Raw genomic sequence first — 114,039 nt, forward strand, 5'->3', positions numbered from 1 at the left:
CTGGTGTTCGCGGAACATGGCCAGGACGCGCTCGGTGAAGCGGGTGTGCTTGATCGGCCGGGAGTGGGGTTCGAGGATTCCCTCGTCCTGGGCGATCTGGCGGATTTCCAAGACCTGGGCGCGGGTGTAGAGGCGCCGGGAGCCGCGGGTGTCCTTGCCAGTGAAGCGGTACTGGGGGTGGGGCAGGATGCCTTCGCGCTCCCACTTGCGGATGGTGACGGCCTTGCGGCCCAGGACGTCGGCGAGTTGGCCGACGGTGAAGAAGTCGGTGTCGATGCCGCGGACCTTGTAGACGCGCGGCTTCTTGCCCTCCAGCGGGTCGTCGAGCTCGGCGGGCCGCTGCCAGGAGGCGGGGATGGGGGTTTCGCTTCCCGCGGGCGGTAGGTGTGCGGCGGGTCGTGCGGGTGTGGTGCGGGGTGCGCCCGGGCGGCTGGAGTCGGTGCGGTTGCCGGGTCGGGTGGGCTGGCGCGCTCCCGGGCGGGTGGTGCTCATCACGGGGGGCTCAGATTCCCTTCAGGGCGTAGGTGATGGTCGTGTCGATGAGGGAGTCGAGCTCGTCGGTGGTCAGGACGTCTTCTTGCTGGAGCGCGTAGAGCTCGTCTTGGTCCAAGACCTCGATGACCTCGTGGCGGAAGACGCGTTTTTCGACGTCAGGCCCTTTGGAGCGTGCCAATGTGCGGGCGCGCTCCTCGTTGACGGTCATGGAGACACGTTTCTCGCGGACGAAGCCGGAGTAGGTTCTGTCGCCCTCGTACGGCTGGTCGAGGGTGATCGTCATGTGCCCCTTGGCGTCTTCGTCGCCGTGGTGGGCGGCCAGGTCGAGCAGGTCGGCCCGGAGCGCCTTGACACGGTTGTCGATCTGAGCGGCCTGCTCGCGCAGGGTGGCCCACTGGCGGAAGAGCCGCTCGGCCCGCTGGGGGGCGTGGTCGGGGGTGGCGGGTTCGGCTGGGGCGGTTCGTGTCACCCTGCGCACGATGTCTCACCTCGATGAATATGTCGGGGTTGGATAGGGAAGACCCTAACCAGACATCTTGGCCGTCCACAACGTTACTACCCAATAATTGTCAAATAATCTTTGACAGCGCTACTTTAATTACTGCTTTCGCTCATGCTTGCGCGAGGGTAGGCCAGCCCGCTGACGAGGGCTTTCGGCTCCGGCTGCCAGCACCTCCCCCAGGTGTGAGGTGAGGGAGGTCACGTCGTTGTCGATCCGGCCCTGATGGTCGGCACCGCGCCCGTCCACGGCCGCCTCGCCCACGCGGCCCTTGAGCGCCAGGCGCTCGTACTCGCGCACTTCGATGCTGGCGGCGGTGATCAGCCGGAGCACGCACACCCTGCTATGCCGGGAGGAGGCGCGGACATGGCGCGCGGTGATCTGCCGGTACTGGCCCGCCGAGCGGGGCGGGTCGAGCAGGATCAGGTGGCTTGCCGCGGGCAGGTCGACGCCGTAGGCGCCCGCGTGGCTCATGGCGAAGATCCGCACGCTGGGGTCGGACTGGAACTTGGCGACGGCCGCCTGCTTCTCCCCCGGCGTCATCTCGCCGTAGTAGGTGACCAGTTCCACGTCGGGAAACATCTCCTGGACGATGTTTAGCATTCCTGTAAAGCGGGAAACGAGGATGGCTTTCGCTTCTGGATTCGTCAGCAGGTCGCGCATCTCCTGCCGCAGGGCGGCCATCTTGGCGCCCTCGTGCATGCCGTCGACCGCGCCGGAGGCGACCAGGTCGAAGCAGTATTTGCTGCCGGGCAGGACCTTGGGGGCTCCGGGCCGGGCCCGCAGGTGTTCGGCCTTGGCGTAGTTGGCCGCGCTGGCGCGCACGAGGTCGGGCTGGACCAGCAGCATCTGCGCGGCGGTGTGCACGGCCATGACCCGACCGGCGGGCGTGTTCTCCTCCCGGCCTGCGTAGTAGGCGCTGGGATCCCATTCCGCTGTGGGCCCGAGCTGCTCCAGCTCGGCCAGCAGGTCGGCTGAGATCTGCTGGTAGACGGCTGCGGTGGCGGGCTCCATCCCGATCATTCGGGTGCGTTCTTCCACGGCGGGCATGTACGGCGCGACGTCGGGGTCGGTGGTGCGCTTGCGGACCAGGGCCGGTGCGATCTTGGCGTGCAAGGTCTTCATGTTGCGGTAGCCCTTGACGTTGCCCCAGGTGTCGCGCCGGATGTAGGCGCGGTCGTAGGCGACGAAGTCGCCCAGGACGTCGGGGTCGACCCACTCCATGATCGAGAACAGCTCTTCGAGCCGGTTGTCGACCGGCGTGCCGGTCAGTGCGAGCCGGTAGGGCGCGGTGAGCCTCTTGATCGCCTTGGACCGCTTGGCCTTGAACGATTTGATCGCGGTCGCCTCATCCAGCACCACCAGGTCGAAACCCAGCCGGCGAAGGGTGCGCAGGTCGGCCACGACGGTGTCGTAGGAGGCGATGACGTAGTCGGGCCGCTGGTGTTCCATCCGCGCCCAGGCTGCCTGCCGTACGGCCGGGCTGCCGTCGATCACCGTGCAGTAACGCTCCTCCGGGACGACGATCGGTTCACCCGCCACGACCAGTTCGCTGTCGGCGACGTCGGTGAAGCGGGCGATGGAGGCGGCCCACTGGAGTTTGAGCCCGGACGGGACGACGATCAGCGCGGAGGTGATGTCGCCTCGGCCGAGCAGTTCCTCGGCCACTGCGATGGCCGTGACGGTCTTGCCGAGGCCCATCTCGAAGGCCAGCAGCAGCGAGCCGCGTTCAGTGAACCTCTCGACGGCCTGGTCTTGGTAGGAGTGCAGCGTGATGGTGAGCACAACCAACGGCAAGAGCCCGTCCCAACAGCGGCTATTCCGCTGGGACGGGCTCGTGGGCGGGAGTTGCTAGCCTGCGCGCAGCCAGCGCGAGAGCAGGCCGGGGGCGGCCAGGTCGACCATGGTGCGCAGTTCGGTGTCGGTCAGGTCGCCCGGGTCCAGGCCCGTGGTGTCCTCGCGGTCGACGAGGTTGGCGTAGTCGACGAAGAGTGTGGACAGCCCGCTCCCCCGGGCGGCCTGCCACAGCTTGCGCGAGTAGATCAGGCCCGCCTCGTCGTGGTCGGGGAAGTCGATCAGGGTGTCGGTGACCTGGCGGATCAGCCGGAGCTGCTCAGCCGACACCGACGCGCCGTAGGTGGCCACCGCGCCGGGCACTCCGGCGGCCAGCAGCCGTGGCGCATCCAGCGGGGATTCCACCCGGACGACGGGCTGGCCGGGCTTCACGGTGTTCAGCCCGAAGACGGCGGTGGACTTCTTGAGGTACTTGGGCCGGTTGCGGAAGAGTCGGCGGTTCTTCTCCTGCCAGCCCAGCAGGGTGCCGTGCTCGTCGCGCACGGGCGTGATCCACAGCTCTTCGCGCGGGCACCAGAGCACGCCGTAGGCGGCGCACGCCTGCGCGGTCAGTCCCCGGCTTCGTAGGGCCTGCGGGGGCGGGGTGGTGTAGATGGCCAGGGCCGCTTCGGTGATCAGCTCGCTGGTGTCGACGGGCGGGGGCGGCTTGGTGGCCAGGAGCCGCTCGGCTCGGGCGATGGTGCCCCGGGCGCGGATCCAGGCGACGGCGTCGGTGCGGTCGATGCGCAGGACGTAGGCGACCAGGTCGGCGAAGCGGCCCCGGAACCCGCACGAGAAGCAGTTCATGAAGCCGCTCTCGACGTTGACCGCGAAGCTCGGGTTGCGGTCTTCGCGGCCGGTGTATTCCAGGTGGGCCGGGCAGCGGCAGGTGGCCTCGCCGGAGTCGTCGATGCGGATGATCTCCAGGCCGAGCGCCTCCAGGGCGGAGATCACGTCGCCGGGGACGACGTCGGCGAAGGCGTCGAAGCCGGAGGCGATCTTAGGCCGCGACACCGTAGCCTCCTTCATCCCAGCCCGAGCCCGTGGGGTCGTCGATCTCCTCGAAGAGGGCGCGCTCCCAGTCCCAGGCGTAGTGGACGCGCATCGGGGAGGCGGTGCGGGCCAGCACGATGCTGATGACGTTGATGTTGTGCTCGTCGGTTCGTTCGACTGCCAGGACGGCGTCGCTGTCTTGGACGAAGCTGGAGCTGTAGCCGATGGAGTAGCTGGTCACCTTCTTGCCGTTCATCTTGCTCTCCAGCGCCTGGGTAGCGATGACGATGGGCAGGTTGAGCTGCTGGGCCATCCGTTTGAGGCCGCGGGTGATGTTGGTCAGCGCCTGCGGGGATCCGGCCGCCTCTCCCTGCTCGTCCTGCATCATGTAGACGCCGTCGACGAAGACGATGTGCGGCCGGATCTTCTCGATTTTGGCGCGCAGGCCAGTGAGGGTCATGACGGACTGGGAGTCGGCCGACAGGTGGAAGCTCGGCATGGACTCCATGGAGTGGACTGAGCGCTCCAGCTTCTTCCACTCGGCCGGGGACAGGGTGCCGTTGCGGAGCTTGGAGTGCGGGATCCCGGCGCGGAAGGCGTCCAGTCGCTGCTCTTGTTCGAGGTTGGACATCTCGAAGCCGATGAACAGCGGGCTGTATCCGGCGTCGTTGGCGGCCTTGGCCATGAGCAGGGTGGCGGTGGACTTTCCCGCCTTCGGAGGGCCGACGAAGGTGATGAGCTGGCCTCCCTCGAACCCGCCGAGTGCCTGGTCGATGGCGCCGAACCCGCTGGGGATGCCGCGTAGGCGTCCGTCCAGTTCGGCCAGTTCGCGGTAGCGCTGGATGCGCTGCTCGCCGTTGGTGGTCAGGTCGACGTCGTGCAGGGTCGGGCCCTCGCGCATGATCTGTGCCAGCACGGTGGCAATGGCGGCCGTGGCGCCGGTGACGTCGCGCCGGGTGTGCTTGAGCACGGCGTTGGTCAGGCCGGTTTCCAGTACGACCAGGTGCCGGTGCTCGCGCATCTTGTCCAGCAGGTAGGGCAGGTCTTCGTCGGCCTTGATCAGCTTGTAGGTGGGGTGGTCGGCCTTGACCGCTGCCAGGGAGGGGACGGTGCCGTAGGTCTGCTTGTGGCTGGTGATGGCGTCCCAGACCTGGGCGGATTCGGGGTCACGGAACCAGGCGCGGGTGATCCCGGCGTGAGCGAGGGGCCCGAGATCGCCCAGTTCGATCACGCGCGAGATCAGCGAGCGCTCGATGTCCATCAAAAGCGTCCCATCTGGAGCAGGTTGTCGGTGGTGATCAGGCGCCCGCGTGAGCCGTACAGCAGGGCGTGGTGGGGGTTGGTGGTGTAGACGGCCGCCACGTACGGCATGGACGCGAGCCGGCGGGCCAGCACGCGCGGCTGGTAGGCCCACACCCGGGAGGCGGGCACCTGCTCGGCGTCCAGCCGTTCCTCCAACGCGGCAGCGAAGTCCGGGCCCTGGGTGGTGATGACCTCCAGGGTCTGGTGCAGACGCCAGGACAGGTCCCACATGACCTTGACGACCAGGTCGTCGAGGTCCCACTCGAGGGCCAGGCCGTGCCATTGACCCAGGGTGCGCTTGACGGCGGCCAGCCCCTTTCGGGCAGGTGGGTGGCCGATCAGGTTCTCGAACTCGATCAGCAGCCGCGGGGTGGTCTGGTTGCTGATGTCACCGCCTTGCACGGGCGGCCTCCTTGCGCAGGTCGGCGCCGCCCAGCAGGACTTCGTCGAAGGTCTCGTGGGCGAAGGAGGCCATGGAGGGGTTGTAGGACTCGCCCCAGGCAGCCAGGCGCAGGTTGGTGGTGGCGATGGTGGGCAAGGCCCGGCGGAAGCGCATGCGCAGAAGGCGGTCGACCTCGTCGATAGCGGCGTTGCTGACGGTGCGGTGCTCCTTGCCGACGTCGTCGAAGACCAGCAGCGGTGTCGTCTCAGCCTTGTGGACCATGCGTTCGATGGCCCACCACAGGTCGATGGCCTCCTGCACGCCCCGGTCAGCCTGAGCCTTGATGGCGTGCTGCTTGGCCAGGGCCTTCATGTAATCGGCGACGGCGACGAACATGATCCCGGCGTTGTGGCGCACGGCCGCCTCGGTAGCCGTGATGCAGGCCAGCGTGGTCTTGCCCATCCCGGGGGGGCCGATGAGGGCCAGCCCGCGCCCCAGGAGGCTTCTGGAGGCGTTTTGAGCCTCACTGCTCACTCTTGCCTCAAATGTGTCGAGAAAGGCTTCTACGGACGATCTGGCGGCGTGTGCGTGGTTGTTGTAGGGGTTCCAGTCGGTGAGCCGCAGTCCGCGGTACAGGGCCGGGATTCCTGCGAGGTTGGCGCGGCGCGCGACGGCGTCGGCGGTGAGGGCGGGGGTCACAGGCTCGTCCACTCGTCGGGGTTGAACGGTTGGTCGTCGGTGAGGCCGGAGGACCAGTCCTCGGGCCGGAACTGCTGGGCTGCCTGGGCGTTTCGGGCGCGGGTGATGTGCTGCCACAGCAGGGCCCGCTTGGCGAGGAAGTCGGTCCACGGGACGGCGGAGTCCGAGCGGTAGCCGGGCACCGTGGCGTAGGCGGCGATCATGTCCCGGATCTGGTCGGGGGCCGCGCCTTGCCGCATCCACCGGTTGAAGGCACCGGCGAGCGCGGTTTGGTTGGCCTGGTCGATGTAGACCGGAAATCCGCCGTTGAGGTTGCCTGCCATCGCCCGGGCGAAGTGGGCGGCCAGGCCGAGGCCGGTGTCGGGTCCGGGCGCCCGGCGGGCGCGCTGCTGGCGCAGGGGTCGTGGCTCCCGGACCCCGGCGGCGACAGCCGGGTCGTGCTCGTCGTCCAGCTCCATCTGCTGGTGGCGCATCTTCGGCGTCGTGGCGGCCCGCCGAGCCGCAGGCGCGGCGTATGAATCTAGAGACGAAGTCTCTAGATGAATAGGGTTTTTAGTCTTGGGTCCAGATTCCGGACGAGTTGGTACCGGCTGGGGCTGCGATGTATCAACTGGTCCAGATTCCGGACGAGTTGATACATCGACTCCTCGGAAGGGCGGGGCGGGGCAGTTCTCCTCCCAGAAGTCGGGCGTGGTGATCCGCCGCACGACCGACAGGTAGCCGCGGGCCTCGCCCGGCCAGTGGTCCTCGGCTACCTCCTGGAGGATCCCCCGGTCGGCGAGGTTGGCCAGGGCGGCGTAGACGGTCGAGCGCGAGGCGCGGACCTCCCGGCACAGCGACTCGACGCCGAGCCAGGTCATGCGGTGGTCGGCCCCGGCGGAGTTGGCCAGCCGGAGCAGGACGAGGAGTTCGGTTCCCTTCACCGCCGCAGGTGCTTTCTGCCACACCTCAGCAACGATTTCGATGGCCAATTGAGTTACTTTCCTTGCCGAAATTCCTGAATTACGGAGCGCGTGGGGTAGCGTTTATGTTTACGGAAGTCCGGTTCCCTTCCCGGCTCCTTCCTCGCAGATGATTTGCCTGTCTGCGAGTGCGTGGTGGTTAAGGGCCCCCAGCCCCGTCCTCTGTGTGGCGGCTTATTGCTGGGGGCCCTTCGCGTTTTAGTCCTGGTCGAAGTCGCTGAGGAACGCCTCGTATTCGGCGCGGGTCATCTCGCGCTTGGTCTCGCCCTTGCGGGGGCGTCCGCGCCCGGCCAGGCGAATGGTCTGCTTGTCCTCGTCTATGAGGACGGTGACCTGATCTGCGGCGGTGTCGCGGGCCTTGCCTCGCGCCTTGGCGGGCGGCTGTGGATCCTGGCTCGGGGCCGCCTGGGTGTTGAGTTCCTCGTTCAGGCGCTGGAAGTGGTGGCGTACGGCACGGGTGAGCGGGGCGAGGTGGACCGGTTCCATGCGGCGGGCGGCGTTGGCGTGGTCCTGTTGGGTGAGGTGCTCGATCGTGAAGGCGAGGGTGGTGAGCAGGTCGGGGACGTCAGCGGGCCGGGGCGCGGGGGCGGGTGGGATGGCCTGCGCCTCATCTGCCGGGGCGGCCTCCTCCTCGGCTGGCGCCGCTCCCTGGTCGGGGCGGGGTGACGGGCTCGGTTCCTGGAGCGTCAGTTCCTGCTCGATCTGCTCCAGTTCGGCAGGCTCGCCGGACGGGGGCGCGGCGTCGTCGTCGACGTCGTCGGGGTGCTCCTCCTCCGAGTCCTCGACTGGAGGGTCATCGGTGTAGGCCAGGTCGTCCAGTCCGGCGGTGAGGTCCTTGACGGGGATTCCCGCAGCCACGGCCTGGTCGAACAGCGTGCCGGTGTCCTCGTCCGGGGCCTCGTCGGACTCGCCCCAGGCCAGCACGAGCACGGCCTCCTTGCCGTCCCGCTGGGCATCGGCCAGCGTCTGGATGAGGTCGTCGGCGACATGCATGGTCTCTTCGGAGCGGGCGCAGGAGGCCAGGACGAGCTTGCCTCGGCGGCCCGGCTTCGGGGCGGCCAGCGCGGTGTAGGACACCTCGGATGCCTCGGCCCACTCCGCGACGTCCACGACGGCCTTGCTGGTCAGCGCAAGATCGGCGGGCAGGTAGAGCGCGACCTCGCGCTCGGGGTCGTCTTCCAGCCAGTCGGTGAGCAGGTCCCAGGTGTTGTCGGTGCTGGATTCGCCTGCTCCTGCGACGGCGAAGACGAGGGGCTTGGTGGTGGTCACGCAGATCCTCACATATTTGAAAGCGGGAGATGAGTCTCAGCTTTACGTAAAGTGGGGGCTTGCGACAACTTACGTACCAACTCGCGGGGGAAGATTCTCAGCGCGGCAGGTCGGGCACCCGGGAGGCGCGGCCCCTCCCCCGAGACGCTCGTTTGCGCAGCTCAATCAGCATTTCTGCCAGCGACTGCGCGGAGGTTTCGGGGCGGCTGGACACCCGGGTGACGACGGCCGCCAGCGCCGCGGCGGCCAGGGCGTGCGTGAGCTGGGGCAGAGCGAACGGCAGCCCGTAGCAGGCGCCGATCACCAGCAGCGGCTGGAGGGCGGCGGGCACCGGCACGACGGCGCGGACGACCTGGTAGGCCATCCACGCCGCCAGACCGGTCAGGACGACGCTGATCACGCCGCCAGATCCACCTTGTCCCGGACGAGGACCGACTGCACGGCGTCGGTGGCGCCGGTCGGCTTCCAGATCGCCTCGTGCACGGACTGCGCGGCGATGAAGGCGCCGACGGCCACGAGCAGGGCCGTGCGCCAGTCGAAGACGTCACCGGCGCCGGCCGCCTGCTCCCAGGCGACGATGAAGCCGTCGAGGGCCGACAGGGCGGCCAGCAGCAGGCCCTTGACCGCGCCGGACCACGACGCCTTGGTTACCAGGCCGACCAGCAGGGATAGGAACGGCCCGATCACAAGGCCGAGCACGAGGGCGGTATCGAAACCAGCCATTTCTCTAACTCCTCCGGAGAGTTATGAATTCGCCGGAGAAATTCCGGCACTCTACGACGGTATTGATAAATGGGCGGCCCTTTGTAATGCGCGAGTTAGTCCAGATGCGGGATGACGCCGAATTCAGGTTTGCCAACACGGATACCCATCGGCGTCTGCTCCTCCAGCGCGCTGACGAGTCGCGCGGTTCGCTGGTCGATGTCGCGGTAGTGGAAAGCCCCCAGGTTGGTGTCGGTGCCGTTGTAGCGCAGGTAGTAGTCGCGGCTGCCGAGCTTCATGTGGAAGTACGGGGTGGCGCGGCTGCCCTCCTCCACCTGGATGCCGGCGATGGTGAGAGTCAGCGGCAGGGGGACCGCGCCGTCGTAGGGGAAGTTGATGTGCCAGAACTGGCCCAGGTCGGAGGCGGTGAAGGGGGCCTGGATCCGTGTCCAGCCCATCTCCGGCGTCAGGGAGAGGTGTTCGGAGGTGCCCTGCTCGACCCAGCCCTGGCCGCGGGTGACGGCCAGGCGGAGGATCACGGGCTTGTCGGTCTTGATGTGCAGGGAGACGACACACGGAGATCCGGGCGGAGGCGCGATCATGCCACCGCCCATGAAGCCGGTGTAGCCGGGCTGGTAGACGACCTTGGCCACGGGCTTGGGGTCGTCGGTGTACGGCGAGGTTCCCTCGCGGGTGACCGTGATGTTCTGGGATCCGAAGAACGGCCACACATCGCCGATGGCGTAGTTGATGCGGTCAGCGACGACGAGGGGGCGCAGGGTCTGGGCCGTGCTGTAGCTGCGGGGCCCTGGGGCTGTCTGGGCGGCGGCTTCGGCCTGCACGCAGGTGAGCTGGTGGTAGTTGTTGGCGGGCACGGCGTTGAAGCGGAAGCCGACTGCGGCGTAGGCGGCGCGACGCCAGGCGACCGAGCCGTTGACGCTGATCTGGTCGGCCGGGCTGACGAACTCGGCGTACACGCGGTTCCACGCCGCGTTGAACGCGCCGGATGCCGTCCCGGCGTTCGTGGCGCCGACACCCAGTTTGAGCGGGTCCTCCTCGGTAACGCCGAAGATCGCGAAATCGCTGAAGGCGGCCTGCGGCGTGCCGTCGGACAGGTCGAGCGATCCGGTCGCGGCAGCGTAGCCGTCGCCGGTGAGCTGCCAGCCGACGCCCATGGCCAAGGTGCCGTTGCCGAGGGCGCGGCCGTTCATCTCGATCGGCTGGGGGAAGCTCAGCGCGAGCGATCCGGTGCCGGTGCCGGTACCACTGCCGAAGGTGGGCCACGCCTTGACGATGGCCAGGCGGGGGGCGTTGGCGCCGCTGCCGGGCCCAGAAGTGCCTGAGGCGGAGATCTTCTTGATGGAGTAGAGGTAGGCGCTGCCGAGGGATCCGCCAGTGCCGATCGCGCGGAAGGCGCCGATGCCCCACATGCGGACGGTACCGTTGCCGCGACCCAAGCCTCTTCCGCCCAGGACGCCGTGGGTGTCGGCGGTCAGTTGTCCCTGGTTCTTGCTGCTGCCCTGCGCGACCATGAAGGTCAGGCGCATCATGTCCGGCAGGCTGCCGTTGCCCGAGGCCGTGCCCGATCCAGCTAGGGCGACCATGGCCAGGGTGGGTGAGTTGCCGGGGGTGCCTGACCAGACGTAGCCGGGCGTGCTGCCGTCGACGTACGTGGTTTCGGTGGTGCCGCGCTCCAACTGGATGGCATCGACGTAGAACGTGGCGGTGCCGCCGTAGACGGCCGGGCTGGTCTGGACCGAGCGCGACTGGGATGCCTGATTCCACTTGTAGTAGTAGTAATACTGCTGGCCGCTCCCGTTGATGCCGCCGGTGCCCGATCCCTTGCGATAGCCCGAGGTGGTGCCGTTGTTGGACCAGGAGCTGTCGCTGGTGTAGCTGGAGTAGGTGGAGGAGTCCACTCCGGTTCCGCTGGGCGAGCTGGTGCTGTAGGGGAACTCGCTGGTGGTGTACTGGCCGAAGGAGTATTCGGTCCAGAAGGTGCGCGACTCGTTGCTGTAGCTGGCCGAGCGGTAGTAGGAGGAGTTCGTGGTGAAGGCGACCACGAGCCGGTCCGCGGCCGGGCGCGGGGTGAAGTTGCGGATCGCCACCCGGCCGTTGGTGGTGTAGGCGAAGGTCTGCTGCTTGAGCTGCTGGCGGGCGGTGGCGGCCTCGCCGGGCAGTAGGTCGTAGACCGTGATGGTGACGCCCGCGTTGTAGCTGGCGCCGTTGGACTCGGTCAGCCCCTTGAGGGTGGCCGACAAGGTGAACGGCCCCGCGCCGGGCTCGATGGCGACGAGGGTGGAGACCCCGCCACCGGCCTTGGCCTCGCCGTAGCCGGTGTAGGTGAGTTTGAGGGCATAGGAGCCGTGGACGGCGTTGCTGCCGCCGCGCGATAGCGACCCGCTACCTTCGGTCTGCCAGCCGGTCGAGCCCAGTTCCAGGGAGGGGTTGGGGATGTAGTTGGCGTAATTGGGCACGTCAGGGCTCCACGGTCAGGCCGAAGATCGTCGAGGTGTTGTTGAAGGCGCTGGTCGCGGCGAGGACGGCGGTTCCGTTGATCTTCGCGCTGTAGTTGTCGCCCGAGACCGTTACCGACAGCCGGTCGCCGTCGGTGACGGGCCGGGTGTAGGTGCCCAGGACGGTGACCACGCCTGCTTGGACTCGCTCGAGTTGGGTCCGGGTGGCACGCAGGTAGTTGTTCTGGTCCAGGTAGCGCAGCACCAGGGCCTGCCGGGCGGATGCCTTGGTGGGCGCGGTGGCGAAGGTGGCGGCGATCGTGGCGTCCTTGCTGCCGTAGTCGATGGTCGACAGGCAGCGCACGTCGGCGCGGGGGCGTGCGACGCCGTTGGCGTAGCTGTCGCGGATGAAGCCGTTGGATCGGGCGGTCCAGGTCTTGTTGCCGTATTCGGTGACCCGGCCGCCGAGGCTGTAGTTGCCCGCGCCCAGAGCGCTGAGCTTCAGTGATCGGCTCCCGGCGTAGGCGCGCTCGGTGGTGATGTCGGCGAAGGCGTTCTCCAGATACCAGGCGGCAAAGCCGTTCTCGAAGGTCGAGTCGGCCGTCAAAGGTGTGCTCGGGGCGGCTGCGGTGGCCAGGTAGAACTCATCGACGTAGGTGGTGGGCGGGGCCGGGTGCGCGCCGACGTTCATGTAGAGGGTGAGCACCGCCTTGGCGGCTGTGGCCGGCGCGGTGAGCGGCGCGGTGTAGCTGCGCCAGGTGGAGGCGGTCACGGTGACCGAGCTCATGGTGGAGTTGAGGAAGGTGCCGGAAGCGTTGTACCACTCCACGCCGACGTCGAAGGGGAAGGGCGCGGTCTGGAAGAAGCGGCCCTGGACGGCGTAGGAGGCCCCGGCAGTGACCGCCACCTGGTTGCTGGCCAGGTAGATGGCGTTGGTTCCGCTGGTGGCGGTGAAGGTGTCCAACACGCGCGTGTCGGGGCTGTTCTTGGCTTCGACTCGGGCGATCTGCTTGCCCTGCTCGTCGAACCAGGTGATGTACGGGAAGCACGGCGCTGCCGCCTGGGAGGCCAGGTGGGGTGTGTGGATGTAGCCGGAGACGGTCAGCTTCAGGCGGGAGTCGGTGCTGTTGAGTGACCAGTCGCTGGGCGACTCCTGGGGCTGCTTGCCGGTGGAGCGCCGCAGCGCGCGATACACCTGGCCGCGGTGGGTGATCAGGTCGTCGGCGCGGTAGGCGCGGGCTGCCTCCCAGCGCGGGACGCGGGGCAGCGCGATGCCGTGGGTGATGGGCAGGAGCGGGTCGTAGGTGGCGGCCGGGTTGGGCGGCAGGGAGTGCAGGGCGATGTCGGCCGCGCTGGCGCTGGTGTTGGTGACCGTGAGGGTGTTGGCGTCGCGGTCCTCGGTGACCGGGTGGGGGACGCCGATGACGAGCTTGGGCAGGGCCTTGCTGGTGGCGTCCTGGCTCTGGCCGGTAAAGCTGACGGCTGACCAGCCGTGCATCGTCGCCCGTGCGGCTTCCCAGGCGGGGTTGGTGGCGTCGTTGGGCAGGATCGCGGTGTGCACGGCCCACCAGGTGTTGTTGCTGCCGTTGCCGGGCGGGGCTTGGTCGATGCCGTAGGCGGCCACCAGGCATCGGTAGAGGTGGAAGTCGGTGGAGACCAGGTCGCCGACCTTGTAGCGGATGGAGGCGTCCCAGGCCGGGTAGCGCGGAGTGATCTGCTCAGCCTGGTCGTAGCTGGGCATCAGGTTGCCGCTCTTGCGCAGCTCGACGTCCCAGCCGGACACGGCTTGGGCCAGGGACCGCATCGTGGCGGGGTGGCCGCGTTCGGAGGCGAGGTAGGCGGCGTCGATGGTCAGGGCCCGCATCTGGGCGGGTGCCAGCCCCTCGGGGACGTAGGCGCCGATGGAGGCGGCGATGGCTGCGGCGGTGGTGATGTGCGTGGTGCGCAGTTCGCTGGACTCCAGGGCTGCTTCCATCGAGGTCCGGACCCGGTCCAGGCCGTAGCCGAGGATCTTGATGAAGTGCAGGAGCGTCTGGTTGGAGTCGGCGTCCACGGTCAGGTGGTTGCCACGCAGCAGCCGGTAGTGGTGCGGGATGCGCTCCCACATCCACTGGACCGAGCCGTAGTCGGCGATGTGCAGGGTGGAGGTGAGGGCCGAGCGGACCCACACGTTGTTGATCTTGAGGAAGATGGCGTAGTAGCAGAACCGGCCGTTGGGGGCGTCCTTGTCCAGGTGGGAGGCGGGCGCGGCGGGGCTGTCGATGAGTACCGTGCCGCCGGTCTCGGTGGTGGGGTAGCCGTCGAGGCTGGCCACCAGGCGGAACCCGGCGTAGGCGCCGGAGGGCTGGTCCCACGTCAGGAAGACCCCTTCGTACCCGACTGAGTAGGAGGTGAAGCTGCGCTCGGGGAAGTAGGGGACTTCGGGGTTGGGGCCGTAGAAGGTTCGCGCGTATTGATCAACGCGATAGACAGCCATGCGGGGGTCTTCCTGGTCGGGGTGCTACTTCTTTTTCTTCTTGCCGCCGGGTTTCGGCGTGGGGCCGGTGTGCTTGGGCGGGGTGGGCCGGTTGCCGTGGGTGGGGCAGTTCGGGAAGCGCTCGGGGTACATCCAGCACAGGTCGTTCTCGTAGACCGGGCCGGTCGGGTACGGGTTGTAGTAGTGGTCGCCAGGCACGGTTGGGTTGGGCGGCGCGGTTGACGGGGGCGGTGGTGGTGGGGGCGGCGGGGGTGGCGGGGTGTAGATCGTGCTGGGGTGGTCGTCCAGGAAGCCGTCGTCGTCGCCCTCGGTGACGCGTACCAGGTGCAGGCGCAGGTAGGCGGTGGCCGGGTAGGTGCCCTTCAGGTCGGTGCCGTCGATTCGGGCCGAGGCGCTGATCTGGGTGCCCTTGGACAGCACTTCGGTCCAGTGGATGACGTTGACCAGGGCGTCGCCGTTGTCGGCACTCTCGCGCACCATGTGCTGGAGGGTGTGGTCGCGGCCGTTGATCTCCAGTCGGGCGCGGCGCCGGGCGCGGACGGTCGTGGTTTCCGTGGTGGGCTGGTGGACGACCATCAGCGACATCATCCACAGGCCGGTCTCGTTCAGTACGGCCCCGTCGTGCCAGCCGATGCCGAAGGTGTCGTCGTCGCCCTTGATGGGCAGGCGCTGCCATCCGCCGTCGCCGATGGTGCCCGGGTCGTCTTCGATGGGCAGGCCCGGTTCGACCTCGGGCACGCCGGGTTCGAGAAGGATGCGCCCGGCGAAGGTGCCGGAGCGGCCCAGGTAGGTGTTGCCGTGGTAGTAGGTGTCCATCACGATCGTCCACCACTGGCTGCCGTTGGCGTAGCTGTCGAAGGTGGCCTCGGAGACGGTGGTGTGGCCGCCGGGCGGGTTGGCCCAGTCGGGCGAGTTGGGGGTGCGGATCTTGATGCGCTGGTTGTCGGGCCCGTAGACTGGGGCTTTGACCCAGCCGCCCGTGGGGTGCAGCGGGACGAGGAGCTTGTCGCCGGTCTGGGCGTCGTAGTAGGAGGCGTGCACCTGGCGGGCGTTGTCGCCGCGCACCAGCACGCCGCGGCCGGCGAGTGTCTCGTGGATCCACCGGTCGTTGTCCATCGGCTTGCGGATCGGGTCCTTGGGCTTGACGAGGTTGCCACCGCGGAGCTGGAAGTTCTTGGTCGAGCCCTGGAAATAGGGCAGGTGCTCGCCGCGGGCGTAGGCGGTGGCGCGGGCGGCGACGGTGCCGTAGTTGTCGGGCCGGGCGCCGGGGTTGAGGTTGGCGATGTGGGGGTTGACGCCGATGACGGTCTGGGTGGCGCGCAGCTCGTCTTGGATGTCGTTGACGTGCGACTCGAAGATGGTCTGCGACAGGTCGCGCTTGGTGGTGAAGGAGCGGAACGCCTCGGGGTAGCGGGCCACGGCTCACCACCCGCCCGAGTAGGAAGGGCGTCCCGGTCCGTAGGAGGAGCCGTCTCCGCCCACGACCCCGCCGCCGTAATATTGGCCGCCGTCCCATCCGTAGGCGGACCAGACGGTGGTGAGCTGGCCGTTGACGCACCGGTAGGAGCCCACCTGGCCGCCGTCGGAGATGGTGAAGGTGAAGGCGTAGTCCCGGTCGTTGCAGGTGTTGGGCTGGCGCGGGTAGGTCGGCTGATGGTCGTTCGGCCCGCAGTAGCCGCCCAGCGGCGTTTCGGGGATCGGCTCGGGGTCGGGCGGCAGCGGGAAGCCTTCCATGTCGAAGCCGTCTTCGGCCACGCGGACCAGGTGGAGCCGGACGTAGACGTTGGCCACGGCGGTGTAGCCGGTGCCGAGTCCTTCGCTGCGGATGTCGACGTTCAGGGTGGTTCCGGCGCGGAAGGTGTCGGTCCAGGTCAGGGTGTTGATGGGGGCCTTGATGCTGTAGGCGTCGTCGTCGAGGTAGTCGCGCAGGCCGACGTCGGAGCCGTTGACCATGACGCGGGTGGCCTGGGCGGCGCTGGAGACGACCTCGGCGTGCCCGAGGGACCAGTCGACCTTGACGGTGAGGGTCCACAAGCCGTCCTGGTTGATGACCAGCCCGTCGCCGGAGGCGAGTTTGAAGGGGTCGTCGAAGGCGCGCAGGGTGGTGCGGGCCCACTTGTTGGCCGGGACCTGCATGTCGTAGATGCCCGCACGAGCGTAGGGCAGGTGGCCGCCGCGGGCTTGGAAGGTCATGCGCCGCTCGATGGTGGCGTGGTCGCGCGGCGCGACGTACGGCGGCTTGGTGCTGGGCCGGTGCGGCACGGTCTTGATGGGCGGGATCGAGGTCCACCGGTCGGCCTGGCGGACGGCTTCGTTGATCTCGGTGCGCGTGCAGTTGGGCTTGTCGCGCAGGTAGCGGCCCAGGAGGGTCAGGGCGGTGGTGTCGCTGTTGCCGATCCAGGAGGCGATGCGGTGGGGGTCGACGGCCAACAGATCGTCTTGCCCGTACGGCAGGGGGGTGAGGAGGAGGTCGCTCATGCCCTACCGCCCCAGGGCAGGGACGGGTAGCGGGCGCCCCAGTCGGGCCAGATGTCGAGCAGGCAATCGCGGATTTTGGCCGGGTCGTAGTTGTGGCGGACGGGCGCGCGGTCGGTGAGGACGTCGATGATGCGCGGGATGTCGGTCTCGGGGGCGCGGCCGATCCATTCGACGATGGGCAGCAGTTCGTAGGGGGTGCTGCCGGGGTCGCTGGCGGCGATCTGGGGCGTGGTGCCCAGGGTGCGCTGGACGGCCAGCAGCTCGTCTTGGAGGGTGTTGACGTGTTCGGCGAACACGATCGTGGTGTAGTCGAACTTGGTCGACCAGGCGCGGAAGGCGGAGGGGTAGCTCGCGGCCAATTCAGGTGCTCCTTGCCGCGTCAGGCTGCCGGGCGCAGCAGCGCGCCGTCGTTGACCACGCGGTCGACGCAGCGCACCAGGTAGGCGCGCAGCACGATGTTGGCCAGCAGGTCGTGGGGCGGGGCGTCCAGGTTGGTGCGGACCTGGACCGAGACGCGGGTTCCTCGGGGCAGGACTTCCTGCCAGGTGACTTGGTTGTGCAGGGCGAAGCTGTTGCGGGCATCCTCGGCGGTGAAGTCCGACAGGCCGACGTCCTTGTCATCCAGCAGGATGCGCAGGCGCCGCTTGGCTCGTTTTTGCAGGCTGTAGCCGGTGGCCCGCCATTCGGCGCGGGCGGCCAGCACCCACAGCCCGTGGGTGCTGAGCTTGATCGCCGGTCCGCTGTCGGCCAGCTCGAAGGGGTCGGAGCGGTGCTCGAAGGCGACGGTGTTCCAGGTGTTGGGGGTGGTCTTCATCGACTTGGCCATGCCGCGGTAGAAGGGCAGGTCTTCGCCTCGTGCGTGGGCGGTCAGGCGGCGGGCCAGCGTGCCGTAGTCGCGGCTGAGCCCGCCGGGGTTGTTGCGGGCCTGGTGCGGGTTGAGCCCGAGGATGCGCTGGGTGGCGTCTTCCTCGTCCTGGAGCTCGTTGACGTGGCTGGCCCACACGATGTTGCGCCAGCCCAGTTTGGTGGTCCAGGTGCGGATCCCGCCCGGGTAGGTAGCTGCCATGCCGTTCCTAGACGGGGGTGATGACGCCACCGGAGGTGACGATTTTGACGGTGCCCAGGACAGGCATCTCGAACGGGGCCATGACGGCGTCGTCGGCCCCGGACTGGGCGGTGTCGGCGCGGGCCATGACCGGGATGTTGACGTTGAGCACGCCGGGCAAGGTGGCGACCGCGGAGTAGACCTGGGACAAGGTGACCCGGACGCCGAAGGTGACGGCGTCGTCCTTGAACAGGCCCGCGAGCGCGGCCTGGACGGCTGCCTTGACGTGGATGTCGCGCCAGCCGGGGGCGACCCACACCTTGACGGGCAGGGCGTCGGTGCCGAAGTTGACCGGCACGAAGGTGGGGCCTTGGACGGAGACGACGGTTCCGGCCAGGGCGCGGGCGTTCAGGTGCGCGGTGGCGGTGTCCAGGAGCTGGGCGTTGGGGGTGGTGCGATCGGGGCCGGTGACGAACACGGACACCGACTGGGGCCGGGCGGCGACCGCGTTGGCGGCCGAAACGCCGGGCACCTCGAGCGCGGCGCGGGAGAAGTCGTCCTTGGTGACGCACCGGTATTGGGCGGCGAACGCCTGGGGGGCGTTGCGGCGGATCTCGTCGTTGCCTTCGGGGTCGGCTCCGCCGGTGGTGGCGGTGCTGATCGGCTTGCCGGAGGCGTCGGTGGCGATCTGGACACCGATCAGGCCGGAGGTGGCCAGGTGGAGGATCTTGCTGGCGGGCAGGTTCCCGGCCTTGCCGACCCCGACCCGGTAGGAGGCGTAGATGGTCGCGCCGAGCTCGGGGATGGCGCCGTTGGCGCCGTTGCCGAACATGACGATGGTGGCGCCGTCGGCCCGCAAGCGCGTGGTGAAGACGCGCTCGGTGGGCGCGGCCTGGATCAGCCGAGACTTGCGGATCCATTCGATGTTGGCGTGCGGGGCCTCCACCCAGATCCGGACCGAGCCTTCGATGACGCCGGGGGTGGCGATGACCAGGGATTGGCCGGAGCTGCCGGTGCCGGATCCGGCCTCGAAGGGGGCCATGGTGACGCCCTGGGTGATGGCGGCCACGGCCGTGCCGCCGGCTGCGGGCACCAGGAGATCGGCGTCGGTCTCGAAGGTGACCGGCTGATCGACCACGGCCACGTAGTCCGACAGCAGTTGGGTGCCCTTGGGCACGGTCACGGCGGGCCCGCCCGGATCGGTGGCGAAGGTGATGCTGCCGGTGGCCGGGATGGTGCCGTGGGTGATGTAGCCGACCTGCTCGGCCAGGGCCAGGACGGCGGCCCGGGTGGTGGCGGTGGCCAGCACCGACTCCCCCACCGCGCGGTCGATGTAGTAGTTGTTCAGTTCGGCCGCGTACGCCTTCAGCCGCACGAGCATCATGCCGGGGTCGCCTTCGCCGCGCGAGGTCCACTCGGGCATGACCTGTTCGGCCTGGCGCAGGAGCTCGGCGACGATGGCGTCGAAGTCGCGGGCGGTGTAGTCGAGGGAGACGTTCTGCTCAGCCACGCAGGTGCTCCTTGACGGTGCCGTCGCGGCCGATGGTCGCGGTGTGGACGTGGCGGGCGGCGGCCGGGTCGGAGTCGGAGGCGTCGGTGCGGCGGTAGGCGACGTCGAGCATGCCCTTGCCGGGCTCCTCGTGGTCGGTGACGATGACGCGGGTGATGACGGCGCCCGGCTCGTAGGCGGCGGCCTGGCGCTTGATGTCGGTGGTCAGCAGGGCGGTGACCACCTTGATGTCGGTCTCGAACAGCATGCGGGCGACTCCGACACCGAGGGTGGGCTGCATGACCCGCTCTCCGGGGTTGGTGCCGATGATGCCGATGATCCTCTGGCGGATCTGCCGGTCGACGTCGCGGTTGGAGGCGATGGCGCCGTTCTCGACCCGGAAGGGCAGGTCTATCGCGGAAGGCAGCGTGAGCGCCATTAAAGCCACCTCCCAATCATTTATGTCCGTCTAATCCGAATCTTTTTCAAGTGTATTCAGATCGGTCTTCTCATTTGCATTCACGAGTTTGTCCTCCAATTCATTCACGCGGTGGGCGAGCTGGCGGACCGCCTCCCACAGCACGCCGACCAGCGCCGATTGCGAGACTGCCGTGTCGCCGACCCGCGCGATGGCGGGCAGTTCTTCACGCATGGGGCCGAGCTGGTCGGCGCGGCCTGGGCCGTCTGCCCGGTAGCGGTAGAGGCGTGCGGGCGCGTTATTCACCGCCTGGACCGGGTCGAAATCCAGGGGCGCGATCTGGGTCTTAAGTTCGCGTGCCGAGCTCTTGATGAAGTCCTTGGCGTAGACGATGACGTAGCCGCCGCCGGACTTCATGGCGTGCACGTCGGAGTTCAGGGTGATCCCGGCCGCGGCGGGCCCGTCGACGGACAGGGCCGAGCCGCTGGTGCGGATGCGGCCGTGGCCCGGGTCGTAGGGGACGGTGTAGAGCGGGTTGCGCAGGTCTCCGGCGTCGAAGTGGATCCACACCTTGTCGCCCGGCTTGAGGGCCTTGTCCACGATGGTGGCGGGTGGCGCCCAGGTGGAGATCTTGTCGCCGAGCAGGTCGGGGACCTTGGCGGTGATGCGGCCCTTCTTGAGCGGGTCGGCGGTGGACACCACGATGCCCCAGGCGCTCACGGCGTTTTCCCTCACAGCACCACCTGCGCCATGGCGGCCGAGCGCCACTTGTTGCCCCCGCCCACGCAGCGGTCATCCACCCGGGGCATGCGCCGGTCGCGGGGGGCGAAGGCTGCCGGGGTGTTGCGAGCGACCTCGATGGTGGCCGAGAAGTCTTTGCGGCCCAGCCCGTTGTGCTCCAGCATCGACAGGTGCTGCTCGGCTGCGGTGATCAGCCACGGGCCGTGCAGGCGCCGTGCGATGGCCTTGCCGGAGAGCTGGAGTTGGTTGCCGGGCAGCAGCGCGGGATTGCCCATCAGGTCGACCTCGGCCAGCAGCCACTGCTCGTTCTTGACGGCGACGGAGCGGGCGGAGATCAGCAGGTCCTCCATGGATTCGATCATGGTGTGGCGGTGTTCGAGGTCGGGGCCGGGCAGGGAGGCCGGCGACTTGGTGTGGATCTCGCGGCCGGTGCGGTGGTCGACGCCGTGTACGCCGCGCAGGGCTTGCTGCCCGGCCTTGGGGATGAGCGAGCCGTCCAGGGCCTTGAAGGAGGCGATGCGGTCGGGCTGGCCGTGGGCCTTGTCCATGGCGGCCGGAAAGGGACGCAGCGCGCGGGCCATGGCCAGGCTGGAGGGGTCGATGAAGTAGAGGACGCCGTTTTCGACGTGCAGCCTGCGCCCGGCTTCGGCGGCCCGCTCGCGCAGCCAGTTCATGTCGGAGACGCCCTGCTGGAGCAGGTAGTCGTGGACCTTGGTGGTGCGGTGGACGACCGCCGACAGCCCGTTGTCCTGGGCGATCTTGAGGGCGATGCCGGAGTCGGTGGTCCGGCGCCATTCCTTGTAGCGCTGCTGGCCCAGGACCCAGCCGGTGCCGACGAAGCAGTGGCGGACGGTCACGATGGCCTGGTCGGGTCCGGGGTTGGGTTCGTCCTCGACGTCGTTGTGGTGGACGTAGCCGAACCAGGCGTTGAGCTCGGTCGGCTTGAACCCCCAGGTGACCTCGACCCGTGAGCCGTGCACCGGGAGCTGGATCTTGGACGGGTGGGGCACGGGGTAGGCCAGGCGGGCGAAGAGGAGGGTGTTGTCGCCGATGCGCTGGGTGAGCTTGAGGTCGAGCGGAGCGGGCTTGACGACCCGGTCGTTGATCTTGACTTCGTAGAAGAGCCGGTTAGACATTCGGGATCCTGATCACGAAGCCGGGCGACAGGTCGTGCCAGGCCAGGATCTCGGGGTTGGCGTCGGCGACCATCCACCACAGGCTGGCGTCGTTGTAGTAGCGGTAGGCGATGAGGTCGATCCGGTCGCCGTCCTTGATCTGGTGCAGGGTGAAGTTGAACGACCAGCTCTTGTTCGGGCGCAGGCTCTGGCTGCGCACCAGCGTGCCTCGCCAGGAGCGGGTCTCGGTCGGCTGGTCGGCGTAGCGGGAGGTCACATGGTCACCTTTCCGCCGCCGTCGAACAGGCCGCCGGGGTTGTTGCTGCCCCATTGGCCCGGGGCCAGGACGGTGGAGTCGGGGTCGGACGGGACGAGGTTGGGGTTGGGGCCGGAGCTGCGGCTGCTCTCGGGGCTGCCGGCGCTCATCGGGTCGACCAGCGGCATGAGCATCATTGAGATCGACATGGCGGTGCGGAAGGGGATCATCTTGTCGGAGAAGAGGGTGTAGCCGACCGACAGGCTGGTGATGGCTCCGGTGTAGACCATGCCGCCGTTGTGGCCGAAGTAGACGTCGGCGCGGCGGATCTTCATGATGCCGATCTCGCCGGGGGTGGCGATGTCGGCTTTGCTGGTCTCGACGGCTCCGGCGACCGCCAGGGCGGCCCGCACGTCGTTCCAGGTTCCTTCCTCATCGCCCTTCCACACCTCGTAGGTGCGGTCGAACAGCAGGGAGAAGGCGAGGGTCTGGCCGAGCTTTCCCTTGATCTGGTAGCCGTCGTCGTTGCCGGGGTCTTGGAACAGGACCTTGTCCCAGGAGGAGTTGACCGGGTTGATGGAGTAGGTGGTGGAAAACCCGGTCGGGTTGTAGAGGAAGTTGAGGGTGTTGGTGACCGCGGGGCCCTCGGCTGAGCCGAGGCTGGCCCAGTCGGAGGAGCGGATGAAGCCCTTTTCCGGGCCGTAGCGGCTGGCGCGGGATCCGTCGCCGCTGCCGTAGATGCGGGGGTCGAACGGCCGGTTGGATGTCATCACAGTCCCTTTGCGATCTTGCGGTACTGGCGGGTCTGCTCCAGTTCGGCGAGCATGCCGCGCACAGCCTCGCGGCCTGCCTGCTCGCCGCCCTGGCTGCCGGTGATGGTGAGCTGGATCGAGCCGGGGTCGAAGGTGATGTGGACCTCTCCGCCCTCGCCTCCGAGGCCCGCGGGTGCGTCGCCCGCCAGGCTGGCCCCGGCCTTGAGGTTCTCCTCGACCAGGGCGTCGCGGATGGTGCGGGCTTGCCCCGCCGGGATGATCATTTCGCCCTTGTGGACCGTCGCGACCTGGTCGTGGGGCAGCTCCCAGGCGCCCTTGGCGTACCAGTTGACCGCCACCGAGTGGGCCCAGGCACCTTCGGGGTCGCCGTAGCGGCCCTTGATGTACTTCAGGCCCCACTTGATCTGGGTGTCGGGGTTGTCACGCCAGTCGGCGCCCTCGGCGGCCATCTTGTCGCCGGGCAGCGACTGGGGGATGCCGTAGGCTCCCGATCCCTTGTTCTCGGCCCTGTGGTTCCAGCTCGATTCCTTCTGCCACAGGGCGAGCAGGGCGTTCCAGTCACGGCCATCGGCCCAGCCGTAGCCGGCGGCCAGGGGCTGGGCCTTGGCGATGTTCTGGCGGGCCAGGTCGCTGCCAGGGGTGACGGCGGGGATGGCGACCTTGTTCGGGTCGATGCCCTTGCTCTTGGTCGTGCGGTCGGTCTTGGTCTCGTTGTCGGGGTCGTCACTGCTGCCCGCGCCGGTCGGGTCGACGTCTTCGCTCGGTGTCCAGCCCTTGACCTCGGGGTCGACCTGGTCGCTTGCGTCGCTGCTGCCGGTGAACCCGCCGCTTGCGCCCATGGCGGCGAACATGCGCAGCATGTCGATCTCCTGGTCGAACAGGCCGAACGCGGGGCTGGCGGCGATGGTCGGCTGCGAGCCGGTGCCGTCCTGGGTGGTGTCGGTGTCACCGTCCTCGCTCCAGGACGGTTCGCCGGTCCCGTCGACCTCGCCGATGATGCGCCGGGCCTGCTCGAAGTTGTCCTTGTTGAGCGGGACGATGGAGACCTTCTTGCCCGAGGTCGGGGCGTGGATCATCTGGCCTTCGCCCAGGTAGAGCCCGACGTGGCCGGAGCCGCCGGTGTCGCGCACGACGATGTCGCCGGGCTGGATCTCATCCCACGGGACGTGCTTGCCTGCCTGCTCCTGGACCCCGGTGGTGCGGCCGGGGTCGATTCCGGCGCCCTGCCAGAAGCTGGCCTGGATGAAGCTGGAGCAGTCGAAGGCGCGGTTGAAGCTCTTGCCGAACCGGTTGGTGCCGGGGCCGGGACCGGACTTGCTGCCGGCGCCGTAGGCGTAGTCGACGTTGAGCCAGGACTTGGCGCGGGCGATGACGCTGTCGATGAGGGAGGCGTTGGTGGTACCGTCCAGCGGCTCCGTGCCGGTGGCGTCCTTGTTCTTCCCGGTGTCCTTGCCCTTGCCGGTGGTGGCCCTGGGGGCGGGGGTGATGCCGTCGGGGCTGGGCGTCGGCCCCGCCTGCCGGTCGGCCATGCCTTGGGTGTAGGGGTCGGGCCCGCCGGGGAAGGCCGCGGAGGTTCCGGCCCACCAGGAGGTGAGCTCCTTGACGACCGGCAGTTCCAGGATGTCGTTGAGGACCTCGCCGAACTCCTCCAGCAGGTCAGTGGTGTTGGACAGGGCGGCGGTGAACGATTCGTTCTGCTCGCCTTCGCGCGCCATGTCATCGGACTCGGCGGACTTGGCCTGGAGCAGGGTGTCTTGTTCGCGGTCGAGGTTGAACTTGTCCTTCAGCCAGGCGCGGGCGGCTTCGGCGTCCTCGCCGTCGCCCTGCACGTTCGCCCTGCGCAGCTTGTCGTCCAGTTCGTCGGTGCCAATGCCCTGCTCACGGGCCCGGGCGACGAGCTTCATGTACTCCAGGTTCTGCTCGGCGGCCTGCTCGCTGCCGGAGTAATAGACGAGCTGGTCCCAGCCGATCCCGCCGAGGGTGAAGCGGCGCGACAGTTGCTCGGCCGAGACGTTGCGGTTGCCGTAGAAGCCGCGCAGCAGCGAATCGGCGTTGGCGGCGTTGCCCTTGTAGACGCCCTTGGCGTCCAGGTTGGAGCCGAATCCGCCGAGCATGCGTTCCATCTGCATGGTCGGGTTGATCTGGCTAGCGACAAGCTGGGTGGCATCCAGCCCCGACATGGTCGGGGAGAGGAAGGTGGAGCCCTCGGTGGCCCGCTTGATGGCCTGGGACCGGGCGCCGGAGTCGTTGATCTCTCCGGTCAGCCGGTAGCGCAGCGACCAAGAAGCCTGGGCGTCGGCCTGGTTCTGGAAGGCCATGGTGGGCGTGCCGCCGTACGAGCCGAGCATGGCGCGCATGGTCGCCTCGTTGGCCGCGCTGTAGCCGGTGCCCAGCGGCATCTGCCGCTGGGCGTAGCGGGCGTACTGCTCCAGCGTCATGTGGGTGGCCTGCTCACCCTTGGCATAGGCCGTGACCGCGCTCTGGATGCCCCGGCCGATGTTCCAGGCGTTCTCGGCGCGGGTGAAGCCCTGCCCCCAAGGCGGGCGGTAGACGGGCGGGGCCATGGGCGGCTGGCCGCCGTTGTGGGAGCCTGCGCCGCCCTGCTGGCTGGCCTGCTGGCCGAGCTGCGCGGCGAGGTGGGCGGCGGCCGGGGTGGCGCGCTGGCCGGAGAAGGTGGGGTTGCCGCCCAGCCCGGATCCGCTGGCGCGGGCCTGGAGCGGGCCGGTCTGGTGGCCGCCGGGCTTGCTGACGCTGCCGTGCAGCGCCTTGATCGCCTTGGCCAGGCCGTCCAGGACGGTGGCGTATTTGGTGTGGGAGGTGACCAGCTTGTCCACGCCCCGGTCGAACCGGTCGACGGTGCGCTGGATGCCTGCCACCCCGAGCAGCGCTACCGCATTCGGGGACGTGGCCTTGGCGCTGCTGGGTTCCGCTGTGCTTGCCACATCTGTCTCCTCTCGATGCGCTCGGCTGCTCGGGCCAGGAAGTAGCGGCGTTCGGAGACGGTCAGGGCTCGCGCCTGGGCGAGTGTCCAGCCGTAGGTGAGGATGAGCGCCTCGTACGCCTCGAACAGGTGGGTGCGGTCACTACTCGCGAAACAGGGCCTCCACCGTGACGGCGAGCGTGCCGTCGTGGCCGCAGGCGGTGCAGTGGACGGGCACCTGGTCATAGCGCGGGCCGTAGCGGAGCTTGTCGAGCTCGGCGAGGATGCGCTGGCGGTCGGGCATGGACAGGGAGCGCACCGGGCCGGTCTCGCCGCGGACGGCCAGGTCGCTGTGGCCGGGACGGTGGATGGAGATGACCGAGCGCGACAGCAGCAGCGTGTTCTGCTCGGCAATGTTGAGCCGGTCGCTTCGGGTGGAGCTCAAGACGGTCTTCTGGTCGGCGCCGATCAGGGCGCGAGCCTTGACGTGGCCGCCCTTGCGCAGGGCGATGGTGTAGGTGTCGTCACTCGGGCCGGTGGCGGTCTTGACCGGGATCTCCTCCAGGCCGACGGTCAGGGCGAAGTCCTCGCGGCAGCCGGGGCAGCGGTAGCGGTCGTAGCGGATGCTGTCGCCGAAGGTGACGCGACGGATGCCGAGGATGAGCGCGTCTCGGTCGCCGATGGTGAGCCGGTCCAGCAGCAGCGGGGTGGCCTCCAGGCCCTCGACCTCGACGACGCCGCACTTGAGCAGCGCGTCGACCAGGCGCTCGCTGTGGCCGGTGGCCGCGGCGCGGGCCAGCTCTTCCTCGTGCTCGCCGGTCAGTTCGCGCACGCGGGCGGCGCGCAGTTCCCTGCCGTCCAGGATGGAGCGCGACGGCAGGGTGACCACGTCGTCGGCGGGGGCTGGCATGTCCACGTGGACGACGGTGGAGGCCAGCGCGTCGGCAATATCGGCAGCCGAGGTGCTCAGGTCGTCCAGGGGGTTCCGGTAGTCATTACTGGTCATGGTGCGTGTCTTTCTGCCGAAGCTGGAACGTTCCAGAGTGGGTTAGAACTTGACCTCGGAGGCGCCCGCGTCCTTGGCCAACTTCATCTCGAAGCCTTCGTGGGCGAGGGTGAGCTGCTGGATGATGATCGAGTTGGCGCCCGCGTCCAGGTCGCTGAAGGCGACGGAGGTGGGCCAGGCGTTGAGGACCTTGAACGCGGCCTTGACCTTGCCTTTCTCCCCCCAGGCGCCGGGGGTGGGGTGGTCCAGGACGTTGATGGTCAGGTCCATGCGGAAGTCGCCGAGCGTTCCGCCGCCACCGCCCTGCACGACGGTGAAGATCGTCTGCATCCAGTTGAGCATGTACGGCTCGCCGACGCACAGGCCGTTGGACAGGGTGATAGGCGAGAAGTCCGACTGGCCGGGCATCTTGCGGGTGGTGGTGTTCCAGCCGCCCTCGCGGTACGGGATGACCTCGGTGGTGATGTTCAGCCCGGACACGGACATGAACCCGGCGTTGGCGAAGCCGAGCTTGGAAGACTCGGATCCGATGTTGACGATGAACTTGAACGAGCGCAGGGGGTCCTGCTTGAGCCGCTCGGTGTCGGCCATAACAAAGCCTCCGAAAGGGGAAAGGGGGGAGCTCGGGGAGCGGAGGGATCAGAGGTTGTCTTCGGCCGAGTCGGTGCCGCCGTGGTGCTGGCCGAGCCGGATGATCACGAATTCCGCCGGGTAGCGCAGGGCGACGCCGATGTCGATGTTGAGCCGCCCGGCGTTGATCTGGGACTGCGGGTTGTTGTCCTGGTCGCAGCGCACGAAGAAGGCTTCGGACTCGCTCTGGCCTGCCAGCACGCCTGCCTTGAGCAGGCCGGACAGGTACTTGGTGAGGACCAGGCGCACCCGCTCCCACAGGTCGGGCCCGTTGGGCTCGAAGACGGCGAAGCGGCTGGTGTCGGCCAGCGTCTTGCGCAGCATGATCAGCGTCCTGCGGACCGGGACGTAGCGGTCGGGCAGTTCGCGCTTGAGCGTGCGGGCGCCCATGATGCAGTGGCCGTAGCCGGGGATCAGGCGCACGACGTTGATGTGGGCGTCAGCCAGCGTGTCCAGCTCGCCCTCGGTGAAGCGGGCCTCGGCTGCCACGACCGCGGCCAAGGTGGTGGGGATGCCGGCGGGGGCCTTGGCGACGTGCCGTTCGACGTCGGTCTTGGCCATCTGGCCGAGCATCGCGCCGCCTGGCGGGAGCAGCCGCACCGCGCCGTACAGGGTGGAGCTCGGGTCGCTGGTCATGATCCACGGGCCGTAGATGGCCGCGTAGGAGGAGGCGACCAGCGGGGTGGCTGCGTTGACCATGGACAGGTACCCGGCCATGACTTGGGCGGAGGTGGAACCCTCGGCGGCCCTGGGTCCGTCGATGACGACGAAGACCCGTCCGGTGGAGGCGGCCCAGTCGATGATCGGGTTGAGCACCGACACCTGGGAGACGCCGGGCAGGTTGAGGTCGAAGTTGATCGCCGGGACGTCCTGGAGGGACTTGGCGGCCTCGGCCAGGTCGTACGCCTGCACGCCCTCCGAGCCGCCGTTGAGGACGAGGGTCTGGGCCGGGACCACGTCGGTGGCCGGGTTGTACTGATACCCCTCGGTGTTGACCTTCTGGTTGGCCAGCCGGAGGTAGATGCTGCCGGAGTAGGGGCTGTTGACGATCGAGATGACGTAGCGGGAGTCGCCGGGGTCGCTGGACAGGTCGGTGAACCGCTCGGACTCGCGGCCGTCGTCGAGCACGATCAGGTCGAAGCGGCCCGACGGCGCTCCGGTGGGCACGATCTTGATGCTGGTGGCGTTGCCCCACACGCCCTCGGCCAGCGCAGTGACCTTGAAAGCGGGCTTGGGCCCCTGGTCCTGGGCCTTGGTGGAGTCCATCAGGGTGGCCGTGGCCGCAACGGCGTCCGCCCGGGTGGCCCTGGCGATGAAGCATGAGGTGCCGCCGTTGGCGAAGTAGAGGTAGACCGCGTACGGCAGCCAGCTCGTGGGGCCGGTGAACCCGCCGAACAGGTTGACGTACTGGGCCCAGGAGCGGACGCGGGTCGGCAGGGTCGGGCCCTTGGGCGCGATGCCGACGAACGCGGCCACCGCGCGGGAGGCTGATCCGTCGCCCAGGCCCGGGGGCGCGAGGTTTTCCTCGACATAGACCCCTGGCGTGAGGTAATTCGCCACTCATATCTCCTTGGTCAGCCGTTGTCCGGCCACGCGAAATCGTTGGAAACCTGGTCGACCTCAAGCGGCACGACCGACTGGGTGATGGACTCGACGCGCAGGTATTTGGTGAGTTCGCCGGGGAAGAATTCGGAGGCGACGCGCACCATGTACGAGGCGGAGAAGAGACGTTTTCCATTGGCGTCGACGAGCTCGGCGAATTCCGGGCCGCCCAGGACGTCCAGGCTCACCAGGACCCTGTTTTCGGGGATCTCCAGGAAGCCGCCCTGATGGGGAAGCCGGTCGCTCTTGGCCAGGCGCGCGGCCAGTTCCACCAGGTGCGCCTGACTGCGGGCCAGGACCTGGATCTGGTAGTCCAGGTCGTACGGGATGGGGTGGTCGTGGCTGTAGTAGTCCCAGGTCGCGCCTGTCGGGCGTTCGGGGACGTCTTCCAGGCGGTAGGGCAGGCGCATGAAGCCGTGGTGCTGGCGGCCTTCGGCACGGGTGATCGCCTGGCGGGTCAGCACGATGACCGGGTAGGTCATGTCGGCCGACTCGGGCTCGGGGGTGGAAAAGCGCGCCGGAACCTCCAGCCGCCCGCCCGCGGTGGGTACTGAAAGCGCAGACAGCTTGCGCTTCAGCGCAGTGTCCTCATTCAGAATCCACGGCATTCAGCCCGCCACCCATTACCCGTTAAATGGAAAACAATCGTCACCATTTAGGGTAAAAGTGCGGACTGAAGAAAAGTTAATGCCAGGCTTTACCTGTTACGCGCCGGACTGGGAGTTCCACCAATTCGAGAATTGCGGGTCGCCGTACAGGTCTTCTTTTTTCATTTGCACGGCGTCGATGCCGACGATGACGTCGCGGGTGCGGAGCTGACCGAGGACACGGATGCTGGTCACGCGGAAGACGCGGGTGTCGTAGACGAGCCGGTCGCGCAGGTAGCGCCCGTGTTCGATGTCGATGCGGGTGAACCCGGCGCGTTGCATCTGCGCGAACCCGGCCGACAGGTGCAGGCTGTCGGTCCAGGTCAGGCCCGCTTGCCGCTGCTCGGCGCTGCCCTCTTCGCGCACCACGCTGAGGGCGCGCAGCGGGAACGGCTCGGCGAACACGCGCCCGGCGCCAGTCGACTCGCCGTAGGTGTCGTGGAACTGCGACAGCTCGCGGGTGAAGCGGTAGTAGTCAACGTCCTGGCCGTAAATGCGCTGGAAGCCGTCCAGAGCGCCGTCGATCTCGCCGGATTCGTAGGCCGGGTCGAAGCGGCCCTTCTTGAAGTCCAGGCGGGCCATCATGCGCCGTACCCACCCCAGATGGGCGAGGGCAGGCCGGACTCGTCCTCGTGCGGGGCATCGATGGGCGGCAGCAGCCGGCGGGGTGGCTGGTAGTCGTCGTACTCCCGGCTGGCGAAGACGGGAACCAGGCGGCCGGTCAGGCGGGAGACGCGCCGCAGGGTGGAGACCTCGATGCGGTACAGGCCGATGTTGAGCTGCTTGCACAGCTTCTCGTAGCGCGCCTGCAACGACTCGATGTGGCCCATCAACTGCTGGTAGCGCTGGGCTCGCGACAGGTGCGTTCCCTCGGCAGTCCACACGTCCACATCGGAGGCGGCATCGGTGGCCATCGCCCACAGCGCCTCGATGGTGCCCAGGATCGCCAGCGGTTCTTCTTCCACCGCGGGGAGCGTGGCCAGGGTGAGCGGCGTCTCCTCGTAGTAGATGAACCCGTTGGCGTTCCTCTTGCGGACCGTGATCTCCCGCTCGTGGCAGTGCTGGCGTGCGGCGTCCTGCACAAACTCGGCGATCTCCGCATCGGTGAACAGGGTGTGCGCAGTGCCGGTCACCAGCAGGGATGATCCGGGCCTCAGCTCCTCGTGCAGATCCAGTGCCCCGGCCGCGCTGTCGAGGGTGTAGGCGCTGGCGGGCAGGTCGCTCACCTGGGAGCCGGTCACCAGCGACACGATCACGCCCGTGAGGTAGCGGTGGCCGATGTCGAAGGCGCTTCCGGGGGTGTCCAGGACGACACGGAACGGGTAGCCGGGATCGCCCAGGGCCTTGCGCACGCGCGACACCAGCACGCCGATCTCTGCCATGCACCTATCTTCCGATTCGGGGTGTTCAAACTGGTATCGGCTAGTTCGTACGGCTAAGATCCGCGATCAACGGGCGCACGAGAAAGAGACCACGTGGACAAGCGCTACGACCCTTACACCTATCCCTCCGGCGGCGACCCCGAAGACCTCGCCCGCTGGCAGACCCTCCACGACGCCGCCCGCAATCCGGAGTTCATCCCCGTCACCGACCCCGAGACCGGCGAGGTCCTGCGCCACGCTGACGGGACGCCGGTGATGTTCCCCAAGCCGCTCGAGCAGCGCATGGCGCCCTACATGGACGCCTCCCGGATCTGGCGGCTGCGCCTGGGCGCGGCCGGGGCCATCGGGGTGGTGCTCATCTTGCTGATGGTGGCCCTGCGCGATACCGGGGAGTGGATCGTCGAGCGCCTCCTGGCGCCCGCCTTCGGCGTCGCGCTGCTCGGCGGTGCGGCGTTCCTGATCATCCGGCACGGCTGGAGCATCGTCCGCTTCGTCTTCTACGACGTGTGGCGCCGACCGGACACCTGGCGCTGAGCTGCGGCACCGAGCCAAGACCCCCGAGCCGGCCATGGGCTCGGGGGTCTTGGCATCCCCGGGTAGCGACGCCGGGACCTAGGACTGCGACATGGTCAGCTTGCCGATGGCGATTTGCAGCGCCTGTCCGTTGACGGCCTGCTGGCTCACATCCAGCGCCCAGGTGTAGAGCACGTCGCCCGTGGTGCCCACCTGGGGGGTGACCAGCGCTGCGTGCGTCACCGGGGTCGACATGTCCGCCGAGACGGGGCCGAAGGTGACCACGCCCGCGTTGCTCGACTGGGAGGGCTTGGCCAGTGTCGCTGGGGTCCAGGTGATCTGCTGGCGCGAGTAGCCTGCGGTCGTCACCTCCGGCAGTGAGGACAGGCCCGCGTTGTCCAGCGGCGCGGAGGTCAGCAGGGCCAGGTAGACGTTGCGCGCGGCCGTGTAGCCGAGTGCCCGTCCGGTGATGTAGTCGAGCTGGAGTTGCGCGCCGAGCGCCGTGGGTCCGCCGGGCATCAGCTCACCGCCACGAAACGCTGCTCGAACTCAGTGACGCCCACCGCGATGGTCTGCACCGAGTCATCGGCCCTGGTGTAGTCGGCCAGGACGGTGTCCTCCTCCGACAGGCCGATGCCGGGCGTGCCTGGGGGGTAGATGCCCGTCACCACCACTTCGGCGCCAGCCGGGAGCGAGCCCGGTCCGACCCCGAAGTCGTCGACCAGCCGGTAGGGCTTGCCGACCTCGGCGATCAGTTGAGCCACGTGTAGCCCTTCTCCTCCAGGTGGGCTGCCACGTGGGCCGGGACGGTGTAGGTCTTTCCGCGTAGGAAGGTGTAGCTGGTGCCGACACCAACGCAGATGTCCTCCAGGTCCTCCAGGACCCGGATCTTGCGCGTGGGCACGTCGACCTCGACCGCATCGGCCACGACGATCTCCTCGTCGTCGACCTCCTGAGGGATCCCGGTCAGGGTGGTGATTTCACCGGCCCGGGCCTTGAGCTCCTCGGCGCGTTCCTCGGCCAGTTCGGCAGCCTTGCGGCCGGTCAGATCGGTGGGTGACTTGCGACTTACAGCCACGATGAAATAGCTCCGATTGCATTGGGGGATGACGACACCCAGATCGCTCGGACGCCAAGCGAGGGACGCCCGAGCGGTCCGGCATTAGTTGGTGCGAAGCTCGATGACGGCTTCCTTGGTGATCAGGCCGAGGCCCCAGATCGAGTACCACGCGATGGAGTGCTCGCGGCCGTGGTCGAGCACGCCGCCGTCGCGGAGCTCGACGGGCAGGCTGATCGCATGGCCGAATGCGTTGTCCCCGATGATCGTCGAGGAGTAGGTCTGGGCGGTGTCCGCGCCGACCGTCAGCGCCCGGTTCTTGACCTGGGTGGTCTCGATGAAGACGACGTCGTCGATGCGGCCGATCTCGCCGAGCGCGAAGTTGCCCGGGGAGGCGTACTTCGTCATCTCGATCCAGCTCGGGTCATCCCGGAGCTTGCGGGACTGGTGCGGGTGAACGAACGCGACGTAGGTCTCGCCCAGGCGCGGCACATTGGCAGTGGCGAGCTTCTCGACGGCGTCCTTCACCAGGGCGGTCGTGAAGTGGTAGCCGCCCTTGGCCAGCAGGTCCGGGTTGGCCGCGGCGGAGCCGAGGTCGTACGGGGAGATGCTCGTGGCCGGAGCGGACGGCGCCGAGAGCTTGTTGTAGCCCAGCAGCAGGTTCGGCGTCTGGAGCAGGGTGTCGCGGGCCTGGGAGTCGAGGTAGAGGGCCATGTTGCGGCCCAGCAGCCGCGATGCCGAGGCCATCACGTCGTCGAAGCTGGCGTTGAGCAGGAGCTCGGATACGGCCACGGCCATGCCGTGCTCGGCCACGGTGATGCTGTACTGGGAGGCCGACAGCGCGTAGGTCTCCATGCGGACGCCTTCAGTGAGCTGCTTGGCATCCGGGAGCTGGTTGTAGCGCATGAAGTTGATCGTCAAACCGGGCGTGACGCCGAGCTCAGTCTTCTTGATCGCGAACTGCTCATACCGGAGGATCGGCATGGCCGCGAAGAGGATCTCCTTCGACCAGACGCCCTGGATGGCCGGGGACAGGCCGCTACCGGACTGGTAGTACGCCCCGGGCGTGGCGACGGTGCCGTTACCGCCAGCAACGGTGGCGAGGTTGGGGGTACCGGTGATTGCAGAGGGCACTTGCTAGGTTTCCTTAACCGAAGAGGCCGTGAGAGGCGTTGGGGGCTGCCGCGCGGCCGATCAAGGCGGGCCGGAGCTTGGCGTATTCGGACATCGGCATGGCCCTGAGCTCTTCGGGTGTGATCGTCTTGGTTACGGAGTCCATGTCCAGGGGGCCGGTAGCGGCGTAGCCCGCCGGGGATACGCCGCGCGGAGCAGGCGGGGGCGCCACGGCCGAGGTGGCGGCCTGCATGTTGGCAACGATGCTGTTGGTCTTGTCCCGCAGCAGGGTGATGCTGGCTTCGACCTCATCCGGGGTGTTGCCGGAGATCAGGTCGACGAGTTCGGGGGCGATGGTGCCGGCCTCGCTCTCCTCGCGGACGCGGCGCTGTACGAAGCCCTGGAGCTCGGCGAACTGGCGGTCCTTCTCCAGGGCCGCTCGTTCGGTTTCCCGCTCGCGCTCGATCTGCGCGAAGCGGTCGTTCCACTCCTGCTCCTTGGTCTGGAGGAGCTGCCGTACGGACATCTCCTCCTCGCGCGCCTTGCGTTCGGCGTCCTCCCGCTCGGCCTGGAGCTGGGTGGCCTGCTCGGCTGCGGCCTTGCGCTCGGCGAGGACGTCTTCGAGCTGGGCCTGGAGCGTGGACAGCTTCTCGTCCTGCTTGGAGATGCGGCCGTACAGCTTGGCCTTCTCCTGCTCGCGGGCCTTTTCGATGTCGGCGGCGGTGAAGTGGTCACCGCTCGCGGGCGTCGGGGCCGCGGTAGCGGGTGCAGCCGTCGTCGGGTCAATCTCGGGCACTAACTCGTCTCCTAGGCGTCATCTGCGTCCGGATTTCGGCGCTGCGGCAATTTGGTGCCGTACGCCTGTGTCACCAGTTCGTTGATGAGGTTGTTTTCCTGAGAGCCGATGAGCCCGGCGAGTTCTTTATTCACCGGTGGCATCGGCACAGGGCCCGCGGATTCCGAATTAGTGCTGCCTTGTAGCGGGGTTGCATTTTCCTGAGGTGAACCATCGGGATTCATCCCAGTCATTTGAACGATAGCAGAGGCAATATGCGCGTTTAGCATGTCGAGCGCGCCCTGCTCCTTGGCGTCGAGCACCAGTTCCTCGAAAATCTCCTGGATTTTCTCGTCGGGGAATTCGACGCCCAAGTCCTTAAGCGCTCCGCGCTTGCTTTCCAAGCCGAGCGCCATCTTGGTCTGAATCTCATTGAGCTTGATCAATGCGTCGACAGGCAGCGGGGGCGGCCAGTCGACGGTCGTGCGGTACACCAGGGGGTCTGCCGGGTCGATGATGTACGGCTGGTCGTCCTGGATGATGCCGTCGGTGGCCGGGTCGTAGAAGCGCGTTTCCGGCTCGAAGACGAAAAGCGTCCGCAACACGAGTTCGTTGATCCGCCGCAGCCCTGCGGTGTAGTTGACCTTCTTGGCGTTGTAGCGGTTCATCATCGGCTGGTACTGAATGGCCAGGGCCACGCCGGAGGTGTTGGAGATCGGCTGGATTTGGCCGAGGGCCGTCTCGGGGACACCGGTCATTTCGTGCATGGTGCGCTTCAGGAGTTCCAGGAACTCCATGGGGCCCGCCAAGTTGACGCCGTTTTCGAGGTTGAAGACGCTCGCGTCCTTGGGGAGGCCGCCCCAGACTTTCTTGGCGCCCTTTTCGAGGTTGGATGCCTTGGCCCCGGTGATGATCGTGACCGGCTCGGCGTGGTAGGCGATGATGTCCGCGACCTGGGTGGCGACCTCGTTGTAGGTCCTGTTCAGCGGGACAACGTCCTGGCAGTCGGCCAGGCCCCAGGGCGAGCCGGAGACGTCGACGTTGGGCACGTGGACGATCGGGATGCAGCCGAGCGGGTTGGCGCGACTGTCGATCAAGTCGTCGTTGACGTATTCCTCGATGCGGTCGGCGGTGACGATCTCGGTGTACGTCATGACCTGGCGGGTGCCCTCTTGCGAGGTCGTCCAGAACTTGTACTTGATCTTGCAGCGGATCATGCGCTCCCGGTCGTGGGGATGCCACTCGGGGAACACGAACGAGGAGTTCAGGGGAAGGATCCGGACGCGGCCGGGGTGCGTGTTGCCGGCCGGGTCGACATAGGCGGGGTCGTAGGCCACCTTGACGAAGCAGTCGCCGGACACGCCGCCTTGCTGCGCCATCTCGCGCAGGACCTTGGGCTTGTCGTTGTCGGTCTCCCAGACTCGGTTCAGCAGGGCCGGGACGATGTGGGCGTACTGCTTGGCCGAGGAGAAGGTGACGCCGCGGGAGAAGGTGAAGTTCGCGATGAAGTCGGTCAGGGCCCGCACGTAGTTCGAGGTGTGCTGGGTCTCCCCTGCCTCGCGCCGGTACGCGTGGTGATGGCCCAGATAGAAGGCCCAGTTGAGGGCGTACCGGTTCAGCCGAGGGCCGTGGACTTCAAATTCTTCGTCGGCCAACTCGACAAGGCCGAGCGGCGAGATGGAGATGGCAAGGTCTGAGCCCGCGGCGCGTTGTGCTGGTGGGTAGAACGCAATAGCCGACACGGACTCGCGAGACCTCTAACATCTCCAGCGCAAAGAAAAGCGCGCCCAACATTTCGCTTTTCAGCGTATGAAGGGCGCACTTTCGCTTTGTAATGCGGAGTTGCTATATGCGACGCGGGCGCATCAGTCGTTCACCGCGGCGCCGTTGCGGCGCGTGTAGTGGCCGCCGTAGCGGGTCACCTGCTCGTATTCGATGTGGCCGTGGTCTCCGTAGGAGCCGTGCGCGAATTCGCCGAGAAAGGTGGGTGCCTCGATCCAGGAGCTGGAGCCGACGTGGGCGCGCTGCTTCAGGGTCTCGGCCGGCGCCTTCACGTAGACGTTGCGGTTGTGGTTCGGGCGGCCCGGGGCTGTGACGTAGCCCTGCATGATGCCGACCTGGAAGTCGTTGGGGACGTCGGTGTCAGTTGCCACGCCCTCCTCGAAGCGGAGGGGGCCGCGCCGGACACCGTTGACTCCCGCCTTGCGCTCGTAGACCGGGGTGATGCGCTCCGGGTACTGCGGGGACGGCGCGAGAGGGGAGGTCTCGATGGGATCTGCCATGTGGGAAATGCTCGCTTCCATGGAAATTAGCGACATTCCCAGAGTAGGAAGAATGGCTGGCCAGTTTGTAATTCAGCGGCGAAAGAACGGGTTGTTGCCGACCTCGATCTCGGGCATTTGGTTGTCGTCGGAGGCCAGGATGCAGGCCATCGCCAGGGAGTCGGGGTAGTCGTCGTGGGCGTCGGCTTCATTGGGTGCCTCGGCGAGCATGTACGGGCCGGTGTAGACGAGTTGGAGGTCTTCCATCTGCTGCGCGAAGCGGCGGTAGGTGCGCAACCGGCGGGTCTTGGCGTGCGCTGGCCAGGCGATCCGGTGCCTGTCGAGGAGCTGGGACAGGTGCTTCCAGCGCTTGGACTGGTCGGGCCGCTGGCTGCCGAGCGGGACGACCTCCACGCCTGGCATCAGGACCTGGAGGCGCTGGGCGACCGCATCGCCGACGCCCCCGCTGTCCACGCCCACCTTGTAGACGTAGTAGTGGCTCATCCAATCCACCAGCCGGAAGTATTGTTCCTCCCAGTTCATGCCGGACAGGTCGAGCCAGTTCAAGATCCGGTGGTTGTAGAAGCCGAACTCGTCCGGGTTGGCCCAGTCGACCCACACGGCCGTGGCGATGGTGGAGTCCTGCTTTCGGGCTGGGTCGATGCCCACCAGGATCGGGCTGCGGTACCAGTCCTTCACGATCTCCATGCTCTTGTCGCCGAGGCTGGAGATGACCTCGGCCGTGGTGAACATGCCCTGCGCCAGCAGCCACATCAACCTGTACGACAACTTGAACTCGTCGCTGTCCTCGCCGATTCTCAGCAGTTCCTTCTTCACGAACCGGCCATAGTGCGGATTGGCCTTCGCGGCGGCCTTCCAGTCGGCCTCGAAGTGATTCTGGCGAGAGCCTCGCTTGGTGGCCTGGCGCTTGTTGAGCTGGATCGTGCGGTAGAAGACACCCTTCTCGTAGGAAGGCGTTCCGGTGAAGACCATGGTGGCGTTGGTGCTCGCGCCCATCGGGCCAATGCTCTTGTTGACGACTCTCTCGTCAGCGCCCTGGCACTCGTCGATCAGGATGACGTGGTAGGTGCGGCCCTCAATGATCGCGCGAGGGTGGCAGGTCTGCTTGCGCACGAGGGAGCCGGAGCGCAGGGTCAGCGTGCGGCCCTTGGCCCGGACGGAGTCGTCGATGTCCGGGTCGGTCATGAGTTCCATGGCGCGGTCGCTGGTCAGGCGGGAGACGATGCGGGCGTACAGGTTGTCCGCCTGATCATCCACCGGAGCGAAGGCGCCGACCCAGACACCCTCCCGAAATTTGCCCATGAGCTCGGGGAAGATCCTGGACAGCACTGGGAAGAGGATCATCACGGCCGCAATGACGTTGGCCACGGTCTCGCTTTTCCCGCTTTGCCGGGAGAAGAGCGCGGTCAAGGTGGCGCCGTCACCGATGACGAGGGACTCGACGAATCGGCGGGCGAAAGGCTTCTGGTATTCGTAGAGCGGATGCCCGCTTAGCTCGTCGACCACGACCATGGTCTTGTCGACAATGAGGTCGACGTTCGCCTGCGAGATTTCGTCCAGCCGAACTTCGGTGTCCTCGCGCGCCTGGCGCTCGGTTTCCGTCTCATCCAGCAGTTCGTAGTCGAGCAGGTCATCATCGGCCGTCAATGTCACAATTCATACCCTCATTAGTCCTATTTCGAGGGTAAGAAAAAAGGCCCGCCACTTTGTAATGTGGCGGGCCGCGATTGGACTGGCCGGCTAGTCCTTCGCGCGCTTGGTCTGTGCGATGGAGCCTCGCTTCACGAGGATGTCGTTGACGGCTTGGCGTGTCAGCCCGAATGGCTCGCCGCATTCGGACGGCGGCAGGCCGACTACGTCGTACATGTAGGTGATCGCCGAGTCGCGGTCTTCCCTGCTGTAGATCCACGTCGGATCCTCCATGCACCAGATCGAGCAGTACACCCTGCGGTTGGCGTCGGCGTAGCCGATGAACCCCTGGCACGACCGGCATCGGATCTCGATGATGTCCTTCTTCTCACTGGCCATCGGTGACGTCCGGGGTAGTCAGCTCGAAGGTGTCCCTGATCTCCTGAAGCGCCTGGATGGTCTGCTCTAGGAGGGCGGGCGGGATGTTGATCCCGTGCCCGGCCCGCCAGAAGGTCTCCCCCGCATCGTCGACCATCTGGACCCACTCGCGGATCTCGACCCGCTCGCCCGCTCGCGGGTGCGTGCGGAGTGCAATCCTCAGTCGCTTGTCTGTGTACTGGCTGAGCGGCACGTCGAGCTGGACTTGCCTTACAGAATCCTCGGTCACTTCAGTTCCTTCGGTACGGGTTGGCGACCAGGACTGTACCAGAAAGCCGAAGTGCGAGTCGAGCTTTACGAGAATACAGGTTCGCTATCCCAGGGAGGCCGAAGGCCCCGGGAGCGGCTCCCCGAGACCTTCGACTCACCCTATGCGCTCAGCTTTGCGCCGAGCAGTTCCAGGCACCCATCGGCGTCTTTGGTCCACAACTCCAGCGCCTCACGTTTGGCCGCAGTCCAGGAGCGCTCACTGGGGGATCCGTACGTGGCCTTGAGCCACGGTCCGGTCATACCCTCTAGATCGTCCTCGGGATCCTTCAATCGGCGCTCGGCGATCTCCCTCAGGCACAGCATCACCGTTCGGCGAGGGAGGTCCCACAGGTTCGCCGGGACTGGCCGGATGATCGGTTCCTCAGACTCCGGAAGAGCCGGAACCTGGGGCGGAAGGTCCGGAAGGTGAGCTTCTTCCGATGCTTCCGGCTCCGGAAGCGGCGTGCTCCTGTCGGTCGGAAGCGCGGAAGTCGCCGCTTCGTCGGAAGCAGACGCATGGGGGTTGGGCTTCCGGCTCACGAGAAGGCTTCCGACCTTCATGGCAGCTACGAAGGCGATGCTCGGAACCGCGCTGAGATACCAGACGAGGGCTTCCGTCTGCTCGGCGTACCCGTTGTGGATTCGGTTCCAGATGACGTTGAGGCTGTAGCTCACGAGGGTCGCCAGGACGGAGAACCAGAACGCTTTGTTCCGCGTCTTGCGGTCCTGGGCGACGCTCCAGACCACGAGGGTGACGGCTTCCAGAAGGATGACGCCGCCCGGGAGTAGGTACGCCTGGGTGCCGCCCATGCCGTTCCACCCGACGGAGGCTGCCAGTTGGCTCTGGTCGCCGAGGGACAGCCCGGCCACGCAGAGGGCGGCCAGCATCGTGCCCGCCTGGATAGTCCGGGTGACCTTGGTCGAGGTCAGACCACTATCGTTGTTTGAGGACATTGGGAGTCTCCAGCTCTCTCTGTTCCCAGAGGCCCTGACTGCGTGGCTGCGCCGTCGGGGCCTCGTTGTGTTGTGGGACAGATGAGATCACACGAGCTGCATTTTTGGCGAATGGCTCCCTCGCATCGCTATTGACCGCCAAACACCCTTACGCACCCCGGTATCAGGCGATATTCTGGCCCTCTACCAGAATTTCTACCCAAGACGATCGCCATATCGCTGGATGATCAAGGAATGCCCTGGTAGAAGCATGAACCTCAAGGGCTTTCTTAGGCGCTCGGGAGAAGACGAGCAAGCAAACGCATCATCAAGCGTGTCTTACCGACCACTGCATACCAATTCAGACACCTATCCGGCCCAACACCCCAAAGACCCCCAATGTCCCAACTCAGGCCGACCGGCACCCGCTAGGAGAAGTCATCCTCTATCTCCACGCCCTCCTGCTCCAGCGCCTCCCTGATCACCCGGAACGCCAGCCCACCCGAGTACCCCTTGCGCGCCAGCATCCCCGCGAGCCGCCGGGTACGGACCTGAGGGTCGAGCCCCCGGGTGGAGGACAGCTTGCGATCCACCAGCCGGCGGGCGGTCTCCGCCTCCTGGTCGGAGTCAAGGCGTTCGACCGCGTCCTTGACCGTGTCGTTGTCGACACCACGATGGCGAAGCTCCGCGGCCAGAGCACGCCGAGCCAGGCCGCGGCCATGGTGCCGGGAGTCGACCCAAGCCTCCGCGAACGCCTCGTCGTTGATCAGCCCGAGCTCGGTGAACCGGTCGAGCACGGCATCGGCCGCCTCCTTCGGTATCTCCCGCTTGCGCAGGGCCTCGGCCAGCTGGGCCCGCGTCTTGGGCGCCAGCGTGAGCATCCGCAGGCAGACGGCCCGCGCCACCGCCTCGGGATTGGCCGGTGGCCCGGCGGCGGCGCCACTGCCCTCGTCCGGCCCGTCCGGCAGCCACCCGCCGCCCGAGCCGTCCTCCGATCGTCGCCGGCCACCACGTCCGGAGCCTCTGGAGCCCTTGGCCCCCCGCCCGGACCGGCCGCCACGCCGCGATCCCCGCTTCCCCCCTCGCTCAGACTCCCCCGCGGGCTCGGCGAAGAGCCCCCGGTCTTGCCCCGCCTCGGGCCCCGGCGTCTCGGCCGGTACGTCAGGAGTCCCCCAGCTGGTCCAGGGAGCCGGGCCGCCGGGAGGTTCGTCGAAGGCCCCGGGCTCCGGCCCGGCGGGCGGGGGCTTCCGGGTGGCGCGTACCTCGTCCAGCGAGGCCGGCCAGCCGTCCGCGGGCTTGCCGCGACGGGCGGAGCCCTTGCCGCGGCCCCGCGCGGGACCGTCCGGCCAGGCGCCCCAGTCGTTGGGGTGAGGCGCCCGCGCCGGGTCGTCGTCGCTCACGTGCCGACCGATCAGACGTCACCGGGCTTCGGCGCGGCCGCGGCCTTGGCGCGGCCCGTGGGCGCGGCGGGCGCCGTGGCCGGCGCGGCGGCGGCCGGCGGAGCGGCGGCCTCGGCCGGGGCGTCCAGGCGCGGGCCGACGCCCAGCTTGTCCTTGATCTTCTTCTCGAGCTCGTTGGCCATGTCGGGGTGGTTCTTCAGGAAGTTGCGCGCGTTTTCCTTGCCCTGGCCAAGCTGCTCACCCTCGTAGGTGTACCAGGCGCCGGACTTGCGGACGAAGCCGTTCTCCACACCCATGTCGATCAGGCCGCCCTCGCGCGAGACGCCCACGCCGTACAGGATGTCGAAGTCGGCCACGCGGAACGGCGGGGCCATCTTGTTCTTCACGACCTTGACCCGGGTACGGTTGCCGACCGCCTCCGTGCCGTCCTTCAGGGTCTCGATGCGGCGGATGTCGAGGCGGACCGAGGCGTAGAACTTCAGCGCCTTGCCGCCGGTCGTGGTCTCGGGCGAGCCGAACATGACGCCGATCTTCTCGCGCAGCTGGTTGATGAAGATGGCGGTGGTGCCGGTGTTGCTGAGGGCGCCGGCGACCTTGCGCAGCGCCTGGGACATCAGGCGGGCCTGCAGGCCCACGTGGCTGTCGCCCATCTCGCCCTCGATCTCCGCCTTGGGCACCAGGGCGGCGACCGAGTCGATGACGATGATGTCGACGGCGCCCGACCTGATCAGCATGTCGGCGATCTCGAGCGCCTGCTCGCCGGTGTCGGGCTGGGAGACCAGGAGGGCGTCGGTGTCGACGCCGAGCTTCTTGGCGTACTCGGGGTCGAGTGCGTGCTCGGCGTCGATGAAGGCGGCGATGCCGCCCGCGCGCTGGGCGTTGGCCACGGCGTGCAGGGCCACCGTCGTCTTACCCGAGGACTCCGGCCCGTAGACCTCGACGATCCTGCCTCGGGGGAGCCCGCCGATGCCGAGTGCCACGTCGAGCGCGATCGACCCCGTCGGGATCACCTCGATCGGCGCGCGGGCGTCGTCACCGAGGCGCATGACGGAGCCCTTGCCGAACTGCCGCTCGATTTGCGCGAGGGCAGTCTCAAGGGCCTTCTCGCGGTCGTTGATAGCCATGGGAACTCCCCTGAAGGGTCGTGGTCGGTCGGTCGAGTGAAAGCTACGGGCTGCCACCGACAATTTCCCGCCGTCGCCACGAAGTCGCGGTCCGGCGTGTTTCATAGTAGCCGAACGGCTGTTCGATCAACTCCGGAACACGCTACAACGAACCACGTCGCCAAGGACCGGTGATGGCGAAGGTGATCCCCGGCGTCTGGATGTTGGCGAAAAGCCACTTCCCGCTGGGGTCGAAGACCGATCCGCACCACTCCGAGCCCCGGTAGTCCCCGGCCGGGACGCTCTTGCCGGGCACGCCGCCCTCCGGGATCACCACCGCGTTCTCCGCGAACGGGAAGATCTCGCCGTCCGTGGTGAGCCCGTGCAGGAACTCCGCGCCGCTCCCGTCCTCGCACAGCACGATCCCGCCGCGGGGGCTCACGCAGATGTTGTCCGGGTTGTTCAGAACCGAGGCGTTCGGCGAGGCGAACAGCACGCGCATCTTGTCGCGCCGCAGGTCGTACTCGAACACCTGCCCCTGGCCGGCGGGACCGCCGCTGGTGCTGACGATGTAGATCTTGCGTCGGTGGTACCAGGCGCCTTCGAGCCTGCGGAAGGAGGCGCCGCCCTTGGCGATCCCCTGCTCCACCACGGAGGTCTCGCCGGGCCCCGGGTCCGGCTCGTCGATGCCGACCCACCCGATCTCCGGATAGACCGTCCCCGTCCCGTCGGCGTAGGTCGTGTAGGGGCCGTCGCCGATGGTCAGCATCTCCAGTTTGCCGCCCTTGCCCAGCTTGCCGCGCACGCGCGGGCGGAAGCGGTAGAGCCCGCTGGGAGTGGCGTCCTCCGTCTCGTACACGTACCCGGTCGCGGGGTCCACCGCGACGGCTTCGTGCGAGAAACGCCCCATCGCCTTGTACGGCACCGCGTCCGACACCCCGTCATGCGGCACCTCGAAGATGTACCCGTGCCGCACCTCCCCGTTGACCAGGGTGGTCTCCTCGCACGACAGCCAGCTCCCCCACGGAGTGGGTCCGCCGGCGCAGTTGCGCACGGTTCCCGACAGCGAGGCCCACGACGCCAGGAAGGCGCCCCTGCGGGTGTCGAAGGCGAGGTTGGTGGTGCCGCCGCCGGCCTGGGGGTCGTAGTTGGGGGAGAGATAGGCGCCGGTCAGGTCGCCGACCTCGTGGTTGCGGACCAGGATGGTGGCGTGGGCACCGCCGTACCGGAAACCCCATCGCGGGCGGAAGGCGGCCATTCCGTCGTGCAGGGCGGGGGTGGGGCGGCCGTCGGTCATGCGGTCGCCGGTCCAGCCGTGGGAGACGTAGGAGAAGCCTTCCGGCAGTTTGAGCAGTTCGAGACCGGTTGTACGGTCGCGTACGGGACGGAGCGGCCCGTAGTCGACGCTGAACGGATGTTTCACCATCGTCGTGGCGTCGGCCGTGCGCGCCGAGAGCGCGGCGAGCGGCCCACTGGCGGCCGCGCCGATCGCTGTGGTGCGTAAGAAGCGGCGCCTGTCGATGCTTGTCATGGTTGCACCCTCCTCGCCGCCAGTGTCCGTCCGGCGACGCGAGGGTGTCATGTGCCTGAACCGACAGGACATTCCCGGGCATTGCGCCAGCCCTGTTGCCATGCCCCGTGAGCTGGGGAGATCCTGAGGAGAACGGTCGAAGGGCGGCGACGTGGCGAGCACGTACACCGGGGAACGGCGCACCCATCTGGAGGCTCTGGCCGAGCTGCTGCCCGCGCACGGGCTGGTGGGTCGCATGGTCGGCGGCGACGATCCGGTCCTGTGGGCCTGGCATCCGCGCAGCGGCAAACAGACCATCATCTTCGCCACGCCCGCGCACCGGGGCTGGATGTTCCTGTGGTCGCCCGGCGGGCAGGGCAGCGCCGACGATCTGGATCAGACCGCCAGGTCGCTCAGGGACACACTGTCAGTGGAGCTTGGGTGAGACGCTCTCGACCTGGCAGACCGCCCGCCAGACGGACTTGACGCTCTCGCCGTCGGCGAGCGCCTGCACGACCGTGCGGCCGCCGAGCGGGGCCAGCACGTAGTCGTGGGCCCATGAGTCGGCGTACACGTCACCGAAGTGCACGCGCATCCTTCTCCAGAATTCGGTCAGGCGCATGCACCAAGTATCGACGAGCTGAGGCATGGGTAAGACACCCGCATGCCAAAGGCCTCCAAGTCTTCATCCCCCAGACCCCCCACATCCCCCAGGAAGCGGGCTCTTCGCGCTAGGCGTCGCCATCTGCTCGTCTTACTTCGCTCCGCCGTACAGCAGGAGAAAGCGGATCGATCCGAGCGGCACGCCGGAATTCGGAGCGAACCCCGCACGGGCCGGCCGCGCACCCGGCGGGCGTCGCGGCGCTGACCGTCACATCACCCGGGAGCCGTACATCTCACCGAGATGGTCGGCGAGCAGCTCCAGCCTGGCGCCGTCGGGGTCTTTGAAATAGATGGAGGCGCCGCTCTCGATCTGGTGCGGCACGCCGGCCATCTCCAGCTTCCCGCGCAGCCGGTCCCACGTCGCGGGGTCGACGGAGATCGCGATGTGGTGCAGACCGCCGAGCACTTCCTGGTACGGTCCGAGGTCGAGGCCGGGGAAGTCGAAGAAGGCCAGCAGGTTCCCGTTGCCGATGTCGAAGAAGAAGTGGTTCGAGCCGCGGTAGTCGCGGTTCTCGAAGATCTCCGTGAGCGGGAACTCCAGAAGCTCCTGGTAGAAGCGGATCGTTCGCTCCACGTCCGAGGAGATGAGCGCGAAGTGGTGCAGGCCGCGGGCACTGCTGGACGGCCGGTGCGGTAAGAGGTACTTCTCCCTCAGCCGGTCCCGTTGCGCGTCGATGGCCGCGTGGTCGGTGGTCACAGTCGGTGTATGTCCGTTCGGACGTCACTCAACCACCCCGGGCGGCGGCAATGCGTTTTCTGTCGGTGCGGCGAGGCATCATGTGCACGTGAGCTCGCTTGCCCATTTCAGCCCGCTGACCAGCCAATGGTTCACCGGCGCCTTCGTCGCGCCCACCGCCGCCCAGGAGGGGGCGTGGGCGTCCATCGCCCGCGGCGACAACACGCTCGTCGTGGCGCCCACCGGGTCGGGCAAGACGCTCGCCGCCTTCCTGTGGTCGCTCGACCGCCTGGCCACGCGCGCGCGGGAGGCCAAGGGCACCAAGGTGCTCTACGTCTCGCCGCTCAAGGCGCTGGCCGTCGACGTCGAGCGCAACCTGCGCGCGCCGCTGGCGGGCATGAAACAGACGGCGCGGCGGCTGGGCCTGCCGGTGCCGGAGATCTCCGTGTCGATCAGGTCGGGCGACACGCCCGCCGACGAGCGGCGCAGGTTCGCCGGCAAGCCCTCCGACATCCTCATCACCACGCCGGAGTCGCTGTTCCTGCTGCTGACCAGCCAGGCGCGCGAGGTGCTGCGCGGCGTCGAGACGGTGATCGTCGACGAGGTGCACGCGGTGGCGGCGACCAAGCGCGGCGCGCACCTGGCGCTCAGCCTCGAACGCCTCGACGCCCTGCTGGAGCGGCCCGCCCAGCGCATCGGGCTGTCGGCGACCGTGCGGCCGGTGAGCGAGGTGGCCGCGTTCCTGGGCGGCGCCCGCCCGGCCGCGGTGGTCCAGCCGCCGTCCGACAAGCGGATCGAGGTCGAGGTCGTCGTCCCCGTCGAGGACATGACGGAGATGGAGGCGCGCCCCGGCGAGCCGCAGGACGACTTCGCCGAGCCGGTCAACCGCTCGATCTGGCCGCATGTCGAGGACAAGCTGTTCGACCTGATCGAGGCCCACAGTTCCACGATCGTCTTCGCCAACTCGCGGCGGCTGGCCGAGCGCCTGTGCACCCGCCTCAACGAGCTGGCCTACGAGCGCGAGCAGGGCCCCGAGGCGCTTGACCTGACCGGTTTCGACATGCCCGCGCAGATGATGGCGCAGGCCGGAGCGAGCAGGGGCGCGATACCCGAGATCGTGCGCGCCCACCACGGCTCGGTCTCCAAGGAGGAGCGCGCCCAGATCGAGGAGGCGCTGAAGTCGGGCCGGCTGCCCGCCGTGGTCGCCACCTCCAGCCTGGAGCTGGGCATCGACATGGGCGCCGTCGACCTGGTCGCCTGCGTGGAGGCACCGCCGAGCGTGGCCAGCGGGCTGCAGCGCATCGGCCGCGCCGGCCACCAGGTGGGCGCGGTCTCCAGGGGCGTCATCTTTCCGAAGTACCGCGGCGATCTGGTGCAGACCGCCGTCGTGGCCGAGCGCATGAAGGCGGGCCAGATCGAGGAGCTGCGCTATCCGCGCAACCCGCTCGACGTGCTGGCCCAGCAGATCGTGGCGATGACCGCGCTCGACGAGTGGACGGTCGACGAGCTCGAAGCTCTGGTACGGCGGGCCGCGCCGTACTCCACCCTCCCGCGAACGGCACTGGAGGCGACGCTCGACATGCTCGCCGGCCGCTACCCGAGCGAGGAGTTCGCCGAGCTGCGCCCGCGCGTCGTGTGGGACCGCGTGACCGGCACCCTGCAGGGGCGGCCCGGCGCGCAGCGGCTGGCCGTCACCAACGGCGGCACGATCCCCGACCGCGGCCTGTTCGGCGTCTTCCTCGTCGGTGAGAAGGCCTCGCGGGTGGGCGAGCTGGATGAGGAGATGGTCTACGAGTCGCGCGTCGGCGACGTGTTCGTGCTGGGCGCGACCTCCTGGCGGATCGAGGACATCACCGCCGACCGCGTGCTGGTCTCCCCCGCGCCGGGTCAGCCGGGCAAGCTGCCGTTCTGGCACGGCGACACCGCCGGCCGTCCCGCCGAGCTGGGCAAGGCGATCGGCGAGTTCCTGCGCGAGCCGGAGGAGGAGCGGATGCGCGCGGCCGGGCTCGACGCGTTCGCCTCGGCGAATCTGCTGGCCTACCTGACCGAGCAGCGCGAGGCCACCGGCTACGTCCCCGACGACCGCACGCTGCTGGTCGAGCGCTTCCACGACGAGCTGGGCGACTGGCGCGTGGTGATCCACTCCCCCTATGGCGCGCGCGTGCACGCCCCATGGGCGCTGGCGATCAACCGGCGGCTGCGCGAGCGCTACGGCGTCGACGTGCAGGCGGTCCACTCCGACGACGGCATCGTGCTGCGCATCCCCGACACCCTGGCGGAACCGCCCACCGACGTGGCCGCCTTCGACGCCGAGGAGATCGAGCAGCTCGTCACCGAGGAGCTGGGCGGTTCCGCGCTGTTCGCCGCGCGGTTCCGCGAGTGCGCGGGCCGGGCGCTGCTGCTGCCCAGGCGGGTGCCGGGCCGGCGCAGCCCGTTGTGGCAGCAGCGCCAGCGCGCCGCCCATCTGCTCGGCGTGGCCAGCCAGTACGCCTCGTTCCCGATCGTGCTGGAGACCATGCGCGAGTGCCTGCAGGACGTCTTCGACGTGCCCGGCCTGGTGACGCTCATGCGCGACATCGCCGCCAGAAAGGTGCGGGTGGTGGAGGTGGAGACCTCGCAGGCCTCGCCGTTCGCGGCCTCGCTGCTCTTCCACTACATCGGCGCGTTCATGTACGAAGGCGACGCCCCGCTGGCCGAGCGCCGCGCCCAGGCGCTGGCCCTCGACACGTCCCTGCTGGCCGAACTGCTCGGCCAGGCCGACCTGCGCGAACTGCTCGACCCCGACGTGATCGCCGACACCGAGCGGGAGCTGGCCCGGCTCGACCGGCCGCTGCGCGACCAGGAGGACCTCGCCGACCTGCTGCGTTCGCACGGTCCGCTGCTCGCCGCCGACGTCAGCGTGCGCGGCGGCGACCCCGCCTGGCTGACCGGGCTCGAGAGCGCCCGCCGCGCCCTCCCGGTGCGGATCGCCGGCGAGGAGCAGTGGGTCGCGATCGAGGACGCCGCCCGTGTGCGCGACGCGCTCGGCGCGCCGCTGCCCGTCGGCGTCCCGCACGTCTTCCTCGAACCGGTCGCCGACCCCCTGGCCGACCTCGTGGCCCGACACGCCCGCACCCGCGGCCCCTTCCATTCCGGTACGGCTGCCGCCCGCTTCGGCCTCGGCGTCGCCGTGGTCACCGACGCGCTGCGGCGGCTGGCGGTGACCGGGCGGGTCGTCAGCGGCGAGTTCCGTCCCGGCGGCCGGGGTGAGGAGTGGTGCGATTCGGGCGTGCTGCGGATGCTGCGTCGCAGGTCGCTGGCCCGGCTGCGCAAGGAGGTCGAACCGGTCTCCCCGGAGACGCTGGCCCGGTTCCTGCCCGCCTGGCACGGCATCACCTCGCCCAGCCCCGACGGCGCGCGCGAGGGAGGCGGCCCGGCGCGGGCCATGGACGCTCTGGTCGGTGCGCTCGACCAGTTGCAGGGGGCGGCGGTCCCGGCCTCGGCCCTGGAGACGCTCGTGCTTCCCGCCCGTGTCCCCGGCTACTCGCCCGCGCTGCTCGACGAGCTGACGGCGGCCGGTGAGGTCATCTGGGCGGGGCAGGGTTCGCTGCCCGGCGGTGACGGTTGGATCTCCCTCTACTTCGCCGACACGGCTCCCCTGCTCATGCCGGAACCCGCCGAGATCACCCTGACGCCGCTGCACGAGCAGATCCTCGGCGCGCTCGGCGGGGGTGGGGCGTTGTTCTTCCGCGGGTTGTCCGACCAGATGGGCTCGTTGGATGACGGGGCGCTGGCCGCTGCCCTGTGGGACCTGGTGTGGGCGGGGCGGGTCTCCGGCGACACGCTGGCGCCGATGCGCGCCGCCCTGGGCACCGGGCGTCCGGCGCACCGGCCGGCGACGAACCGGCGGCGGCGGGCCGTACTGCCCAGCCGTACCGGGCCGCCCACGGTCGCCGGCCGCTGGTGGCTGCTGCCCGCCCCCTCCGACCAGCCGGCCCAGCGCGCCCAGGCGCAGGCCGAGGTCATGCTCGAACGCCACGGCGTCGTCACCAGGGGCGCGGTCACCTCGGAGCGCCTGCCCGGTGGGTTCACGCCCGTTTACCAGGTGCTGCGGGCGTACGAGGAGAGCGGGCGCTGCCGCCGCGGCTACTTCGTGGAGGGGCTGGGCGGCGCCCAGTTCGCCCTGCCCGGCGCGGTCGACCGCATGCGCGCGATGTCCGCGGAACCCGAGCCACGCCCCGAACCCCACCCCGGCTCGCACCCGGACTCGCGCCGCGGTTCCGAAGCCGAGCGGGCCCGGCGCGCGGTGGTCCTGGCCGCCGCCGACCCCGCCAACCCCTACGGCGCCGCCCTCCCCTGGCCCGCGCACCCCGGCAGCCACAAGCCCGGCCGTAAAGCGGGCGCCCTGGTGGTCCTGGTGGACGGGCACCTGGCGCTCTACGTGGAGCGGGGCGGCAAGACACTGCTCTCCTTCGCCGACGACACGCGACTGCAGCCCGCCGTGGACGCGCTGGCTCTGGCGGTGCGGGATGGGGCGCTGGGCAAGCTGACGGTGGAGCGGGCGGACGGCGGACACATCAACGACTCGCCATTGGCCGCGGCCTTGGAGTCCGCCGGATTCCACCCGACTCCGCGGGGGTTGCGGCTGCGCGCCTGACTGGGGCAGCGGTTTCCAGCCTCGGTGCGGGATGCCGGCGGGGCGGTGGTCGCGGTTGAGCTCGCAGGCGTTCTCGGCGCGGGTGCCGGCGAGGCGGTGGTCGCGGTTGGGTGCGCGGGCGTTCTCGGCGACCGCTGCAGTCGACGCCGGTTGTCGCCTGCGTCTGCGCCGGGGCCGAGACGGCACCGTTGGTGGTTGGGCGCATGGGCGGCTGTGACCCCGGAGGTGGTTCTTGGTTGGGTGCGAGCGCGCATAGCCCGCTCTTGGGCACGGCGCGGAGCGCGGGGCACGGGACGCAGGCACGGACGCGGAGCGCGGGCGCGGGAGCGCAGAGGCGCGGGCGCGGGAGCGCAGGGGACGGGAACGCGGGGCGGGAGCGTAGGGGACGCAGGCACAGGGCGGGAGCGTAGGGGACGCAGGCGCAGGGCGCGGGAGCGCAGGGGGCGCGGACGCGGAGCGCAGGGCGCGGGCGCGGGGGGCGCGGGGGCGCGGAGCGCAGGGCGCGGGCGCGGGGGCGCGGGGCAGGGGGCGGAGCACAGGAGCCCGGAGCGCGGGGCAGGACGCGGAGCGCGGGGGGCGCGGGGGCGCGGGGGCGCGGAGCGCGGGGGGCGCGGGGGCGGGGCGCGGGCGGTGGGCTCGCGGGGTGGGGGTTCTTGGGCTGCGGTTGTGTGTGGCCCGGGTTGCGGTGCTTGGTTTGCGGCTGGGCGGGGAGGCCTTGGGTGGGTTGGGTGCGGTGTTGGGGCTGGTCAGGGGGTGGTGGGGATGGGCTCACGATGGTGACGTTGCCGTAAGGGTTGAAATGGGTATAAACCACTCGTGACTCCCCTCATCGGGATCGAGGAGGAGTACCTAATCGTCGATCCCCACACACGACATGTGGCACCCCGGGCGGCGGATGTTCTGGCCGCAGCGACGAACGTGATGGGTGAGGACATCACCCAGGAGATCAGCCAGTTCCAGATCGAAGCCCGTACCGCGCCGTCGAGCGACCTCTCCGAGTTGGGGGCGAGACTGCGCGCCGCCCGTACGGAGGTGGCGAAGGCGGCGCAGGAATGCGGGCTGGCGCTGGTCGCCAGCGCGATGCCGGTCCTGGGCCAGTCGGGGCCGATTCCGCTCTCGGACGATCCGCGGTACGAGAACGGGCAGGTGCGCTATCGGGCTCTCCAGGATGAACTGTGCATCTGCGCTCTCCACGTCCATGTGGACGTGCCGGATGAGGAGCTTGCCGTTTACGTCGGCAACCACCTGCGGCCCTGGCTGCCCACGCTCATCGCGCTCGCGGCCAACTCCCCGTTCTTCGTCGGCCGGGACACCGGCTACGCCTCCTGGCGGGTGATCAGCTGGAGTCGGTGGCCGGTTTCGGGGGCTCCGCCGTACTTTGCGAGCTTTGCGGAGTATGAGCGGGCGGTCGGCGCGCTGTCGGAGTCGGGCGCGCTCATGGACGCCAAGACCCTCTACTGGGACGCCCGCCCCTCCTCCACCCTGCCCACCGTCGAGGTACGCGTCGCCGACGTGCCACTCGACGCCAACGACAGCCTCACGATCATCGGGCTGATCCGGGGGCTGGTGGTCACGGCGCTGGGCGATGTGGCGCGGGGCGATCGCGGGCTGCCCATCGGCGCGGAGGTGATGCGCGCCGCGTACTGGCGGGCGGCGCGCGACGGGCTCGAAGGCGCCTGCCTCGACCTGCGGGCGGGCGAACTGGTGCCGGCGCCGGAGATGGCGCGCCGCCTCCTCCAGCACGTACGGCGGGCGGTCGGCGATGCCGGTGACCTCCCGTTCATCGAGGAGGGCCTGGACCGGCTGATGCGCCGCGGCTCCGGAGCGGTACGCCAGCGAAGCGTCCACCAGCGCGACCACGACCTCGCGGACGTGGTCGACGACCTCATAGTCGCCACCGTCGCCTAGCTCACTCCCGCCACCCATTTCACCCCACTGGCTCAACCGCACCGTAAGGCCGCCCCACCCAGGTCTGACCTCCCGTGGGCTGACCTCCCGTGGGCTGACCTCCCGTGGGCTGACCTACCCAGGTCCGACAGACCGCCGGCCGCCCAACCGCGGGCGGACGGACCGGGAGCACGATCGAACCGCCACCCGCCGCGAAGCCGCGCAGGATCGTCGCGGCGGAGACGGGGTCCACGGCCTCGAACCGGCCCGGCCGGCAGCCGCGGCGCGGTGGCGGGGCCGAGCTTCTTGCGTATGCCGGAACACGGGTCTACCAGGTGACGGGCAGGCTGGCGGGGCCGTTGTCGAGGGGGTTGCCGGTCCACGGGACGTCCTCGGGCGCGCAGGCCAGCCGCAGGCCGGGTACCTGCTCGGCCAGCGCGCCGACGACCGCGACCAGCTCCATGCGGCCCAGCGCGGCGCCGATGCAGTGGTGGGGGCCGTGGCCGAAGGCCAGGTGCGGGTTCGGCGTGCGGGCGGGGTCGAAGCGGGCCGGGTCGGGGATGAGGTCGGGGTCATGGTTGGCGGCCTCCAGGCGGACGAGGACCTGGTCGCCGGCGGCCAGCCGTACCCCGTCGAGGTCGATGTCCGTCTGCGCGTAACGCGCGAAGGCCTCGCCGTGGAGGCCGGCGGAGTAGCGCAGCATCTCCTCGACGGCGGTGGGGACGTCGGAGATCTGGGCGAGCCCGCCGGCCTGACCGAGGTGGACGACGCCGATCGACAGCGTGTTGGCCACGGTGAGGTAGCCGCCGAAGACCAGCGAGATGGCGGTGGTGAACAGCTCGTCGTCGCTCAGGCGGCCGTCTTCGGCGTCGCGGACCGCGATGACCTCGCTCAGCAGGTCGGGACCCGGGTCGGCGCGCTTGGCGGCGATCAGGCTGGGGAAGTAGGCGGTGAGCTCGCCCCACGCCTGCTCGAAGCCCTCGCCGCCGCCGGTGATGCCGGAGGCGGCGTCGGCCCAGGTGTAGAAGCGTTCGCGGTCGGTGACGCTGATGCCGAGCATGTGGCTGGTCACTCCAAGCGGCAGCGGGCGGCCCACGATGGAGACCAGGTCGGAGCCGGGTCCGCGTTCGCGCAGCTCGGCCACGAGCTCGCCGGCCAGCGTGGTGATGGCGGGGCGCAGCCGTTCCAGATGGCGAGGGGTGAAGGCGCGGGAGAGCAGGCGGCGCAGGCGCGCGTGCGGCGCGCCGTCGCTGAGCAGCGAGGCGGGCCCCTCGGGCGTGCCGGGCGGGGCCATCGTGAAGCGCGCGTCGGACAGCACCTGGCGGGCCAGCGCCGCCCCGACGATCACCCACGCGGGCTGACCGTCCGCGGTCACGACTCTGGCGATGGGTCCGGTACGGCGCAGCTCGTCGTGGACCGGCGTCGGGCCGAACGGGGCGGGGCGCTCAAATGGTAGATTCCGCATATCGTGAAGCTAGCATATAGTGAAGGTGCATCACTACATGACCATTGAGGTATTCGAGCGGACGCTTGAGCTGGCCGGACTGCTCGGCGAGGAGATGGAGCGCAGGCTCGCGGCCGACGGCCTGACGCCGTCCCGCGCGCAGTTGCTGCGCGAGCTCGGCCGCCGCGGACCGCAGCAGCAGCGGGAACTGGCCGGCACGCTGGCGGTGAGCGCGCGCAACATCACCGGCCTGGTGGACGGCCTGGCGGCCACCGGATTCGTGACCCGCGAGCCGCACCCCGACGACCGGCGGGCCACGCTCGTCACGCTGACCGGGCGGGGCACGGCGGCGGTGCGCGCCATGGAGGAGGGGCGCGCGGCCGCGGCGGCCGCGCTGTTCGCGGGGATGCCACCGGAGCGGCTGGCCGCCTACGCCGCCGACCTCGACGTGCTGCTGGGGAACCTCAGAAAGCCGTAGGCCCGTAGAGGGCGAAGGAGGCGCCGGTGGTGAAGGCCCAGTAGCGGTCGCCGTAGGACCAGTGCCACCACTCGGTCGGGTAGTTGATGAGGCCGGCCTCTTCGAGGGCCTTGCCCAGGATGGCGCGGTGCTCGCGGGCCTCGGGACCGATGTTGGCGGCGCCGGTGTAGCAGGCGCCGTCGCTCTGCTCGGGGTTGTCGTTGACGGCGGTGCCCATGTCGTACTCGACGCCTTCGGGCGAGCACAGCGTCAGGTCGACGGCGGCGCCGGCGGTGTGCGGCGCGACCTCGACCGGCGAGACGTAGCGGCTGGCCGCGACGTGCGCCTCCGCGGGCGTCATCTCCGGGAAGGAGGCCTGGAGCTGGTCGCGGTACTCCTCGAAGTAGTGCCGCTGCGTGGGGATCGGGCGATAGCCCTCGACGATCAGCAGGTGGTAGCCGGAGGGCAGGAGGTTCTCGGCCTTCTCCAGCCGGGCCAGCAGCCCGGAGCGCAGGTGCGCGTAGGCGCCGATCGCGTCGGCCAGCCGGTCGTCCACGCGCAGCCGCCCGCGTACGTCGGCGAGTGGCTCCCCACTCTCCCGAACCGGAATCGCCGCCACCCGAGGGTCCGAAATCAGCACGATGTCAGCCGCCATGGGCATAAATTCTCACACAGTGTCAGAGAAGACCTGTTCACGGGCCTGCTCCAACGCGGCCACGAGCGCGCCGCGCAGTACCGGATTTCCGGCCACGCCGGTGGTCACGACCCGGGAGGGCGAGGGGCAGACGCGAGCCACCGCCCGCTCCACCTTGGCCGCCAGGCGGGCCCCGCCCGCGCGGCCGATGTCGCCGCTGAGCACGATCAGCCCCGGGTCGAGCACGACCGCGATGGCGGCGCAGCCGACCGCCAGCCGGGCGGCCACCTCGTCGAGGTAGCGGTCGCCGCCGTTGCGGACCTGGTCGGCGACGGACAGGCCGCTCACGTTGTGGTGCTTGGCCAGGCCTTCGAGCGCCTCGTGGCCGACGAGCCGCTGGAACGAGCCGGACTGCGGGTGGCGGACGTCGGTGGGCAGCGGTTCGCCGGGGACGGGCAGCCAGCCGATCTCGCCCGCGCCGCCGGTGAGGCCGCGGTGCAGCCGGCCCCCGAGCATGACGCCGAGGCCCTGGCCGATACCCGCCCAGATGACCGCGAAGTCATCGTGCCCGGCGGCGGCGCCGTAACGGTGCTCGGCCAGCGCGACGAGGTTGACGTCGTTCTCTATCGTCACCGAGGCGCCGAGGGTGTGGCGCAGGCTGGCCAGCACGCCGACGTGCCAGTCGGGCAGGTCGTGGGAGAAGCGCACATCGCCGGAGCGGGGGTCGACGACGCCGCGGGTGCCGATGACGAACGAGCGCAGCTGCGACTGGCTGATGTTGGCCGAAGCGCACGCCCGTTGTACGGCAGAATGCACCGCTTTGACCGGATCCTTGGTGCCCCGCGGATTGACCGTCACCTCGACCACGATTTTACCTGTGATGTCGGCCACACCGACGGTCAGGCTGTCGGGCAGGACTTCCAATCCGGCGACGTAGGCGCTCGACGGAACCACGGCGTACAGGGCGGCGTGCGGACCTCTGCCGCCGGCGCGCTCGCCGACCACCTCCACGAGTCCACGATCTTCCAGTCGGGCGAGTAGCTGACCTGCGGTTACCTTGGAAAGCCCCGTCTGTTCCCCCAGCTCGGCGCGGGTCAACGGTCCTTGGTAAAGGAGCAGTTCGAGTGCCGATCTGTCGTTCAGCCGGCGCAGCAGCCGCGGGGTTCCCGGGCTTCGGCTCATGAATGCGCCCCCTCTCGTCACGATCGGCTAACGGTCTGTTTCTTTTAATAAAGTTTCTTGTTAGTTTAGCAGCAATCGTTCGGACTGACGATCAGCCAGCCTGGTGCCGACCGTAGGCCAGCACCATGGAAGGGAGAACCCTGTGAGGATCGCGAAGATCACAGCCACTACGGTCACCACAGCCGCTCTGGCTCTTGGCGTGGCCGCCTGTGGAGGCTCCGAGGCGCCGAAGACCTCCGCGGCACCGTCCGAAGGCGCGTCGAGCGCCGCACCGGGCCAGAAGTTCGCGGGTCAGACGCTCACGATGTGGCGTCTGGGCACGCCGAAGGACGTCTCGACGAAGCTCATGAACGACATCAACACCAAGTTCAAGGAGCTCACCGGCGCTGACGTCAAGGTCGAGTTCGTGCCGTGGCCCGACGCCCAGAAGAAGTGGACCACCGCTCTGGCCGCCGGTGAGGGCCCGGACGTGACCGAGTTCGGCAACGACCAGGTCGCCGCCTGGGTCAAGCAGGACGCGCTGCAGGACATCACCGACATCGCCAAGTCGACCCCCGACTTCCAGTCGATCCCGCAGAACCTGTGGAGCTACGAGACGATCGACGGGAAGATCTACGGCGTGCCGTGGGGCGGCGGCACCCGTGCCGTGCTCTACCGCAAGGACTGGTTCGACGAGCTCAAGATCGAGACGCCCAAGACCTGGGCCGACATCGTCGCGGCCGCCAAGACGATCCAGGAGAAGAAGGGCAAGGACGTCGACGGCTTCGCCTTCAACGGCGGCTCCGACGCCAACATGTCCCTCTCCCCGTTCGTGTGGTCGGCAGGTGGCGACTTCGCCGCCTCCGAGGGCGGCAAGTGGGTCGGCAAGCTGACCGAGCCCGGCTTCAAGGAAGGCTTCCAGTTCTATACGGACCTGGTCGCCAAGGAAGGCGTGTCCGGCAAGTCCCGGCTCAACCTGAACTCGATCGAGATCGGCCAGCGCTTCGCCGCCAACAAGGTCGGCATGTTCGTGACGGGCGGCTGGGACATCACGACCGTCAAGGAACAGAGCAAGGGCAAGATCGACGAGTCGAAGATGGCCTTCTTCTCCCTCCCCAACAAGGACGGCAGCGGACCGGCCCCCGCCTTCCAGGGCGGCAACGACATCGCCATCTGGAAGGACACCAAGAACCCCGAGCTCGCGGCCGAGTACATCAAGCTCGCCGCCGGCAAGGAGTTCGGCACCACCTACGCCACCTCGGAGGGCCTGCTCCCGCTCTACCCCGAGGCCCTGGCCAAGCTCGGCGAGGACCCGATGCAGAAGGCGTTCACCGACACCTTCGCGGTCGCCAAGGGCTTCCCGGCCAGCCCCAACTGGGCTGAGGCCAACGACACCAAGGCCGTGCTGCAGAACGCGGCGCGCAAGGTGATCAAGGGCGAGGCGACCGTCGACGAGGCTCTGGCCGCCGCCAACACCGAGCTCGAGTCCATCCTCAACCAGCAGTAAACGATGAGTGATACGTCAACCATCGCCCGAGGCGGGGGCCACCGCGCCTCCGCCTCGGCGCGGCGGGCCAAGCCGCCGCGCCGGCCCAGCGGACTGCCTCCGCGGTTTGTCCCGTACGCCCTGCTCCTGCCCGGCCTATTGGTCATCGCGGTGCTGTTGCTCTATCCGCTGTACCAGATGGTCGACATGTCCTTCCACAAGGTCGGGCTGCGGCAGATCCGGCCGAGGAACCCGCTGCCCGCGGAGTTCGTCGGCGCCGACAACTACACCGCGGCGTTGCAGTCCGACCTTTTCGGCGTGTCCGTCCGCAACACAGTGATCTTCGCGGTCGTCACCGTGGCGCTGACGTTGGTCCTCGGCACCCTCGTCGGGCTGCTCCTGCACAAGCTCGGCCCGAAGATGTCGACCACCGTCATCGTCGGCACCATGGCCGCCTGGGCGGTTCCGCCGACCTCGGCCGCCGTGGTCTGGAAGTGGCTCTTCGACGCCGACGCGGGCGTGATCAACTGGTTCCTCAACCTGCTGCCCGACTGGTTCTCGCAACTGCTGTTCGGCCGCGCGGAGTGGGCGGGCGTGCCGTGGCTGAACGACCCGCTCGACATCTACTTCGTGCTGGTCGTCACCGTGGTGTGGGCGTCGTTCCCCTTCATCGGGGTCTCGATCCTGGCCGGTCTGAAGAGCATCCCGAGCGAGCTGTACGAGGCCGCCCGGGTGGACGGCTCCACCGCCTTCCAGACCTTCAGGAAGATCACCTTCCCGCTGCTGCGGCCGGTCTTCTCGGTCCTGGTCGTGCTCTCCATCATCTGGGACTTCAAGGTCTTCACCCAGTTGTTCATCCTGGCCGGCGGCACCAACATGCCCCGTGAGGCCTTCAACTTCTCGGTGTGGAGCTACATCGAGGCCTTCAGCCCGCCGCCCGACATGGGCCTGGGCTCGGCCATCGCCGTCGTGCTGACCGTGATCCTGCTGCTGATCACGTTCGTGTACGTACGGCAGATCGTGAAGACGGAGGACGTCCGATGAATCCCGTGACCCGCAAGAGGCTCGGCAAGATCGGCCTCAACACGGCCGGCATCACCGTCTTCCTCTTCGCGATCTTCCCGGTCTACTGGATGATCACGGCTGCCTTCAAGCCCAACGACCAGCTCAACAGCACCACGTTCATCCCGTTCCCGATGCCGCCGACGCTCGAGCACGTCGAGCGTGCCTTCACCAAGGGCATCAACGGCAACTCCATCTGGACCTACATGATGAACAGCGTGATCGTGTCGGTGAGCACGATCATCATCGGGGCCGTGTTCGCGCTGCTGGCCGCCACCGCGGTCGCGCGCTTCCGGTTCCGCTTCCGGACGAGCTTCCTCATCCTGCTGCTGATCGTGCAGATGGTGCCGTCCGAGGCGCTGCTCATCCCGCTGTTCCTGAACGTGCGCCAGATGGGCCTCTACAACGAGCTGCTCGGCCTGATCGTCATCAACGTCGGCCTGACACTGCCGTTCTCCGTATGGATGCTGCGCACCTTCGTGGCCGCCGTCCCGAAGGAGCTGGAAGAGGCCTCCTGGATCGACGGCGCCAGCCGTTTCACCACCTTCTGGCGGGTACTGTTCCCGCTGGTCGCACCGGGCCTGGTGGCCACGAGCATCTTCTCGTTCATCACGGCCTGGAACGAGTTCGTCTTCGCGCTCACGCTCATCGAGGACTCCAGCAAGTTCACGATGCCCAGGGCGCTGTCGTTCTTCGTCGGGCAGCGCTCGACGGACTGGGGCGGCATCATGGCCGCGTCGACACTGATGACGATCCCGGTCCTGATCTTCTTCCTGCTGGTGCAACGCCGTATGGTCTCCGGTCTGGTGGCCGGGGCCGTCAAGGGCTAGCACCCCGCAAGCGGCTCGCGCCGCCCGCCGTACAGGCCGCGGCGCGAGCTCACCAACCTCTGTGATGAGGAGATATGAGTCAGAGTGATCGGGGGCTGCGCCGCCTGGCGGCCGGCACACTGCTCGTCGCCTTCCAGGGCACCACTGCGCCCGACTGGGTGCTGAGGGAACTGGAGCAAGGCCTCGGCGGCGTCACGCTCTTCGGTTTCAACGTCGGCAACCCCGCCCAGGTGGCGGAGCTGACCGGCAGCCTGCGGGCCGCCGGGGAGCCCGTCATCTCGCTGGACGAGGAGGGCGGCGACGTCACCCGTCTCGCCTACCACGTCGGCAGCCCTTACCCGGGCAACGCCGCTCTGGGCGCGGTGGACGACGTCGAGCTGACGCACCGGGTCTACCGGGCGATCGGCTCGGAACTCGCCGCGTGCGGGATCAACCTGGACATGGCCCCCGACGCCGACGTCAACACCGCCGACGACAACCCCGTCATCGGCACCCGCTCGTTCGGCAGCGACACCGCGCTGGTGTCCCGCCACACCGTGGCCGCCGTACGCGGCCTGCAGTCGGTGAACGTGGCCGCCTGCGTCAAGCACTTCCCCGGCCACGGCGCGACCCGCATGGACTCGCACCTGGCCATCCCCATCGTGGACGTCACCATGGACGTCCTGTACGAACGCGAGCTCGCGCCCTTCCAGGCGGCCATCCAGGCGGGCGCGAAGTCCATCATGACCGCGCACGTCGCGGTGCCCGCCCTCACGGGCGACACCCCCGCCACCCTGTCCGCCGCCGCGCTGAGCGTCCTGCTCCGTCAGGAGCTCGGGTACGACGGCGTCGTCGTCTCCGACGCCCTCGACATGCACGCGATCACCAAGAGCGTGGGCCTGGCAGGGGGCGCGGCGCGCTCGCTGGCCGCCGGGGCGGACATGCTCTGCCTGGGCCCCATCCCCGGCTACGACGACGTCCAGCGCGTCATCGCCGAGATCGCCGCCACCGTCCCGGTCGAGCGGCTGGAGGAGGCGGCGGCCCGGGTGGCCGCGCTGCGTGAGTGGTTCGGCTCCGGCACCGCCCCCACAGCCGAGCTGAACGTGATCGGCCTGGCCGCCGCGCGCCGCGCGGTCCGCCTGACCGGCGCCACGAACCCCCTCACCAACCCTCTCGTGGTCGAACTCGACACGCCGCCCACGATCGCCGTCGGCGACGTGCCCTGGGGTCTGGAACTGCCCGAGGCGGAGACGGTCAGGCTGAAGCCCGACGACGCGGACCCCCTGGGGATCTTGGAACGCGCCAGGGGCCGCTCGCTCATCGTCGTCGTCAAGGACGCTCACCGGCACACGGCCAGCCGGCGCCTGGTGACCATGCTCGTCACGGCCCGGCCCGACACCACGGTGATCGAGATGGGCCTGCCCGTGTGGCAACCCGACAGCGCGGCCTACATCGCCACTTACGGCGCGGCCAGGGCCAACGCGATGGCCGCCGTCGAACTCCTCACCGCCTGAAACCCAGACCCCGGCATGACAGCCCACGGTCTGACCGCCCCTGGGTTGACCACGGGTGGGATGACAACCCATGGCATGACGGCCTGAGGGATGACGGCCAGCAGGCTGACGGCCTGGGGGGCTTCAGGGTGAGGGTTGGGGTTGTGCTGAGGGTCGGCGTTCAGGCGGCGGTTTCGTACGCACCGCCTGAACGCCTGCCCTCCGGGCCCGAACCCCTGGGCCCGGGGACCTTGGCCCGCTAAGCGAGCGTCCCGCCCGTCCAGCCGGTCACGGCCGTCCGTAACGCGGCGAGGAACAACGAGGCATCCCGGCCGTTGATCAGCCGGTGGTCGTAGGCCAGCCCGATCAGCGCCGGGGACCCGTCGGCCGGTGAGGTCACGGCCAGCGCGCCGGCCGTGCCGGGGAAGACGAACGGGATCGCCATCTCGACCTCCCCCTCGGTGTGCAGGGTCACGACGAAGTTGGCGCCGGTGAGGTCGGACTCCTTGAAGTCGCCGGTCGTGGCGGCCAGCCGGTGCTTCATGAGCGTGCCCGCGATGTCCTTGAGGGTACGGCCGGCCGCGTCGTGCACCACCGGCACGTACAGGCCCTCCCCCAGGTCCACCGTCACCCCGATGTCCGGCGTGGCGGACAGAACCGCATGGTTGCCATCAAGCCTGGCGAAGAACAGCGGGAACTCCCCGTGCAGCCCCGCGACCGCCTGGACGAAGACCTCGGCCACGCCGACGGGCCGCCGGACCTCCTTGGTCAGGGTGCGGGCTCGCTCCAGCGCGGGCGTCAGGTTCATGCGCACCGCGACGTAGGCGGCCGGGATGGTCTGGTGGGACAGCTCCACGGCCCTGGCGACGGCACGCTGCACGCGGGGCAGTTCGCGCCGGTCCGCCTGGGTCAGCAGGCGTTCCACGTCGGCCCGCCGTACCAGATGCACGCCCAGGCTCGCGACCTGCTCGGGCGTGATGCCGTGCTGGTCGATGAGGGCCTGGGCGGGCGCGGTCACCAACGGCCCAGAGCCCTCGGAAAGCGCAGCGCCCGCAGAAGGCACGGCGGACGGGGAAAGCCCGACGGCGGACGCGGAGGACCCGGCGCCCGACGCGGAAGGCCCGACGTGCGACGCGGAAGGCCCGACGGCGGACGCGGAGGGGCCGCCGTCCGACGTGGAGGGCCCGGCGGCCGACGCCGCAGACCCGGAAACCACCGCGGCCGCCTCTGAGACCGACGCCGAGGGCCCGACGCCCGACGCGGTGGGGCCGGCGTCCGACGCCGCAGACCCGGAAACCCATGCGGCAGCCGCAGGGGGCGTGGGGTGCGGGGTGTCGGACGGGTCGGGGCCGATGGTGGCTATTACCTCGTCGGGGTGGCACCAGGCGCCGGCCTTCATCGCGTGGCGCAGGACGCCGGTGGTGTCGGCGGGTAGTTCCTCGGCCGCCTTGGAGGTCTCCACCAGCACGACCGCGTCGTCCTCGTGCACCTCGGCCCCGTCGGGAACCAGCCACTCGACGATCATGTACTCGGTGTCGTTGTTGTTCAGCTTGGGCACGCGTAGCTCAGCCACGGATGACCTCTCTGATGACGCGGTGGATCACGGTCTCGTCCACGACCACTTCGCGCTCCAGGTGGGCGGCGGTGGGGATGACGGAGTCCGCGGAGTGGACGAGCGTCACCGGGCCGGCCAGCCGGTCCCAGTGCCGCCGGTGGACGGCGTGGGCGACCTCGGCCCCCCAGGTGCCGCCCGCGGTGCTCTCCTCGACGACGAAGATGTGCGGCGCGGCGGGCACGTCGACGTCGAACGGGTAGAGGCGCGAGGGGACCAGCAGGGTGCAGGAGATCTCCTCTTCCATCAGCAGCGTGTACATGGCGGCCAGCGCCCGGTGGGCCATTCCGCCGGGTGCGACGATCACGCAGTCGGGCCGGGTGTCGAGGGAGACGCGGGCGACGCCACCGGTGTTCTCGACGGTGAAGGGGGGCCGCACGGTGTGCATGGGGCGGGTGTAGAGGACCTTGTCCTCGAACAGGACGCACGGCTCCTCGCGGGCCAGCATCTCCTCGAAGACGGCGAGGTTGTCGTGCAGGTGTGACATCTCGTACAGGGCGAGGCCGGGGATGCCGACGAAGTGCTTCTGCAGGCTCTGGCTGTGGGTGGGGCCGTAGCCTCTGCCGCCGCCGACGGGGCAGCGCACGATCATGCGCATGGGTACGCGGGAGCCGTACATGGAGACGGATTTCGAGGCGAAGTTGAGCAGTTGGTCGAAGGCGAGTGCGGCGAAGTCGCCGAACATGACCTCCACGATGGCGCTGTCGCCGCACAGGGCCAGGCCGGCGGCGACACCGGTGATCGCGCTCTCGCTGATCGGGGTGGTCAGCACGCGGCCGGGGTGGCGGGTGGACAGGCCGCGGGTGACCTTGAAGGCGCCGCCGTAGGGGTCGAGGACGTCCTCGCCGAGCAGGTACAGGTCCTGGCGGGTGTCCATGAGGGTGTGGAGGGCGGTGTTGAGGTTCTCTGCGACTCTCATGGGCGCGCCCATCGGGACGGCGGGCGGGCGACGACGTCGGCGGCGACGGCCTCGACGCGGGCGCGGGCGGCCTGGCCGAGGCGTTCTGCCTGTTCGGGGTGGGCGGCGGCGTAGAGGTCGCGCCAGTCGCGCAGTTCGCTCATGACCTCGGGCGGGCGGGTGTCGTCGCCCTTGCTGTGCGGGCCGATCCGGTGGGTGGCGAACTCGGCGATCAGCGGGGTGCCCTGCCGTACCCGCGCGATCAGCGGTTCGAGCGCGGTGCGGATGGCCGGCAGGTCGAAGCCCTCCACCAGGTGGTGGCCGATGCCGAAGGCGGCGGCCCGGCCGGCGATCGTGCCGGCCAGGTGCGTGGCGATCGGGGTGGACTGGGCGATGCCGTTGTTCTCGACCACGACGAGGACGGGCAGCCGCCAGAGCGCGATGATGTTGAGCGCCTCGTAGACGGCGCCCTCGCCGAAGGTGCCGTCGCCGATGTAGACGAGCGCGAGCGCGCCGGAGCCCGCCCGCGCGAGGTGCAGGGCGACGCCGGCGGCGACGGGCAGGCTCTCGCCCTGCACGCCCGTGGACAGGTAGCCGTCGCGGCGGATGTGCTGGCTGCCACCGACGCCCGCGCAGACCGCGCCCTCACGGCCCATGATCTCGGCCAGCAGCCCTTCGAGGTCGCCGAAGCGGGCGAGGTAGTGGCCGTGGCCGCGGTGGTTGCTGAAGACGTGGTCGCCGGGGGTGAGCAGCGGGCGCAGGGCCACGGGCACGTACTCCTGGCCGAGGCAGGTGTGCGTGGTGCCGTTGAGCAGGCCCTGGGAGAACAGGTCGAGCAGCTTCAGCTCGAACGCCCTGATCTCCAGCATGAGCGAGAGGTCCGCGTCGTCGAGCTTCGGCACCAGCGCCCGGTCGAGCGTGGTGGTCATCGGCGCATCACCTCGACGAGCCCGGCGATGGTCGGGTTGTCGAAGAAGTCGTCCAGCTCGATCTCGACGCCGAGGCGCTTGCGGACGCGTGCGATGATCTGGGTGATGGTCAGCGAGTGCCCGCCGAGGTCGAAGATGTCGTCGTGCGGCTCCACCGGCGAGAACTTGAGCACCTCCTCCCAGATCGCGGTGATCTCCGCGAGCAGCGGGTCGCCGGGCGTGGCCTCGGCGGCGGTCTGCCTGGACTCCTCGGGCGCGGCGGCGGCCAGGTCGTGGAAGGGGGTCAGTTCCTTCAGGGGGCGGCCGGGCTCGACGCGGGCCAGGAGCGCCTGGAGGTCGGCGGCGACGCGGCCGGGGTCGGGCAGTTCCTGCGGGTCGTGGCGCAGGCTGGCGGTCAGGCCCCCGGGGCCGTCGAGGAGCTGGAGCTGCAGGGCGCCGCGTACGGCCTGGTTGAAGGCCAGCCACTCGACCTGCCAGCCGGGGATCTCGGGTCCGGCCCTGCGGTAGCTGACGCTGACGGGGGCCAGCGCCGCGTGTGGCCTGATTCCCGGTACGGCACGCGCCACCGGCACCTCGCGGAAGCCGTACACGAGACGCAGCTCGGCCCGCAGCCCGGCGGCGAACTCCCCGAACGACACGTCGGGAGACGGTTCGCCGAAGACCGGCACCTCGTTGACGAACGCCCCGATCCGTCCGGTCTCGGAAGGTGTGCGGGTGGACAGGTCGACCGCGGTCACGACGTGCTCGTTGCCATAGGAGCGCAGCAGCGTGTGCAGGGCGGCCAGGACGACCTCGAACCTGGTCAGGCCGGGCAGCTCGGGCGGTTCCAGCGTGAACTCCAGCACGCCGCCCTCGCTCGCGCGGCGCGAGCGCAGCCGTCCGCCGGGCACCGCCACCTCGCCCGGCTCCCGCCAGCGCGCCGACCAGAACGCCTTGGCGTCCTCCAGTTGGGCCGCCACGCGCTCGCGCTGGGCGCCGGCGACGTCGAGAGCCTGCAGGGGGCCGGGCTCGCGGCCCTCGTAGAACGCGGCGAGGTCGGCGACCAGCACGTCCTTGGACTGGCCGTCGAAGACCAGGTGGTGGGCGAGGACCAGGAGGCGGTCACCGGCCAGCGTGAAGCGGATCAGCGGCCCCTTCTCCAGGTCGAAGGGCCCGTCGGCGGGCTGCGCGTCGAGCGCGGGCCGCAGGGCCGCGGGGATCAGGTGGGGCACGCCGGAGCGCTCCTCGACGGCGCAGGCCAGCAGCGGGTGCCGTTCCACGAGCCTGGTCACGGCGGCGGCCAGGCGCTCGCGGTCGGGTGGTGTGGCGAAGCGGACGGTCAATGGCATGTGGTAAGCCGACCCGGCGCCCATGGTTTCCATGATCCACATGCCGTGCTGGGTGAAGGTCGCTTCGGTCATCTAACAACCTCTCGAAGTGCGTGTTTGTCCACTTTGCCGTTGTGGTTGCGCGGCAGAGCGTCGAGGGAGATGAGGCGGACGGGCAGTTCGTGGGGAGCCAGGCGCTCCTTGAGGAAGATCCGCAGCTCCTCGTGGGTGACCGGGCCGACGACGGCGACCGCGACGGCCTTGCCGAGCGTCGGGTGCGCCACGTCGAAGGCGGCGGCCTCGGTGACGTCGGGGTGCTGGTAGACGGCGTCCTCGACGTGGATGGTGGAGACCTTGTAGGCGCCGGACTTGATGACGTCGCTCTCGCGGTCGACCAGGTAGAGGTAGCCGTCGTCGTCGAGGTAGCCGAGGTCGCCCATGCGGACCCAGCCGGCGCGGAAGACCTCGCCGGTGGCCGCGGCGTCGCCGTAGTAGGCGCGGACCGCGGCGGGCGAGCGCATCCAGACCTCGCCCGTGGTGCCGGTCGGCAGGGGTTCGCCCTGCGCGGTGGCGATCTTCACGGCGCCGCCCGAGGCCGGTCGGCCCACGCTGGACGGCCGGTCGGGGTCGAAGATCATGACGGTCTGGGCGGGGGCGGCCTCGGTCGAGGTGTAGTAGTTGGTGATCGTGGCGTTGGGGAAGGCGTCGCCGAGCCCCACGGCGATCTTGGCGGGCAGCGGGGCGGCGGCCGAGCCGAGCAGCAGCACGCTCGACAGGTCGTGGCGCTCGTGCACGCGGGCGGCGAGCATCTCGATGGCCATGGCGGGGACCAGGAAGACCGTGCCGGCCTCGTAGTGCTGGATGAGCTGGGCGAAGCGGCCGGGTGTGAAGCGGGGCAGCGTCACCGTCTCGGGGTGCGCGTCCACCGCGTTGACCAGCATCCACTGACCGGCGTTGGTACCGATCGGGAAGGCGTGGGCCAGGTGCTTGCTGTGGGCGAAGGGGCGGCGCCGGCCGCCGCAGCCGTGGGCGAGGTTGGCGTGGGTGGCGGAGACGCCTTTGGGGCGTCCCGTGGTTCCGGAGGTGTAGAGGATCTGGGCGAGGGACCCGGGCGCGGGCAGCGACGGCGCGGCCGCGGCGGCCAGGACGTGCGGGACCTCACCCGGGCGTAAGACCGCGCTCGCGCCGCAGTGGGCGAGCATCGCGTCGATGTCGGCCCGCGCGAGCCGGTCGGACAGCGGTACGGCCACGCCGCCCGCCTTCACCGCCCCGAAGAAGGCGACGGCATAGTCGAGCCAGTCGCCATTTCCATAGACCAGCCCCACCCGGTCACCCTCGCGGACTCCCCGTTCGACCAGCGCGGCGGCCAGGTCGGTCGACCTGGTCTCCCACTCACCGAAGGTCAGCGAGCCCGTGCCGTGGACGGTCATCGCCACGCGACCGGGGTCCGCGGCGGCTCGCGCGCGGAGAAGGGATGGAAGCGTCACGCTCACGATCGCCCCCAGGCTCGGACGTCTTTCTATTAGGAAACTTTCCTTTTATTTCAACGAGCGCAAGTCTCGCACGCTGCCGCGACGGAGACAAGTCCCGAACCCTTGCGCTGCTGGCCTTGCGGTCTTCGGAAGATCCATGGAACACTCAACAGTAAAGAATCTTTCCAGTAAGGTGCTCTCTCCATCCGGGAGGCCGGGCAAGTGATGATCAAGGAAAGGCTCGCCGAACTCGTCGCGGAGTCATCAGACGGCGAGATCAGCGCCCGGGAGGCGCTGACGGCGGGAGTACCGCTCAGCGCGCTCGGACTCACCTCCATCGCGCAGTTACGCCTGATCGACGCGATCGAGTCGGAGTTCGGCGTCGAGATCGACCTCACCGACGAGGGCGTCGCGTTACTCGACGACCTCGACGCGCTGGCCGGGCGGCTGGCCGCGCGATGAGCGCCGACTTCGCCGCGCGCGACTCGGGCACGGCGCCGCTGACCTGGGGGCAGCGTGCGATCTGGGAGGCGATCCAGCGCACCGCCCCCGACGACCACTACTTCAACTTCGGCCGGGTGCTCAAGGTGCCGGGCCGACGCTCGGCCGCCGAGGTCACGCGCGCGCTGGGCGCTCTGGTGGAACGGCACGGCGCCCTGCGTACCCGCCTCGGCGACCGGGCCGAGCAACGGCTCTTCGCCAAAGGCGGCCTGCCCGTCGAGATCGCCGAGGGCGACCCCGGCAAAGTGCTGGACGAACTGGCCGCCACCCGGTTCGACTACTCCGCCGAGTGGCCGCTGCGTGTCGCGCTCGTGACCGACGGCGACGCCGTCACCCACGCGGTGCTGGTCTTCTGTCACCTCGCCGCCGACGGGCTCGGCGCCGAGATCGCCGTGCGCGACCTGCGCGCGCTGATCCTTCGCGGCCGCGTGGCCGGTCCCCGCGCCCCGCAGCCGCTCGAACTGGCCCGCTGGCAGGGCGGCACGGAGGGCCGCCGGGTCGCCGGGGCGGCCGCCGCGCACTGGGCGGAGGAACACCACCGCGCGCCCGCCACGATGTTCGCCGAACCGGGCGGCGGCGGGAGCACGCCGCCCATCTGGCGGGCGATGCTCCACTCCCCCGCGCTGGGCCTGGCCGTCCGCGCGATCGCGTACGCCCGGCACACCTCCACCTCGACCGTCCTGCTGGCCGCCACCGCCCAGCTCGCCGGCCGGCACTCCGGCCACGACACCTGCGCGATGCTGCCCATCGTGGCCAACCGCTTCCGCCGCGACAGTCTCGGCATCGTCAGCACGCTCTCCCAGGAGGGCCTGTTCACCCTGGACGTGAGCGGCGACTTCACCGACGTGCTGCGCGCCGCGGGACCCGCCGCGATGCGCGCCTACCGCTCCGCCTACCACGACCCCGCCGACCGGGCGCGCGTGGTCGCCGCCGAGAGCGAGCGCAGGGGCGAGCCCGTCCACCCCAACTGCTGTTTCAACGACATGCGCCTGGCCGACCCGGGCCCCGCGCCCAGCTCGGCCGCCAAACTCGACAAGGCGCTGGAGCACAGCGCGCTGGAGTGGCCGATGAGCCAGGACATGCTCAACTGCAGGTTCTGCGTGCACGTGACCGGCGAGGGCGTCTCGCTGACCGCCGACACCCGCTACCTGCCGCGCCCCGCCATGGAGCGCTACCTGCTGGACCTGGAGTCTCTCCTCGTCGAGACGGCCCGCCGATGACCGTCAGCGCCTACGCCGCCGCCACCTCCTGCGAGCAGGGGTCCTCGCTGCGGTTCACACTCACCGCGCCCGCCGCCGTCGAGGTCGCCGACGCCGCCGACGAGCGCGTCGTCTTCTCCGGTACGGCCACGCGCGACTGGAAGCTGGAGATCGGCGCGGACTGGCCCAGCTCCCTCTACCGGGCCCGGTTCGGCGCCGAGATCCCCTGGCCGCAGAGCCTGCCGGGCGGGCGTCCCTGCCCCGACAACGAGGTCTACTTCGTCGTACGGCAAGCGGTGCCTACCTCCCCGATCCTGGTCAGCCTGCCGTTCACCACCTGGCAGGCGTACAACAGGGCCGGCGTGCCCGACGAGGGCGTCTACTGGACCGAGTCCCCGCAGCGGGCCGCCAGGGTCAGCTTCGACCGTCCCGGCGTCGGCCCCTCCCCCGAGCGCTGGGAGCACGGCATGCTGCGCTGGCTGCGCCCGGCCGGCTACGACGTGGCGTTCTGCTCCAACCTGGACCTGCACGACGGGCTCGACCTGCTGACCCGCCACCGCGTGCTCGTGGTGAACGGCCACGACGAGTACTGGAGCGCGGGCATGCGCGACGCCGTCGAGGAGTTCGTCCGCCTGGGCGGCAACGTCGCCTTCTTCGCCGGCAACACCGCGTGGTGGCAGATCCGGCTGGAGGACGGCGGGCGGACCATGGTCTGTCACCGCGACGCCATCGCCGACCCGGTCGCCGATCCGCGCCTGGCCACGGTGGAGTGGTCGGCCGCGGGCCGTCCGGAGAACTCCCTGACCGGCGTCAGCTTCCGCGCCGGGGCGGGGACGTGGGGACCGTACATGCCGCGCATGCTGGAGGAGTCCTACACGGCGCGCTTCGCCGCGCACTGGGTCTTCGAGGGGACCGGGCTGGCCGACGGGGACGAGTTCGGGCAGGGCTGCCTGGGCTACGAGACCGACGCGGCCGAGTTCGAGGAGGTGGGCGGGGTGCCGCGGGCGACCTCCCGGGACGGCACGCCGGCCTCGTTCGTCGTGCTGGCCACCGCCGACCTGCGCCACTGGGCCTCCTACGGGCAGGGCGGCATGGCCACCATGGGCGTCTTCTCCAGCGGCCTCGGCCAGGTCTTCACCGCGGCCACCGTCAACTGGGGCAACACGCTGCACGACCCGGTCGTGGAGCGCATCACCAGAAACGTCATCGACCGCTTCTCCGCCGAGGAGAGCGAGCGGTGGGAGGTCATCGGCCCGAGCGCCGACCTGCGGGCGATGGCCGTGCTCGGCCGCACCCTGTACGCGGCCGGACCCGGCGGCACGCTCATGAGACGCGAGCTGTGCGGCCAGAACCTGCCCTGGGCCGGCACCGCGGCCACCGCCGACCTCCGCGGCCTGGCGGTGCCCAGGGAGGCCGCCGGCGGCCGCGGTGTCGCCCTCTACGGCGTCTCCGCCGAGGGCCGCCTCCTCCAGTTCGACGGCACCGGTACGGCCTGGCACGACCTGGCCCCGGCCCCGGAGAACCCCGTGGGCCTGGCCATAGCCGACTGCACCTTCTACGTGGCCACCACCGCCGGCGAGCTGTGGCGCCAGCCGTTCGGATCCTCCGGATGGGAGCCGGCCGGGTCCTCGGGCGGCGCCGTCAGCCTCGGCGGGATGAACGGGCGCCTGTTCGCGGTGGACGAGCGCGGCCTGCTGCTGACCATGCTGCCCGGCGGCGCGTGGGAGGAGCACGGGCTGGAGGTTCCCGGCACCGTCCTGACGGCCCATGCGGGGCTGCTCGTCGCGGGCGGCCCCGGCCTGCCGCTGCGCTGGCGCCCCCTCAGAAGCATCGGGACACAGCGAGGCCCGGCGACGTGAACCGCCGGGCATAGCCGGGGGCCGGCGGTATGAACCGCCGGCTCCCGGGTTTTCAGGCGGGGTGTATTACCACCACCACCCTCCTCCCCACCAGCGCCTGCGGCAGCCGCAGCCGCCGCCCCAGCGGCGCCATCTACGGTTACGCCTCCGCCTGTGGCGACGGCGGTGGCCATGGCCCCAGCCATCCCAGTCTGTCGAGAAGCCGACATTCGCCATGATTCCCCTCCTCATGAACAAGCTCCCTCTGACGGGAGCCCCTATATGCCGACAAATCGACGCTAACACCGCATAAGGCACATATAAGGAGATAAAGGGAGTGTTGGCGCGTTCTTGGCGTGCAGCCCCTCAAGCCCAAATCCGCATGGGAACGATCGGTGGAAAGTATCTTGTGGCCTTGGCATTACCGAGGTCAGAAGCGAGCCGCCCATACCAGTTCGTGCATGAGCGGCCCCGGCATCGCCAGCACCTCCCCGAAATCGGTGGCCAGCGGCGCCAACTGGGAGGCATAGGCCAGAACCGCCCTGCGCTTGGCCACCCACGCCTCGCCCTTCAGCGACGGCGCGCGGCACGGCGCGATGGCGCAGGACAGCGCCCTGATCGGCGCGCCCGCCCGGGGATGTTCGGCCAGCGCGCCCGCCGCCGCCTCGGTGCCCCACTCGGGCACGACCGAGGCGTACGGCAGGTCGGCGTAGATCCACGGCGCGGGCAGCCCGGCCCCGGCCAGGGCGTCGAGCGCCTGGTCCCGCACCTGGGTGTGGTCGGCGTTGCCGATGCCCATCGGGACCAGGATCCGGGTGGCCGCGCCGGCGTGGGCGCGCAGGAACTCGGCCAGGCCGGCCAGCCGTACGCCGTTGGTGGGCAGATCGGGGTTGTCCAGGACGAGCTGCTCGACGCCGAGCAGGTCACACGCCCTGGCGTCCTCGGCCCGGCGCTCGCGGGCGGCCTCCGCGGCCGAGGTGAACCCGCACAACCGCTCCCACGCCGACGGCGCGCGGCCGGTCGGCGGCGCGCCGCCGAACACGGTCACGAACACCGCCGGGCGGGGCAGCGCGCTGAGCAGCCCCGACACCGACAGCGCGGCGTCGTCGAAGTGTGGCGAGAGCACAATCGTGCGAAAGCTCACTACCTGGCTCCGTTTCGGGTCAGTGCCAATCCCCGGCTGCCGCGTTTGCGGACGTAGGCCAGGCCGTCGCAGACCTGTTCGAGGGTTGGCGGGGCCAGTTCGCGGCGTTCGGCCACCCGCCAGACGTCCTGCTCACGCACCCATGGCCAGATCGTGTCGGCCATGCGCTCCTCGGCCAGGGAGATCAGCAGGACCTCCGCGGGCAGGTCGTGCAGCACGTCGAGGTCCTGCCCGTAGTACAGCATCTCGCCGAGCAGGTAGACCTTGGCCGGCCAGCGGCGGTGCGCGGCCAGGTCCTCCAGGCTGTCGGGCAGCGCCGCCAACCCATGCTCGCGTTCCAGGCGGTCGCGGAAGAGCGGGTTGGGCTCGGCCGCGCGCACCGCGTACCCCTTGGCCAGCAGCCGCGCGGTCAGCGCCCCCTGGCAGGCGCCGACCTCGACCACCGGCCCGTCCTCCGGCACGCACCAGCGCGCCACCCACGCCGCCGTGGCGTCCAGACGGGCCATCTCGTACGGCGAGCCGCGAAACTCCCACGGGTCGTCGGCCAGCGCGGCGTCCTCCCCGAGGCTGGCCGTGAGCGCGTAGAGCCGGTCGGCCTGCCCGGCGTCCACCCGGAAGAACCGCTCTACCGAGGGCACCCGCTCGGTGGTGACCAGCCGCTCGGCCACCCGGCTGGCCAGCAGCGCGGCACCGTGCCGTACCACGAACTCGATCTTCGCGGCCGCCTCGGCCGGGGTGAGCGCGGCGGCCTGGTCGGCGAGGATCTGCAGGTGCGCGCTGTCACCCGCCGAGCAGAGCGCCGCGCCCGCGCTCCGCGCCACGGTCCATCCGTGGCGGGCCCGCCGCATGCGGTGGTCGGCGGGCGAGTGGGTCCACACCACCGGGGCCCGCAGGGTGGCCAGGACGCCGGCCACCTGCTCGGGTGTGGGCGGGGCGGCGGTGTTGCGGCCGGGCTCGACGTACGGCGCGAGCAGGGCGAGCCGCTCGCGCAAGGGCAGTCCGCCGGGCAGGACGAGCGCCGCGGAAGGCACCCCGACCAGCACGTGGACGTCGTCGTCCGGATGCCGGGTCAGGACGGAGACGAACTCCAGGGCGACGTCCTCGGCATGCAGGACGGCTAAGACAGGCAGCATGGTTTCCCCCGTGATGTGGTGTCAGCCGGGCCGGATCGCGGCGATGGCCTCGCGCAGCGCCGCCGGCGGGCGGTCGCCGAAGCGCTCCAGGTAGGCGGCCGTCTGCTTGGGATCATCTTTGAGGAACGGGAAGTCGCTGGCGACCATGTGCCGGATCGCCAGCAGCGGCACCGGGCTGCCGAGCGGCCTGAAGTCGGGGTTCCAGAGTCCCGCCTTGGGCGGCGGCCCAGGGTAGAACTCGCCGATCATCAGCCCGGCTTCCACGTACTCCTGCTTGAGCTGGAGCTGCGCGGCGTCGATCAGGTCGGCCGCGCGGGCGTGGGGCAGATCGGGCACCAGCACCAGGATCGTACGGAACTGCGGCGAGACGCCGGCGGGCGCCACCAGCCGCTGGAACCAGGAGCGGTATCCGGCCAGCAGGCCCGACAGCTCCTCCACGGTCGGCTCGCCGGGGCAGACGGCCAGGTAGAAGGTGCCCCGGTCGAGGGAGGTCTGGGCGTAGGGGCAGACGGGGCCTTTCCTGCCGAGGGACGGATGGGGCCGGGTCAGGTACGCGCGCGCCCAGTCGACGATGGCGCGCAGCGGCTTGCCGTACAACTTGACCAGGTCGGAGTCCCCGTCGAGGTCGGCCACTTCGATGAGCACGCGAGTGGGGTCGGTGGGATCCGTGAGCATGGTTTAGCGGACCTTCCTGGCGAGCATGGCGACGGCGGCGAGCCCCGCGGCGCCCACCGCGGCCCAGCGCAGGACGGCGTCCTGCCGCTTGGCCTTGGCGAGCGCGTCCGCGTAGGGCGTGGTGGTGTGGGAGACCATGGTGTAGAGGGGAACCCAGCGGCCGGGGAAGATCCTCGCCAACGTCAGATCGGCGCGCTTGCGCGCGTGGTGGAGCGGCGAGCGGACCCGCTCGCGCAGCTCGACGAAGTTCTGCCTGGACAGCTCGTCCAGGACGTCGGTGTGCGGCCGGCGCCGGTGCTCGAACTCGGCGAAGGCGGCGGCCAGGTCGTCGGGATGCTCGTCCAGGCAGGCGTCGAGCACGGTGCAGTCTTCGAGCGCGGAGTTCATGCCCTGGCCGTAGAAGGGGTAGACGGCGTGGGCGGCGTCGCCGATCAGCACGACCTGGCCCTCGTGGTGCCACGGCGCGGTGCGGATCGAGACGAGATGGCCGACGGGACGCTCGGCGAACTCCTTGGCCAGGTCGGGGATGAGCGCGAGCGCGTCGGGGAAGCGGTCGGCGAAGAACGCCTCCGGGTCGGTGATGGCGGCGAGCTTGTCGTAGGGCAGGAAGAGGGTGGCGGTGGCGGAGCCGTCCAGGTTCGGGTGGGTGACGATGAGCCCGTCGTCGCCGCCCGGCCACACGTGCAGCGCCTCGTGGTGGCTGGGCATCCTGGGGATGGTCAGCTCCTTGTACCCCCAGGGCAGGTACTCCTGACGGAAGTCGGCGCGGGCGCCGCGGTGCATGAGCGTCCTGACCGTGGAGAACGCGCCGTCGGCGCCCACGACCGCGTCCGCCTCCGGCAGGGCGCTCAGGGTGGTGTCGAAGTGGAAGGCCACGCCGGCCGAGTCGGCCTGGTTGACCAGGCTGATGACCAGGTCGCGGCGGCGGATCGAGTGCAGGATCTCCGTCTGGCGGTTGCCGTACGGGTGGAAGGCGACCTTGCCGTCGGGCGCGTGTACGGCCCGGCCGCGCATGGGCACGGTCAGCGGCTGGATCTCGGCCATGAGCCCGACGTCGGTCAGCGCCCGCATGCCGCGGGCCGACAGGCCGAGGTTGATCGAGCGGCCCTCTTCGTCGTCGTAGCGGCGCGGGTCCGGCCGCCGTTCGTAGACCTCGACCTGGTGGCCGCGCCTGACCAGGTAGCAGGCGAGCAGGCTGCCCGCGGGCCCCGCCCCCACGATCGCGATCTTCACTGGGCCTCCCGCCGCGCCACGAGCAGTTCGTCGGTGCCCGGCGCCGACAGTGCCAGGCGCTCGATGCCGCTCAGCCCGGCCGCCGACGCCCAGCCGGCGACCTCGTCGAAGGTGTACAGGCGGCCGCCCTGGGTGGCGGCGAGGTTGAGGCTGAACCCGCCCAGGAGGGCGGTGTCGTGCGCTCCCGCGCCGTCCGGCGGGTCGGCGAAGGGTTCCAGGACGAGCAGGACGCCGCCGGGCCGCAGCGCGCGGGCCGTACGGGCGACCAGGTCGGCGCCGGCCTCGGGGTCGAGGCCGTGCACGACGTTGAACAGCAGCACGGCGTCGTGGCTGCCGTCGATGTGGTCGGCCAGGTCGCCGGGGACGAGCTGGATGCGCTCGGCCAGCCCGGCCTCCTCTACGTTGGCGCGGCCCTGCGTGAGCGCGCCGGGCAGGTCGACGACGGTCGCGGTCAGCTCGGGCGCGGCTTGGCAGAAGGCGATGCTGTAGATCGCGTGCCCGCCGCCGATGTCGAGGAGGCTGCCGCCGATCTCCGGGGCCGCCTCCACCACCGCCGGGGCCAGCATCCCGGCCAGCCCCGCCAGCATCGTCTGGAAGTCGCGCACCCGGTCGGGGCTGCGCTCCAGCCAGGGGTAGAACGGCTCGGGCGGGCGCCCGGTGCGTACCGCGTCCTCCAGCCCTTGCCACAGCTCGCCGAGCAGGTCGTGCCAGACGGCCAGGCTGGGCGCGAACCCGCCGTCGGCGTTGCGGTCGAGCCACGGGCTGGCGGGCGGGCCCGCCGTATAGAGGTCACCCGACTTGCGCAGGTAGCCGAAGCCCACGAGCGCGTCGAGCAGAACGGTCAGAGGCTCACCGGGCAGGCCGAGCTTCGCCGCCACGCCCGCGGCGGACTGCGGGCCGGCGCCCAGAACCTCGAAGAGGCCGAGCCGCTGAGCGGTCCCCGCCGTGCGGAAGGCCATGGCGCCGATCAGGTCGAGCAGGGCGCCAGGGCCTTGGTTCAGATCACGAAAGGAATGAAGGACGTCAGGATCTAGATAGAGCGGCATCCGAGGGCTCCTCGATGTCGGGCAGTTCCGTCTCCACCCGGCGCAGGCGCGGCTGGAGGTAGGCCAGAGGCGCGAGCACGAGCAGCCCGGCCCCGGCGAGCAAGAAGATGAAGGCGATCCCGCGGCCGGGACCGGTGCCTATCAGCGCCCCCACGCTGTCGGCCAGCGCCCCGCCGGGCGCGAGCATCGGCTCGAAGACCCGGTCGGCCAGCGGCCCCGCGGCCAGGTAGGTGAGGACGGTGGCGGCCTGGGTGACCATGCGGACCGCGCTGAGCACGCGGCCCAGCTCGTTCGGCGCGGTCTTGAGCTGGATGACGGTGATCCCGGTCCCCTGCACGAACGGCAGCGTGAACAGGAACGCGGGGGCGACCACGGCGATCAGCCAGGGCGAGGGGCTCAGGCTGTGGGCCGCCAGCAGCACGGCGCCCGCGACCATGAAGACAAGCATGCCGCGCACCCGCCGTTTCGGGCCGCCCCAGGCGCTCATCACCAGCCCGCCGGCGAAGATCCCCCCGCCGCCCGCGGCCATGAGCACACCGAGCACGGCGGCCGAGCCGAAGGACAGGATGAGCGGCTGGACGAGCACGCCGGCGATGCCGAAGAACAGGTTGTAGGCGGCGAGCAGGACGACCAGCCAGAACAGTCCTCGCCTGGTTCGCAGGTAGGACAGGCCGAAGGCCAGGTCGCGCAGCCACGGCTCGGCCGGTCTGCCCTCGCCGGGCCGGGTCACGGCCCGCGACAGGGGCACCAGGTGGAGCACCACCCGGGAGATCAGGAAGGCCGCCAGGTCGATGACGACCACCCCGGTGAGCCCGACGGCGACCAGCAGCGTGCCGGCCAGCAGCGGCGAGGCGATGCGGACGGCGTCGGCCACCTGCATCATGCCGTTGGCCCTGCCGAGCTGCTCCTTCGGCACCAGCAGGGGCATCATCGAGTGGTAGGCGGCCATCTGCGCGGTGCCGAAGACGGCGCCGACGGCGGTGACGACGTAGATGTGCCAGACCTGCAGCCCGCCGGTCGCCAGCAGCACCGCCAGGGCGCCGGTGGTCAGCGCGGCGCCCAGGTCGGCGCCCATCATGAGCTTGCGCCGGTCCCAGCGGTCGGCCAGCGAGCCGACCAGTGGCGCGAAGACCACCTCCGGGAGGATCGCGCAGAGCGTGATCGTGACGAACTGGGTGGCGGAGCCGGTCTGCTGGAAGACCCAGACGCCCAGCACGAAGCCGGTGATGCTGGAGGTGATGATCGACAGCAGCTGGGAGGACCAGATGATGACGAAGGGCCTAGGCACGACATCCTCCCGGGAGGGTTCCGGAGTCGATCAGGTCGTCGAGGTAGGCGTCGAGCAGGGCCGGCGCGGGCGGGCACACCAGCCCCGCCTGGGCGAGCCTGGCCTCGGTGGCCGAGCAGTCGAAGCGCGGGCCGCGCTCGTCGCCGTACTCGGCGAAGTAGGCGGGGAAGGCGGCGACCGGCAGCTCCTCGCCCTTCTCAAGCCGCTCACGCACCTCCGCCCGCCACTCCGACGCGGGTGACAGGGCCACGGCGACGCCGTGCGCGACCATGCCGTCCGCGAGCTGGGCCGAGCTGAGCGTGCCCGGATTGTGGTAATGGAAGTCGCCTTCGGCGCCGTTCCTGGCCAGGTGGCCGATGGCCGCGGCGACATGGTCCACGGGGGCCATGTCGAGCTGTTCGCCGTCGGGAACCGTGCCGAGCAGCGCGCACGTGGCCAGGAACCTGGCCAGGAAGTCGTTCTTGGGCACCTTCCCGGTACGGCTGTCGCCCGAGATCCGCGCCGGCCGGTGGATCGCCACCGGCAGCCCCGCCTCCCTCGCCGCGGCGGCCAGCCGGTCGGCCACCCACTTGCTCTGGTCGTAGCCGAGGTGCAGGTGTTCGGGGTCGGGAAGCAGATCGCCCTCGCGCACCACCCGCTCCCCCGGCGCCAGGTAGACGCCGAGCGTGGAGACCAGGTGCACGGGCGTGGCCGAGCGGGCGGCCAGGCGCAGGATCGCCAGCGTGCCGTCCACGTTGGCGGCCTTGAGCCGGGCGTAGGGGCGGGTGAAGTCGACGGCGCCGCCGTTGTGCAGGATCAGGTCCATCTCGCGGGCGGGCATGATCGGCCCGGTGGCCAGATCACCTGGTTCGGGGACGATCCGGTCGGTGAACTCCTCCTGCCACAGGCCGTGCGCTTCGAGGTTGCGGCGCAGGCGGTCGGCGGGGGCGGCGCCCCTGACCAGGCAGTGGACGGTCGCCGTCGAGCGGGTCAGCAGATCGGCGAGGAGGTGGGCGCCGAGGAAGCCGGTGGCGCCGGTGAGCAGGACCCGGCCGGGTTCGCGGCGGGGGCGGGCGGGGACCACGGCGTAGTCGGCCGGCAGGACGGCGTCGCCGTACAGGCCGGGCGGGGCGGTGGCGGGGGCGTGGCCGTCCAGGGCGGCGGCGAGCTCGGCCAGGTCGGCGCAGGCGAAGAAGACGGGCAGGTCGACGCGGACGCCGGTGGCGTCGGCGAGGCGGGTGACGGTGCGCGGGGTGAGCAGGGAGTGGCCGCCGAGGTCGAAGAAGTTGTCGCGGCGGCCGGCGCGCACGCCGAGCACCTCCTCCCAGACGGCGGCGACGGTCTCCTCGGTGGGGGTGCGCGGGCTCTCGTAGGCGACGGCGGCGATCTCGGGCTGGGGCAGCGCGCGGAAGTCGATCTTGCCGTGCGCGGTGAGCGGCAGGGTGTCCAGGGCGACGGCGGCGGCGGGCACCATGGCGGGCGGCAGCCGGTCGGCGAGGAAGGCGCGTAAGTCGGCGGTGGCCGGCGGGTTGCCGGTCAGGTAGGCGACCAGCCGGCCGCCCGCGGCGGTCACCACCGCCTCGCGGACGCCGGGGTGGGCGAGGCAGGCGCTCTCGACCTCGCCGGGCTCGATCCGGACGCCGTTGATCTTGAGCTGGCGGTCGGTGCGGCCGAGGAAGTCGAGCGTGCCGTCGGCGTGGCGGCGGACGAGGTCGCCGGTGGCGTACATGGTGGCGCCGGGCAGGAACGGGTCGGGCTGGAAGCGGGCGGCGGTCTGCTCGGGGCGGCCGAGGTAGCCGCGGGCGACGCACTCGCCGCCCAGGTGGAGCTCGCCGGGCACGCCGACCGGCGTGGGACGGCCGTGCCGATCCAGCACGTACGCGCGCACGTGCGGCAGAGCCGTGCCGATCGGCAGATGGGTGCGGCCGGTGAGCTCGCCCCCGTCGACGGTCCGGTAGACGGTCGCGCAGACCGTGGCCTCGGTGGGTCCGTAGTGGTTGTAGAAGGCGACCCGGCCGCCGGTGAGCGTGGCCCACGCGCGCAGCCGGTCCAGCGGGACGCTCTCGCCGCCGACCATCATGGTGGTGAGCGGGCCGGTGTCCACGGGGCCGTGGCCGGTCAGATCCTCCACCCACTGCTGCCACAGGGCGCTGGCGGTGTCGACCATGGTGATGCCGAGCCGTTCGCACAGCGCGAGCAGCGCGGGCCCGCCGAGCGCGGCGGGGTCGGGGTGCAGGACGAGCGCGGCGCCGCTGACCAGCGCGGGGAAGATGTCGCCGACCGAGGCGTCGAAGCTCAGCGGCGGCACCATGAGCACGCGCTGGCCGGGGCCGAAGCCGTGCGCGTCGCGGAAGGACATGGCCAGGCGCGCGGCGGTGCGGTGCTCGACGACGACGCCCTTGGGCGTGCCGGTCGAGCCTGAGGTGTAGATCACGTAGGCGGCGCCGGGTTCGCTCGCGCCGCCGGGCAGCCGTTCCACGCCCGCCTCGGAGATCACCGCGGCGCAGCCGTCCAGCATGAGCCGGGTCCTGGCCTCCGGCTGGGCCGGATCGACCGGCACGTACGCCGCGCCCGCCTTGAGCACGGCCAGCAGCGCCACGATCGCCTCGGGCCCGGCGCGCATCCTGATCCCGACCAGCGCGCCCGGCTCGACGGCGAGTTCCTCCGCCAGCAGGCCGGCCCGCCGGTCGAGCTCGGCGTAGGACAGCAGGCTCTCCTCGGTCACCACCGCCGGCGCGTCGGGGGTGCGGGCGACCTGCTGGGCGACGAGCCCGTCGAGCCGGTCGGGCAGCACCAGCGCCAGCTCGGCGGCGGTGAGCATCCGCAGCTCGCTCAGCCGCTCGCCCGGCCGCTCCACCATCTCCTCCAGCAGCCGCCGCAGGTGCGCGGCCATCCGCTCGACGGTGGCGGGTTCGAACAGCTCGCTGCTGTAGGTGAGCATGAACTGCAGGTGGCTCTCGTAGACGACCACGTCCACGGCCAGGTCGAACTTGGCGGGCGCCAGCCCCGAGATGACCGGGGTGCGCTCCAGCCCGGCGAGCGTGAGGCCGCCGGTGCCGTCCGCCAGTCCCTCGTCCGGGTTGTCGAGGTTGAGCATGGCCTGGATGAGGGTGCCGTCCTCGCCGTGCCGGCGTAACGCGGCGACCACCTCGTCGAAGGGCACCTCCCGGTGCGCGAACGACTTCAGCACCCTGCGGCGCACCCGCTTGACCAGGTCGCGCACGGTCGGGTCCCCTGCCAGGTCGGCGCGGAGCGCGAGCGTGTTCACGAACGGGCCGAAGACCTGCTCGAAGTCGACGTCCTCGCGCCCGGCGACGGGGATGCCGACGCAGAAGTCCTCCTGGCCCGAGTACCGGGCCAGCAAGGTCTGGAAGGCCGCGAGCAGCACCATGAACGGCGTGCACCGCTCGGCCCTGGCCAGCGCCGTCACCCGCGTCCAGAGCTCGGCGGGCATGCGGTGGATGACGAGGTCGCCGGCGCCGGTGGGCGCGGCCGGGCGCCGGTGGTCGGCGGGCAGGTCCAGCGCGGGCACGCCGCCCAGGTCGGCGGTCCAGAAGTCGAGGTGCGCGCCGTGGTCCTGCTCGCGCTGGCGCCGGGCGTACTCCGAGTACGGCGGCGCCGCCGGCAGCTCCGGCGCCGGTCCGCCGGAGGCGTGGGCCGCGTACAGGGCCGACAGCTCGGGGAACAGGATCCGCTCCAGTGACCAGGCGTCGCCGATGATGTGGTGCAGGACGAACACCAGCACGTGCTCCCGCTCGCCGACGCGCAGCAGGCTCACCCTGACCAGCGGGCCCGTGGCCAAGTCAAAGGGGCGGTTGGAGCGTTCGGACAGCAGCGCGGGCAGGTCGGCCTCGGTGGTGTCGAGGAGTTCGACGGGGACGGGGGCGGCGGGCCGTACCACGGCGGAGGGGACGCCGTCGGCTTCGGGAAAGACGGTACGCAGCACTTCGTGGCGGCTGGCCAGGTCGGTGAAGGCACGCTCCAGGGCGGCGACGTTCAGGGGGCCGGTCAGCCGCTCGGCGACGGCGATGTTGTAGGACGAACCTCCGCTGGAGAGGCGGTCGAGGAACCACAGGCGCTCCTGCGCCCTCGACATGACCGCACTGTGCATGAAGACCTCTCCTTGAGCACCATTTGGGAGGTTCAAAAACTCTTAGGAAACTTTCCTATTTATTAGCCGAGTTTGATGCTATACACAGGTGATGACCACAGACAAGGACTTGGCATGACGTCATGGGTGACCTCGCGGAACGCCGAGAGTTCCGAGCTGGCCGGGCTTGCCGACGCCGTGCTGCAACCCGGATTCAAGGGCACGACTCTGCCCGATTGGGTCCGCAAACGCCTTGCGACCGGCTTAGGCGGCATCGCCCTCTATTCGCGAAATTTGGTAGAAAAAGGACAGATAGAGGCACTTACGGCCGCAATCCGGGCAGAGAACCCGGACGTGATCCTCGCGCTCGACGAGGAGGGCGGCGACGTCACCCGCCTGGAGGCCTTCACCGGCAGCACGCGGCCCGGCAACCTCGCGCTCGGCGCGGCCGACGACCTCGTGCTGACCCGGGGAGTCGCCCAGGGCATCGGGCGCGACCTCGCGCGCGCGGGCGTGAACCTCAACTACGCGCCGGTCGTGGACATCGACGCGGGCCTGGACAACCCCGTGGTCGGCACCCGCGCCTTCGGCGCCGACCCCGAACTCGTCGCCCGCCACGCCGCGGCCTGGGTCACCGGCCTGCAGGCGGCGGGCGTGGCCGGATGCGCCAAGCACTTCCCCGGCCACGGCGCCACCGCCGTGGACTCCCACGACGCGCTGCCCACCGTCGAACTGCCCGCCGAGGAACTCGCCGTCACCGCCCTGGTCCCCTACCGCACCGTCATCGCCGCGGGCGTCAAGGCGATCATGACGGGCCACCTGCTGGTGCCCGCGTACGACGCCGGCGCCCCCGCCACGGTCAGCGCGCCCATCATGATGCGGCTGCTCCGCGAGGAACTGGGCTTCGAGGGCCTGATCGTCACCGACGGGATCGAGATGCCCGCCGTCTCGGCGGCGTATGGGCTCGGGGGCACCGCCGTACGGGCGCTGGCCGCCGGGGCCGACGCGCTCTGCGTGGGCGGGGAGAACGCCACGCCCGGCGTGGTCGGGCTGCTGCGCAACAGCATCATGGCCGCCGTCAACGACGGCACCCTGCCGGAGGAGCGCCTGGCCGAGGCCGCCGCCCGCGTCCGGTCCGTCGCCGCGTGGGCCGCCCGCCACCGCGACCCGTTCCCCCGGCTGCCCGGCGACGACGGCTCGGAGGCCGCCGCGCGGCGCGCGCTGCGCGTGAACGTCCGGCGTCCGCCCGCCGGATCGGGCCCGCCGCACGTGATCGAGCTGGACGCCCCCACCAACCTCGCCATCGACCCGGTCACCCCCTGGGGCCTGGGCATCCCTCTGGCCCGCCTGCTCCCCGGCACCACCGTCGTACGGCTGAGCGCCCCGGGCCCCGCCGAGCTGGACGAGGCGGTACACGCGGGCGCCGGGCGTCCCCTGGTGATCGTCCTCAGGACCGCCTACCGGCACGCCCACCTGACCGGCGCGGCCGACCGCGTCCTGGCCCGCGTCCCCGACGCCGTCGTGGCCGAGCTCGGCGTGCCGGGCGAGCGGGTGCCCGGCGCCGTGCACGTGGCGACGTCCGGCGGCACCACGCTGTGCTGCGAGATCGCCGCCGAGGCCCTGGCAGGCCTGCTCAGGAGCTGAGCAGTTCCTCCCTGGCCTGGTCGAGCGCGGCCAGCACCGCGCCACGCAGCACCGGGTTCTGCTCCATCGTGCTGGTGACCACCTGCGGCCGGACGGGGCAGATCCGCGCCACCGCCTCCTCCACCCGCGAGGTCAGGGCCGCGCCGCCCGCGTGGCCCACCTCGCCGGCCAGCACCACCAGCCCGGGGTCGAGGATCACGCACACGGCCGCCACGCCGAGGGCCAGGCGGTGGGCCAGCTCGTCGAGCAGCGCGTCGCCCCGCTCCCCCGCCGCCACGGCCACCCGGACCGCCTCGCCTGCCGAGGCCGCGGCGAAGCCGTACCCCTTGGCGAGTTCGGCGACCACTTCGGCGCTGACGAGCGACTGCAGGCCGCCCGCCAGCGTGGGCAGGCGGCCGGGCACGGCGTGGATGTCCTGGGGCAGCGGCACGCCGGGCACGGCGAGGTAGCCGATCTCGCCCGCGCTGCCCGAGCGGCCGCGGTGGAGCTTGCCGCCGAGCATGACCGCGAGGCCCAGGCCGCGGCTGGCCCACAGCAGCACGAAGTCGTCGATGCCCTGCGCGGCGCCGTCGGAACGCTCGGCGATGGCGGCGAGGTTGACGTCGTTCTCGATCGTGACCTCGCGCTTGAGGTCGCCGGCCAGCGCCTCGTGGATGCCTTCGTGCCAGCCGGGCAGGTCGAAGGAGAAGCGCACGTCGCCGCTGCGCGGGTCGACCACGCCGGGCGTGCCGATCACGACGCCGCGCAGCTTGGCCAGGCTGACCTTCGCGCTGCGGCAGGCCTTGACGATCGCGCCGTGCACGACCGGCACGGGGTCGTCGTGGCCGTTGGGGTCGACGCTGACCTCCGCGATCGTGCGGCCGTGGATGTCGGCGATCACGGTGGAGATGAGCTCAGGACCGACCTCCAGCCCCGCCACGAACGCGCTTGAGGAAACCACCGAGTAAAGGGCGGCGTTGGGCCCGCGCCCGCCGCCCTGCGTGCCGACGACCTCGACCAGCCCCCGCTCCTCCAGTCTGGAGAGCGTCTGCGAGGCCGTCACCTTGGACAACCCCGTCAGATCGCCGATCTGGCCCCGCGTCATGGGGCCGGTGGCCAGCAACAGGTCGAGCGCGGCCCGGTCGTTGATCTCTCTCAGCAACCTGGGCACACCAGGACGTCGCTCCACGCTGTATCCCACCGTCATTCAGTCAAGGTTGTTGGAAGTTTAGCGCTCCAGCTCTTGCGAATCATCGCAGGCGAACACGAGGATGGCTCATGACCATCCCCCGCGGCCCGCTCCTGCTCGGGCTGGGCGTCACTTTGCTCTTCGATGTGCTGCGTGTCTTTCTGCCCTCGTTGATCACGCTGTTCGGCCGCGCGGGCGAGACGCCACCCGAGCTGATGGGACTCTACGCCGCCGTATGGTTCATTCTGCCCTTCCTCGCCGCTCTGGTCAGGCCGAGGTGGGCTCTCGCGGGTGGCGCGGTCGCGCTCGTGCTGGCCCGGCTGCTGCTCCAGGCCGAGATCTCGCAGCTCTACGTCGCCTCGGCGGGCGTCAGCGCCGGTCTCGTCTTCCTGTACGGCAGCGCCCGCGCCATGCCCAGAACCTGGGCCGCCCCCGGCATCATGGGCGGCCTGGCCCTGTCGTTCACCGTCCACTTCCTGCTGGACGGCGTCGACCTGGTCTGGCGCGACGGCCCGGTGGCCTGGCTGGCGACCGCCACGCTGTGCGCCGCGCTCCTCGCCCTGACCTGGAGCTTCCGCCCGTCGGACGCCGATCCGGCCCCGTGGTCGGTGTGGTTCCTGGCGGGCCCGGTGATGCTGGTGGCCGGCATGTCGGCCACCGCGCAACGCACCGACTCGGGTCCGGGCGGCGGCTGGCTGTGGGTGATGCCCGTGGTGCTGGCGCTGGTCTTCTCCCCTTACCTGGCCACCCGGCCGCCGCGCTCGACCTGGAGCGCGATCGGCTTCGGCGTGTTGTGCGTGGCGGGCACCGTGTTCCTGCAGCCTTGGGCCGTCGTGGTAGGCGCCGCCGTGCTGATGGCGGTGCCCGGCGGTCCGGCCCGGCGGCCCGGCGCCGCCGTGCTGAGCGGCGGGCTGGTGTTCTTCCTGGGGCTGTTCGCCTACTACGCCGCTTATGACATGAACCTGGGCTTCCCCAACCGGGTCGTGCCCGTCGTGGCGGGCCTGCTGATCGTCGGCGTGGCGCTGTCGGCATATTTCCGGCATCGGCCACCGTCTTACGCCCTCGGCCGCATCTGGCGGCTGAGCGCCGCCGCGGTCGTGGTGGCGCTGCTGGCGGGCGCGACGGCCTACCAGCCGGAGCCGGCCGTACAGCGGAAGCAGGGTGACACGCTCAAGCTCATCGCCTACAACATCCGCATGGGCTTCGGCCTCGACGGCCGCCTCTCGCTCGACCGGATCGCCGCCTGGGCCGCCGCGCAGAAGCCCGACCTCGTCCTGCTCAGCGAGGTGGATCGCGGCTGGCTGCTCAACGGCGGCCACGACGACCTGGCCCGCATCGCCCGCGGCCTCGGCATGAGCTACTACTTCGCCCCGGCGGCCGACGAGCTGTGGGGCGACGCCCTCCTGACCAACCTGCCCGTAAACGCGCTGACCTCGCACAGGCTGGGCGCGCACGACTACCCCACCGGCGCCCAGGCCCAGACGTTCACGGTCGAGGTGGGCGGCAAGGAGATAGGCGTCGTCAACACCCACCTGCAGGCCCCGGAAGGCCAGGCGCCCGAGGTGGCGGCGATCGTCCGCGGCCTGCGCGCGGGCGGGCGGCCCGTGGTGCTGGCCGGAGACCTCAACCTGCGGCGCGGCGACCCGGGCATGCGCGTGCTGGAGTCGGCGGGCCTGACGGACCCGCTGGTCGCGCTCGGCGACCCGCCCACCTCACCGGCCGACGCGCCCAAGGAACGCATCGACCACGTGCTCGTCAGCGAGGGTCTGACGGTCGCGTCGGCGGAGGTGCCGCCCCTGCGGCACTCCGACCACCTGCCCGTTTTGGTGGTCCTGCGCATAACCAGTGTTGACCACCAGGGATAATCGACAACATGCGCCTTTCCGCTCGTGTCGACTACGCCCTCCGTGCCGCCGCCGAACTCGCCGCGGCCGGTGCCGGCCCCACCACCGTGGGCGAGCTCGCCAAGGAGCAGGACATGCCGCCCAAGTACCTGGAGAACATCCTGCTCCAGATGCGCCGCGCCGGGCTGGTGCGCGGCCAGCGTGGCCCGGAGGGCGGCTACGTCCTGGCCCGTCCGGCCGGCGAGATCAGCCTCGCCGACGTCATCAGGGCCGTCGACGGCCCCCTCGCCAACGTGCGGGGCGAGCGCCCCGAGCACGTCGGCTACCGGGGGCCCGCCGAATCGCTGCAGGCCGTCTGGATCGCGCTGCGGGCCACCGAACGCGCCATCCTCGAAGAGGTGACGCTCGACCAGGTGGCCACCGGCGCCCTGCCCGAGCGGGTCCGCCAGCTAGCCGCCGACCCCGCCGCCTGGGACTGACCCCGGGACCTGCGCCTGGCCCGGACCCGGGCCTCGATCTGAGCCTGGGCCTGGATCGGGGTCGGGCCCCCGGCTCGCGCCGCGGGCCGCCGCCCAGAGCAGCAGCAGCGCGGCCAGCTCGACGATCGCCGCGGCGGCCGGGAGCACGGCGCTGCCCCACGCCTCCAGCAGCAGGCCGCCGAGCGCGCCGCCGCCGGACACGCCCACGTAGACCGCACTGCTGTTGAGCGCGAGCGCCTGCGGGCCGGCCGTACCCGCGAGAGCCAGCAGCCGCGTCTGGGCGGGCGGCGGGATCCACCACGAGACGCCCGCCCACACCGCCAGCAGCGGCAGCAGCGCCAGCAGCGGCACCGGCCGGACGAACCAGCACGCGGTGAAGGCCGCCATCACGGCGGTGAAGCCGCCGACACCCACCAGCAACGCCCGGTCGGCGCCCCAGGCGTCCGCGGCCCGCCCGCCGAGCTGCCCGCCGGCGAGCCCGGCGACTCCGGCCAGTACGAAGATCCAGCCCAGCTCCGCCGCCGACACCCCGGCGAGGTCGCGCAGGTAGGGGGCCAGGTAGGTGAGCACCATCATGCTGCCCATCACGATCGCGACGATGCCGAGGAGCCCGAGTAGCACGGGCCGCCTGGCCAGCGGGCGCAGCCGCTCGGCGATCGGCATCGCCGGCACCGGCGGCAGCTCGGGCAGCGTCCAGCGCACGGCCACCAGCGCGACGACGCCCAGCGCGCCCCCGAGCCCGAACGTGGCCTGCCAGCCGAAGGCGCCGCCGACCCAGGTCCCGATCGGCACGCCCAGCGCGAGCGAGCCGGTCAGCCCGCCCATCACCAGGGCCAGGTACTGCCCGCGGCGTCCCTCGGGCGCGAGCGCGGTGGCGATGGCGTAGGCGGCGGGCACCACCGCGGCGGCGGCCAGCGCGGCCAGCACCCGCAGGCCCATGAGCAGCGCGTACGACTCGGTGAAGGCGGCGGCCCAGTTGGCGGCCACGAACACCAGCAGCGCCCAGGTGACCAGCCCTCTGCGTGACCAGCGCGCGGTCACCACCGAGGCCACGGGCGCCCCGAGCGCGAAGGCCAGCGAGAACACGGTCACCAGCTGCCCGGCCGCCGCTTCGCTGACCCCGAGGTCGGCGGCGATGGCGGGCAGGACACCGGCGATGACGTAATCGTCGGTGGCGAAGGCGAACGTGGTGAACATCAGCGCGAACAACCACGCGGGCATGACTCTCCCCTCGATAAAGGTAACACTCGTTACCCATATAAGGTAACGAGTGTCACCCCACCCGCGTCAAAGGGAAATCCGGATGGCCAGGACGCCCGACCCGCAGCGCCGGTCCGAGCTGCTCGACCAGATCGTCGACTACCTCGCCGAGCACGGCCTGTCCACGCTGTCCATGCGGCCGCTGGCCGAGCATCTGGGCAAGTCCACGCGGGTGCTGACCCATCACTTCTCCGACAAGGAAGAACTCCTGTCGGCCACCATGCGCCGCCTCGACGAGCGTCACCGCGCCTGGTTGCGTTCCCTGCCCGGATGGGAGGGTGGCGACAGTGTCGGCACGATCGTGCGCCGCACCTGGGACTGGCAACTGCGCGAGGAGAACCTGCCCGTCGCCCGCCTCATCCACGAGATCGAGGGCCTGGTCGCGGGCGGGCGCCTGGCCGGGCACGTGCCGGAGCTGTTGTCGGACCGCTCCGCCTTCGTGGCCGGGCTGTTGCGCGAGCGGGGCGTACCGGAGAAGGACGCCCGGCGCATCTCCACGCTGGTCAACTCCGCCTACACCGGCCTGCAGCTCGACTTCCTGACCACCGGCGAGCGCGAGCGCGTGGAGGGCGCGCTCGACCAGCTCACCACGATGCTGGACGTGTGGGTGGCCGAGCATGCCCGAGGGTGACGCCGTCTACCGCACCGCCGCCCGGCTGCGCGAGGCGCTCGACGGGCGCGTGCTGACGCGCACGGACTTCCGGGTGCCGCGCCACGCCACCGCGGACCTGTCCGGCCGCACGGTCCTCACCACGGCCTCGTACGGCAAGCACCTGCTCACCAGGGTAGAAGGCGGCCTGACCGTGCACACACACCTGCGCATGGACGGAAGCTGGCGGATCATGGAACCGGGCCGCCGCCTGCCACCCGGCGACCAGGTACGCCTCGTGCTGGCCACCGCCGAACACCAGGCCGTGGGCCTCAAACTCGGCATGGTGGACCTGGTCAAGGACGAGCGCCAGATCATCGGGCACCTGGGCCCGGACCTGCTCGGAGAGGGATGGGACGCGGCGGAGGCGGTCGGCCGGCTGCGCGCGCGACCGGAGAGAAGCATCGGAGAGGCGCTGCTGGATCAGCGCAATCTCGCGGGCATCGGGACGATCTACCGGGCCGAGACACTCTTCCTGCGCGGCGTGTGGCCATGGCGGAAGGTCGGCGAGATCGAGAATCTGGACAGCCTGGTCTCGCTGGCGCAGCGCTTGCTCGACGCCAACAAAACACACGCGGGCACGGTGACCACAGGCGACCGCCGTCCGGGCAACCAGACGTGGGTTTACGGCAGGGCCGGGCGACCCTGTCGCCGATGCGGCACCCGCATCAGCCGCGGGGAGATGGGGGCACAACCACAGGAACGCCTGATCCTGTGGTGCGGGAACTGCCAGCCGCGCTAGGCGGCCACCATGTCCTTCACCTCGGGGAACACCGAATCGGAGATCGAACCGGGGACCGACTCGGAAAGGGGCAGACGCTCGTGCTCGGGCGCGTCGGCGAGAACGGGAGCAGCCTGGAGTTCGGCCAGCGCGAACTGGTCGGACACCTCACGAAGCACCTGCGACAACGGCACACCCAAGGCACCGCAGATCGAGGCGAGCAGCTCCGACGATGCTTCCTTCTGCCCACGCTCGACCTCGGACAGGTATCCGAGCGAGACACGCGCAAGCGTCGACACTTCGCGAAGGGTGCGACCCTGCCGCACCCGCAGCCGCCGCAACACGTCACCGAGCAGCTGACGCAGCAGAATCATCTGTCGCTCCCTCCCCGGCGCGGATGTCGGCACCACGCCTCGCGCGATCGGACTCTTCTTCTTGGGTTCGTACATACTCCTCGCCGTCATCATCGGGCGTCGCCGCTGCGTCGCACGTGGCTTGTCAGGCCCGCCGGCCGGGCGCTCAATGCTTGCTGATGGCTCACGGACCTCACTCACAGCTCCACCGTACCCGTATCCACCGACACCGCGTCAGACCGTGCTTGGCATGTTCGCTGGGGACGTAACACGGTAATCACCCGGAATGTTCCCCATTGCTCCGCTTCAGCACACCTGCGAGGAGATCGACAGCCTCGTCCACCGTCCTTACCCGGATCTCCTGCCTCGACCCTCCTCGCCCCAGATTTCGCCGCCAAACCTGGTCACCAGGTCCGCTCACGGCGATGTGCACGGTGCCCACGGGCTTGCCGTCCTGCGGGTCGGGTCCGGCCACTCCCGTCACGGCCAGGCCGTAGGTGGCACCGCACAGCTTCGCCGCGCCCCGCGCCATCGCCGCCGCCACCTCGGGGTGCACCGCACCCTCCCGCCGCAGAAGATCCTCCGGTACGGCCAGCAGCGCGTGCTTCAGATCCGTGGCATAGGCGATCACCCCGCCACGGAACGCCCTGGAGGCCCCCGGGACGCCGGTGAACGCCGAACCCAGCAGCCCGCCGGTCAGCGACTCGGCCACGGCCAGGGTCGCGGACTGGCGTACCAGGAGATCGAGGGCCTCGGCGGCGCGGCCGGCGCTCACTCGCCCCGCACCCGCCTGGCCACGCCGCGCAGCCGGATCGCCCGGAACACGTAGTCGACGCCCGTGCCCACGGTGACCACCACCGCCGCCCCCATCACCACCCAGCGCACCGGGTCGGAGCCCCAGGGCAGGATGTACAGGACGATCGCGGCTATCTGCAGGACCGTCTTGACCTTGCCGCCGTAGCTGGCCGGGATGACCGCGTGGCGCAGCAGGACCAGCCGCAGCAGCGTGATGCCGAGTTCACGGCCGAGGATCACGATCGTGACCCACCAGCCCAGCTCGCCCAGCACCGACAGGCTCACCAGCGCCGCCCCGGTCAGCGCCTTGTCGGCGATCGGGTCGGCGATCTTGCCGAAGTCGGTGATCAGGCCGTAGCGTCTGGCCAGCTCTCCGTCGAGATGGTCGGTGATCGAGGCCACCGCGAACACCCCGAGCGCGGCCAGCCGCCAGCCCATGCCGGGCAGGAACAGGCAGACAACGAAGAAAGGGACGAGCACCATCCGGACGACCGTGAGGACGTTGGCGATGTTCCACGGGCTGACCACCCGGCGCTCGTCCTTCGTCACGGGCTGGCCTTGATACGCGCGATCAGGTCGACCCCCTCGGCGTCGACCGCGACCGCGCGCACGATCTGGCCCGGCACCAGGCCGATGCCCTGAACCGTCACGGAACCGTCCACCTCGGGACCCTGGTGGGCCGCGCGGCCCTCGTAGCCGCCGTCGCCGAGGTCCTCCTCGATGAGCACGTCGAGCTCGGTGCCGATGCGCTCCTCCGCGCGCTGCGCGGTCAGCTCCTCGGCCAGCTCGGTCAGCATCCGCACCCGCTCGTCGACGACGTCCTGGGCGAGCTTGCCCGGCAGCGAGGCCGCCTCGGTGCCGTCCTCGTCGGAGTAGCCGAAGACGCCGATCACGTCGAGCCTGGCCGACTCCAGGAAGCGCACCAGCTCGCCGAACTCCTCCTCGGTCTCGCCGGGGAAGCCCACGATGAAGTTGGAGCGCACGCCCGCCTCCGGCGCCTTGTCGCGGACGGCGTCCAGGAGCTCCAGGAAGCGCTTGGGGTCGCCGAAGCGGCGCATCCGGCGCAGCACCGAGCCGCTGGCGTGCTGGAAGGACAGGTCGAAGTAGGGCGCGATGCCCTCGGTGCCGGCGAGCACGTCGATCAGTCCGGGGCGCAGCTCGGCGGGCTGCAGGTAGCTGGCCCGCACCCGCTCGATGCCCTCGGTCGCGGCCAGCTTGGGCAGCAGCTTCTCCAGCGCGCGCAGGTCGCCCAGATCCTTGCCGTAGGACGTGGAGTTCTCGCTCACGAGCACGAGCTCGCGCACCCCGCGGTGGGCCAGCCAGTCGGCCTCGGCCAGCAGCTCCTGCGGGTCGCGCGAGACGTAGGCGCCGCGGAAGGCCGGGATCGCGCAGAACGAGCAGCGGCGGTCGCAGCCCGAGGCCAGCTTCAGCGAGGCGACCGGGCTCTCGTCGAGCCGCCTGCGCAGCACCCTCGGCCCGCTGGCCGGCGCCAGCCCCTCGGGCAGATCGCCGTGACCTGGGATGGCGGACTTGGGCGCGGTGGCACGATCCACCGGCGAGATGGGCAGCAGGGTACGGCGGTCGCGCGGCGTGTGCGGCGTCAGCGACCTGCCGTCGAGCACGTCGTCGAGGCGCTCGCCGATCTCGGCGTAGTCGTCGAAGGAGATGACCGCGCTCGCCTCGGGCAGAGCCTCGGCCAGCTCCTTGCCGTAGCGCTCGGCCATACATCCGGCCGCGACCACCTTCGCGCCGGAGTCGGCGGCGGCCAGCAGCGTGTCGATCGAGTCCTTCTTCGCAGAATCGATGAAGCCGCACGTATTGACGACGACGACATCGGGGTCGTCGTCACCGAGCTGCCAACCGGCAGCCTCGATGCGCGCGGCGAGCTCTTCGGAGTCGACCTCGTTGCGCGCGCAGCCCAGGGTGATCAGCGATACGGACTTTGACATGGTGAACACTACGGTATCGGGAGTTGGCCACTACCTTCACCGTGGCCGGGGTGCAGATGGCCCGAACGAGCGCCGCACCGTCTCCCCACGCCCGCCGGGCTGACCCAGATCCTTGCCGTTGACCTGCAGCAAGACCGCTCCGGCATCGCCGAAGAGCAGCTTCATCTGAGTCGGGGCCCGCCACGTCGAGCTCTTGCCCGCCGCCAGCGTCCCGGCGAACAGCTTGCGCCCCTTCGCGTCCCGCACGTTCAGATAGGACGAGCGCTTCGCCTCCACCTTCACCACGACAAGATCCTTCATCGCGGGCACGGCCGGCGCCGGCTTCTTCGGCACCGGCGGCGGCTCGGTGAACGGCGTGTTGGGCGGCACGCTGGGCGCCGCCGAGACCGGCGTGACGTCGGCGACCCGCGTCTCCCCCGATCCGCCCATCACCCGCACGACCCCGAACACCACCACGATCGCCAGCGCCACCCCCAGCGCCATCGTCCAGTTGGGCCCGCGCCGCTCGCGCAGCTTCACCCGGCGGTCGGCCTGGAAGATCGTGGCCGCCCGCACCGGCATCGGCACGCCGCCGTGATGCTCGTCATAGAGGTGGACCATGGCCTCGGGATCGAGGCCGACCGCCCTGGCCATCGCCTTGATGTGCCCCCTGGCGTAGAAGTCGCCCCCGCACAGGGAGAAGTCATCGCGTTCTATCGCGTAGATCAGCGCCTCGCGCACGCGCGTGGTCGCGCTGAGCTGACCTACCGTCAGCCCCGATGCCCGTCTGGCCGCAGCCAGCGTGGACCCAATGCTCTGCTCCTGCACGGCAAACGCCTCCCCGCCCCCGACGTTGCGTAGTGGTCCATATTCAACCAGTAATCGCCGGGCGGGGAAGCATTGGGGTCACTCGCCGCGCAGGTCGGCCAGCAAACCCGCGAGTTCGTCGGGCTTCACCATGACCTCGCGGGCCTTGGAACCCTCGCTCGGGCCGACCACGTTCCGGCTTTCGAGCAGGTCCATGAGCCGCCCGGCCTTGGCGAACCCGACGCGCAGCTTGCGCTGGAGCATCGAGGTCGAGCCGAACTGCGTGGTGACGATCAGCTCGGCCGCCTGCAGCAGCAGGTCGAGGTCGTCGCCGATGTCCTCGTCGATCTCCTTCTTGACCGTCACCGCCGCCACGTCGTCGCGGTACTCCGCCTGCATCTGCCCCTTGCAGTGCTCGACGATCCCCGCGATCTCCTTCTCGGAGACGAACGCGTTCTGGATGCGGATGGGCTTGCTCGCGCCCATCGGCAGGAACAACGCGTCGCCCTGGCCGACGAGCTTGTCGGCGCCGGGCTGGTCGAGGATGACCCGTGAGTCGGTGAGGCTGGAGACGGCGAAGGCGAGCCGGGAAGGCACGTTCGCCTTGATCAGGCCGGTCACGACGTCCACCGACGGGCGCTGGGTGGCGATCACCAGGTGGATGCCGGCGGCGCGGGCGAGCTGAGTGATGCGGACGATGGAGTCCTCGACGTCACGCGGGGCGACCATCATCAGGTCGGCCAGCTCGTCCACGATCACCAGCAGGTACGGGTAGGGCTGGTAGACGCGCTCGCTGCCCGGCGGCGGCTTGAGCTGGCCCGCCCGCACGGCCTTGTTGAACTCGTCCACGTGCCGGAAACCGCTGGCCGCCAGGTCGTCGTAGCGGCGGTCCATCTCGCCCACGACCCAGTCGAGGGCCTCGGCGGCCTTCTTCGGGTTCGTGATGATCGGGGTGATCAGGTGGGGGATGCCCTCGTAGACACTGAGTTCCACCCGCTTGGGGTCCACGAGCACCATGCGGACCTCGTCCGGGGTGGCGCGCATGAGGATGCTCGTGATCAGGCCGTTCACGCAGACGGACTTACCGGCGCCGGTGGCGCCCGCGATGAGCAGGTGCGGCATCTTGGCGAGGTTGGCGACGATCGTGCGCCCCTCGACGTCCTTGCCCAGGCCCACGATCATCGGGTGGTGGTCGGCCTGCGCCACCTGTGCCCGCAGCACGTCGCCGAGCGCGACAAGATCCTTGTCCGCGTTGGGAATCTCGACCCCGATCGCCGACTTACCCGGGATCGGCGACAAGATCCTGACATCCGCCGATTTAACGGCATAAGCAATGTTTTTGGTGAGGGCGGTGACTTTTTCCACCTTCACGGCGGGCCCGAGCTCGATCTCGTACCGCGTCACCGTCGGACCGCGCGTGAACCCCATCACCTGCGCGTCGATCGTGAACTGCTCCAGCACGCTGGTCAGCGCGTTGACCACGACGGTGTTCGCCTTGGTCTGCGGCTTCGGCGCCGAGCCCGGCTTGAGGCTCTGAAGATCCGGCAGCTGGTACGGCCCGGCCTGCGGCGACAGGACAAGTTGCTCCACCTTGCGCGGAGCCGGGCTCGGCTCCGGCAGCTCCGGCTTACGGGCCTCAGGACCGGCCGGCTCCTCCTCGTCCGTGAGCCCCGGCACGATCTCCGGCGAATGGTCGCCGCGCTTGTCCTTGTCCTTCTCCGCCAGGACCGGCGTGTCATAGGGCTTGACCAGGTCGCCGACCTCCGGCTCGCCCGGCTTCTTGGCCCTGGTCCGCTTCTTGCCCTGGTCGCCGGGTTGCGCGGGGCCGTGCCGTTCGAACAAGAGGTGCTTGAGCTCGGCCAGCCGTTCCGGAATGCGGTGGACCGGCGTGGCCGTGATCACCAGCACGCCGAAGCCCGACAGGATCAGCAGCAGCGGGATCGTGATGAACGGCGGCAGAATGCTGTGCGGCGGCGCCGAGACGATGAACCCGATGATGCCGCCGGCCTCCGACACCTTGTCCATGCCGTCGGTCTTGGTCCCCGAGGGGTACGGCACGCCGTTCGCGACGTGGATGACGCCCAGCACGCCGATGAGCAGCGCGCTCCAGCCGATCACCATGCGGCCGGTGTCGGCGTTCTGGTCGGGGTGGCGCAGGAACCGCCAGGCCAGCAGCCCGAGCAGCAACGGCAACGCCCAGGCCAGCGACCCGAACACGCCCTGGACCACCACGTTGACCACGTCGGAAACGGCGCCCCTGGCATCGCGCCACGTCATGGCGGCCAGCACGATCGCACCGGCCAGCACCGCCAGCCCGACACCGTCACGCCGATGGGCGGGATCAAGCTCACGGGCACTGGAGCCGAGCGCACGGGCGGCGCTGCCGATACCGTTGGCCAGCAGCATCCACAGCCCGACGATCAGCTTGCCGATCATCGTGAAGATCCAGCTGATGGGGTCCTGGTGGGTCACGGACGACTTGCGGGCCGAGCCCGTCCCCTTCGCCTTGGGGCGTCCCGCCGACGAGGACGTCCGCTTGGCAGGGGTCGCCCGCGACGAGTTCGACCGCTTCGCCGGCCCCTTCGGTGCGCTTTTCGGCGTACGGGTGGCCATGATGCCAAAGGTACGTCCCCAACCCCCGCCACGGCACAGAGGCTCGCCGTTGCGCCCGAAAAATCCCCTTTCCCCCACCACCCCCACCCACCCCACCCGGCGGGCCAGGACTGCGGGCGAGGTGGGCTGTGGGAGCCCCGGAGGATGACTGGATGTTGCTTAGGGGTCTGGTGGGCCTTCGGGTAGGGATGTGGGGGTTGGGGTCAAGGGGTGGGGTGGAGGGTGTCGAAGGCGGATTGCATGGCGTTGACCCGGTCGGCCAGGTCCTTGATCGCGTCACGGAGGCCGTCGTCGTCCGGGACCGCCGCCGTCAGTGTGGTCAGGCGCTCCTCCACGGACTTCAGGCGGTCGGCGAACGTGGTCAGCGCCTGGGCGTTGCGGGTCAGGTCGGGGTCGCTGCGGAGCAGGTCGCGCAGCAGGGCGGCCTGTTCGCGCAGCATGTGGCTCTTGCGGGACAGTTCGATGAACACCGCCACCTTGCTGCGGAGCACCCAGGGATCGAAGGGTTTGGTGATGTAGTCCACGGCCCCGACGGCGTAGCCGCGGAAGGCGGCGCCCGAGCCGGTGTCGGTTCCGGTGAGGAAGATGATGGGCACGTCGCGGGTCTGGTCGAGGCGTTTGATGTGGGCGGCGGTCTCGAAGCCGTCCATGCCGGGCATCAGCACATCCAGCAGCACCACGGCGAAGTCGTGGCGCAGCATGAGCTTCATGGCCTCCTGCCCCGACCTGGCCTTGAACAACTGCTGCTGCAGCGGCCGCAGCACCGCCTCCAGCGCGACCAGGCTCTCGTCCTTGTCGTCGACAAGGAGGATCTTGACCTGGCGGATCATTCTGTACTCTCCTCCGCTTCGGCGGCGCGCTCGCCGTCGAGCCAGCCGCGCATCACCTCCAGCAGGTGATCGAGGTCGACGGGCTTGGGGACGTAGCCGGACGCGCCGCAGGCGATGGTCTTCTCCCGGTCACCGGGCATCGCCTTGGCCGTCAGCGCGATGATCGGCAGGTCGGTGAAGCGGGGCATCTGCCGTACGACGCCGAGCGTCTCGTAGCCATCCATCTCGGGCATCATCACGTCCATGAGCACCAGGGCGATCTTCTCCTCGCGTTCGAGCGCCTCGATGCCCTCGCGGCCGTTCTCGGCGTAGATGACCTCCATGCCGAGGCGGCCGAGGACGTGGGTGAGGGCGTAGACGTTGCGGATGTCGTCGTCGACGATGAGGACCCGCTTGCCGGCGAAGGCGGCGCCCACGGGCCCGTCGACGAGCGCGCTGAGCTGGGCCGCCGACTGCCACAGTTCGTCGCCGCTGTCGACGACCGGCCATTCGGCCTGGGGCGGGGCGGCGCGGGTGTCGACGGCCTTGCGCAGCGGCTCGGTGGGCAGCCACGCGGGCTCGAGAGCCGCGGGCTCGGCGCCGCCCGACTCGACGGTGACGCTGGTCGCGGGGCAGACGGCGGGCACGAACAGGGTGAACGTGCTGCCGCGCCCGGGTTCGCTGACGGCGTGGATCTGGCCGCCGAGCAGCCGGGCGATCTCGCTGCTGATGGACAGGCCGAGGCCGGTGCCGCCGTACTTGCGGCTGGTGGTGCCGTCGGCCTGCTGGAAGGCGCCGAAGATGGCGGGCAGCTTGTCGGCGGCGATGCCGATGCCGGTGTCGGAGACGGCGAAGGCGATCACGTCGCCGGGCCGGGTGGGGCCGTCGCCGCCCTCGCAGGCGAAGGCGCCGGCGTTGGAGACGGCCAGGCGTACCTCGCCGCTGCTGGTGAACTTGACCGCGTTCGACAGCAGGTTGCGCAGGATCTGCTGCAGCCGCCGCTCGTCGTTGAACATCTCCCGCGGTACTCCGGGGTGCACTTCGATCTCGAAGGTGAGACCCCTGTCGACGGTGAGCGGGCGGAAGGTGGCGTCGACGTAGTCGAGGACCTTGCTGAGCGGCAGGTTCTCCGGGCGCACGTCCATCCGGCCGGCCTCGATCTTGGACAGGTCGAGGATGTCGTTGATGAGCTGGAGCAGGTCGCTGCCGGCGTTGTGGATCGTGGAGGCGAACTCGACCTCCTGCGCGGACAGGTTGTTCTCGGGGTTGTCGGCCAGCAGCCTGGCCAGGATGAGCAGGCTGTTGAGCGGCGTACGCAGCTCGTGCGACATGTTGGCCAGGAACTCCGACTTGTAGCGCGAGGAGGTGGCCAGCAGGTGCGCCTTCTCCTCCAGCGCGGCGTTGGAGCGGCGCAGTTCGGCCTGCTGGCGCTGGAGTTCGTCGGAACGGCCCTGCAACTGCTGGGCCAGCCGCTGTGACTCCGACAGCAGCGACTCGGTCCTGGCGTTGGCGATGATCGTGTTGATGGCCACGCCGATCGTGACCACGAACTGGTCGAAGAAGGCCAGGTGGACCTCGCTGAAGCGGCTGAAGGAGGCCAGTTCGACGACGCCGAGCACCTTGTCCTCGAACAGGATCGGCAGCACGACCACGCTGGCGGGCGCGGCCTCGCCGAGCCCGGTGTGGACCTTGATGTAGTCGGCGGGCACGTCTTCGAGCAGGATGCGCTTCTTCTCCAGCGCAGCCTGGCGGATCAGGCCGGGGCCCTCGGTGCCGGGGTCGGGGAGCACGTCGCGGTCGTGGGCGGCGCCGTACCCGGCGATGAAGGCGAGCGCGCCGTCGCGCGCGTCGAGGTCGGCGAGGTAGAACGCGCCGAACTGCGCGCTGACCAGCGGGGTGAGCTCGCGCAGGATGAGGTCGGCGACCTCGACGAGGTCGCGGTGTCCCTGCATGAGTCCGGCGATGCGGGCGAGGTTGGACTCCAGCCAGTCCTTGGCGCGGGTGGTCTCGCGCAGGTTGGCGACCATGAGGTTGACGTTGTTCTTGAGCTCGGCGACCTCGCCCTTGGCTTCGAGGCTGATGCTGCGGCTGAGGTCGCCCTGGGCGACGGCGCTGGCGACCTCGGCGATCGCGCGCACCTGGGTGGTGAGGTTGCCGGCGAGCTCGTTGACGTTCTTGGTGAGGCGTTCCCAGGTGCCGTAGACGCCTTCGACCTCGGCCTGGCCGCCGAGGCGGCCTTCGGATCCGACCTCGCGGGCCACGCGGGTGACCTCGGCGGAGAAGGACGAGAGCGTGTCGACCATGGTGTTGATCGTGGTCTTGAGCTCCAGAATCTCGCCGCGGGCGTCCACGTCGATCTTCTTGGACAGGTCGCCGTTGGCGACGGCGGTGGCCACCTGGGCGATGTTGCGTACCTGGGAGGTGAGGTTGGAGGCCATGAAGTTGACGTTGTCCGTGAGGTCTTTCCAGACGCCGGAGACGCCGCGGACCTGGGCCTGACCGCCCAGGCTGCCTTCGGTGCCGACCTCGCGGGCCACTCGGGTGACCTCGTCGGCGAAGGCCGAGAGCTGGTCGACGGTGGTGTTGATGGTGTCCTTGAGCTGCAGGATCTCGCCCCGGGCATCGACGGTGATCTTCTTGGACAGGTCGCCGTTGGCGATGGCCGTGGTGACGACGGCGATGCTGCGTACCTGGGAGGTGAGGTTGGACGCCATGAAGTTGACGTTGTCCGTCAGGTCCTTCCAGACGCCGGAGACGCCGCGGACCTGGGCCTGACCGCCCAGGCGGCCCTCCGTACCGACCTCGCGGGCCACTCGGGTCACCTCGTCGGCGAAGGCCGAGAGCTGGTCGACCATCGTGTTGATGGTGTCCTTGAGCTGCAGGATCTCGCCCCGGGCATCGACGGTGATCTTCTTGGACAGGTCTCCTTCCGCTATGCCGGTGGTGACCTGGGCGATGTTGCGTACCTGGGAGGTGAGGTTGTCGGCCATGAAGTTGACGTTGTCGGTCAGGTCCTTCCAGACGCCCGAGACGCCCTTCACCACCGCCCGGCCGCCGAGCTGGCCCTCCGTGCCGACCTCGCGGGCCACGCGGGTCACCTCGTCTGCGAAGGAGGAGAGCTGGTCGACCATGGTGTTGATGGTGTTGGTCAGCTCCAGGATCTCGCCCTTCACCTCCACGGTGATCTTCCTGGACAGGTCGCCCTGGGCCACGGCCGTGGCCACCTGGGCGATGGAGCGCACCTGGGTGGTCAGGTTGTCGGCCATGAAGTTGACGTTGTCCGTCAGGTCCTTCCAGACGCCGGACACGCCGCGTACCTGGGCCTGACCGCCCAGGCGGCCCTCGGTGCCGACCTCGCGGGCCACCCGGGTCACCTCGGCGGCGAACGCGGACAGCTGGTCCACCATCGTGTTGACGGTGTCCTTGAGCTGCAGGATCTCGCCCTTCACGTCAACGGTGATCTTCCGCGACAGGTCGCCCTGGGCCACGGCGGTGGCCACGGTGGCGATGTCGCGTACCTGCGTCGTCAGGTTGGACGCCATGAAGTTGACGTTGTCGGTCAGGTCCTTCCAGACGCCCGAGACGCCCTTCACCACCGCCCGGCCGCCGAGCTGGCCCTCCGTGCCGACCTCGCGGGCCACGCGGGTCACCTCGTCGGCGAACGCCGAGAGCTGGTCCACCATCGTGTTGATGGTGTCCTTCATCTGCAGGATCTCGCCGCGCGCGTCCACGGTGATCTTCTTGGACAGGTCGCCGTTGGCCACGGCCGTGGTGATCTGGGCGATCGAGCGCACCTGGGAGGTGAGGTTGTCGGCCATGAAGTTGACGTTGTCGGTGAGGTCCTTCCAGGTGCCGGAGACCCCGCGCACGTCGGCCCGGCCGCCGAGCTGGCCCTCGGTGCCGACCTCGCGGGCCACCCGCGTGACCTCGCTGGCGAACGCGGACAGCTGATCGACCATCGTGTTGATGGTGTCCTTGAGCTGCAGGATCTCGCCGCGCGCGTCGACGGTGATCTTCCGTGACAGGTCGCCCTGCGCGACCGCGGTCGTCACCTGCGCGATGGAACGCACCTGCGTCGTCAGGTTGGACGCCATGAAGTTGACGTTGTCGGTGAGGTCCTTCCAGGTGCCGGAGACGCCCTTCACCTCGGCCCGGCCGCCGAGCTGGCCCTCCGTGCCCACCTCGCGGGCCACCCTCGTCACCTCGTCGGCGAACGCCGAGAGCTGATCGACCATCGTGTTGATGGTGTCCTTGAGCTGCAGGATCTCACCCCGGGCGTCCACGGTGATCTTCTTGGACAGGTCGCCGTTGGCCACGGCCGTCGTCACCTGCGCGATCGAACGCACCTGCGTCGTCAGGTTCGACGCCATGAAGTTGACGTTGTCGGTGAGGTCCTTCCACACCCCGCTCATCCCGCGTACCTGGGCCTGACCGCCCAGGCGGCCCTCGGTGCCGACCTCGCGGGCCACCCGGGTCACCTCGTCGGCGAAGGCGGACAGCTGGTCGACCATGGTGTTCACGGTGAGCTTGAGCTCCAGCAGCTCGCCGGTGGCCTCGACCGTCACCTGCCGGGTCAGGTCGCCCCTGGCCACGGCGGTGGTGACCACCGCGATGTCGCGCACCTGCGCGGTCAGCCGCCCGGCCATGGCGTTGACCGCCTCGGTCACGTCGCGCCAGCTGCCCTGCATGCCCTGCACCTTGGCCCGGCCGCCCAGGCGGCCCTCGGTGCCCACCTCGCGGGCCACCCGGGTCACCTCGCCGGAGAACAGCGCGAGCTGGTCGACCATGCGGTTGACGGCCTTGCCCATCAGCCGCAGCCCGCCGCGCAGCGGCCGGCTGTCCTCTTGCAGGTCGACGCGCTGCGACAGGTCGCCGTCCGCGACGGCGTTGAGCACCCGGGTGGCCTTGGCGGCCGGGATCACCAGGGCGTCGATGAGCGAGTTGACCGCGGTGACGTTGCCCGCCCAGGAACCGGCTCCCTGGCTGGGGCTGATCCGCTCGTCGAGATGGCCCTGCCTGGCGACCTCGGTGCGGACCCTGTTCAGCTCCCTGGACATGTGCTCGTTGCGCTCGACCACCTGGTTGAAGGCGACCGCGAGCTCCGCCAGGACCGGGTCGTCCGGCACCGGCAGCCTGCTGCGGAAGTTGCCGTCGCGCAGGCCGTGCAGGGCGACGAGTAACGGGCGCAGATCGGCGGATTGGAGCGCTCCAGGAGCAAGCGATGTGACCATGGCCGCCTTCTTCACAACTGGAAGTATCAGCGGCCTCAGTCTGCCACTCTGAGTGTGACCGAACTGCCACATCGAGTGATGTTCTAGGAAGACGCGTGGACGCCGCCCGGGTTACGAGCACGGCCTTCGACGGGACGCCCCATGCCCCGGCCGCGGCGCGCCGGTTCGTACGGGACGTTCTCGCCGAATGGCACCTCAGCCACATCGAAGCGGACGCGGTGCTGCTGACCAGCGAACTCGTCACCAACGCCGTCGTCCACGCGGGCACGGCGATCGAGCTGACCTGCCGCCTCGACGAGGCCGCCACCCCGCCGCGGCTGGAGATCGAGGTGGACGACCACCACCCTTCGCGCACGGTCCTGGCCTCCGGCGCCATGGCCACCTCGGGCCGCGGTCTGGCACTGGCCGGGATGCTGGCCGACGCGTGGGGGGTCACCTACTCCCGCTCGGCCAAGCGCGTGTGGGTGCGCCTCGACCTCATGGAGGACGACGGTACGCCGGAGCCGGGCGGTCCACCGGCCGCCGCCCCCGCGATCGCCGCGGCGCCCGTGGAGTCGCTGCACGTGGCGGTGATCGTGGCCGACGCCCACGGCCGCGTGCTGCTGTGGAACCCGGAGGCCGAGGCGCTGCTCGGCCGGCCGGCGAACGAGGCGGTCGGGATGACGCTGGCCGAGCTGGTCGCCTGGCGCGGCCACGGCCGCTACGCGCTGACGCTGGACGACACGCTCGGCCTGGGCCGCTGGCGCGGGGCGTCGTGGATGCGCCACCGCGACGGCCGCCTGGTTCCCGTGTACGTCTCCCATCTGCGTACCGGCGGGCGGGCCGGTGATCGCCGGGTGGTGTGGATGGTGGTGGCCGAGGACCACCGCTACGTCCTGGCGCCGCCACCCACACCCCTCAGGCGCGAGGCGGGCGAGCGGATCATGGAGGTGCTCGGGCGCAGCCGTCCGCTGGCGGAGCGCCTGCGGGCCACGGCCCAGGTGATCCAGGCCTCGTCCGGGGCGGACGCGGCGTACGTGCTGGTCAGGAGCGAGCACGAGGACGGCTTCGCCGTGGCGGGCGGTGCGGGCGCAACCGCGGGGGTGGTGAGGGTGCCGGGCGCGGGGGTGTTCTCGCGATCGGGCGCGAGCCCGAGCATGGTGGACGATCTGCTGAGCACGAACGTGGAGCTGGGGCGGCTGCTGCACGCCAGGTCGCTCGCGTGCGCCCCCCTGCGTACGGCCGGCGAGGTCAACGGCTATCTCGTGGTGACCTCGACCGAGCCGGGCCGCTTCGACAGCGCGCTGGCCGCCGGGCTCCAGCACGTCGCCGACCAGGTCGCCCTGCACGTGGAGCGGGAACGGCTGGCCGAGCGCGAGCGCGCGCACCGGGGCCGGCTGTCGTTCCTGGCCGAGGCGGGCGAACTGCTGGCCGGTGTGCACGACGAGGAGCTGATCGCGGCGCTCGCCGCCCAGCTCGTGGTGCCCAAGCTCGCCCAGTGGGCGGCGGTGTATCTGACCGATCTGTCGGGCACCACCCGCCTGGCACATGTGTGGCACTGCGAGGAGCGGCACAACGCCGAGCTGCGTCGCGTGCTGCCGGCCAGGCCGCAGCCGGAGCTGGGCGAGACCGACTGGCCTCCGGGGGCGGCGACGGTGTTGTCGTTCCCGCTGCTGACCGGCGACAGGTCGCTCGGGGCGCTGGTGCTCGGCCGGGCCGAGCCGATGCTCTCCCACGAGCTGGCCGACCTGCTGTCCGACCTGTGCCGGCTGGTGGCGCTCAACCTGCACACCGCCATGCTCTACGCCCGTCAGGAGACCACCTCGCGGGTCCTGCAGCGCAGCCTGCTGCCGGTGACCACCTCCTCGATGCCCGGCCTGGAGTCGGCGGTGGTCTACGAGCCGGCCGAGGAGGGCGCGGACGTGGGCGGCGACTTCTACGACCTGTTCGCGGTCGGCGACCGGTGGTGTTTCGCGCTGGGCGACGTCTGCGGCAGCGGTCCTGAGGCGGCGGCGGTGACCGGTCTGGCCCGCCACGCCGTACGCCTGCTGGCCAAGGAGCGCTATCCGGTCGCGGCGATCCTCGACCGGCTCAACGCGACGTTGATCGACGAGGCGGAGGAGGGCCGGTTCCTGAGCCTGCTGTGCGGGGAGCTGACGCCGCTGCCGCAGGGCGGGGCGCGCTGCGCGATCGCCTCGGCCGGGCATCCGCCGCCGCTGGTGCTGCGCGCGAACGGCGTGGTGGAGACGGTCGCCGCGCCGCAGTTGCTGCTGGGCATCGAGGGCTCGGCGGAGTTCTTCGACGAGAGCTTCGAGCTGGCTCCCGGCGACGTGCTGCTGTGCGTGACCGACGGGGTGACCGAGCGGCGCGAGGGCAAGCGGCTGCTGGACGACGACGACGGGCTGGCCAGGCTGCTGGCCACGTGCGGAAGGCTGAGCGCCCACGCGGTCGCCGAGCGGGTACGGCACGCCGTCGACACCTTCGCCGCCGAGCCGTCCCGCGACGACCTGGCGATGCTGGTGCTGAAGGCGGTCAGGCCGTGAAGCGGTAGGTGGTGCTCGACTCCATGCGCTCGCCCGGCCGCAGCACGGTCGAGGGGAAGCCCGGCTGGTTGGGCGAGTCGGGGAAGTGCTGCGTCTCCAGGCAGAATCCGGAGAACGGCCCGTACGGCGTGGCCGCCGGGTCGAGCATGCCGCCGGCGTAGAACTGCACGCCCGGCTCGGTGGTGGCGACCTCCATGGCCAGTCCGGAGACGGGTTCGACGACCAGGATGCCGCCGTCGAGAACGAAGCAGTGGTCGTAGGCGGCGCCGTACCTCTGCCCGATGACCGTCGGGGTGGTGAAGTCGAACGGGGTGTCGCGCACGGACGCGAGCTCGCCGGTGGGGATCTTGCCGCCGTCGACGGGCAGGTAGCGTCCGGCTTCGACGCGCAGGATGTGGCCGCGGATGTCGCCGCCGCCGGCGAGGTTGAAGTAGGTGTGGTTGGTGAGGTTGACGACGGTGGGGGCGTCGGCGACCGCGGTGTAGTCGAGGCGGAGCGCGTCGCCGTCGAGGGTGTAGGTGACGGTGGCGGTGAGCTCGCCCGGGTAGCCCTGGTCTCCGTCGGGGCTGGTGAGGCTGAGGGTGACGGACATCGGGGAGGTTCGGGCGACGGTCCAGTCGTGCTTGTCGAAGCCCTTGACGCCGCCGTGCAGGCTGTTGGCGCCGTTGTTGACGGGCAGGGTGTGCTCGACGCCGTCGAGGACGAAGCGGCCGCCGGCGATGCGGTTGGCGTATCGGCCGACGACGGCGCCGAAGTAGCGGCTGCGGGTGAGGTAGTCGGCGGGGTCGTCCAGGCCGAGCACGACGTTGACGCCGCTGACCTCCAGCGACTGCAGGACGGCGCCGTAGGGCAGCACGCGGGCGCGCAGCGCGCCGGACGCCAGCTCGATCATCTGGGGGCCTCTCCGGTGGATTCGCGGACGATGAGCGCGGTCGGCAGCTTGACGGGCCCGGTCCGCGCGCCCAGGAGCAGGTCGACGGCGGCGCGCCCGGCGGCTTCCGTGGGCATGGCCACGGTGGTGAGCTTGGGCCGGTTGAGCCGGCCCGGCAGAATGTCGTCGACGCCGACCACGCTCACGTCGGCGGGCACGCCTACGCCGAGGTCGGCCAGGCCCTCGATGAGGCCGAGCGCGACCAGGTCGTTGTAGGCGAGCACGCCGGTGGCGCCGGAGTCGGCGACGGCGCGGGCGGCGGCGATGCCGCCCTGCTCGGTGGGCTGGTTGGGCCCGATGACCGGCACGTCCCCGGCGGCGACGCGCATCTCCTCGCTGGTCCACGAGCCGGCCGGGCCCCTGACGTAGGCCAGGCGGCGGTGGCCGAGTCCGCGCAGGTGCTCCAGGGCGAGCGCGGCGCCCTGAGCCACGTCCATGAGGACCCAGGGCAGGCCCTCGACCTGGCGGTTGACGACGACGAACGGCACGTCCTCCGCCAGCCGGACGATCTGGTCGTTGGCCAGGCGCGGGCTGCACAGGATGACGCCGTCGACCTGCTTGGCGAGGGTGCGGAGCAGCTCTTCCTCGGCCCTGGGGTCCTCGTCGGTGTCGGCGACGAACACGTGGTAGTCGTGGCTCCTGGCGTGGCTCTGGGCGGCCTTGATCAGCGGCGGGAAGAACGGGTTGGCGATGTCGGCGACGATCAGGCCGAGGTTCATGGTGCGGCCGGTGGTGAGGGCGCGCGCGGCCCGGTTGGGCCGGTAGCCGAGCTGGTCGGCGGCGGCCAGGACGCGGTCGCGGGTGGCCGGGTTGACCAGGTGCGGGGCGGAGAAGCTGCGGGAGACCGTCGAGACGTGCACTCCGGTGGCGCGGGCCACGTCTCTGATCGTCACCGCCATGGCGTTCCCCCCTGCAAACGGTTGCCCACAAACCTTGACGGTTGCGGTTGCGGCCGTCAAGGTCAATGCAACCGTTTGCTTTAAGGAGAGACGATCTTAGGAGAGATGATGACGCGTACGCTCGTGACCGGGAGCGCGGGCAGGCTCGGCCGTAGCGTGGTGAGCGCCCTGGCCGCGGCGGGGCACGAGGTGATCGGCATCGACCAGGCGCCCGGCACGCCCGCGCAGGCCGCGGCCACGCTGCCCGCCGACCTGACGGACCTGGGCGAGGCGTTCGAGGTCATGACCAGGTTCCGGCCCGGCGCGGTGGTGCACCTGGCGGCGATCGCGGTGCCGTTCAGCAGGAGTGACGCGGTCACCTTCAAGGTCAACAGCCAGCTCGCGTTCAACGTCTGCGAGAGCGCCGTCCGTACCGGTGTCGAGCGCGTCGCCGTCGCCAGCAGCCCCACGGTGATCGGGTACGGCACGCCCGGCTGGACCCCGTCGTACCTGCCGATCGACGAGGCGCACCCGCTGGCCCCCTGGAACGCCTACGGGGTGTCCAAGCAGGTGGCCGAGGAGGTCGTCAAGGGCTTCGCGCGTACCGCGCGGACCCGGCTGGGCGTCTTCCGCCCCTGCTACGTCGTGGCGCCCGAGGAGTGGGAGGGCGCGCCCACGCAGCAGGGACACACCATGGCCGAGCGCCTCGACCGTCCCGAGCTGGCCGGGGTCTCGCTGTTCAACTACATCGACGCGCGCGACGCGGCCGACTTCGTGATCACTCTGCTGGAGCGGCTGCCGGACATCCCCAACGGGGAGGTGTTCTTCGCCGGCGCCGCCGACGCGCTCACCCGCGAACCCCTGTCGGAGGTGCTGCCCAAAGTGGTGCCGGGCACGGCCGGGCTGGCCGACACGGTGGGCGAGACGGTCTTCTCCTGCGCCAAGGCCGAGCGGATGCTCGGGTGGCGGGCCGCGCGCAGCTGGCGGACGGAGCTGAGCTCGTGATCACCGACGTCGTGGTCTCGCCGCGCACCGTCCCGCTGCGCCGTCCGTGGGGCGCCGACGTGCCCTCCAACCACCTGCTCAAGGTCGAGGTACGGCTGGCCGACGGCCGCACCGGCACCGGGTTCTCGTGGACGCCGCAGATCGGGGCGCGAGCCGTACAGGCGCTGCTGGAGAACGAGGTGCGTGCCTTCGTCGTCGGCCGCGAGCCCGACCCCGGCGTGTTGTGGGACCTGCTGTGGCGGCACCTGCGCGAGGCCGGCGGCGGCGGGCTGACCACGATCGCGATGGCCGGGGTGGACCTCGCCCTGTGGGACCTGCGCTGCGCCGGTACGAGCCTGGCCGACGCGCTGGGCCGGCGGCGCGCGGCGGTGCCCGTCTACGGCAGCGGCGTCAACATCCACTACAGCCTGGACGAGCTCGTCGCGCAGGCCGGGCGGTGGAAGGCGGCCGGGTACCCGGGGGTCAAGGTCAAGGTGGGGCTCCCGTCGCTGGCCGAGGACGTGCGGCGGGTGGCGGCGGTGCGGGAGGTCGTCGGGCCGGACGTCCTGCTCATGGTCGACGCCAACCAGCGGTGGGACCTGCCGTCCGCGCGGCGGGCGATCGCGGCGCTGGCCGAGTTCGGGCTGTACTGGGTGGAGGAGCCGCTGCCGGCCGACGACATCGGGGCGCAGGCCCGGCTGCGGGAGTCGGTGCCGGTGCCGATCGCGGTGGGCGAGAGCGCGTACACCGTCTACGACTTCCGGGACCTGCTGGTGGCCGGGGCCTGCGACGTCGTGCAGCCGAACGTGGTGCGGGTGGGCGGGCTGACGCCGCTGTTGCGGATCGCGGAGCTGGCCCGGACCTTCGATGTCCCGACTTTTCCGCATCTGCTGCCGGAGGTGTCAGGGCAGGTGGCCATGGCGTTGCCGCTGCCGTGCATGGTGGAGGAGGTGGAGGACGCCTCGTTCGCGGCTCTGGGGGTGCTGGCGGAGCCGTACCCGGTGCGGATCGTGGACGGGGAGCTGCGCACGGCCGGGAACCCGGGGCTCGGCCTGATCTGGCGCTGAGCTCACCAGGCTTCACCCAGCTGAGCTCACCAGGCTTCACCCAGGGGTTTGATGCTGAACATGCCGCCCGCCCGGTCGTGGAGCGGTTCGGTGAGGTCGGGCTCGCCCTGGGCGGCGAGGATCGGGGCGGCGTAGGTCTCGGAGTCGTCGTGGGAGACGTAGCCGATGGCCTGGGCCTCCTCCAGCGACCACCAGCGGCGGGCGTTGTCGGAGACGCCCCACACCACGTGGTAGCCGGGCGCGGTCAGCGCGGCCTCGACCAGGCGGGTCAGGTCATCGGGGGAGATCCAGGTGGCCAGGCCGCGGGTGTCGCCGGAGGCGTCGTTGCAGGTGCCGAGCCTGATCACGGTGACGTTCATGCCGAAGCGGTCGTGGTAGAGGCTGCCGAGAGCCTCCATGACGACCTTGCTGACGCCGTAGAAGGTGTCGGGGCGGGGGAAGGCGTAGTCGGGCAGGTCCTCGCCGGTGACGGGGCGGGTGTGGAATCCGGCCGCGTGATGGCTGCCGACCAGGACCACGTGCTCCACGCCTTCCTTCCTGGCCGCCTCCAGCAGGGCGTGGGTGCCGTTGATGTTGGCCTGGACGATGTCGGCCCACGGGTGTTCGCGGCTCTGGCCGCCCAGGTGCAGGACGGCGTCCACGCCCTTCATGGCCGCGGCCAGCGCGGGCTCGTCGTTGAGGTCGGCCTGCGTGAACTCCTCGCCGGGACCAAGCTCGCCGGGCGGCAGCGGGTGCAGGTCGGACAGACGGACGGTCCTGGACGGGCGGGCGAGGCGGGGCCGGAGGAGGGTGCCGACCTTCCCGGCGGCCCCCGTGACGAGGATGCGCATGAGGACTGTTGTACACAAGTCTGATCGAAATTCACATCCTTGAATATTGACCGTGACACAGGTGCGTCGTTACGTTCACATGAACCAGCTCCACATTTGGAGAACACGTCCACATACGTGAACAGGAGGCGGTCTGATGTCTCGCAACCTGATCGGGGCCGGCGTTGCCATGGCTCTGGCCGTAACAGTGGTGGGTTGTGGATCGCAGTCAGGCTCCGGCGGCGGTACGGACGCCCTCGAGATCTGGATCCGTCAGGTGCCCAACTCCCCGTCGCACAAGACCGCCCAGAAGTTCGTGGCGGAGTTCGAGAAGGCCAGCGGCGTCAAGACCAAGCTCGTCTCCCTGTTCGACGACTTCGAGACGAAGCTCCAGCAGCAGGCCCAGGCCAAGGACCTGCCGGACGTGGTCATCAACGACACCGCCCGGCTGGGCAACATGCAGCACCAGGGCTGGCTGCGCGAGGTCGACAAGGCCAAGCTGGCCGGCCAGGACAAGGTCACCGAACTGGCGTGGAAGGCGGCCGCGGCGGGAGACGGCAAGCACTACGCGGCGCCGTTCTCCGCGCAGTCGTTCGCGCTGATCATCCGCAAGGACTGGCGCGAGAAGCTCAAGCTGGAACCGCCCAAGACCTGGGAAGACCTGGCCGCGCTCGCCAAGGCGTTCACCGAGAAGGACCCCGACGGCGACGGCACCGCCAACACCTACGGCTTCGTCGCCCCGGCCGGCACCAAGCGGGGCTACGCCTCGTGGTACGTCTCCTCGCTCGTCTACGCCAACGGCGGCGACTTCGTCAAGGCCAACGGCGGCGGCAAGTTCAGCTCCAGCGTCAGCGACCCCAAGACGGTCGAGGCGGTCAAGTGGATGCAGGACCAGTTCTGCACCGCCAAGACCGTCAACCCCGGCGCGGTCAGCAACGACACCACCGTCACCCACACGGTGTTCGAGAAGGGCCAGGGCGGCATCTACCTGGTCGGGCCCTACGTCCTCGCCCGCTTCGTCAAGAGCGTGGGCGATGACAAGATCGAGGTCGTCCAGGTGCCCAAGGGCCCGTCCGGCGGACCCGGCACGCTCGGCGAGGGCGAGAACGTCTACCTGATGGCCGGTTCCAAGATGGAGCCCGAGCAGCAGAAGTTCGCCGAGTACGCGATCTCCGCCGCCGGCCAGAAGATCGGCATGAACGGCGACAACGAGGGCCCGATCGTCCGCCTGCCCGTCAACCAGGAGGTCGACCTCGCGGCCGAGCGCAAGGACCCGCGCTGGAAGGTCTTCGCCGACGCCTACCCGAGCGCCGTCTACACGCCGCCGGTGCCCGACTGGACGCCGTTCCGCCAGAAGGCCGCCGACGCCATCAACGCCGCCTGGGCCGACTGCGGCAAGGACGTCAAGGCGACGCTGGACGAGCTCAACACCACGTTCACCACGGAACTGACGACCCAGAAAGCGTCATGACCACCACGTTGTCGCCCCCGCGCACGGGGACCTCGCCGCGCCGCCGCCACAAGCGGATCCGGCGGCGCGGCGCGCTGGTCCCCTGGCTGTTCCTCGCTCCGGCCCTGCTGCTGTTCCTGTACTTCAAGTTCATCCCGATCTTCGTGATGATGAAGGACAGCTTCTTCGAGGTCCGGCCCTTCCTCGGCAACCGCTGGGTCGGGCTGGAGAACTACGAGAACGCCCTCACCGACAGCGCCTTCACCTCGGCCATGTGGCACAGCGCGGTGCTGGCCCTCCTGACCACGGCCGGCTCGATCGTGCTCGGGCTGGTGCTGGCCCTGCTGGTCGAGGGTCCCGCCCGCTACCTGTGGTTCGTCAGGACCGCGGCGTTTCTGCCGGTCGTGACCACGATCGCGGCGGTCGCCGAGGTCTGGCGGATCATGTACCACCCCGGTCCCGACGGCCTGCTCAACACCGTGGCCGGCTGGGTGGGCATCGGGCCGCTGTCGTTCCTGTCCAGCGAGGACAGCTCGCTCTGGTCGATCATGGTGATGATGATCTGGCGCGGCGCGCCGTACGACATGATGATCTTCGTCGCGGGGCTGGTCGGCGTGGACCGCACGCTCTACGAGGCGGCGGCCGTGGACGGCGCGACCGTGTGGCAGCGGTTCTGGCGGGTGACGCTGCCCGCGCTGCGGCCGGTCTTCTGGATCCTGTTCACGCTGGCGGCCATCCGCGGGCTGCGCGTGTTCGTCGAGGTGTACGTGCTGACGAACGGCGGGCCGAACGGCTCCTCCGAGGTGCTCATGACGCTGATCTACAAGGAAGGCCTGCAGAACAACCGCTTCGGGCTCGCCTCGGCCGCATCCGTCGTGCTGTTCCTGGCGACGCTGCTGCTGACGGTGATCGTCCAGGTGCTGCGCAGGAGGCAGGCACGATGAGGTTCGACAGCACGCTCGGACTGGAGAGCAAGCGCGGCCCGGTCGCGGTCACGCTCAAGACCATCCTGTACGCCGCCATCGTCATCGTCTTCCTCGGGCCGCTCGTCGGCCTGCTGATCAACGCCTTCGGCGCGGTGCCCGACCCGACCCGTTTCTCCCTGCCCGACAGCTTCTCCCTGGACAACTTCATCCAGGCGGGCAACCGCAAGGTCTTCCTCTACCTGCTGAACTCGTTCGTGGTCGTCGGGTTCGGGCTGCTGCTGCAGATGATCGTGAGCGTTTTCGCCGCGTACGCGCTGGCGCGCAAGAAGTTCCGCGGGATGACGGTCGTGCTGCTGCTCATGCTGGTCACGATGATGATCCCGGAAGAGGTCATCATCCTGCCGCTGTCGGCGGTGCTCGGCGAACTGCCGCTCATCGGGACCCGGCTCATCGGCACCTATGCCGGGATGATCCTGCCCATCGGCGCCTGGGGCTTCTCCATCCTGGTCATGACCGAGTTCATGAAGGAGGTCCCGGTCGAGCTGGAAGAGGCGGCCAGGATCGACGGCGCGGGCGAGATGCGGACGTTCTTCACGATCATCCTGCCGCTGTGCCGGCCCGCGATCGGCGTGATCGGGGTGTTCGGCTTCACCATGATCTGGGACCAGTACGTGCTGCCGCTGATCGTGGCCACGGACTCCGACCAATGGACCCTGCCCATCGCGCTGCGCTCGCTGCGTTCCGACGAGGAGGTCGGGATCGGCGTGCTGCTGGCCGCTTCGCTGCTGGCGCTGCTTCCGTCGATCATCGCGTTCCTGGCGTTCCAGCGGCAGTTCATGCGCGGTCTGACCAGCGGCGCCATCAAGGGTTAAGTGTCCATGTATATGAACGCCATCCAATATCCTGGACCCTATGGAGTCCTCGATGGTCAAGTCAGCCGAGCGAACGGTTCGCATCCTGGAGACGCTCGCCGCGTCTCCGGACCGCCTCTCCCTGTCGGAACTGCAGGCACAGACCGGCTTCCCCCGCAGCAGCCTGCACGCGCTCATGCGCACCCTGGTCGAGCTGAAGTGGGTGGAGACGGACGGCGCCAAGTCGGCCTTCGGCATCGGCCCGCATGCCCTGCTGACGGGGACGGCGTACCTGGACAAGGACCAGGCTCTTCCCTTCGCGCTGGAGACCCTGGACAACCTGCGCGACGAGATCGGGCACACGGTGCACTTCGCCCGGCGCGACGGCGCGCACGTGCTCTACCTGGCCACGCGCGAGGGCCGCAGGACACACCGGGTGATACCGCGCGTCGGCCGCCGGCTGCCCGCCCACGTGACCGCGCTCGGCCAGGCGCTGCTCGCCCAGCTGACCTACGACGAGGTCACGGACCTGCTGCCGGACGAGCTGGTCGGCTACACGCCGTACACGCTGACCGACCACGGGAAGCTCGCCAAGGAACTGGAGCAGGTCCGCACGCGTGGGTGGGCGCTCGAAAGCGAGCAAGGGACCCCTGGTGTGAAGTGCGTCGCGGTCGCGGTCGACTACCGCATCCCCGCGACCGATGCCATCAGCTGCTCGATGCCCACCGACCTGGACGACGACAAGCTCGACAAGGTCATCGACGCCGTGATCCGGCACACACGCAAACTGATTGCCACCCTGCGCAGGGAGGGCATTCGCTAGAAAGGACCGTACATGCGTCTTGATGGTGTTCTCTTCTTCCCGGTGACCCCCTTCGGAGCCGACGGCGACGTGGCGGAGACGATGCTCGCCCAGCACGTCGCGCGAGGGGTCGCGGCCGGGGCGGGAGGAGTGTTCACCGCGTGCGGCACCGGCGAGTTCAACGCGCTGGACCTGGCCGACTACACGCGGGTCGTCAAGACGAGCGTCGCGGCGACGGCGGGCAACGTGCCCGTCTTCTCCGGCGCGGGCGGCGTCTCCGGGCGCGCCTACGCGCGGGCCGCCGCCGAGAGCGGCGCCGACGGGCTGCTGCTCTTCCCGCCCTACCTCGTCTCCTCCCCCACACAAGGTCTTGTCCGGTACGTCAAGGACGTGGCGGCCGAGACGGAACTGCCACTGATCGTTTACCAGCGTGGCAACGCTCGCTTCACGCCCGAGGCGGTGGCCGAGCTGGCCTCGCTGCCCAACGTGATCGGGTTCAAGGACGGGCTCGGGGACCTTGATCTGCTTCAGCGGATCATCCTCACCGTCCGGCAGGCCAGCGATCGGGAGTTCACGTTCTTCAACGGGATGCCTACGGCGGAGCTGACCGTACCTGCCTATCGTGGGCTTGGGGTGACGCTCTACTCCAGTGCGGTGTTCGCGTTCGCGCCGGAGATCGCCCTCGCCTTCTACAAGGCGGTGACCGGTGGGGATGAGGAGCTGACCCGGGCCCTGCTCACCCGGTTCTATCTGCCGCTGGTCCGGCTGCGGGATGTTCAGGCCGGGTATGCGGTTTCGCTGGTCAAGGCCGGGGTTCGGCTGCGGGGGATGGATGTGGGGGGTGTGCGGTTGCCGCTGCTCGATCCTGCTCCTGAGCATGTGGCGGAGCTGGAGAGGATCATCGCGGCTGGGTTGGAACTGGCGGGGGCCTGAGCTTTGGCACGCGGCTTTCCACGTTGTTGACCGGCGCCCCACGCCGCGCTGCCGACCGGCGCGCTCGCGGGAGGCCTTGAGCGGCGGCCCTGGGGGCTTTGGGCGGCGCGCTCGCGGGACCTGGCCACCGCGAGCGCGCGGAGCCTGAGGGATGGGCGGCCGCCGCCGGGCGCGGCGGGCCCGGCGGCGGAGGGTTCACACGCGCTGCCAGAGCGCCGGCACGTTGGGCGGCTCCCAGCCGGCCTGCGAGGTGTGGGCCTGCAGGCACCGGTAGCTGGAGCCCCCGTACGTCACCCCCGCACCGGCTGTGTACCCGACACCCGGAGCCCAGGTGCCGGTGGGCGGCGGGGTGCTGGGAGGCGGGGTCGTGGGGGGCGGGCTCGTGGGCGGGGTCCCCGGCACACGGAGCACGAAGTCGAACGTCGCCTCCCGGCGCCCGCCGACCGTCCGGACGGTCATCAGCAGAGCCGGGTTGAAGATGGTGTCGGTGTTGTTACGCGGCTCGCCGGGGAAGTACAGCTGGGTCGTGAGCACGGGCCGGTTCGGCGCCTGCGCCTTGACGTGGATGTGCCGGGTACGCCCCGGATAGAGGCCGGGCACGATCGTGGTCAGCTTGAAGGCCCCGTTCGCGTCCGTGAACTGGTGGCCGCGGTAGTTGAACCCGACGTTGTCGTAGTTGCCGTTGGTGTCGCACTGCCAGAAGTCCAGCAGGACGTTGGCGAGAGGCTGGCAGGCCAGCCCGAAGACGTATCCGCTGACGGTCAGCCCGGTGCCGGATCCGGGGATCGTGCTCCGCCGGGGCGAGTTGGGCTTGAAGTAGGGGCCTTCCGTCTGCGCCGGCGTCGGGTCGTCGCCGTCGTCGCAGAAGGGCGTGGGGGTGAGCGGCCCGCCCTCGGCCCAAACGGTGCGGGCCAATGCGGGCGCCCCCGCCGCGAGCAGCGGCACCGGTGTGGCGATGAGAGCTGCTTTCAGAAGGGTTTTGCGGGAGATTGCGGGGGTGTTTCCCTCTTCTTCCATGGGGGGTCCTTCTCCTTGTCAGAGTTGGCCCCAAGTTCGCATTGTGGACATGACTGGAGAACCCTTCAGATCTCCATAACGTGGCCCTATGTCAATGTTCAAATCTGAACAACACTGGCGTATGGCAAGACCTGCCAGAAAGGAGTGCCCGCATGCCGTACCCCCTTGAACCTACTCCCGAGGACGCGCGCGCGATGGGAATGGCCGCCCTGGAGTTCGTCCAGAGTTATGTGAACGGCCTCGC

General features: G+C 70.0%; 101 protein-coding genes (2 of these 101 only partly in view). 26 read left to right on the plus strand and 75 right to left on the minus strand.

Features of this window, described 5'->3' with window-relative positions; all coding sequences use genetic code 11:
- The 30 genes from ACFWYW_RS24065 to ACFWYW_RS24210 all read right to left on the minus strand — a co-directional run.
- A protein-coding gene (locus ACFWYW_RS24065) for a MerR family transcriptional regulator (RefSeq protein WP_379620824.1) crosses the window boundary here: on the minus strand, window positions 1-492 show its 5' portion. It extends 27 nt beyond the left edge of the window; the window shows 492 of its 519 coding nt (coding positions 1-492); the start codon lies at window positions 490-492; the stop codon falls past the left edge of the window.
- A gap of 10 nt (window positions 493-502) precedes the next feature.
- Window positions 503-964, minus strand: coding sequence for a hypothetical protein (locus ACFWYW_RS24070; protein WP_157247828.1), 462 nt, complete (start codon window positions 962-964; stop codon window positions 503-505).
- A gap of 129 nt (window positions 965-1,093) precedes the next feature.
- Window positions 1,094-2,791, minus strand: a complete 1,698-nt coding sequence (locus tag ACFWYW_RS24075; RefSeq protein WP_379620826.1) for a DEAD/DEAH box helicase — start codon at window positions 2,789-2,791, stop codon at window positions 1,094-1,096.
- Between the two features lie 54 nt (window positions 2,792-2,845).
- Window positions 2,846-3,841 carry a toprim domain-containing protein gene (locus ACFWYW_RS24080; RefSeq protein ID WP_379620828.1) on the minus strand — a complete coding sequence of 332 codons (996 nt, stop codon included), beginning with the start codon at window positions 3,839-3,841 and terminating at the stop codon, window positions 2,846-2,848.
- On the minus strand, window positions 3,828-5,081 hold the full coding sequence (locus tag ACFWYW_RS24085) for a DnaB-like helicase C-terminal domain-containing protein (protein ID WP_379620830.1): 1,254 nt from the start codon (window positions 5,079-5,081) through the stop codon (window positions 3,828-3,830). The genes ACFWYW_RS24080 and ACFWYW_RS24085 overlap by 14 nt, the downstream gene beginning before the upstream one ends.
- Complete coding sequence (locus ACFWYW_RS24090) at window positions 5,081-5,524, minus strand: hypothetical protein (RefSeq protein WP_379620832.1); 444 nt, start codon at window positions 5,522-5,524, stop codon at window positions 5,081-5,083. Before ACFWYW_RS24090 ends, ACFWYW_RS24085 begins: the two co-directional genes overlap by 1 nt.
- On the minus strand, window positions 5,511-6,203 hold the full coding sequence (locus ACFWYW_RS24095; protein ID WP_379641068.1) for an ATP-binding protein: 693 nt from the start codon (window positions 6,201-6,203) through the stop codon (window positions 5,511-5,513). The genes ACFWYW_RS24090 and ACFWYW_RS24095 overlap by 14 nt, the downstream gene beginning before the upstream one ends.
- On the minus strand, window positions 6,200-7,126 hold the full coding sequence (locus tag ACFWYW_RS24100; protein WP_379620836.1) for a helix-turn-helix domain-containing protein: 927 nt from the start codon (window positions 7,124-7,126) through the stop codon (window positions 6,200-6,202). The genes ACFWYW_RS24095 and ACFWYW_RS24100 overlap by 4 nt, the downstream gene beginning before the upstream one ends.
- Before the next feature lie 237 nt (window positions 7,127-7,363).
- Entirely contained in the window at window positions 7,364-8,434 is a 1,071-nt protein-coding gene (locus ACFWYW_RS24105) for a hypothetical protein (RefSeq protein ID WP_379620838.1), read from the minus strand.
- Between the two features lie 97 nt (window positions 8,435-8,531).
- A complete protein-coding gene (locus ACFWYW_RS24110; RefSeq protein ID WP_379620840.1) occupies window positions 8,532-8,834 on the minus strand; it encodes a hypothetical protein in 303 nt (100 codons plus the stop codon).
- Window positions 8,831-9,157, minus strand: coding sequence for a hypothetical protein (locus tag ACFWYW_RS24115; RefSeq protein WP_379620842.1), 327 nt, complete (start codon window positions 9,155-9,157; stop codon window positions 8,831-8,833). The genes ACFWYW_RS24110 and ACFWYW_RS24115 overlap by 4 nt, the downstream gene beginning before the upstream one ends.
- Window positions 9,158-9,252: 95 nt before the next feature.
- The gene (locus tag ACFWYW_RS24120) at window positions 9,253-11,613 is read right to left on the minus strand and encodes a hypothetical protein (RefSeq protein ID WP_379620844.1); all 2,361 of its coding nucleotides are present in this window, start codon (window positions 11,611-11,613) and stop codon (window positions 9,253-9,255) included.
- Between the two features lies 1 nt (window position 11,614).
- Window positions 11,615-14,068 (minus strand): hypothetical protein, encoded by a 2,454-nt coding sequence (locus tag ACFWYW_RS24125; protein WP_379620846.1) that lies wholly within the window; start codon window positions 14,066-14,068, stop codon window positions 11,615-11,617.
- A gap of 24 nt (window positions 14,069-14,092) precedes the next feature.
- Window positions 14,093-15,487 (minus strand): hypothetical protein, encoded by a 1,395-nt coding sequence (locus tag ACFWYW_RS24130; protein WP_379620848.1) that lies wholly within the window; start codon window positions 15,485-15,487, stop codon window positions 14,093-14,095.
- 3 nt (window positions 15,488-15,490) lie between these two features.
- A complete protein-coding gene (locus ACFWYW_RS24135; protein WP_157247815.1) occupies window positions 15,491-16,546 on the minus strand; it encodes a hypothetical protein in 1,056 nt (351 codons plus the stop codon).
- Window positions 16,543-16,905, minus strand: a complete 363-nt coding sequence (locus ACFWYW_RS24140; protein WP_379620850.1) for a hypothetical protein — start codon at window positions 16,903-16,905, stop codon at window positions 16,543-16,545. Before ACFWYW_RS24140 ends, ACFWYW_RS24135 begins: the two co-directional genes overlap by 4 nt.
- 20 nt (window positions 16,906-16,925) lie before the next feature.
- Window positions 16,926-17,612: a hypothetical protein gene (locus ACFWYW_RS24145; protein WP_379620852.1), complete on the minus strand. Its 687-nt coding sequence runs from the start codon at window positions 17,610-17,612 to the stop codon at window positions 16,926-16,928.
- 7 nt (window positions 17,613-17,619) lie between these two features.
- Complete coding sequence (locus ACFWYW_RS24150) at window positions 17,620-19,101, minus strand: baseplate J/gp47 family protein (protein WP_379620854.1); 1,482 nt, start codon at window positions 19,099-19,101, stop codon at window positions 17,620-17,622.
- Complete coding sequence (locus tag ACFWYW_RS24155; RefSeq protein ID WP_379620856.1) at window positions 19,094-19,519, minus strand: GPW/gp25 family protein; 426 nt, start codon at window positions 19,517-19,519, stop codon at window positions 19,094-19,096. Before ACFWYW_RS24155 ends, ACFWYW_RS24150 begins: the two co-directional genes overlap by 8 nt.
- A gap of 30 nt (window positions 19,520-19,549) precedes the next feature.
- Window positions 19,550-20,233 (minus strand): phage baseplate assembly protein V, encoded by a 684-nt coding sequence (locus ACFWYW_RS24160; RefSeq protein ID WP_379641069.1) that lies wholly within the window; start codon window positions 20,231-20,233, stop codon window positions 19,550-19,552.
- Window positions 20,230-21,375: a hypothetical protein gene (locus ACFWYW_RS24165; protein WP_379620861.1), complete on the minus strand. Its 1,146-nt coding sequence runs from the start codon at window positions 21,373-21,375 to the stop codon at window positions 20,230-20,232. Before ACFWYW_RS24165 ends, ACFWYW_RS24160 begins: the two co-directional genes overlap by 4 nt.
- Complete coding sequence (locus tag ACFWYW_RS24170) at window positions 21,368-21,631, minus strand: LysM peptidoglycan-binding domain-containing protein (RefSeq protein WP_379620863.1); 264 nt, start codon at window positions 21,629-21,631, stop codon at window positions 21,368-21,370. The genes ACFWYW_RS24165 and ACFWYW_RS24170 overlap by 8 nt, the downstream gene beginning before the upstream one ends.
- Complete coding sequence (locus ACFWYW_RS24175) at window positions 21,628-22,380, minus strand: hypothetical protein (protein ID WP_379620865.1); 753 nt, start codon at window positions 22,378-22,380, stop codon at window positions 21,628-21,630. Before ACFWYW_RS24175 ends, ACFWYW_RS24170 begins: the two co-directional genes overlap by 4 nt.
- Window positions 22,380-25,325, minus strand: coding sequence for an NlpC/P60 family protein (locus ACFWYW_RS24180; protein WP_379620867.1), 2,946 nt, complete (start codon window positions 25,323-25,325; stop codon window positions 22,380-22,382). The genes ACFWYW_RS24175 and ACFWYW_RS24180 overlap by 1 nt, the downstream gene beginning before the upstream one ends.
- A gap of 141 nt (window positions 25,326-25,466) precedes the next feature.
- Entirely contained in the window at window positions 25,467-26,309 is an 843-nt protein-coding gene (locus tag ACFWYW_RS24185) for a hypothetical protein (protein WP_379641070.1), read from the minus strand.
- A gap of 42 nt (window positions 26,310-26,351) precedes the next feature.
- Complete coding sequence (locus ACFWYW_RS24190) at window positions 26,352-26,900, minus strand: phage tail protein (protein ID WP_157247804.1); 549 nt, start codon at window positions 26,898-26,900, stop codon at window positions 26,352-26,354.
- A 48-nt stretch (window positions 26,901-26,948) separates the two neighbouring features.
- A complete protein-coding gene (locus ACFWYW_RS24195) occupies window positions 26,949-28,499 on the minus strand; it encodes a phage tail sheath C-terminal domain-containing protein (RefSeq protein ID WP_379620871.1) in 1,551 nt (516 codons plus the stop codon).
- Window positions 28,500-28,513: 14 nt separating this feature from the next.
- Window positions 28,514-29,149, minus strand: coding sequence for a hypothetical protein (locus tag ACFWYW_RS24200; protein WP_379620873.1), 636 nt, complete (start codon window positions 29,147-29,149; stop codon window positions 28,514-28,516).
- A 96-nt stretch (window positions 29,150-29,245) separates the two neighbouring features.
- On the minus strand, window positions 29,246-29,773 hold the full coding sequence (locus ACFWYW_RS24205; protein ID WP_157247801.1) for a hypothetical protein: 528 nt from the start codon (window positions 29,771-29,773) through the stop codon (window positions 29,246-29,248).
- Window positions 29,770-30,570, minus strand: coding sequence for a hypothetical protein (locus tag ACFWYW_RS24210; protein WP_379620875.1), 801 nt, complete (start codon window positions 30,568-30,570; stop codon window positions 29,770-29,772). The genes ACFWYW_RS24205 and ACFWYW_RS24210 overlap by 4 nt, the downstream gene beginning before the upstream one ends.
- Before the next feature lie 93 nt (window positions 30,571-30,663).
- Between ACFWYW_RS24210 and ACFWYW_RS24215 the strand changes: the two genes are divergently transcribed.
- Complete coding sequence (locus tag ACFWYW_RS24215; RefSeq protein WP_379620877.1) at window positions 30,664-31,104, plus strand: hypothetical protein; 441 nt, start codon at window positions 30,664-30,666, stop codon at window positions 31,102-31,104.
- 78 nt (window positions 31,105-31,182) lie between these two features.
- Here ACFWYW_RS24215 and ACFWYW_RS24220 read toward each other — a convergent pair whose 3' ends face one another.
- From ACFWYW_RS24220 to ACFWYW_RS24285, 14 genes are all read right to left on the minus strand, one after another.
- Entirely contained in the window at window positions 31,183-31,602 is a 420-nt protein-coding gene (locus ACFWYW_RS24220; protein WP_157247798.1) for a hypothetical protein, read from the minus strand.
- Window positions 31,602-31,847: a hypothetical protein gene (locus ACFWYW_RS24225; protein WP_379611414.1), complete on the minus strand. Its 246-nt coding sequence runs from the start codon at window positions 31,845-31,847 to the stop codon at window positions 31,602-31,604. Before ACFWYW_RS24225 ends, ACFWYW_RS24220 begins: the two co-directional genes overlap by 1 nt.
- Window positions 31,835-32,161: a hypothetical protein gene (locus ACFWYW_RS24230; RefSeq protein WP_157247796.1), complete on the minus strand. Its 327-nt coding sequence runs from the start codon at window positions 32,159-32,161 to the stop codon at window positions 31,835-31,837. The genes ACFWYW_RS24225 and ACFWYW_RS24230 overlap by 13 nt, the downstream gene beginning before the upstream one ends.
- An 84-nt stretch (window positions 32,162-32,245) precedes the next feature.
- On the minus strand, window positions 32,246-33,274 hold the full coding sequence (locus ACFWYW_RS24235; RefSeq protein ID WP_246267096.1) for a N4-gp56 family major capsid protein: 1,029 nt from the start codon (window positions 33,272-33,274) through the stop codon (window positions 32,246-32,248).
- Window positions 33,275-33,287: 13 nt separating this feature from the next.
- Window positions 33,288-34,049: a hypothetical protein gene (locus tag ACFWYW_RS24240; RefSeq protein ID WP_379611415.1), complete on the minus strand. Its 762-nt coding sequence runs from the start codon at window positions 34,047-34,049 to the stop codon at window positions 33,288-33,290.
- 11 nt (window positions 34,050-34,060) lie between these two features.
- Complete coding sequence (locus tag ACFWYW_RS24245) at window positions 34,061-35,770, minus strand: phage portal protein (protein ID WP_379611416.1); 1,710 nt, start codon at window positions 35,768-35,770, stop codon at window positions 34,061-34,063.
- Between the two features lie 123 nt (window positions 35,771-35,893).
- Window positions 35,894-36,310 carry a hypothetical protein gene (locus tag ACFWYW_RS24250; RefSeq protein ID WP_157247793.1) on the minus strand — a complete coding sequence of 139 codons (417 nt, stop codon included), beginning with the start codon at window positions 36,308-36,310 and terminating at the stop codon, window positions 35,894-35,896.
- Between the two features lie 72 nt (window positions 36,311-36,382).
- A complete protein-coding gene (locus tag ACFWYW_RS24255; protein WP_379611417.1) occupies window positions 36,383-37,963 on the minus strand; it encodes a hypothetical protein in 1,581 nt (526 codons plus the stop codon).
- Window positions 37,964-38,050: 87 nt separating this feature from the next.
- Window positions 38,051-38,338, minus strand: coding sequence for a hypothetical protein (locus tag ACFWYW_RS24260; protein ID WP_157247792.1), 288 nt, complete (start codon window positions 38,336-38,338; stop codon window positions 38,051-38,053).
- A complete protein-coding gene (locus tag ACFWYW_RS24265) occupies window positions 38,328-38,606 on the minus strand; it encodes a hypothetical protein (RefSeq protein ID WP_157247791.1) in 279 nt (92 codons plus the stop codon). Before ACFWYW_RS24265 ends, ACFWYW_RS24260 begins: the two co-directional genes overlap by 11 nt.
- Before the next feature lie 140 nt (window positions 38,607-38,746).
- Complete coding sequence (locus tag ACFWYW_RS24270; protein WP_379611418.1) at window positions 38,747-39,580, minus strand: hypothetical protein; 834 nt, start codon at window positions 39,578-39,580, stop codon at window positions 38,747-38,749.
- A gap of 407 nt (window positions 39,581-39,987) precedes the next feature.
- Window positions 39,988-40,959, minus strand: a complete 972-nt coding sequence (recX, locus tag ACFWYW_RS24275) for a recombination regulator RecX (RefSeq protein WP_379611419.1) — start codon at window positions 40,957-40,959, stop codon at window positions 39,988-39,990.
- An 11-nt stretch (window positions 40,960-40,970) separates the two neighbouring features.
- Window positions 40,971-42,083, minus strand: a complete 1,113-nt coding sequence (recA, locus tag ACFWYW_RS24280; RefSeq protein ID WP_379611420.1) for a recombinase RecA — start codon at window positions 42,081-42,083, stop codon at window positions 40,971-40,973.
- 142 nt (window positions 42,084-42,225) lie between these two features.
- Window positions 42,226-43,593 (minus strand): PhoX family protein, encoded by a 1,368-nt coding sequence (locus ACFWYW_RS24285; protein WP_379611422.1) that lies wholly within the window; start codon window positions 43,591-43,593, stop codon window positions 42,226-42,228.
- 151 nt (window positions 43,594-43,744) lie between these two features.
- Here ACFWYW_RS24285 and ACFWYW_RS24290 point away from each other — a divergent pair, with 151 nt between their 5' ends.
- Window positions 43,745-44,017: a hypothetical protein gene (locus ACFWYW_RS24290; RefSeq protein ID WP_184966736.1), complete on the plus strand. Its 273-nt coding sequence runs from the start codon at window positions 43,745-43,747 to the stop codon at window positions 44,015-44,017.
- Here the strand turns inward: ACFWYW_RS24290 and ACFWYW_RS24295 are convergent.
- Window positions 44,000-44,194 carry a DUF3046 domain-containing protein gene (locus tag ACFWYW_RS24295; protein WP_184966738.1) on the minus strand — a complete coding sequence of 65 codons (195 nt, stop codon included), beginning with the start codon at window positions 44,192-44,194 and terminating at the stop codon, window positions 44,000-44,002. The genes ACFWYW_RS24290 and ACFWYW_RS24295 overlap by 18 nt on opposite strands.
- 249 nt (window positions 44,195-44,443) lie before the next feature.
- Window positions 44,444-44,932 (minus strand): VOC family protein, encoded by a 489-nt coding sequence (locus tag ACFWYW_RS24300; protein ID WP_379611423.1) that lies wholly within the window; start codon window positions 44,930-44,932, stop codon window positions 44,444-44,446.
- An 88-nt stretch (window positions 44,933-45,020) separates the two neighbouring features.
- On the opposite strand from ACFWYW_RS24300, the gene ACFWYW_RS24305 reads away from it, so the two are divergent.
- Complete coding sequence (locus tag ACFWYW_RS24305) at window positions 45,021-49,547, plus strand: ATP-dependent helicase (protein WP_379611424.1); 4,527 nt, start codon at window positions 45,021-45,023, stop codon at window positions 49,545-49,547.
- Between the two features lie 816 nt (window positions 49,548-50,363).
- Entirely contained in the window at window positions 50,364-51,455 is a 1,092-nt protein-coding gene (locus ACFWYW_RS24310) for a glutamate--cysteine ligase (protein WP_379611425.1), read from the plus strand.
- Between the two features lie 307 nt (window positions 51,456-51,762).
- Here ACFWYW_RS24310 and ACFWYW_RS24315 read toward each other — a convergent pair whose 3' ends face one another.
- Window positions 51,763-52,899 carry a cytochrome P450 gene (locus ACFWYW_RS24315; protein ID WP_379611426.1) on the minus strand — a complete coding sequence of 379 codons (1,137 nt, stop codon included), beginning with the start codon at window positions 52,897-52,899 and terminating at the stop codon, window positions 51,763-51,765.
- 37 nt (window positions 52,900-52,936) lie between these two features.
- Between ACFWYW_RS24315 and ACFWYW_RS24320 the strand changes: the two genes are divergently transcribed.
- A complete protein-coding gene (locus tag ACFWYW_RS24320) occupies window positions 52,937-53,356 on the plus strand; it encodes a MarR family winged helix-turn-helix transcriptional regulator (protein WP_379611427.1) in 420 nt (139 codons plus the stop codon).
- Here the strand turns inward: ACFWYW_RS24320 and ACFWYW_RS24325 are convergent.
- Together ACFWYW_RS24325 and ACFWYW_RS24330 are read right to left on the minus strand one after the other, a co-directional pair.
- Window positions 53,343-53,990: a M15 family metallopeptidase gene (locus ACFWYW_RS24325; RefSeq protein ID WP_379611428.1), complete on the minus strand. Its 648-nt coding sequence runs from the start codon at window positions 53,988-53,990 to the stop codon at window positions 53,343-53,345. The genes ACFWYW_RS24320 and ACFWYW_RS24325 overlap by 14 nt on opposite strands.
- A gap of 12 nt (window positions 53,991-54,002) precedes the next feature.
- The gene (locus tag ACFWYW_RS24330; RefSeq protein WP_379611429.1) at window positions 54,003-55,151 is read right to left on the minus strand and encodes an ROK family protein; all 1,149 of its coding nucleotides are present in this window, start codon (window positions 55,149-55,151) and stop codon (window positions 54,003-54,005) included.
- Between the two features lie 142 nt (window positions 55,152-55,293).
- Here ACFWYW_RS24330 and ACFWYW_RS24335 point away from each other — a divergent pair, with 142 nt between their 5' ends.
- From ACFWYW_RS24335 to ACFWYW_RS24350, 4 genes are all read left to right on the plus strand, one after another.
- The gene (locus ACFWYW_RS24335) at window positions 55,294-56,637 is read left to right on the plus strand and encodes an extracellular solute-binding protein (RefSeq protein WP_379611430.1); all 1,344 of its coding nucleotides are present in this window, start codon (window positions 55,294-55,296) and stop codon (window positions 56,635-56,637) included.
- A 3-nt stretch (window positions 56,638-56,640) separates the two neighbouring features.
- Window positions 56,641-57,660 carry a carbohydrate ABC transporter permease gene (locus ACFWYW_RS24340; protein ID WP_379634078.1) on the plus strand — a complete coding sequence of 340 codons (1,020 nt, stop codon included), beginning with the start codon at window positions 56,641-56,643 and terminating at the stop codon, window positions 57,658-57,660.
- Entirely contained in the window at window positions 57,657-58,508 is an 852-nt protein-coding gene (locus ACFWYW_RS24345; protein WP_379625475.1) for a carbohydrate ABC transporter permease, read from the plus strand. Before ACFWYW_RS24340 ends, ACFWYW_RS24345 begins: the two co-directional genes overlap by 4 nt.
- A gap of 74 nt (window positions 58,509-58,582) precedes the next feature.
- Complete coding sequence (locus tag ACFWYW_RS24350) at window positions 58,583-60,001, plus strand: glycoside hydrolase family 3 protein (RefSeq protein WP_379625473.1); 1,419 nt, start codon at window positions 58,583-58,585, stop codon at window positions 59,999-60,001.
- A 238-nt stretch (window positions 60,002-60,239) separates the two neighbouring features.
- Here ACFWYW_RS24350 and ACFWYW_RS24355 read toward each other — a convergent pair whose 3' ends face one another.
- The 5 genes from ACFWYW_RS24355 to ACFWYW_RS24375 are packed head-to-tail and all read right to left on the minus strand — an operon-like array spanning window position 60,240 to window position 66,219.
- Complete coding sequence (locus ACFWYW_RS24355) at window positions 60,240-61,553, minus strand: 2-oxo acid dehydrogenase subunit E2 (RefSeq protein WP_379625470.1); 1,314 nt, start codon at window positions 61,551-61,553, stop codon at window positions 60,240-60,242.
- Complete coding sequence (locus ACFWYW_RS24360; protein WP_379625468.1) at window positions 61,546-62,511, minus strand: alpha-ketoacid dehydrogenase subunit beta; 966 nt, start codon at window positions 62,509-62,511, stop codon at window positions 61,546-61,548. The genes ACFWYW_RS24355 and ACFWYW_RS24360 overlap by 8 nt, the downstream gene beginning before the upstream one ends.
- Entirely contained in the window at window positions 62,508-63,419 is a 912-nt protein-coding gene (locus tag ACFWYW_RS24365) for a thiamine pyrophosphate-dependent dehydrogenase E1 component subunit alpha (protein ID WP_379625466.1), read from the minus strand. Before ACFWYW_RS24365 ends, ACFWYW_RS24360 begins: the two co-directional genes overlap by 4 nt.
- Window positions 63,416-64,819 carry a condensation domain-containing protein gene (locus tag ACFWYW_RS24370; RefSeq protein WP_379625464.1) on the minus strand — a complete coding sequence of 468 codons (1,404 nt, stop codon included), beginning with the start codon at window positions 64,817-64,819 and terminating at the stop codon, window positions 63,416-63,418. Before ACFWYW_RS24370 ends, ACFWYW_RS24365 begins: the two co-directional genes overlap by 4 nt.
- Window positions 64,816-66,219, minus strand: coding sequence for a class I adenylate-forming enzyme family protein (locus ACFWYW_RS24375; RefSeq protein ID WP_379641072.1), 1,404 nt, complete (start codon window positions 66,217-66,219; stop codon window positions 64,816-64,818). The genes ACFWYW_RS24370 and ACFWYW_RS24375 overlap by 4 nt, the downstream gene beginning before the upstream one ends.
- A gap of 204 nt (window positions 66,220-66,423) precedes the next feature.
- On the opposite strand from ACFWYW_RS24375, the gene ACFWYW_RS24380 reads away from it, so the two are divergent.
- The 3 genes from ACFWYW_RS24380 to ACFWYW_RS24390 are packed head-to-tail and all read left to right on the plus strand — an operon-like array spanning window position 66,424 to window position 69,757.
- Window positions 66,424-66,660, plus strand: coding sequence for an acyl carrier protein (locus ACFWYW_RS24380; protein WP_379625479.1), 237 nt, complete (start codon window positions 66,424-66,426; stop codon window positions 66,658-66,660).
- A complete protein-coding gene (locus ACFWYW_RS24385) occupies window positions 66,657-67,919 on the plus strand; it encodes a condensation domain-containing protein (RefSeq protein ID WP_379625460.1) in 1,263 nt (420 codons plus the stop codon). Before ACFWYW_RS24380 ends, ACFWYW_RS24385 begins: the two co-directional genes overlap by 4 nt.
- Window positions 67,916-69,757 (plus strand): N,N-dimethylformamidase beta subunit family domain-containing protein, encoded by a 1,842-nt coding sequence (locus ACFWYW_RS24390; RefSeq protein WP_379625458.1) that lies wholly within the window; start codon window positions 67,916-67,918, stop codon window positions 69,755-69,757. Before ACFWYW_RS24385 ends, ACFWYW_RS24390 begins: the two co-directional genes overlap by 4 nt.
- Window positions 69,758-70,166: 409 nt before the next feature.
- Here the strand turns inward: ACFWYW_RS24390 and ACFWYW_RS24395 are convergent, their stop codons facing one another.
- From ACFWYW_RS24395 to ACFWYW_RS24425, 7 genes are read right to left on the minus strand one after another with little or no spacing between them, the layout of a single operon-like run.
- Window positions 70,167-70,880, minus strand: coding sequence for a PIG-L family deacetylase (locus ACFWYW_RS24395; protein WP_379625456.1), 714 nt, complete (start codon window positions 70,878-70,880; stop codon window positions 70,167-70,169).
- Window positions 70,880-72,013 (minus strand): hypothetical protein, encoded by a 1,134-nt coding sequence (locus ACFWYW_RS24400; RefSeq protein WP_379625454.1) that lies wholly within the window; start codon window positions 72,011-72,013, stop codon window positions 70,880-70,882. The genes ACFWYW_RS24395 and ACFWYW_RS24400 overlap by 1 nt, the downstream gene beginning before the upstream one ends.
- Before the next feature lie 21 nt (window positions 72,014-72,034).
- On the minus strand, window positions 72,035-72,688 hold the full coding sequence (locus tag ACFWYW_RS24405; RefSeq protein ID WP_379625452.1) for a DUF6875 domain-containing protein: 654 nt from the start codon (window positions 72,686-72,688) through the stop codon (window positions 72,035-72,037).
- A gap of 3 nt (window positions 72,689-72,691) precedes the next feature.
- Window positions 72,692-73,921, minus strand: coding sequence for an FAD-dependent oxidoreductase (locus ACFWYW_RS24410; RefSeq protein WP_379625450.1), 1,230 nt, complete (start codon window positions 73,919-73,921; stop codon window positions 72,692-72,694).
- Window positions 73,918-74,967 (minus strand): methyltransferase, encoded by a 1,050-nt coding sequence (locus tag ACFWYW_RS24415; protein WP_379625448.1) that lies wholly within the window; start codon window positions 74,965-74,967, stop codon window positions 73,918-73,920. Before ACFWYW_RS24415 ends, ACFWYW_RS24410 begins: the two co-directional genes overlap by 4 nt.
- On the minus strand, window positions 74,945-76,255 hold the full coding sequence (locus ACFWYW_RS24420; RefSeq protein ID WP_379625446.1) for an MFS transporter: 1,311 nt from the start codon (window positions 76,253-76,255) through the stop codon (window positions 74,945-74,947). Before ACFWYW_RS24420 ends, ACFWYW_RS24415 begins: the two co-directional genes overlap by 23 nt.
- The gene (locus ACFWYW_RS24425; RefSeq protein WP_379625444.1) at window positions 76,248-80,345 is read right to left on the minus strand and encodes a thioester reductase domain-containing protein; all 4,098 of its coding nucleotides are present in this window, start codon (window positions 80,343-80,345) and stop codon (window positions 76,248-76,250) included. Before ACFWYW_RS24425 ends, ACFWYW_RS24420 begins: the two co-directional genes overlap by 8 nt.
- A 114-nt stretch (window positions 80,346-80,459) precedes the next feature.
- Between ACFWYW_RS24425 and ACFWYW_RS24430 the strand changes: the two genes are divergently transcribed.
- Window positions 80,460-81,968, plus strand: a complete 1,509-nt coding sequence (locus tag ACFWYW_RS24430; RefSeq protein ID WP_379625442.1) for a glycoside hydrolase family 3 protein — start codon at window positions 80,460-80,462, stop codon at window positions 81,966-81,968.
- Here ACFWYW_RS24430 and ACFWYW_RS24435 read toward each other — a convergent pair.
- Window positions 81,958-83,136, minus strand: a complete 1,179-nt coding sequence (locus ACFWYW_RS24435) for an ROK family protein (RefSeq protein ID WP_379625477.1) — start codon at window positions 83,134-83,136, stop codon at window positions 81,958-81,960. The two genes, ACFWYW_RS24430 and ACFWYW_RS24435, sit on opposite strands and share 11 nt — an antisense overlap.
- An 89-nt stretch (window positions 83,137-83,225) precedes the next feature.
- Here ACFWYW_RS24435 and ACFWYW_RS24440 point away from each other — a divergent pair, with 89 nt between their 5' ends.
- Together ACFWYW_RS24440 and ACFWYW_RS24445 are read left to right on the plus strand one after the other, a co-directional pair.
- Complete coding sequence (locus ACFWYW_RS24440) at window positions 83,226-85,001, plus strand: endonuclease/exonuclease/phosphatase family protein (RefSeq protein WP_379625440.1); 1,776 nt, start codon at window positions 83,226-83,228, stop codon at window positions 84,999-85,001.
- An 8-nt stretch (window positions 85,002-85,009) separates the two neighbouring features.
- Window positions 85,010-85,459 (plus strand): Rrf2 family transcriptional regulator, encoded by a 450-nt coding sequence (locus ACFWYW_RS24445; protein WP_184966799.1) that lies wholly within the window; start codon window positions 85,010-85,012, stop codon window positions 85,457-85,459.
- On the opposite strand, the gene ACFWYW_RS24450 is transcribed toward ACFWYW_RS24445, so the two are convergent.
- Window positions 85,430-86,680, minus strand: a complete 1,251-nt coding sequence (locus ACFWYW_RS24450; RefSeq protein WP_379625437.1) for an MFS transporter — start codon at window positions 86,678-86,680, stop codon at window positions 85,430-85,432. The two genes, ACFWYW_RS24445 and ACFWYW_RS24450, sit on opposite strands and share 30 nt — an antisense overlap.
- Before the next feature lie 82 nt (window positions 86,681-86,762).
- On the opposite strand from ACFWYW_RS24450, the gene ACFWYW_RS24455 reads away from it, so the two are divergent.
- Window positions 86,763-87,350: a TetR/AcrR family transcriptional regulator gene (locus tag ACFWYW_RS24455; RefSeq protein ID WP_379625435.1), complete on the plus strand. Its 588-nt coding sequence runs from the start codon at window positions 86,763-86,765 to the stop codon at window positions 87,348-87,350.
- Complete coding sequence (locus tag ACFWYW_RS24460; RefSeq protein WP_379625433.1) at window positions 87,337-88,110, plus strand: DNA-formamidopyrimidine glycosylase family protein; 774 nt, start codon at window positions 87,337-87,339, stop codon at window positions 88,108-88,110. The genes ACFWYW_RS24455 and ACFWYW_RS24460 overlap by 14 nt, the downstream gene beginning before the upstream one ends.
- Here ACFWYW_RS24460 and ACFWYW_RS24465 read toward each other — a convergent pair.
- From ACFWYW_RS24465 to ACFWYW_RS24500, 8 genes are all read right to left on the minus strand, one after another.
- On the minus strand, window positions 88,107-88,463 hold the full coding sequence (locus ACFWYW_RS24465; RefSeq protein ID WP_184966807.1) for a helix-turn-helix domain-containing protein: 357 nt from the start codon (window positions 88,461-88,463) through the stop codon (window positions 88,107-88,109). The genes ACFWYW_RS24460 and ACFWYW_RS24465 overlap by 4 nt on opposite strands.
- Window positions 88,464-88,719: 256 nt before the next feature.
- Window positions 88,720-89,217 (minus strand): CinA family protein, encoded by a 498-nt coding sequence (locus tag ACFWYW_RS24470; RefSeq protein ID WP_379625431.1) that lies wholly within the window; start codon window positions 89,215-89,217, stop codon window positions 88,720-88,722.
- The gene (gene pgsA / locus ACFWYW_RS24475) at window positions 89,214-89,786 is read right to left on the minus strand and encodes a CDP-diacylglycerol--glycerol-3-phosphate 3-phosphatidyltransferase (protein ID WP_379625429.1); all 573 of its coding nucleotides are present in this window, start codon (window positions 89,784-89,786) and stop codon (window positions 89,214-89,216) included. The genes ACFWYW_RS24470 and pgsA overlap by 4 nt, the downstream gene beginning before the upstream one ends.
- Window positions 89,783-91,186 carry a 30S ribosomal protein S12 methylthiotransferase RimO gene (rimO, locus tag ACFWYW_RS24480; protein WP_379625427.1) on the minus strand — a complete coding sequence of 468 codons (1,404 nt, stop codon included), beginning with the start codon at window positions 91,184-91,186 and terminating at the stop codon, window positions 89,783-89,785. The genes pgsA and rimO overlap by 4 nt, the downstream gene beginning before the upstream one ends.
- A 36-nt stretch (window positions 91,187-91,222) precedes the next feature.
- A complete protein-coding gene (locus tag ACFWYW_RS24485) occupies window positions 91,223-91,993 on the minus strand; it encodes a helix-turn-helix domain-containing protein (protein WP_379625425.1) in 771 nt (256 codons plus the stop codon).
- Window positions 91,994-92,071: 78 nt separating this feature from the next.
- Window positions 92,072-94,585, minus strand: coding sequence for a DNA translocase FtsK (locus tag ACFWYW_RS24490; protein WP_379625423.1), 2,514 nt, complete (start codon window positions 94,583-94,585; stop codon window positions 92,072-92,074).
- Between the two features lie 203 nt (window positions 94,586-94,788).
- Window positions 94,789-95,415 carry a two-component system response regulator gene (locus tag ACFWYW_RS24495; RefSeq protein WP_379625421.1) on the minus strand — a complete coding sequence of 209 codons (627 nt, stop codon included), beginning with the start codon at window positions 95,413-95,415 and terminating at the stop codon, window positions 94,789-94,791.
- Window positions 95,412-100,625 (minus strand): HAMP domain-containing protein, encoded by a 5,214-nt coding sequence (locus tag ACFWYW_RS24500; RefSeq protein ID WP_379641073.1) that lies wholly within the window; start codon window positions 100,623-100,625, stop codon window positions 95,412-95,414. The genes ACFWYW_RS24495 and ACFWYW_RS24500 overlap by 4 nt, the downstream gene beginning before the upstream one ends.
- Window positions 100,626-100,720: 95 nt before the next feature.
- On the opposite strand from ACFWYW_RS24500, the gene ACFWYW_RS24505 reads away from it, so the two are divergent.
- Window positions 100,721-103,147 (plus strand): SpoIIE family protein phosphatase, encoded by a 2,427-nt coding sequence (locus ACFWYW_RS24505; RefSeq protein ID WP_379624662.1) that lies wholly within the window; start codon window positions 100,721-100,723, stop codon window positions 103,145-103,147.
- Here the strand turns inward: ACFWYW_RS24505 and ACFWYW_RS24510 are convergent.
- Window positions 103,137-104,039: an aldose epimerase family protein gene (locus ACFWYW_RS24510; protein WP_379624664.1), complete on the minus strand. Its 903-nt coding sequence runs from the start codon at window positions 104,037-104,039 to the stop codon at window positions 103,137-103,139. The two genes, ACFWYW_RS24505 and ACFWYW_RS24510, sit on opposite strands and share 11 nt — an antisense overlap.
- Complete coding sequence (locus ACFWYW_RS24515) at window positions 104,036-104,977, minus strand: LacI family DNA-binding transcriptional regulator (RefSeq protein WP_379624666.1); 942 nt, start codon at window positions 104,975-104,977, stop codon at window positions 104,036-104,038. The genes ACFWYW_RS24510 and ACFWYW_RS24515 overlap by 4 nt, the downstream gene beginning before the upstream one ends.
- A gap of 105 nt (window positions 104,978-105,082) precedes the next feature.
- Between ACFWYW_RS24515 and ACFWYW_RS24520 the strand changes: the two genes are divergently transcribed.
- Both ACFWYW_RS24520 and ACFWYW_RS24525 read left to right on the plus strand, forming a co-directional pair.
- The gene (locus tag ACFWYW_RS24520; RefSeq protein WP_379624669.1) at window positions 105,083-105,961 is read left to right on the plus strand and encodes an NAD-dependent epimerase/dehydratase family protein; all 879 of its coding nucleotides are present in this window, start codon (window positions 105,083-105,085) and stop codon (window positions 105,959-105,961) included.
- Window positions 105,961-107,007 carry a mandelate racemase/muconate lactonizing enzyme family protein gene (locus tag ACFWYW_RS24525; RefSeq protein ID WP_379624745.1) on the plus strand — a complete coding sequence of 349 codons (1,047 nt, stop codon included), beginning with the start codon at window positions 105,961-105,963 and terminating at the stop codon, window positions 107,005-107,007. Before ACFWYW_RS24520 ends, ACFWYW_RS24525 begins: the two co-directional genes overlap by 1 nt.
- A 26-nt stretch (window positions 107,008-107,033) precedes the next feature.
- Here the strand turns inward: ACFWYW_RS24525 and ACFWYW_RS24530 are convergent, their stop codons facing one another.
- A complete protein-coding gene (locus ACFWYW_RS24530) occupies window positions 107,034-107,837 on the minus strand; it encodes an NAD-dependent epimerase/dehydratase family protein (RefSeq protein ID WP_379624671.1) in 804 nt (267 codons plus the stop codon).
- A 136-nt stretch (window positions 107,838-107,973) separates the two neighbouring features.
- On the opposite strand from ACFWYW_RS24530, the gene ACFWYW_RS24535 reads away from it, so the two are divergent.
- From ACFWYW_RS24535 to ACFWYW_RS24555, 5 genes are read left to right on the plus strand one after another with little or no spacing between them, the layout of a single operon-like run.
- Window positions 107,974-109,287, plus strand: coding sequence for an extracellular solute-binding protein (locus ACFWYW_RS24535; protein ID WP_379624673.1), 1,314 nt, complete (start codon window positions 107,974-107,976; stop codon window positions 109,285-109,287).
- A complete protein-coding gene (locus ACFWYW_RS24540) occupies window positions 109,284-110,210 on the plus strand; it encodes a carbohydrate ABC transporter permease (protein ID WP_379624675.1) in 927 nt (308 codons plus the stop codon). The genes ACFWYW_RS24535 and ACFWYW_RS24540 overlap by 4 nt, the downstream gene beginning before the upstream one ends.
- The gene (locus ACFWYW_RS24545; protein ID WP_379624677.1) at window positions 110,207-111,064 is read left to right on the plus strand and encodes a carbohydrate ABC transporter permease; all 858 of its coding nucleotides are present in this window, start codon (window positions 110,207-110,209) and stop codon (window positions 111,062-111,064) included. Before ACFWYW_RS24540 ends, ACFWYW_RS24545 begins: the two co-directional genes overlap by 4 nt.
- 40 nt (window positions 111,065-111,104) lie before the next feature.
- Window positions 111,105-111,866 (plus strand): IclR family transcriptional regulator, encoded by a 762-nt coding sequence (locus ACFWYW_RS24550; protein ID WP_379624679.1) that lies wholly within the window; start codon window positions 111,105-111,107, stop codon window positions 111,864-111,866.
- A gap of 12 nt (window positions 111,867-111,878) precedes the next feature.
- Window positions 111,879-112,778: a 5-dehydro-4-deoxyglucarate dehydratase gene (locus ACFWYW_RS24555; RefSeq protein ID WP_379624681.1), complete on the plus strand. Its 900-nt coding sequence runs from the start codon at window positions 111,879-111,881 to the stop codon at window positions 112,776-112,778.
- A gap of 195 nt (window positions 112,779-112,973) precedes the next feature.
- On the opposite strand, the gene ACFWYW_RS24560 is transcribed toward ACFWYW_RS24555, so the two are convergent.
- Window positions 112,974-113,795: a carbohydrate-binding protein gene (locus ACFWYW_RS24560; protein WP_379618248.1), complete on the minus strand. Its 822-nt coding sequence runs from the start codon at window positions 113,793-113,795 to the stop codon at window positions 112,974-112,976.
- A gap of 152 nt (window positions 113,796-113,947) precedes the next feature.
- On the opposite strand from ACFWYW_RS24560, the gene ACFWYW_RS24565 reads away from it, so the two are divergent.
- A protein-coding gene (locus ACFWYW_RS24565; RefSeq protein ID WP_379618246.1) for a pyridoxal phosphate-dependent decarboxylase family protein crosses the window boundary here: on the plus strand, window positions 113,948-114,039 show its start. Its footprint extends 1,291 nt past the window's final position; 92 of the gene's 1,383 nt are visible here — the first part of the coding sequence; its start codon is at window positions 113,948-113,950; its stop codon lies off the right edge, out of view.

The organism is Nonomuraea sp. NPDC059023, from assembly GCF_042740095.1.
Lineage (GTDB): Bacteria > Actinomycetota > Actinomycetes > Streptosporangiales > Streptosporangiaceae > Nonomuraea.

What these genes read in the sequence shown, in the direction of transcription:
- ACFWYW_RS24085 (WP_379620830.1), bottom strand. Translation starts at nt 5,081, where the DNA reads ATGGACATCGAGCGCTCGCTGATCTCGCGCGTGATCGAACTGGGCGAT.
- ACFWYW_RS24115 (WP_379620842.1), bottom strand. Translation starts at nt 9,157, where the DNA reads ATGGCTGGTTTCGATACCGCCCTCGTGCTCGGCCTTGTGATCGGGCCG.
- ACFWYW_RS24125 (WP_379620846.1), bottom strand. Translation starts at nt 14,068, where the DNA reads ATGGCTGTCTATCGCGTTGATCAATACGCGCGAACCTTCTACGGCCCC.
- ACFWYW_RS24135 (WP_157247815.1), bottom strand. Translation starts at nt 16,546, where the DNA reads ATGAGCGACCTCCTCCTCACCCCCCTGCCGTACGGGCAAGACGATCTG.
- ACFWYW_RS24145 (WP_379620852.1), bottom strand. Translation starts at nt 17,612, where the DNA reads ATGGCAGCTACCTACCCGGGCGGGATCCGCACCTGGACCACCAAACTG.
- ACFWYW_RS24155 (WP_379620856.1), bottom strand. Translation starts at nt 19,519, where the DNA reads ATGGCGCTCACGCTGCCTTCCGCGATAGACCTGCCCTTCCGGGTCGAG.
- ACFWYW_RS24165 (WP_379620861.1), bottom strand. Translation starts at nt 21,375, where the DNA reads ATGTCTAACCGGCTCTTCTACGAAGTCAAGATCAACGACCGGGTCGTC.
- ACFWYW_RS24175 (WP_379620865.1), bottom strand. Translation starts at nt 22,380, where the DNA reads ATGACATCCAACCGGCCGTTCGACCCCCGCATCTACGGCAGCGGCGAC.
- ACFWYW_RS24185 (WP_379641070.1), bottom strand. Translation starts at nt 26,309, where the DNA reads ATGACCAGTAATGACTACCGGAACCCCCTGGACGACCTGAGCACCTCG.
- ACFWYW_RS24190 (WP_157247804.1), bottom strand. Translation starts at nt 26,900, where the DNA reads ATGGCCGACACCGAGCGGCTCAAGCAGGACCCCCTGCGCTCGTTCAAG.
- ACFWYW_RS24200 (WP_379620873.1), bottom strand. Translation starts at nt 29,149, where the DNA reads ATGCCGTGGATTCTGAATGAGGACACTGCGCTGAAGCGCAAGCTGTCT.
- ACFWYW_RS24205 (WP_157247801.1), bottom strand. Translation starts at nt 29,773, where the DNA reads ATGATGGCCCGCCTGGACTTCAAGAAGGGCCGCTTCGACCCGGCCTAC.
- ACFWYW_RS24210 (WP_379620875.1), bottom strand. Translation starts at nt 30,570, where the DNA reads ATGGCAGAGATCGGCGTGCTGGTGTCGCGCGTGCGCAAGGCCCTGGGC.
- ACFWYW_RS24220 (WP_157247798.1), bottom strand. Translation starts at nt 31,602, where the DNA reads ATGCCCGGCGGACCCACGGCGCTCGGCGCGCAACTCCAGCTCGACTAC.
- ACFWYW_RS24250 (WP_157247793.1), bottom strand. Translation starts at nt 36,310, where the DNA reads ATGGCAGATCCCATCGAGACCTCCCCTCTCGCGCCGTCCCCGCAGTAC.
- ACFWYW_RS24260 (WP_157247792.1), bottom strand. Translation starts at nt 38,338, where the DNA reads ATGGCCAGTGAGAAGAAGGACATCATCGAGATCCGATGCCGGTCGTGC.
- ACFWYW_RS24270 (WP_379611418.1), bottom strand. Translation starts at nt 39,580, where the DNA reads ATGTCCTCAAACAACGATAGTGGTCTGACCTCGACCAAGGTCACCCGG.
- recA (WP_379611420.1), bottom strand. Translation starts at nt 42,083, where the DNA reads ATGGCTATCAACGACCGCGAGAAGGCCCTTGAGACTGCCCTCGCGCAA.
- ACFWYW_RS24285 (WP_379611422.1), bottom strand. Translation starts at nt 43,593, where the DNA reads ATGACAAGCATCGACAGGCGCCGCTTCTTACGCACCACAGCGATCGGC.
- ACFWYW_RS24295 (WP_184966738.1), bottom strand. Translation starts at nt 44,194, where the DNA reads ATGCGCCTGACCGAATTCTGGAGAAGGATGCGCGTGCACTTCGGTGAC.
- ACFWYW_RS24315 (WP_379611426.1), bottom strand. Translation starts at nt 52,899, where the DNA reads ATGCGGAATCTACCATTTGAGCGCCCCGCCCCGTTCGGCCCGACGCCG.
- ACFWYW_RS24320 (WP_379611427.1), top strand. Translation starts at nt 52,937, where the DNA reads ATGACCATTGAGGTATTCGAGCGGACGCTTGAGCTGGCCGGACTGCTC.
- ACFWYW_RS24325 (WP_379611428.1), bottom strand. Translation starts at nt 53,990, where the DNA reads ATGGCGGCTGACATCGTGCTGATTTCGGACCCTCGGGTGGCGGCGATT.
- ACFWYW_RS24330 (WP_379611429.1), bottom strand. Translation starts at nt 55,151, where the DNA reads ATGAGCCGAAGCCCGGGAACCCCGCGGCTGCTGCGCCGGCTGAACGAC.
- ACFWYW_RS24340 (WP_379634078.1), top strand. Translation starts at nt 56,641, where the DNA reads ATGAGTGATACGTCAACCATCGCCCGAGGCGGGGGCCACCGCGCCTCC.
- ACFWYW_RS24345 (WP_379625475.1), top strand. Translation starts at nt 57,657, where the DNA reads ATGAATCCCGTGACCCGCAAGAGGCTCGGCAAGATCGGCCTCAACACG.
- ACFWYW_RS24350 (WP_379625473.1), top strand. Translation starts at nt 58,583, where the DNA reads ATGAGTCAGAGTGATCGGGGGCTGCGCCGCCTGGCGGCCGGCACACTG.
- ACFWYW_RS24360 (WP_379625468.1), bottom strand. Translation starts at nt 62,511, where the DNA reads ATGAGAGTCGCAGAGAACCTCAACACCGCCCTCCACACCCTCATGGAC.
- ACFWYW_RS24365 (WP_379625466.1), bottom strand. Translation starts at nt 63,419, where the DNA reads ATGACCACCACGCTCGACCGGGCGCTGGTGCCGAAGCTCGACGACGCG.
- ACFWYW_RS24370 (WP_379625464.1), bottom strand. Translation starts at nt 64,819, where the DNA reads ATGACCGAAGCGACCTTCACCCAGCACGGCATGTGGATCATGGAAACC.
- ACFWYW_RS24380 (WP_379625479.1), top strand. Translation starts at nt 66,424, where the DNA reads ATGATCAAGGAAAGGCTCGCCGAACTCGTCGCGGAGTCATCAGACGGC.
- ACFWYW_RS24385 (WP_379625460.1), top strand. Translation starts at nt 66,657, where the DNA reads ATGAGCGCCGACTTCGCCGCGCGCGACTCGGGCACGGCGCCGCTGACC.
- ACFWYW_RS24390 (WP_379625458.1), top strand. Translation starts at nt 67,916, where the DNA reads ATGACCGTCAGCGCCTACGCCGCCGCCACCTCCTGCGAGCAGGGGTCC.
- ACFWYW_RS24400 (WP_379625454.1), bottom strand. Translation starts at nt 72,013, where the DNA reads ATGCTGCCTGTCTTAGCCGTCCTGCATGCCGAGGACGTCGCCCTGGAG.
- ACFWYW_RS24405 (WP_379625452.1), bottom strand. Translation starts at nt 72,688, where the DNA reads ATGCTCACGGATCCCACCGACCCCACTCGCGTGCTCATCGAAGTGGCC.
- ACFWYW_RS24415 (WP_379625448.1), bottom strand. Translation starts at nt 74,967, where the DNA reads ATGCCGCTCTATCTAGATCCTGACGTCCTTCATTCCTTTCGTGATCTG.
- ACFWYW_RS24425 (WP_379625444.1), bottom strand. Translation starts at nt 80,345, where the DNA reads ATGCACAGTGCGGTCATGTCGAGGGCGCAGGAGCGCCTGTGGTTCCTC.
- ACFWYW_RS24430 (WP_379625442.1), top strand. Translation starts at nt 80,460, where the DNA reads ATGACGTCATGGGTGACCTCGCGGAACGCCGAGAGTTCCGAGCTGGCC.
- ACFWYW_RS24440 (WP_379625440.1), top strand. Translation starts at nt 83,226, where the DNA reads ATGACCATCCCCCGCGGCCCGCTCCTGCTCGGGCTGGGCGTCACTTTG.
- ACFWYW_RS24445 (WP_184966799.1), top strand. Translation starts at nt 85,010, where the DNA reads ATGCGCCTTTCCGCTCGTGTCGACTACGCCCTCCGTGCCGCCGCCGAA.
- ACFWYW_RS24450 (WP_379625437.1), bottom strand. Translation starts at nt 86,680, where the DNA reads ATGCCCGCGTGGTTGTTCGCGCTGATGTTCACCACGTTCGCCTTCGCC.
- ACFWYW_RS24455 (WP_379625435.1), top strand. Translation starts at nt 86,763, where the DNA reads ATGGCCAGGACGCCCGACCCGCAGCGCCGGTCCGAGCTGCTCGACCAG.
- ACFWYW_RS24460 (WP_379625433.1), top strand. Translation starts at nt 87,337, where the DNA reads ATGCCCGAGGGTGACGCCGTCTACCGCACCGCCGCCCGGCTGCGCGAG.
- ACFWYW_RS24465 (WP_184966807.1), bottom strand. Translation starts at nt 88,463, where the DNA reads ATGATTCTGCTGCGTCAGCTGCTCGGTGACGTGTTGCGGCGGCTGCGG.
- rimO (WP_379625427.1), bottom strand. Translation starts at nt 91,186, where the DNA reads ATGTCAAAGTCCGTATCGCTGATCACCCTGGGCTGCGCGCGCAACGAG.
- ACFWYW_RS24490 (WP_379625423.1), bottom strand. Translation starts at nt 94,585, where the DNA reads ATGGCCACCCGTACGCCGAAAAGCGCACCGAAGGGGCCGGCGAAGCGG.
- ACFWYW_RS24495 (WP_379625421.1), bottom strand. Translation starts at nt 95,415, where the DNA reads ATGATCCGCCAGGTCAAGATCCTCCTTGTCGACGACAAGGACGAGAGC.
- ACFWYW_RS24500 (WP_379641073.1), bottom strand. Translation starts at nt 100,625, where the DNA reads ATGGTCACATCGCTTGCTCCTGGAGCGCTCCAATCCGCCGATCTGCGC.
- ACFWYW_RS24510 (WP_379624664.1), bottom strand. Translation starts at nt 104,039, where the DNA reads ATGATCGAGCTGGCGTCCGGCGCGCTGCGCGCCCGCGTGCTGCCCTAC.
- ACFWYW_RS24515 (WP_379624666.1), bottom strand. Translation starts at nt 104,977, where the DNA reads ATGGCGGTGACGATCAGAGACGTGGCCCGCGCCACCGGAGTGCACGTC.
- ACFWYW_RS24520 (WP_379624669.1), top strand. Translation starts at nt 105,083, where the DNA reads ATGATGACGCGTACGCTCGTGACCGGGAGCGCGGGCAGGCTCGGCCGT.
- ACFWYW_RS24530 (WP_379624671.1), bottom strand. Translation starts at nt 107,837, where the DNA reads ATGCGCATCCTCGTCACGGGGGCCGCCGGGAAGGTCGGCACCCTCCTC.
- ACFWYW_RS24535 (WP_379624673.1), top strand. Translation starts at nt 107,974, where the DNA reads ATGTCTCGCAACCTGATCGGGGCCGGCGTTGCCATGGCTCTGGCCGTA.
- ACFWYW_RS24540 (WP_379624675.1), top strand. Translation starts at nt 109,284, where the DNA reads ATGACCACCACGTTGTCGCCCCCGCGCACGGGGACCTCGCCGCGCCGC.
- ACFWYW_RS24545 (WP_379624677.1), top strand. Translation starts at nt 110,207, where the DNA reads ATGAGGTTCGACAGCACGCTCGGACTGGAGAGCAAGCGCGGCCCGGTC.
- ACFWYW_RS24550 (WP_379624679.1), top strand. Translation starts at nt 111,105, where the DNA reads ATGGAGTCCTCGATGGTCAAGTCAGCCGAGCGAACGGTTCGCATCCTG.
- ACFWYW_RS24555 (WP_379624681.1), top strand. Translation starts at nt 111,879, where the DNA reads ATGCGTCTTGATGGTGTTCTCTTCTTCCCGGTGACCCCCTTCGGAGCC.
- ACFWYW_RS24560 (WP_379618248.1), bottom strand. Translation starts at nt 113,795, where the DNA reads ATGGAAGAAGAGGGAAACACCCCCGCAATCTCCCGCAAAACCCTTCTG.